Below are 115,343 nucleotides of genomic sequence, written 5' to 3'. Positions count from 1 at the left end.
ACAACGAGGTGCCCTCGGGGTCGGCGGCATCCGCCTCAATCACCTTTCTGGTGCCCGACGGCCCCGCTGAGACGTGGATCCCGACCACTATCGTCACGACCCCTCCTGGCCAGACGACTCAGCTGACCGCCCCTTGGCCGTCGGGCACCCCTGTTCTGCGACAGGACTCCGCCACCCGCCCGGGTACTTTCGTCAATGGCATCCTCGGTACCACGAGCTGATCCTCACAGGATGACGCCCAGCTACCGCCTCGTCGTCACCCACCATCTCCGGCGCGGAGCCTGCGCGGGCGCATACGTCGCGGCGGGAGGTTCGGTCGAACGAATCAGGGGCGCAGGCGGCGGAGCCGAAGACCCGGCGGCGCGGAACCGGAGTCAGCGGCGGGCCGACCGCGCGCGCGGCTGTCGCCAGGCCGCAAGGCCGATGTGCACGGCCAGAGCGTGCCTGATGAACGCGGTGATGGCCCCGGCGTCGAGGTCAGCGACCAACAGCACCCGGTCCCCCTGTCCGCGCCCGGGGGCCGCCGTGCCCGTGCGGGCAGGTGGCCTGCGCAGTGATCGCCGTGACGCCCTCGAAGGTCGCCATCACCGCTGCGGTCCGGGCGGCGGCGAGCAGGCCCATCAGCCCGGCGCCCACCATGATGTACTGGCTGGAGGGGAACCGCTCGGTGGTCAGGTCCTCGTAGCCGTGACCCGGCGCGCCGAACAGCGCGCCGACCGGACTCCGCGCGAATCTGGTCACGCTGGCGAAGTTCTCGGGGGTGGCCAGACACCGTGGTCGACCTCAGCCCTGCCTGATCCACTTGCGCAGTGTCTCCGGGTCAGCCCGAACTTCGGCGCGATCAGTCGGGCCGCAGACCGTCAGCCGCCCACCGGATGGGCACCGGCCTCTCGGATAGCCGCATCCAAGTAGGTGCCGAGCTCGGCTTGCTGTGACTCCCGGCGTGGGGCCTCGAACACGTCGTAAGAGAGGTACTGGCCGATTCCTGGGGCGGTGGCGTACAGGGCCATGGTCGTCGGCGTGACCAAGCATGTTCCCGCTCCGAACTTGAAGTGCGGGAAGCTGTCCTGAGTCGGAGTGAACACGCGCTGGGCAAGCATGCGGGCTCGCACCTCGGAGGGGTGGAGGGCGAACAGGCTCGCCCGGTCGGCATCGGGAGTGCCGAGTGTCAGCAGGAACAGGTCTCCGTACTGATCGGTCAGGAGGTGGGCGGTGTCCGCGGGCGCACCGATCGAGCAGAAGAAGGAGGGTGTGAACGTCACGTCGCTCAGCGGTCCCGGGTTCGACCGGAAGGCGAACAACCGGCCCCGTGCGTACGCCCCCAGCACGTAGTGTCGTTTGACGCCCGACTGCGCGTCGGTGATTCCCACTCCATCGAGCGGCTCAGGGAACTCGATGTTGGCGGGCAACAGGGTGGGTGCCCCCATCGCGGTCACGGGGCCGAGGTCGTAGCAGCTGATCCGGGAACCCGTGGCGCTGTTGAGCGCCACCACGAGAAAGTCCCCGATCACCTGGGCGCCAACGCAGGACGTGTACGGGCCTTGGGCGAGTTCGTGCACCTGGACCGGCACACGGCTGGACTGATCGATCACGTACAGGTGCGCCGGGTTCTCGTCGGATGTGCAGAGGATCCAGTCCCGGTAGACCGAGAATGGACGTACCGAACCATCAACATAGGTGCTCACGTGGAACCGGTCCCGGGTACCGGTCTTCGGCACACCCTCGAACGCCCGCATGGCGTCCTGCACCCGGCCGCCCCAGTTCTGCTCGACTGGCATGCCGAACGAGGTGAGTCCCCGCTCGTGGTGCTGCTTGGACCGGTATGCCACGATCAGCCGGTTGTCGGTCGCCACAGCCTGGATCGACCCGTCCGCACTGGCCACATCAGGAAGGTTTTTGCCGGAGAGGCGAACGTACTCGCTGGGCGAGTTGAGGAGAAAGACGTTGACGTGCTGGCGGTCGGAACGCCCCCGGAAGAAGACGTACAGGTTGCCGTCATGCACGATGGGGGTTGGTGTATCGGTGGTGTGCGCCTTGGTGCTGTGCGGCACCGCCGTGGCTTTCTGCCACGCACCGTCCGCGCCGGTCTTGCAGGTGTAGAGGTTGCCGTCCTTCGACTTGCCCACCAGGAACGCGTACAACTCGTTGCCGTAGACGACCGTTGCTGGATCGGCGGAGGTCCGGATACCGGAGATCTTGGTGAGGTCGGTCTTGCTCCACCCGCCCTGCGTGTTCATGCTGGCGACGGCCACCCCGTGCCCGTCGTGCTCGCTGGTGCGGCAGAACACCCACAACCGACCGGCGAAGCCGATCGGCACCGGAACAGATTTGATCTTTATGCCGGTTTCCTTCACGAGGTCCACAGCACCGTCCCAGTTCACACCGTCTGCGGTGGACCGTGCGTAGACATGGTCATGCTTGTGCTCGCCGCGGAAGAAGACGTAGAGCCGGGCGCCGAACACCACCGGGGTGGGCGCCATCGAGGTGCGTCCCGCGATCCCATCGAAGATCGAGCGCGGCTCCGACCACCGCGCACCGTCCGATGAGCTGACATAGGTGATGCCCGTGTGGTCATCCGAGGGACGGTAGAAGAGGTACAGCCGGCCACCGAAGACCACCGGCGACAGTCCGGTGAACGACGTGACCGACGACGCGGTTTTGAACTCGGACGTGGCCGACCACATCTGTCCGTCGAAAGAGGACGTGTACTGGTCGACGTTCTTGTCAGATTGGTAGAACAGATAGACGACGGAGTTGAAGTTCACCAGCGCGGGGGCGCGACTGGTCAGCCCGCCCACCTGTTCGGTGATGTCGACAGACGGTGTCCAGCACAGCGCTGGGAGAACGCTTTCTGTCATACCGGCGGCTCCTGCGTGGTCGGCGGTCAAGGTGCGGGTCGCAGTGGGCAGGTGATGGTCCGGGTGGTGGCCCAGGACATCGCGTAGCCGTGGAGGTCGACGGTGGCGAACTCGATCCCGTTGACCACCACAGTGATCGAGTCCGGCCGCCAGCCCGACGGCTCGACCAGGTTGAGCGGATTGGCGGACGTAGTGAGGACCAACTTGGTCAGATCGCCGACGATGGGGTTGTACGGTTTGTTTTCGGGCCAACGCGCGAACAGGTCGTACCGGTGCTGCGAACCGGCCGCATAGCCGAGGTCAGTGTTGGTCAGCGGCCCCCACTTCACTCCCAGGAGTCGGACGACAGCGTCATCGGCACCACCCGCGTCGATCCGGTTACTGGTGCGCAGCACCACCTGCAAGCTGTCGATGCGCGTGGCCTTGGGCAACCGTGAGCTGCCCTTGACGGCTGCGTGCTCCAACGAGGCGAGGTAGTAGTTGCGCAGCCGGTGCGCCTCGAGCGGGGATGTCGCGGAGCCGAACTCGACCTCGATGATGTTGCCGATGACGTGCTGGTAGTCGACGAAGGTAGGTGTGGGCGCGGGTCCGTGCTGGCCGCCGTAATACCACTTGTAGTACGCCGGGGTCCAGCCCCGATCCGGTACGGACGGCACCCAATCGCGGGTGTTCACCACGCGATGGCACTCATCGGTGCTGTTCTGGACCAGTGCGGCCAGCTTCTCATTGCCGACACGCGGTGAGGCGAAGGTCCACAGTCGGGGCCAGGGACCCCGCACCGATGCTCTCAGGTCCACCGCGCACAGCGTCGCCAGTGCGGCGCCGAGGCTGTGGCCGGTGGTATAGACAGTCGCATTCCGATTTCGCGCCAGCGCTGTCTCGACGGTCGCGATGACCGACGCCCGCAGCCGTTGGTAGGCCGAGAGGAACCCGCGGTGCGCCCAGACCTCTTGCTTTCCGACATTCCACTTCTCGAACGGGTATTGGGTTTTGCCCAAGCTGGCCCACCCCTCCCCCAGGTCGGTCTTCAGGTCTTCGAGCACCGCGGTGCCCCGGAACGCCACCACGATCTCGGTCGCGGTCTCCGCGATGATCCCGAAGCACCTGCTTGAGGGCGTCTCGGAGTTCGGGTCCACGATCAACTGGTAGTGGTTGCGCTGCAACCATTGTTCCCGGCTGTCCGCCTGTTGCCAGGTCCCATCGAGGTTGGCGTAGCCGTCCTGGAACTCGTCGTCACTGAAGTAGGCGATGTAGGCGTCCTGGGCCAGGTTCGCCATCCGCAGCGCGGCCCGCAGGTTGAAGTACTGCGCCGCCAGAGGAACAAAGGTCTCCCCCGCGGTCGCGGGACGCACTGCTGAAGGAGTGGTCGCTGTCGTGGTCATCGAGGCACCTCTTCTCAGATCGAACCGGCCAGGGTCTGCGCGTACCAAGCGGTCGAGCCGAAGGCCACGGGGTCGCGGTGGCCGTCGCCCATAGTCACCTCGATGCCGGCGTGCTCCCAGCGGCTCGGTTCGCCTGGTGTCGACCTCGCGGCCATGGAGTCCACGACGGTGTCCCCGGGAACGACCATCCGGACCAAGGAGGGCACCCTGCTCTCACAGCGAGTGGCGAACTCGGCGTCGCCGGGGGCGGGGGCGCCGAATGTGACACAGGATGGCTGGGGGCCCGTTGGGCGCGTGGCGAGCTGGAGCGCGCAGAGCGTGGCCAACGGTCCCGCCCACCCCTGCCCGGTCACCACGATGGTGGCGGTCTTGAAGAACTGCGTATAGAACTCGATCTTCTTCCAGATGGCCTGGTAGTCGGCCAGCGCCTGGGCGTTGACCATCCCGCTGCCGAGTCCGCCGACTTCTTTCGGCACCCGGGCCAACGTCGCGGCTGCCGGGCCGTACGCCGTCAGGTTGCGGCGCTGGTCGACGCCGAAGGCGATCACCAGGACCGGCCGATCATCGGAGGGTCTACGCAGGTGGAAGATCGCCGCGGTGCCGTAGAGCTTCGTGCCCTCGACGGGTTGCCGCGTGGCGATCAGCTGCCAGTTCGCCGGGACCGCGGAGCGGTGGGCCGGGTCGACGACCGCGTCGGCCAGCATGCACGCGCGCAAGTAGCAAGCCAGATCAGTGTACGGGCCCCCATCCCGCAGCCCGGCAGTGAACGCGATCTGGGTGCCGTCGGTGGTGGCGGTGCACACCGTTCCTGAGAACACCCGTGGCGGGCCGGCTGGCCTGCGCTGCGCCGGGAACGTGACATCGCTCGTCTCCCCGGCACTCAGCGCGTACAGCTTGTGGCCGGCGGTCACGTAGGCGACGCCATCGGCGAGCACGAGGTCGTGTTCGACCGCGCCCTCGACGGAGACCGGAGAACCGGCCTCGGCCCCGGTGGCGAGGTCGATCGAGTGCACGCGACCGCTCGTGGTGCCGACGAGGACGACCCCGTCGCGCACCACGGGTCGGGCGCGCACCGCCGACCCGAGGTCCACGACCCAGCACTGGGCGCCGATGGCGGCGTCCATGGCCATGACCACGCCAGCCTCGGTGCACACGACCACGATCGTCCGGTCGACGAGCAATGGAGTCGCGTGCACGGCCGACCCGAGGTCCTTGCCCCAGATCTCCCGGCCGGTGTTCAGGTTCACCGCGCGCACGGTGCCGTCCCCCGAACCGAAATAGAGGGTCTGCTCGCCCAGCGCGACCGAGGTGGAGGTGGAGGTGGGGGTGCGCGCCTCCTCCGCTCTCGGGTAGCACCACCGCTCCGCGCCGTCACGGAGACTCAACGCGTGCAGGACTCCTGCGTTGGTGACGATGTAGGCCGTGTCCTCGAACAGCACTGGCGCCGCGGACACCATGCCGGACACGACCGACCACCAACGCCCGGCCCCGGTGTCGAGGGAGACCGCGTAGATCTCCTCATCGCTGGCGACGACCGCCGTGCGCTGGACGAGGCTGACGGCGGCGGGGCTCGTGGCCTGCCTGCCCTGGAAGGTCCATTCGACCTGCCCGGTCAACGATTGCGCGCACACCAGGGGAGGGTTCCCGGCGACCACCTGGTGTTCGCCGAAGGCGGCGGGCCCGCCGACCGCGGCACCCGCCAATCGCCGGGACCACAGCCTGTTCCCCTCGGCCGGTTCACCGAGCATTTGCATGGGCGTGGGGGGCTTCGTCCCGACCATGAAGCGACGGCTGGCCTCGACCAGGTAGATGTTGTCCGGATCGGATTTCGCCACCACCGACGAGGACAACCGCAGCTGCGCGGGCTGGATCTGCCGGGTGGTGAAGACCGTCCAGTCGTCGGCGATGTCGTCGAGCACGAGCATGCCCGACGGGGCCAGCCGGATCACCCGCCCGGATTCGGGATCCCGCAGTCGCACCAGATAGGAATCCACCTCGTGCTCGCCGAGGTCGACGAGCTCGAAGGCGATCGCGGCCGCCCGTTCGGAGACGACGGTGACGAATGGCGAGCCCTGGTTGTCGTGCTCTGACGACTGGGCCAGGTACCGGCCGTCCGGTGTCTGGAGGTACCAATTGTCCCACGCCTTGACACCAAGTCCGTTACGCACTGTCGACTGTGAGTGGCTGCGCGTCATATGGCCAGTGTCGCGTGCGCCATCGGCCGCAAGATAGGAGAGTCATCCGTTCTAATGAAGATCGACGCGTTTGACGGGCGATTTCCCTTGCAGAATTTCAAGCGGTTCGCAATAGGCCATCCGGGTTCCACCGAGCCATTGCAGGCCGTCGCGACGAAAGGCGGATAACACCCGTGGTCACTGCTTGCCGCCGCAGTGCGTCCCCTGTAGGAATTCGCTCCAGCCGGGGCGTTCGAATGGTCTTGCTCAAAGGCTGACCCGCGACCCGGCGCCTTCTCACGGCTCACGCAGGCGCTTCCTGGGTGTGGCGCACCCAGGAAGCTGCGCCCTTCTCACCGGTGGTCACCTGCGGAAGTCTCAGGAGCACAGCCACTGCGACTTCCGCTCTTGAGGGGACACCCGCTCATGCAACTCGACTCGTACCGCACGCTCGGTCGCTCCGGTCTGCGGGTCAGCCCGCTCGCGCTGGGCACGATGACCTTCGACGACGGCGGTTGGGGCTCGGCACCCCGGGATTCGTTCACGATCATCGACCACTACCTCGACGCGGGCGGCAATTTCCTCGACACCGCGAACCAGTACAACGGCGGCGCGTCCGAGGAGACCCTGGGCGCCTACTTCGCGCAGCACCCCGGTCGGCGGGACCGGGTGGTGCTGGCGACGAAGTTCGGTGGGACCTTGTTCCCCGATGACCCGAACGCAGGTGGCGCCGGTCGCAAGGCGGTCGTGGCGCAGTTGGAGGGATCGCTGCGGCGGCTGGGTACGGACTACGTCGACCTCTACTGGATGCACCAGTGGGACCGCCACACGCCGCCGGAGGAAACGCTGTCCACGCTGGACGACCTGGTGCGTTCCGGGAAGGTCCGGCACATCGGGCTGTCCAACACCCCGGCCTGGTGGATCGCCCAAGCGGTCACCACCGCGGCGTTCCGCGGGTGGGAGACGGTCGCGGCCCTGCAGGTGGAGTACTCGCTGTTGGCCAGGACCGCGGAGGGGGAGCAGTTCGGGGCCGCCCGCGCCTTCGGACTCGGGGTCACCCCGTGGAGTCCGCTGGCCAGCGGTGTCCTGTCCGGCAAGTACTCGCGCTCGAGGACCGAGGTGGCCGATTCCGCTCGGAGCGGCTACGCCGCGCCGATGCTGACCGAGAGCACGTTCGCCCTGCTCGACGTGCTCGAGCGGATCGCACGCGAGCTGGGCACCACGGTGGCGGCGGTGGCGCTGGCCTGGGTGCGCCAGCAGCGGGAGGTCACCTCGGTGCTCGTCGGCGCGCGCACGCCGCGGCAGCTCACGGACAACCTCGCCTCGATCGCGGTGACCCTGTCCGACGAGCAGTTGACCGAGCTCGGCGCCCTCACCACCCCGAGCCTGGAGTACCCGCGTCCGTTCTCCGAAGAGGTCGGCATCGGCTACCAGCAGGGAAGCACCACCATCAACGGGCTCAGCTCGACGGCGTTCCAGCGGGCATGAGCCGCAGCGTGACGGTACCCGTGCCGGGCACCTCGGCACGGGCCGCCGGTACCGTCCAGGACATGCCCGCTGACCAGGACAACCCACTCGGCGACTTCCTCCGGGCCAACCGTGCGCGACTCGACCCGGCCGACGCCGGTCTGATCGGCGCGAGTGGGAGCCGCCGTGTGACCGGTCTCCGCAGGGAAGAGGTGGCGGTCCTGGCGGGGGTGAGCGCGGACTACTACGCCCGCCTCGAACAGGGCCGGGAGCGCAACCCCTCGGCGCAGGTGCTGGGGGCGATCGGACGTGCCCTGCGGCTGGGCGCGGACGCCAGGGAGCACCTGTACCGGTTGGCCGGGCTGAACCCGCGCCTGGGACCGGACAGCTCCCGCGATCTCGTGCACCCGTCGCTGCTGCGGTTGCTGGACGCGTTCCCGGCCTCGGCCGCCTACGTGCTGGGGCCGTCGTTCGACGTGCTGGCCACCAACACCGTGGCCGCCGCCCTGCTGGCGCCCTTCGCGGGCACCCGCAACATGGTGCGCGTGCTGTTCCGGCACCCGCGGGCGCGGGCGGTGTTCGTGGAGTGGCCCACGGTGGCCCGTGCCACGGTGTTCGCGTTGCGGCTCAACGCGGGCCGGTTCCCGGACGATCCGGAGATCGCCGAGCTGGTCGACGAGCTGGTGGGGGTCTCCCCGGAGTTCCGGCGGCTCTGGGAGGACCAGTCCGTGGGTGGGCTGAGCCGGGCGTTCAAGGTGTTCGCGCATCCCGAGGCCGGCCGCGTCGAATTGACCTACCAGACCTTCGACGTGCACGACGCGCCCGGCCAGCAGCTCCTGGTCGGCACCGCGGAACCGGGCAGCCGCAGCGCGGAGGCGCTGGTCTACCTGGCTTCCCTGCACGCGTCGGGGTGACGTCCGGCTCCACCACCGACCTGGAGGGTCGACCATGCCCTTTGCCGAAGAACTCATCGGCGCGCACACCGTGCGCGCCCTCGTGGCAGCCCTGCGCGCGGCCGTCCCCGGCGCGGGGCTGCCACGGCTGCGCGCGGCCGCCGGGGCGCTGCCGCCGTTGGCGCTGCGTGCGCGCAGCGACCTCCTGCGCGATGCCCTGCTGGCGGACCTGCCCGGTGACTACGCCTCGTTCGCGAGCGTCATCCGCACCGCGAAGGACGGCGCTCCGCCCTTCACCGGATGGCTGATCTGGCCGGTGACCAGCGCGATCGCGGTCAAGGCCATCGCGGAGCGCACGACGGCGGCGTTCGACGACGCGCTCGCCCTGCTCGCCGAGCTGACCCACCTGCTGACTTCGGAGTTCGCGCTGCGCCCGCTGCTCGACCACGACCTCGACCGGGCACTGTCCGCCGTCGTGCGCTGGACGGCGGCGGACAGCGAGGACGTCCGCCGGTTGGCTTCCGAGGGCACGCGCCCGCTGCTGCCCTGGGCGGTGCGGGTGCCGGGCATCCTCGCCGCCCCGTCGTCGACCCTGCCGGTCCTCGACGCGCTGTATCGGGACGACAGCGAGTACGTCCGGCGGTCGGTCGCCAACCACCTCAACGACCTGAGCCGCCACCACGCCGACCTCGCGGTGGCGACCGCGTCGGCCTGGCTCGCCGAACCCGACGCCAACACCGGTCGGGTCGTGCGGCACGGCCTGCGCACCCTGGTCAAGCAGGGGCACCCCGGCGCCCTGCGGCTGCTCGGGTTCACCCCGGCGCGCGTCGAGGTCACCGGACCGCGAGCCACGCCCACCGCGCTGCCGATCGGGGCGACGCTGACGTTCACGGCGTCCGTCCGCAACCTGGAGCCGGAACCCGCACGGCTGGCGATCGACTACGTCGTGCACCACCGCAAGGCCGACGGCAGCAGCAGCGCCAAGGTCTTCAAGCTCACGACGCGGGTCCTCGGTCCGGGCGAGAGCCTGGACCTCACCCGTCAGCACTCGTTCCGGGTCCTGACGACCCGGCGGTACCACCCCGGCACGCACGCCGTCGAACTCCAGGTCAACGGCGTGCGCTCGGGTCGGGCCGACTTCGACCTGCTCCCCGCCGGGACGGACGCGCCGCCACCCGCTCAGCCGTCGTAGCCGAAGAAGGACTTGATCTCGCGCAGGACGCGCTCAGGGGCTTCGTGCAGCATCCAGTGCCCGGTCTCGAGCGGGGCGCCGGTGGCCTGTGGGGCCGCGCCGCGGATGGCGGTCAGGAACGCCTCGAACAACGGGGCCTGGCCGAGGAAGTGGACGGGCATGGTGATCGGGTCGGCCATGGCGGCGCGGTTGTCCAGTTCGTCCTGCGGCCACGCCTGGTAGTAGCGGGAGCCGTTGTGGAACGCGCCGGGCCGCGAGTAGACGCGGACGTACTCCTCCACGACGTGCGGCGGCATCGGCTCGTCGACACCGGGTGACATCGCCCGGTAGAAATACTCCAGGTACAGCCGTTCCCGTCCTGCGACGAGCTGCTCGAACAGCGGTTCCTGCTCGTGGAAGGAGAAGTGGTAGGACAGTGCCCTGAGCTGCTCGTAGGTGAGGGAGCCCCCGGTGACGGGGAAGTCCAGCATGAGCAGGCCGGAGAACTGCTGCCGCCACCGCGTGACCAGGGCGAAGGCGATGCCGCCGCCCGCGTCGTGCGACACGAGCCGAACGCCCTCGGTGTGGCCGAGCTCGTCGAGCAGGCGGTGGATGTAGCCCGCGAGGGTCACCTTGTCGTGGGAGGGCAACTCGCCGGTGCTGTCGCCGAGACCCGGCAGGTCGATCGCGATGACGGTGTGCCCCGGCAGCAGGTCCTCCAGGATGCCCCGCCACCCGAACCAGGTCTCGCCGAAGCCGTGCAGGAGCACGATGGGCTGGGGCCCGTCGCCTCCGACGACGTAGTGCATCTGCACGCCGTCGACGGTGGTGAAGCGGTGCTCGAAGTGCCGGGCGAACTCCCGGTCGTCACGCGTCGCGGCGTCGTGGTTCTCGCTCAACGGGGTCTCGGACACGAGGGTGTTCACGGGTTCTGTCCTCATCTCGGTGGTAGTGGTCGGTGCAGGCGGTCAGCGCTGCCGCGGAGTCGGCCGCACCGCGTGACGCGCCCGCGGCCGAAGCTGTTCGTGCGGAGTCCGATCGGCACTCGGTGGGCAGGGGACGGATCGGTCCGCTGGGCTGCTCACGCGGCAGCACCGCCGTCGATGACGAGGTCGGAACCGGTGACGAACGAGGACTCGGTCGTCGCGAGGAACAGCGCGGCCGCGGCGATCTCGTCGACGTGACCCATGCGACCGATGGGGACCTCCATGCCCCGCCCGCTGTCGCCGGATCGCGCGAGCTGCCCCAGCACGCCCTTCATCCCGGGGGTCTCGACCGGCCCGGGGCACAGGGCGGTGACGCGGATGCCGCGAGGCGCCAACTCCAGCGCCCACGAACGGGCGAAGTTGCGGATCGCCGCCTTGGTGGCGGCGTAGACGCTCATGCCCGGAGAGCCCTTGATGCCGGCGATGGAGGAGACGAGGACCACCGACGCGCCCCGGGTGAGCAGGGGAAGGGCCTTCTGCACGGTGAAGAACATGCCCTTGACGTTGACGTCGAACGTCGCGTCGTACTTCTCCTCGGTCACATCGGCGAGACCGAGCCAGTCCCCGCTGCCCGCGTTCGCCACGATCACGTCGAGCCGGTTCTCGCGCTCCCCGATCAGGGCGAACAGGCGGTCGAGGCTACCGAGGTCGGCCACGTCGCCGGTGAACCCCGTGACGTCGCCCGCGATTCCCGCGACCGCGGCGTCCACCTTGTCCTGACGGCGTCCGGTGACGTACACCGTCGCCCCCTCGGACGCCAAGCGCCGGGCGGTCGCCAGGCCGATGCCCTCGGTCCCCCCGGTGACGAGTGCCACCTTCGCGTCGAGCTGTCCCATCGCACGTCTCCTCGCAGCGGCGCCGAACGGGTAGCCCGCGGGCGGCGCAATAATATGTAACCGGAGTGGTTGCATTCAACATATGTAATCATGACGGTTACAGTCAAGTCGACGCACTCCGGGGGTGATGGGATGAGCGCGAACACCAGGATGAGCATGGCCGTCCACGTGCTGGCGTGGATCGCGTTCGACCGGCGCGGCACCGACAAGGAGATCGCCACCTCGCAGCGCATCGCGACCAGCGTGAACACCAACCCGGTGGTCATCCGGCGTTGCCTGGGCGAGCTGCGCGCGGCGGGCCTGGTGGAATCCACCCGCGGCCGCGGCGGCGGGTGGGAGCTGACCCGCGGTGCGGCGTCGATCACGCTGCTGGACGTCTACCTGGCGGTGGGAGGCGAGGAGATCTTCGCCATGCCCGCGGCCCCGCCGGACGCGGAGTGCTACGTCGGCTACGGCATCCAGCCGGTGTTGAGCAGGGTGTACGCCGAGGCGTCCCGAGCTCTCTGCGCGTCGCTGAAGGGGACGACGATCGCCGATGTCCTGCGGGACGCGGTCGCCGAGTACGAGACCGGCCTCCGGGGTTGACCCGGAGCAGGGCGGTTGGGCGCCTCATGGGGTGGCGAGCGGGTTGTGCTCGGCCAGCGCCACCGCCCGCCGGTGGACCGCCTCGCGCACCGCGGGCGGCGACAGCACGCGCAAGGGCGTGCCGAGCTGGAACAGCCGTTCCGCAAGCGACTCGGCGTCCACACCACCGATGGTGACGACCGTGTTCCCGGCCCCGTCGTCCTCGCACGTCCCCGCCGTCGGTGGGACCAGGCGGCGCGCCTCGTCGGGCGGTTGCTCCAGCAGGACCCGCGCGTACACCGGGTAGTCGCTCGTGAGCATGCGCGCCACCAGCCGGGCCGCGTCCGGCGGGTCCGCGATGTCGACCGGCCGACCGGTCGCACGCGCGTCGACCACGCGATCGGCGCGGAAGGTCCGCCAGTGCCCCCTGGCGACGTCGAGCGCCACGAGGTACCAACGGTGGCCGGTGAACACCAAGCGGTGCGGGTCCACCTCCCGTGCCGATTCCCGGCCCTGCCGGTCGCGGTAGGACAGCCGGACGCGCTCACCGCGGCGGCACGCGTTGGCCAACGCCGCCAGCAGGCTCGTGGACAGCGGCTGCTCATCGGGCCGTGAGGTGTGCTCGAAGGCGGTGTCCATCGCGGCCAGCCGGGTGGCGACGCCCGGGGGCAGCAGCCTGCTCAGCTTCAGCAGCGCCGACAGCACCGCCTGGTCGCCGCCCAGCAAACCGGTCTGCGCCGCTTCGCGCAGGGCGACGGCGACCGCCAGCGACTCCTCGTCGTCGAGCACCAGCGGAAGGGCGCGACTGCCTTCGCCGAGCCGGTACCCACCCCACGGCCCGGGGTCGGACTCGACGCCGTACCCGAGCTCCCGCAGCCGCGCCACGTCGCGCCGGACCGTGCGCTCGGTGACCCCCATCCGCTCCGCGAGCGCCCCCGCCGTCCACGACGGCCGTGCGGACAGCAAAGAGATCAGCCGCAGCAGTCGAGCGGAGGTGCTGATCACACCTTCGGATGCTACGGCACGACCCGGACAGAAATCGTCCTGGACTCTTCCTACCGTCCATTCCGAACGCACTGGTGCGCACACTGAGCCGAAGCGGAGACAGGACTGATGGACGGACACCTGCTGATCTACGGGGCCACCGGTTACACCGGGCGGCTGATCGCCCACCGGGCGAAGGAGGCCGGGCTCGAGTTCACCGTCGCGGGCAGGCACGCCGCGCGGGTCGCGGCACTCGCCGACGAACTCGGCGTGCCCGCCGCGGTGTTCCCCATCGGCGATGACCGCGAGCTGCGCGCCGGCCTGGCGGGGGCCGCGGTGGTGTTGAACGCGGCGGGCCCGTTCGGCCGCACCGCGGAACCGATGATGCGCGCCTGCGTCCGCTCTGGTGCGCACTACCTCGACACCACCGCCGAGTACGCCACCTTCGCGTTCGCGGAGTCCCTCGGTGACGCCGCCACGGCGGCCGGGGTGATGCTGCTGCCCGGCGCCGGGTGGGACGTCGTACCCAGCGACTGCCTCGCCGCCCACACCGCGCGCAGGGTCTCCCGACCGCACACCCTCAAGATCGGCCTCAAGCTCTACCGCGGCCCGGACCCGGAGGAGGCGTTCACGGGCGGATCGATGTTCTCGCGCGGTTCCCTGGCCAGCAACGGCTCGATCGGCGAGCTGGGCGCGCTGGTGCGAGCAGACGGTCGCATCACGACACTGCCCGAACCGACCACCTCCCTCCTCGACTACGGGGACGGCCCGGAAAGCTCCGTGCTGCTGCCCATGGGCGACCTCGTCACCGCCTGGCGCTCGACCGGGGTGCCGAACATCGAGGTGTACTTCGAGAACGGCAGGGCGCTGCCCGTCCCTCCCAGCGACCTGGCGGTGCTGCCCGAGGGCCCCACCGAGCAGCAGCGCGCACTGGGCAGGAGCCGCGCCGCCGCCGAGGTCACCGATCGCGACGGCACCGTGGCGCGATCGTTCGTCGACACCCCGACCGGCTACGGCTTCACCCAGCTCTCGACCGTCGAGATCGCACGACGGGTGTTGGACGGGGACCTCAAGCCCGGATTCCAGTCGCCCGCCTCCGCCTACGGCCCCGAACTGCTCGCGACCATCGCGGACAGCCGCATCACCGACCTGTGAAGGAGCACCCCATGACTGGACGCGAGACAGAGCTGTCAGCGGCGAACGACCGTGCCCTGCGGGTTCGCGCGCTCTACGAACAGCTCGAACAACACCTCAACGGCAGGACGTGGACGCTGCACGAGCTCATGCTCGGGTTCGGCAACGACGTCGGCCACATCGGCAGGCTGCTGCTGGCCCACGACGGGACCTGGACCATGTCCGGAAACCCCACCGCCGAGCTGGAGCACAAGCTCGCCGAGAGCGTCTGGTGGTGTTTCGTCCTGGCCGATCGGCTCGGCATCGACTTGGGCAGCGCCTATGCGGCCACCATGACCCGCATCGAACGCGACCTCGAACAGAGCGTCTCCCGAAACCTGGAGACCGCACGTCCCGGCGGGCGAAGTGCCAGCAGTCGTAGTCCCGCGCGGTGACGGACCCCGCCACCTCGTGGGCACATTGTCAGGTCGGTTGATGCCGGATGCGTTGCGGGATCGCGTGGAGCCCTTCGACTGGTCGGAGGCGGCGGTGGACACCCCGGCCTGGTGGCGGTCTGCGCCGTGGCGTTCGACTGCCCCGACCAGCTCGACCGGGCCGACGTCGGCGTGACCGCCGCCGACCTGCTGGCGGTGGACCGAACCCCTGGCCGGGACTGCGCGCCGACGTGTCGGTGGCGGTCCGCTACCTCGACGCCTGGCTGGGCGGGACCGGCGCCGTGGCGATCGACGGGCTGATGGAGGACGCGGCCACCGCCGACATCGCCCGCTGCCAGGTCTGGCAGTGGCTGCACCACATCACCCCGCTCGCCGAGGACCTGTCGCCGTTCTTCACCGCCCGCGCCTACGCCGTCCACCTCGCGGCGAAGCCGTGACCGTGGCCTGGACGACGGCGGACCTCGCCGACGCGGTGGCGCTGCGGTCCTTCGACATCGGGATCAAGGCCCTGGGCACCAATTCCCGGCGCGGCGGCAAGACCGGCTCGGGGTACGTGGACATGGTCGTGCGCTTCGGCGGGGTGTTGTTCATCCCGGGGTCAGGTCGGCTACAGCGGCCACGACGGGATCGTCGTGGTGGGCGATCCCGCGTAGGGGGCCGTGTGAGGGGGCCCGGCGCACCGGGCCCCCTCACACGCCGTCCGGTGCTCAGTCCCAGTCGAGCGAGGAGCCGGAGGCGTACTCGGTGACGCGGGTCTCGAAGAAGTTCTTCTCCTTCTTCAGGTCGATGGCCTCGGACATCCACGGGAACGGGTTGTCCACCGCGCCGAACACCGGTGCCAGCCCGAGCTGGGCGCAGCGCCGGTTGGTGATGAAGCGCATGTACCGCTCGCACTGCCCGGCGTTGAGCCCCAGCAGCCCGTTGGGCATGGTGTCGCGGCCGTAGGCCACCTCCAGCTCGCACGCCTCGCCGAGCATGGTGCGGACTTCGGCCTGGAAGGCGTCGGTCCACAGGTGCGGGTTCTCCGCCTTGATCTGGTTGATCACGTCCACGCCGAAGTTGAGGTGGATGGACTCGTCGCGCAGGATGTACTGGTACTGCTCGGCGACGCCCACCATCTTGTTGCGGCGGCCGAAGGACAGGATCTGGGCGAAGCCGGTGTAGAACCACATGCCCTCGAACACGACGTAGAACGCCACCAGGTCGCGCAGGAACGCCCGGTCGGTCTCCGGTGTGCCGGTGCGGAACCCGGGGTCCTCCAGGTTCTGCGTGTGGTCCAGCGCCCACGCCGCCTTGTCGGTGATGGACGGCACCTCGCGGTACATGTTGAACAGCTCGCCGCCGTCGAGGCCCAGGGACTCGCAGACGTATTGGAAGGTGTGCGTGTGCACGGCCTCCTCGAACGCCTGGCGCAGCAGGTACTGGCGGCACTCGGGGTTGGTCAGGTGCCTATACACCGCGAGCACGACGTTGTTGGCCACCAGGGACTCCGATGCGGCGAAGAAGCCCAGGTTGCGCTTGATCGTGTGGCGCTCGTCGTCGGTGAGGCCGGTCGGGGTGCGCCACAGGGCGATGTCGGCCTGCATGGACACCTCGGTCGGCATCCAGTGGTTCGCGCAGCCTGCCAGGTACTTCTCCCACGCCCAGTGGTACTTCAGCGGCAGCAACTGGTTGACGTCGGCGCGGGCGTTGATCATCGCCTTGTCGTCCACGTGCACGCGGCCCGCGCCGCGGTCGATGGAGCCCAGGCCGCTGCTGGTGCTGGTGGCGTCCGTGGTCACTGGCAGGCCTCGCAGTCGGGGTCGGTGACGGAGCAGACGAGCGCGTCATCGGCGATCGCCGCCGGGGTCGGGGGCGGCGCGGGGACCGGGCGCACGGCGTTGAGCTTGCCGTCGGTGCCGCGCAGCGTGGACTTCTCCACGCTGGTGGCGGCGGTGGAGCGCAGGTAGTAGGTGGTCTTGAGGCCCTTGCGCCAGGCCAGCCGGTAGAGGTTGTCGAGCTTGCGGCCGTTGGGGGCGGCGATGTAGAGGTTGAGCGACTGGGCCTGGTCGATCCACTTCTGGCGGCGGGAGGCGGCCTCGACCAGCCACGCGGGGTCCACCTCGAACGCGGTGGCGTAGAGCGCCTTGAGGTCGTCGGGGACCCGGTCGATCGGCGCGAGCGAGCCGTCGAAGTACTTCAGGTCCGACACCATCGCCTCGTCCCAGAGGTCGCGCTCCTTGAGGTCGGCGACCAGGCGGCGGTTGAGGACGGTGAAGTCGCCGGACATGTTGGACTTGACGTAGAGGTTGCGGAACAAGGGCTCGATGGACTGGCCCACACCGCAGATGTTGGAGATGGTCGCGGTGGGGGCGATGGCCATCGTGTTGGAGTTGCGCATGCCGCCGCGCACCTTGGCGCGCAGGGCGTCCCAGTCCAGTGTGGAGGAGGTGTCCATGTCGAGGTCTCCCCCGCGGGCCTCGGCCAGCAGCGCGATCGAGTCGATCGGCAGCACCCCGCGGCTCCACAGCGAGCCCTCGAAGCTCTCGTAGCTGCCGCGCTCGCGGGCCAGGTCCGCCGAGGCCGAGAGCGCGTGGTGGCTGATGTGCTCCATGCTGCGGTCGGCGAACTCCACCGCCTCCGGCGAACCGGGGACCAGCCGCTGGGTGAGCAGGGCGTCGCTGAACCCCATCAGGCCCAGGCCGATCGGCCGGTGGCGCAGGTTGGACCGCTCGGCCTCGGGGATCGTGTAGTAGTTGAGGTCGATCACGTTGTCCAGCACGCGCACGGCGGTGTGGACCGTCCGCCGCAGCCGCTCGGCGTCGAGGCCGTCGGCGGTGACGTGCCGGGCCAGGTTCACCGAGCCGAGGTTGCACACGGCCACCTCGGTCACGCTGGTGTTGAGGGTGATCTCGGTGCACAGGTTCGACGAGTGCACCACCCCGGCGTGCTGTTGGGGCGAGCGCAGGTTGCACGGGTCCTTGAAGGTGATCCACGGGTGGCCGGTCTCGAACAGCACGGTCAGCATCCGCCGCCACAGCTCCACCGCCCGCACCCGCTTGACCACGCGGACCTCGCCGCGCTCCGCGGCGTCCTCGTAGGCGCGGTAGCGCTCGGCGAACGCCAGCCCGTGCAGGTCGTGCAGGTCGGGCACCTCGTCGGGGGAGAACAGCGTCCACGTGGCATCGGCCTCGACCCGGCGCAGGAACTCGTCCGGCACCCAGTTCGCGGTGTTCATGTCGTGCGTGCGCCGCCGGTCGTCACCGGTGTTCTTGCGCAGGTCGAGGAACTCCTCCACGTCGACGTGCCAGGTCTCCAGGTACGCGCACGCCGCGCCCTTGCGCTTGCCGCCCTGGTTGACCGCCACCGCGGTGTCGTTGGCGATCTTGAGGAACGGCACGACCCCCTGCGACTCGCCGTTGGTGCCCCGGATGTGCGCGCCCATGCCGCGCACCGGTGTCCAGTCGTTGCCCAGCCCGCCGGAGAACTTCGCCAGCAGCGCGTTGTTCTGGTAGCCCTGGAAGATGCCGCGCAGGTCGTCGTCGACCGTGGTCAGGAAGCACGACGACAACTGCGCCCTGGTGGTACCGGAGTTGAACAGGGTCGGGGTCGAGCACATGAAGTCGAACGACGACAGCAGCTCGTAGAACTCGATCGCCCGCGCCTCGCGGTCGTCCTCGCGCAGCGCCAGCCCCATCGCGACCCGCATGAAGAACGACTGCGGCAGTTCGTAGCGCACACCGCGGTCGTGCAGGAAGTAGCGGTCGTAGAGCGTCTGCATCCCCAGGAAGTCGAACTGCCGGTCCCGTTCCGGGCGGATGGCCGAGGCCAACCGGTCCAGGTCGAACCCGGCCAACTCGGGGTCCAACCGCCCCAGCTCGATGCCCAGCCGCACGTACGCCGGGAAGTGCTCGGCGTAGGACAATTCCGCCCCGGTCGCCTCCACCGGACGCCCCTCGACCCTGGTCAGCACCTCCCGCCGCAGCCGGTCCAGCAGCAGGCGGGCGGCGACGGAGGAGTAGTTCGGCTCGGTCTCCACCAGCGCCCGCGCCGCCATCACCAGCGCCACGGCCAGCTCGTCGGCGGTGATCCCGTCGTGCAGGACCCGGCGCACCTCGCCCAGCACAGCCGCGGGCGAGACGTCGGCCAGCCCCCCGCACGCCTCGGCGACCACCACCCCGATCCGGTCCCAATCGACCGGGCGCAATCCACCGTCCGTGCCCTTCACGCGGAACCCGGGCGCGACGGGCGCGGTCTCCCGGGCCCGCGCGTGCTCCTCGCGGTAGAGCACGTAGGCGCGCGCGACCTGGTGGTGACCGTCGCGCATCAGCGCCAGTTCGACCTGGTCCTGGATTTGCTCGATGTGCAGCGGGTTCCCCGGGCCGGCGTGCTCGAGCACCGCCTGCCGCACCTGGTCGGTCAGCTCCGCCACCAGCGGGCGCGGCCTGGACGAGGACGCCGCGGCGCCGCCCTCCACCGCCAGGAACGCCTTGGTCACCGCCACCTGGATCTTGGTGGCGTCGAACTCCGAAACGGTCCCGTCGCGGCGGATGACCCGCACCTGCGCGCCGCCGCCACCCGTGGTCGGGTTCGTCGGCGTGGTCGTCGTTGTGGTCGTCACAGCCCTCTCCTCGCGGCCTGGAGCGGCCCGGGGCACGAGGCGACCACACAGGGGCGCGCACAACCGGCGCGCCATCCGTGTCGGCCCGCCCACGAGGCCCCGGACACGCGTGCGCCGGACGGCGCACGCGTCGACGGCAGGTCTTCGGACTCGCGGACACCCGGCTCCCAGCCGGACCTACTGGCCGTCGCTTCCCAAGGGCGCGAGCCCTCAGTGCTCTGTGACGGCTGTCGTTTCCACTCACCGCTGCGGGGCAGTCCCGGAATCACACCGGGTTCCCTCTTGCCTCCTCCGCCCCCGGCGGGAGCGTCGGAACCATCGACGTGCGAGACACTACATGTTGTATCCCCGTCCACAACCAACCCCATATGGGCGTGTTCACCGTCGTTCACATGCCGGCGCGCGGGATGGGGCTCAGGGTTGGGAGGACAGCGGGGCTCAGGACCTGCTCGATGCCCAGGACCACGGCGCCCGCCAGGCCCGCGTACTCCCCCAGGGTGCTGCCGGTGAGCACGAGGTTGCGGGTGGCGAGGGGCAGCGCGCGCTGGTAGACGACGCTGCGCACGCCTGCGAGCAGTTCGTCGCTGGCCGCTGTGACCGATCCGCCGATGGTGACGCGGGCGGGGTTGGCGAAGTGCACCAGGGTGGCCACGACCTCGCCGACGAGGCCTGCCGCCTCGCGGACCAGCGCCAGGGCCTCGGCGTCACCGTGGGCGATGAGCGTGCGCAGGCCGGGGACGTCGACGCCTCGGCTGCGCGCGATGGCGTGGGCGGAGGCGACGGCCTCGATGCAGCCGACGTTGCCGCACACGCAGACGACGTCGGGGGCGCCCCGGACGCGGATGTGCCCGATGTCGCCCGCCGCGCCGTCGGCGCCGTGGTGGAGGGCGCCGTCCTGGGTGATCAGTCCGCCGCCGATGCCGGTGCCGACCTTGACGAACAGCAGTGGTGACTGGTCGGGGGGCAGCGCGCGGGCTTCGCCGAGTGCGCGCAGGTTGACGTCGTTCTCCAGCACGACCGGGCAGCCGTGGCGGCGGCGCAGCCGCTCGGCGACCGGGTAGGCGTGCCAGCCGGGCATGATCGGCGGCCGGACCGGTTGCCCGAGCTGCCCGTCGACCGGGCCGGGCAGGCCGATCACGACCGCGCGCACCGCCCCGCCCGGCCACAGCGCGTCGAACGCGGCCTCGACGAGGCCGAGGACGACCTCTGGTCCGTCCCGCACGTCGACGGTCAGGTGCGTGTGGCCGAGCACCCGCTGGCTGAGGTCGACGACGGCGAGGTGCGCCCCGTGGGCGCCGACGTCGGCGAGCAGCACCACCCCGCTGTCCGGGGACAGGGCGAGCCGGTCGGCCGGACGGCCGCGGCCCACCGTCGGGCGGGTGCCGTCGAGCTGGAGCACGCCGCGGGCCAGCAGCTCGTCGACGGCGCCGCTGACGGTGGTGCGGGCCAGCCCGGCGGCCGGTCCGAGGTCGGCCTTGCTCACGGCCGTGCCGGACGCGACGAGCCGGGCGACGGCGCTCAGCGTGGTGGCCGCGTCAGCGCGGCCGGACGGCGGCGGTGCGGCGAGGCGCAACGGCGGGATCGGCAGCAGCATCACGAACCAATATCGTCGGATTATTACCGGGAAAAGACATTATTGCGACGTTGTACGGCGCTGGTCAACACTCCTACCGTCCTCGCATGACGTCACTGCTGACGGTGCGGGGAATCGTGAAGACCTTCCCCGGTGTTCGGGCTCTCGACGGCGTGGACCTCGACGTCGCCGAGGGCGAGGTGCACTGCCTGCTGGGGCAGAACGGGGCGGGCAAGTCGACACTGATCAAGGTCTTGGCGGGCGCCCACCAGCCGGACGCCGGTGAGCTGACCTGGGCGGGGCGACCGGTGGCCTTCCCGAGCCCGCACGCCGCGGACGCGGCGGGCATCGCCACCATCCACCAGGAACTCGACCTGGTGCCCGGGCTGTCGGTGGCCGAGAACGTCGTGCTCGGCCACGAACCGTCGCGGCTGGGTTTCACCCGTCTCCGCGACGCCGAGGCGCTGACCCGTGGCCTGCTGCTGCGGCTCGGCCACCCGGAGATCCCCCCGCGCCGCGAGGTGGGGCGGCTCTCCGCGGCCGGGCAGCAGGTCGTGAGCGTGGCGCGGGCGCTGGCCCGCCGCGCCCGGCTGATCGTCATGGACGAGCCCACGGCGGTGCTCGACCCCAACGAGGTGCGGAACCTGTTCCGCGTGGTCCGCGAGCTCACAGCCGAGGGTGTCTCGGTGGTCTACATCTCCCACCGGCTCGAGGAGATCCGGGAGATCGGCGACCGGGTCACGGTGCTCAAGGACGGCGCCACGGTGGCCCGCGACCTGCCCGCCCGGACCACGCCCACCGCCGAGGTGATCCGGCTGATGACCGGCCGCCCGGTGGAGCACGCCATCCCCCCGCCCAGCGCTCCACCCGGTGACGAGGTGGTGCTGGAGGTCGAGGACCTGGCGGGCGCGGACTTCCGCGGCGTGTCGTTCACCGTGCGCGCGGGTGAGGTCGTCGGGCTCGCCGGGCTGGTGGGCTCGGGCCGCTCGGAGATCGTCGAGACGGTCTACGGCGCCCGCCGCGCCACGGCCGGGACCGTCCGGGTGCGGGGTCGCGCGCTGCGCACCGGGTCGGTGGCGGCCGCTGTCCGCGCGGGGATGGGCTTGTGCCCCGAGGAGCGCAAGAGCCAGGGGCTGCTGCTGCACGAGTCGGTGGCGCGCAACGTGTCGCTGCCCGCACTGGGGCGGTTCGCCCGCGCCGGGTTCCTCGGCCCCGACGCGGAGTCCGGCGCCGCGCGGGCGGTGATGGCGCGGCTCGACGTGCGCCCGGCCGATCCGTCCCGCCCGGTCCGGACGCTGTCGGGCGGCAACCAGCAGAAGGTCGTGCTGGCGCGCTGGCTGCTGCACGGTGGCGGGGTGCTGCTGCTCGACGAGCCGACCCGCGGCGTCGACGTCGGCGCCCGCGGTGAGATCTACGCACTGATCCGGCAGCTCGCGGAGCAGGGCGTGGCGGTGGTCGTGGTGTCCAGTGAGATCCCCGAGGTGCTGGGGCTGGCCGACACCGTGCTCGTCGTGCGGGAAGGCCGGGTCGTGCACACCGCACCGGCCGCGGAACTGGACGAGGGCAAGGTCCTGGACCTGGTGATGGGAGCGGCGCATGTCTGAGCAGACCACCGTCTCTGCGGAGCCGATGGCGACGGAGGAGCCCGCCGCGGGCCCGTCGCCGTGGAGCAGGCTGTTCCTCGGCGGAGTGGGCCACAACCTCGGGCTCGTCGCCGTGCTCGCGCTGCTCGCCGTGGTCGGTGTCGCGACGGCCGACACGTTCGCGACCACGGCGAACCTGCTGACGATCCTCACCTCGGCGTCGATCATCGGGGTGATCACCGTCGGGGCGACGTTCGTGATCATCGGCGGGGGGATCGACCTCTCGGTCGGCAAGCTGATGGCGTTGGCCTCGGTCTGGGCGACGACGGTGGCGACGCAGTCGTTCGGGCCGTGGGTGATGGTGTTGTGCGCGTTGGCCGTGGGCGCGGCCGGTGGGCTGCTCAACGGCCTGTTGATCGCCTACGGGCGGATCGTGCCGTTCATCGTCACCCTGGCGATGCTCATATCCGCGCAGGGGCTGGCCGAGCGGATCTCCGGGCGGCGCAGCCAGATCGTCACCGACCCGACGATCGCCGCGATCGCCACCACGCGGTTGCTCGGGATCCCGCTGCTGGTCTACCTGTTCGCCGCCGTCGTCGCGATCGGGTGGGTGGTGCTCAACCGCACGACCTTCGGTCGCCGGACCTTCGCCATCGGCGGCAACCCGGAGGCGGCCCGGCTGGCCGGGCTCGACGTGCGCAGGCACACCGCGGCGCTCTACGTGGTGTCCGGGCTGTGCTGCGGCGTCGCCGCGATCATGATCGCCTCGCTCACCACCACCGGGTCGAGCACCCACGGCACGCTCTACGAACTCGACGCCATCGCCGCGGTGATCATCGGCGGCACGCTGCTGTCCGGCGGCCGCGGCACGCTGGTCGGCTCGATCCTCGGCGTGCTGGTCTTCACCACCATCACGAACCTGTTCGTGCTGAACAACCTCGACACCGACGTCCAGAACATCGCCAAGGGCGCGATCATCGTCGCCGCGGTGCTCGTCCAGGCCCGGGCGCGCCGCTCAACCCCATGACCCCTCCCCCGAACAGGAGCGCGACCATGTCCGACCACTCCCGCCGCGGGTTCCTCTCCGGCGCCCTCGGGATCGGCGCCGTAGCGGCGCTGACCGCCTGCACCAGCAACGCCGCCCCGGCGAACAACGCCGCGGGGGCGGCCCCCGCGGGCGACAACGCCGAGCCCGGCAAGCCCGTCACCATCGGCTTCTCCTGCCCCGCGGCCGACCACGGGTGGATCGCCGCCATCGCCGCCAACGCCCAGGCCCAGGCGGCGCGCTACCCGGACGTCACGTTCGAGGCGGTTAACCCGACCACCGACATCACCCAGCAGATCGCGGCCGTCGACACGCTGATCACCAAGAAGGTCTCCGCGCTGGTGATCCTGCCCAACGACGGCAGCCAGCTCACCGCCCTGGGCCGCAAGGCGATGGACGCGGGCATCCCGGTGATCAACCTCGACCGCGTGTTCGACTCACCGCTGGCCTACCGCACGTGGATCGGCGGCGACAACTACGGCATGGGCGTCGCCGCGGGCACCTACATCGGCGAGCAGCTCAAGGCCAAGGGGGTCAGCAACCCGGTGATCGGCGAGATCGCGGGAATCGACAACCTGCCGCTGACCCAGGACCGGAGCAGGGGCTTCGTCGACGCGCTGTCCTCCTACGGCTACTCGGTCGGCCCGCGCCAGGCCGCGGACTTCACCGCACAAGGCGGGCAGCGCATCGCGGCCAACCTGCTGCAGGCCGCACCGCGGCTCGACGCGCTGTGGAACCACGACGACGACCAGGGCATCGGCGTCCTCGCCGCGATCCAGCAGGCCGGGCGCGGGGAGTTCCTCATGGTCGGCGGCGCGGGCTCGGCCAACGCCATGCGCGCGATCAAGGCCGACGACACCGTCCTCAAGGCGACCGTGACCTACAGCCCGTCGATGGCGTCGTCGGCCGTGGCCCTGGCGCGGCTCGTCGCGCAGAACCGGGGTATGGGCGACCTCGTCGAGAAGGAGGTCCCGATGTCGCTGACCCTCGCCTCCGCCACGATCACCAAGGACAACGTGGACACCTACCTGCCGCTCGGGTTCGAGTCGTGACGGCGGGCAGCACCTCGCGGCGCCTCGGGGTCGCGATGGTGGGGCACGCCTTCATGGGCGCGGTCCACTCGCAGGCGTGGCGCACCGCCGCCCACTTCTTCGACCTGCGGCTCACCCCCGACCTGGCCGTCCTCTGCGGCCGCGACGCCACCCGCACCCGCGCCGCGGCCGACCGGCTGGGCTGGCGCGACACCGAGACCGACTGGAAGGCGCTGCTGCGCCGCGACGACGTGGCGCTCGTCGACATCTGCACACCCGGCGACAGCCACGCCGAGATCGCCATCGCCGCGCTGGACGCCGACAAGCACGTGCTGTGCGAGAAGCCCCTGGCCAACACCGTGGACGAGGCCAGGGCGATGGCCGCCGCCGCCGAGCGCGCCCGCGAACGGGGTGTCCACAGCATGGTCGGCTTCAACTACCGGCGGGTGCCCGCCGTGGCGCTGGCCCGCAAGCTGGTCGCCGACGGGCGGCTGGGCGAGATCCGGCACGTGCGCGGCACCTACATGCAGGATTGGATCGTCGACCCGCAGTTCCCGCTGGTGTGGCGGCTGCGGGCCGAGCGGGCGGGATCGGGAGCGCTGGGCGACATCGGCGCCCACGCGGTCGACCTGGCGCAGTTCGTGGTCGGTGACCGGCTCACCGGTGTGACCGCGCTGATGGAGACGTTCGTGCGCGAGCGCCCCCTGCCGGTGGCGGCGGGCGACTCGGCTGATTCGGGCCCAGTGGGCCGCGGTCGGGTCACCGTCGACGACGCCGCGCTGTTCCTGGGGCGGTTCGCAGGCGGCGGGCTGGCGAGCTTCGAGGCCACGCGGTTCGCGACGGGGCGCAAGAACGCGCTGCGGCTGGAGGTGAACGGCAGCCTCGGGTCGCTGGCGTTCGACTTCGAGTCGATGAACGAGCTGTCGTTCTTCGACGGCGCCGACGACCCGGCCACCGCGGGCTTCCGGCGGATCCTGGTCACCGAGCCCGGGCACCCCTACGCGGGGGCGTGGTGGCCGCCCGGGCACGGCCTGGGTTACGAGCACACGTTCACCCACGAGGTCGCCGATCTCGTGCGCGACCTCGCCGACGGCGTCGACCCGACGCCGTCGTTCGCCGACGGGCTGCAGGTGCAGCTCGTCCTCGACGCGGTGGCGCGGTCATCGAGCCAGGGCAGTGGCTGGGAGGAGATCGGATGAGGCCCGTCACGTTGTTCACCGGGCAGTGGGCCGACCTGCCGTTCGAGGAGGTGGCGCGCCTCGCCGGGCAGTGGGGCTACGACGGGCTGGAGATCGCCTGCTGGGGTGATCACTTCGACCCGTGGGCGGCGGTGGCGGACCCGTCCTACGTGGCCGGTCGACGCGCGATCCTGGACGAGCACGGGTTGCGGGTGTTCGCCATCTCCAACCACCTCACCGGCCAGGCTGTGTGCGACGACCCCATCGACGAACGGCACCGGGCGATCCTGCCCGCACGGGTGTGGGGCGACGGCGAGCCGGAGGGTGTGCGGCAGCGGGCGGCGGAGGCCATGAAGGTGACCGCCCGGGCGGCCGCGGCACTGGGCGTGGACACGGTGGTGGGGTTCACCGGGTCCAGCATCTGGAAGACCGTGGCCATGTTCCCGCCCGTGCCGCAGTCCATGGTGGACGCCGGGTACCAGGACTTCGCCGACCGCTGGAACCCGGTCCTCGACGTGTTCGACGAGGTGGGGGTGCGCTTCGCCCACGAGGTGCACCCGTCGGAGATCGCCTACGACTACTGGACCACCGTCGCCGCGCTCGACGCGATCGGGCACCGACCCGCGTTCGGGCTCAACTGGGACCCCAGCCACTTCGTGTGGCAGGACCTCGACCCCGCCGATTTCCTGTGGGACTTCCGCCACCGCATCTACCACGTCGACTGCAAGGACGCCAAGCGCCGGATCGGCAACGGCCGCAACGGCCGCATGGGTTCCCACCTGCCGTGGGCCGACCCGCGCCGCGGCTGGGACTTCGTCTCCACCGGCCGCGGCGACGTACCGTGGGAGGCTTGCTTCCGCATGCTCAACACCATCGGCTACGACGGCCCGGTCTCGGTGGAGTGGGAGGACGCGGGCATGGACCGCCTCGTGGGCGCGCCGGAGGCGTTGGAGTTCGTCCGCCGCATGGCTTTCGACCCGCCCGCCGCGGCTTTCGACGCGGCGTTCAGTTCGGACAGGTAAGAAGCGGTCAGTGCCCGCTTCCGGTCCCGTTCGCGCTCGCCGATCCAGAGCGCGAACGGGACCGCCGAACCGCGGGCGGTGTCAGGCGAACAGGCTGGTCCAGTAGTCCCAGAAGGCGATCAGCACGAGGACCACGATCACCACGTACCAGAGCGCCAAGACCGCGCTGTGGACCTTGCGCAGGGGTGCGAGCACGGGCCAGGTCGCGAGGGCGGTGTACCAGAACAGCGGGATCGTCACGATCCACACGACGAGGCAGTACGGACACAGGGCGTGGATGTCGTAGAGGCTCGAGGCGATGAGCCAGTGCACGAACACCACGCCGAACGTGGTGCCCGCGGCGAGGCCGACCTGGTACCAGCGCGGCGGTTGGAACCCCGCGAGCCCGGCCACCCCGGTGGTGACCACGACGGCGAAGGCGGCGATGCCGATGAGCGGGTTGGGGAAGCCGAACGCGGCGGCTTGGGCGCTGTCCATCACCGACCCGCAGGAGATCACCGGGTTCAGCGAGCAGATCGGCACGTGGGTGGGGTCGGTGAGCTTGGCGATCTTCTCCAGGGTCAACGCGATCGCCGCGGCGAGGCCGAGGCCGCCGCCGATGGTGTACAGCCAGAGCAGTGCGCGGCTCATCCGGTGGTCCCGGCGTCGATCTTCGCGCGCAGTTCCCGGTCGACCTCGGCGGCGGTGCTGCCTCGCGGCTGGAACTTCTCGCCGTTGATGAAGAACGTCGGGGTGCTGTCCACACCGAGCTCGCGGCCGTCGGCGATGTCCTGGTCGACGATCGCCTGCACCTCGGGTGCGGCCACGTCCACGCGGAAGCGGGCCAGGTCGAGGCCTGCCGCGGTGGCGAACGCCTCGAACCGCGCGGTGGCCCTCGCGAGGTCGTCGCTGGTGGACTTCCCGTCCTCGGTCAGCGCCCAGGACGCGTACTCGTCGTAGAGGGCGTGGTACATCTGCGCGTACTTTCCCTGCTTGCCCGCGGCTTCGGCGGCCCGGGCGGCCGGAACGGCGAGCGGGTGGCTCAGAAGCGGGAAGTGGCGGGGGACGAAGGTGAACCGCCCCATGTAGTCCTGCTCCAACTTCTTGGTGACGTTCGTGTAGAACGAGGCGCAGGCCGGGCACTGGAAGTCCAGGAACTCCACCACCGTGACCTCGTCGCCCGCCCCCTGCGACAGCGTGTGGCTGCCTGGAGGCCGGAGCGTCTCGTTCGTGCTGCCGCCCGCGGTGTCGGGGCGGCCCGCGAGCAGCACCGCCGCGATCACGGCGGTGGCGACCACGACGACAACGGCGGTCAAGATCACGTTCAGGGACAGGCCGCGGCGCGCGGCCGCCGAACTACGGTCCTTGCTGGGCATGGAGTGGGTCACCTCTGGTTGTGGAACGTTCCTCCCCCAGTCAGTCGAGTGGGAGCCGGAGTAGTTCCGAAACTGCCCGAACCTTTCGGGTGATCCAGAGTGAATGCCTCGGCCAGCCCTGGCGTCGCCGCCACGGCCTTCGCCACGAGCGCCGCCAACCGACGACGGGGTCGGTTGGCGGCGCCGGGTCAGTGGCCTGCGGTGAGCGCGCCGGAGAGTTTGCCGTGCAGGTGGGCGCTGGGTGGGTTGAGGCCGGTGATCTCGACGGTCTTGCCGCGTTGGGTGTACTTGGTCTCGATGGCGTCGAGGGCGGCGACGGAGGAGGCGTCCCAGATGTGGGCGACGCTGAGGTCGATGACGACGTGGGGCGGGTCGCCCGCGTAGTCGAACTGGCCGACGAGGTCGTTGGAGGAGGCGAAGAACAGCTCGCCGGTGACCCGGTAGACGACCGTGGTGCCGTCGGGGTCGATGACGGCGGTGACCTCGGCGAGGTGGGCGACGCGCTTGGCGAAGATGACCATGGCGGTGACCGAGCCGACGACGACGCCGATGGCGAGGTTGTCGGTGATCACCACGCAGGCGACCGTGACCACCATGACCGTGATCTCCCCGAGGGGCATCCGGCGTAGGGTCTTGGGGGCGATGGAGTGCCAGTCGAAGGTCGCGAAGGACACCATGACCATCACCGCGACCAGGGCGGCCATCGGGATGTCGGAGACCACGGGGCCGAAGGCGATGCACAGGACCATGAGGAAGACCCCGGCGAGGAAGGTCGACACGCGGGTGCGGGCGCCGGAGACCTTCACGTTGATCATGGTCTGGCCGATCATGGCGCAGCCGCCCATGCCGCCGAAGAAGCCGGTGACGATGTTGGCGACGCCCTGGCCGATGGACTCGCGGGTCTTGTTGGAGTGGGTGTCGGTGATGTCGTCGACCAGCTTCGCGGTCATCAGCGACTCCATCAGCCCGACCAGCGCCACCGCGAAGGCGTAGGGGGCGATGATGGCGAGGGTGTCCAGGGTGAACGGCACGTCCGGCAGGCCCGGCACCGGCAGCGACGACGGCAGGGCGCCCTTGTCGCCGACGGACGGGACGGCGATGCCCGCGCCGACGGTGATGAGGGTGAGCACGACGATGGACACCAGCGGTGCGGGCACGACGGTGGTGATCTTCGGGAAGAACACCATCAGCGCCAGCCCGCCGAGGATCAGCGGGTAGACCGCCCAGGGGACGTCGCGCATCTCCGGCACCTGGGCCAGGAAGATCAGGATGGCCAGGGCGTTGACGAAGCCGACCATCACCGAGCGGGGGATGAAGCGCATCAGCTTGGCGACGCCGAGCGCGCCGAGCACGATCTGGAACACCCCGGCGAGGATGACGGCGGCGACCAGGTAGCCCAGCCCGTGCGCGTGGTTGAGCGGGGCGATGACCAGCGCGACCGCGCCGGTGGCGGCGGAGATCATGGCCCGGCGCCCGCCGACGACGGAGATGACCACGGCCATGGTGAACGAGGCGAACAGGCCCACCGCCGGGTCGACCCCGGCGATGATGGAGAAGGAGATCGCCTCGGGGATCAGCGCCAGCGCGACGACGAGCCCGGCGAGGATCTCGGTGCGCCACACCTTCGGGTCGCGGAGCCAGTCAGGTGAGAGCCCGCGCAAGCGGGCGACTGGCGACGACGGGGGCGGGATGGAGTCGGGAGAGGGCAACGGAGCAGGTACCTGTCATGCTCGGGCACGCCCGGTCGAGGCCAGGGGCGTGCGGCGGGACACGGCGGCGCCGGACGGCGCCCCGCGAGGACGGTTCCGCGGTGGCGGGACCCAGGTGGGCGAAGCGAGACGGGCCGCGACGGGGCACGGCACCGACTTCCCGGAGCGGGGCGTTACGGCGGACAGGCCGCGGCGCTGGGCGTCAGGGGCTCGCACACACTCGTCTCCCGCGGGGAATCGACTCTTCACCGGAGACGGCACTGACCCCGATACGACGGCGCGGCGACGGACGGGTCTCCCCGCACCGGTCGAAACTCTACCCTGACGTTAAGGTAGATCCGCGCGGGGTGTGCCGGACATCCCACCGGAGGGACAGGACACCATGGTGGGCGACGGGCACATGCAGATCGGTGAGGTCGCCGCGCGCACCGAACTGTCCCTTCGCACCATCCGGCACTACGAGGAGACCGGCCTGGTCATCCCCTCCGCCCGCTCCCAAGGCGGCTTCCGCCTCTACACCGAGGACGACGTCACCCGCCTGATGGTGATCCGGCGCATGAAACCACTCGGCTTCTCCCTGGAGCAGATGCGCGACCTGCTCGAGACCACCGACCGCCTCGACGCCGCCGACCTCGACGCCGGGGAGCGGCAGGCGCTGCTCGACCGCGTGCGCGGCTACGAGCGGGACGCCTTGGCGCAGATCGCCAAACTGCGCACGCAACTCGACCGCGCCGAGGACTTCGCCGCGACCCTGCGCGCCCGGCTCGCCCAGGTCCCGTCTGAACGTTGAGCCGGCCCGGGGCCAGATAGACACCAGCGTCGAACCCTGGCGCGGCCTGCCGGCCGGCAGTCCGGCCCAGCACGCCGATGGGCCGAGCTGATCGGTCCGGGCGTTCGCGCTGTGCCGATCCTGGGCGCCGTCGACGCGGCGTCCTGGATCGCCCTACCGGACAAGGCGGCGGCATGGACATTTCGCCCAGAACCGCCGACGTGAACTCGACCGCCGGGCAATGTCAATCTCGGACCACAATGCGGGAAAGGGCTGCACTGGGCGTTCGGACTCACCCGCACACGCGGCGGAGCTCCATTCACCGGGGCACGACGCAGCGGGGGTCAGGACAGCGCGGCGCCGCAACCGGGCAATTGTCCGACCGGTTGGAAAATGACCGACTTGCCATTCTCGTTCACTCGAATGCACGGCTGGATACTCCGAACGAGGCACGCACCCTATGGACGACCGAACTGGTCATCGCTGGACGGAACCCCACTGGGCCGAACCGGTAATCCTGACACCACCATTCTTGCGCTGAACTGGAATTCTCCTACAATCACACCCCCGATCACGAACGGCGCATTGCTCCATTCGGGCGGGACGATTCGGTGATCACGGCGAAAAATCCAGTACCAGCGAAGAAGCGGCCACAATGAGATCAATCGTGATCCGACTCACAATGGGGTGGACACGAATATAGGCGTCGGGTTGCATGGTTGACGACCGACAGGCCGGGGGCCTGCACGTCTGGAATAGATTCGGCAGAGCCAATCCGAGTTGTCTGGAGTGGATTCTTGTCTTCTTTTTCCGCTGTCTACCAGGTTTTGTTCTGCGTTTCGTTTCCCGGTCACCCCGTGACGGTCTTGTCGTGAACCTGCCGTGGGGCGTGGACGTCGACGAGCAGGCCAACCCCACCTTGACCAGGTTCTGGGACGAGACCAGGCTGCGGGCCGCCACCGCCATCGCCGCCCCGGTGGCGACGTCGACGCGGCGCGGCCTGTTCGCCCGCTCCTGGGCGGCGGTGTCGGAGGTGCTCTGCGTCGGCTACGGCGAACGTTCGGGCACCTCGATCACCAAAGGCCGATCGCTGATCCGGGCCCGCACCACCCCGTCGGCCGGGGCGCTGTACCCGGTTGAGGTGCTGGTCGCGCTGGGCGGACCCGACGGGTACGAGCTGCACCACTACGACGTCGCGGGCTGCTGTCTGCGCTACTTGCGGCCGATCGCCGGAGGTGCGCTGAACGCGCTCCTGCCCGAGGTCCAGGAGCAGCCGTCCGCGGTGGTGGTCGTCGTCGGCAGGCCGTGGCTGTCCATGCGCAAGTACGGCAGGCGGGGCTACCTCTACACCCACCTCGACGGCGGTCACGTGGCGAACAACATCGCCGTCGTGGCCGAGGACGCGGGCTTCGACACCAGGGTGCACCTGCGGTTCGACCGCACCGCGGCGGCCGGGGTGCTCGGGATCGACCCGGTGGGGCGCGAGCCGCAGACGCTGATCACGCTGCACGGGTCGGCCGAGCCGACCGGTGGGCCGGACCGCGCCGCCAACCCGTTCGCCGTACCGGTCTGGCGCGACGACCAGGAGGGCGGTCTGGAGCCGACCGACGACGAGGAGCGCGCGGGCTGGCACAGCATCGACTCCATCAGCACCTACCACGCGGGGCCCCGGTCCAAGCCGGTCCTCGGGTCGATGCGCTCGGTGGTCGCGACGGCGGGTGGCGAACCGGGCGTGCCGCTGGCCGTGCCGGACCCGCTCGGGACCGCCCCGCTGCGGTCGACGGTGCTGCGTCGCAAGTCGGCCAAGGGGTTCCTGCCCTCAGCCAGTCCCGCCGACGAACTCGGCCGGGCGCTGGCGGCGCTGCGGGCCACGACCCCGGTGGACTGCGCCGACGGTGTCGCCGTCGGCGTGCGGCTGCTGCTGCGCGAGGTGTCGGGCACCTCGCCTGGCGCCTACGCCTACCTGCCCGACGAGCACGGCCTGCGCCCGCTCGGCGGCGACGCCGGGACGAGCGAGGAGGTCATCACGGCCTGTATGCGCCAGGACGTGGTGCGCTCGGCCGCGGTGGTCATCGCGCTGCACGCCCCGGTCCGCCGGGTGCTCGCCGAGCACGGCACGCAGGGGCTGGCGGAACTGCACTTCCACGCCGCGGCCGCGGCCCAGCGGCTGTGCCTCGGCGCCACCGCGCACGGCCTGGGCATCACCTGCCTGGGCGGCTTCGACGAGCACCTGGTCGCCGACCTGGTGCGGCTGGAGCCCGCCGAGGAGGTGCTCTACGTCCTCGCCGCGGGCGTCGCCGACGAGAGCGCGGTCAAGTGGGACCGCGCCCCGGTCGCGCACAGCCACGGCCTCGCCTCCCGCATCGACTCCTGAGCCGGGTGCCCACCCGGAGAGTGGTGACCAGTCCATGCTGAGCAACACCGTCCTGTCCGCACGCCTGACCGACGAGCACCGCGCGCTCGCCACCCGCGCGTCCGCGTACTTCACCCCCGACCTGCTCGACCGCTGGCGCACCACCCCCGGCGGGCACGTGCGCAAGGAGCTGTGGCGGGACATGGCCGAGCACGGGCTGCTCGGGGTGTCGCTGCCGCGCGAGCACGGCGGCCAGGGCCTCGGCCTGCTCGGCGCGCTCGTCCTCGGCGAGGCCGTGGCCGGGGTCGGCGACGGCGGCCTGGCCCTGGGTCTGCACGTGCAGACCGAGATCGCCGCCGACTGGCTGGTCTCGGCGGCCGATCCGGGCCTGCGCGCCCGCCACCTGCCCGCGGTGGTCTCGGGTGAGTCGGTGGCCTGCCAGTGCGACACCGACCCGTCCGCCGCCGAGCCCACGACCGCCACGACCGACGGCGACTCCGTCGTGGTCACCGGGCGCAAGAAGTACGTCGTGAACGGCGCCAACGCCGACCTGTGCTTCGTCAGCGCGCAGCTCGACGGCGCGCCCGCGATCGTGCTGGTGGGCAAGGACACCCCCGGGGTCGAGGTGGTGGAGGTGCACGACAAGCTCGGCACCCGCGCGATCGACTCGGCCACGGTGTCCTTCGAGGGCGCCCGGGTCCCGCGCGACCAGGTCGTCTCGCGCGGCGGGGTCAGCCAGCTCATGCGCTGGAACCGGGTGATGTCGCGGATGCGGTTCCTGATCGCCGCGGACGCCTGGCAGCTGCACCGGCGGCTGCTCGACCACATCGTCGGGCACACCGGCGGCCGCGAGCTGGGCGGCAGGCCGCTGGCCGCGTGGCCGGTCAACGCGCACGCGCTGGCCAGGGCCAGGGCCGACCAGGAGCTGATGGCGGCCGGGGTCGTCGACGGCTACCTGCGGCTGACCGAGGGCGGCAGCAGCGTGCCGGAGGTCGCGGAGTTGAAGTGGTTCTGCGTGGAGAAGGCCACTGAGCTGGCCGCGCTGTGCACCGACCTGGAGGGCGGCGCGGGCTACATGTGGGGCAGCGCCTCGCTGGCCGCGCACGCGCAGGCCCGCGGGTTCCGGATGTCCGGCGGCAGCCAGACCACCATGCTGACCATCGCCAACCACAGCCTGGCCTGCCGGGCCGAGCTGGCCCAGCCCGCCGCGCCGGTGGCGCCGAGCGGGGTCGGCCGTGGCTGAGGTCGACCTGGCCGAGGTGCTCGCGGCCGCCTGCGCCGAGCACGCCGGGCGGACCGCCGTCGTCGACGGCGCCGACCGGGTCAGCTACACCGAGCTGTCCGAGCGGGTCCGGTCGCGCGCCGCGGAGCTCGACGCGGTGCTCGGCCCGGACCGCCGCCGGGTCGGCATCCACGCCGACAACAGCCTGGAGTACCTGGTCTCCTACTACGCGCTGATCCGGTCCGGCAGGCTGCCGATGCTCGTGGACGCGAAGTTCGGGGCCGTGGAGCTGGCCGCGATCGCGAGTGGGTGCGGGGTCGGCGACTTCCTGACCGCCGCGCCCGCGAAGTTCCCGCTCCCCGCCGAGATCCGCCCGGTGGCCGACAGCGCGCTGTCGATCGCCGCTCTCGACGACCCGCCCGCCACCGCGCCGCGTCCCCGGCCGGACACGGCGACCTGCCGGTTCACCTCCGGCACCACCGGCGAGCCGAAGTGCCTGGAGTTCTCCGGCCGGGCGGTGCTCGCCGCGGCCCGCAACTGGGTCGCCGGGACCGGGCTGGGCGCGGACGACCGGGTGCTGTGCCTGGCGTCGTTCAGCAACGGCTTGGCTTTCAACACCTCCCTGCTGCCGGTGCTGCTCGTCGGTGGCGAACTGCACCTCTACCGCGGTCTCCCGTCGTCGCGGGGGATCACCCGCGCCGTGGCCGCGGCCCGCCCCACCCGGTTGGTCGCCTTCCCGCTGGCCTACCGGGTGCTCGGCGAGGCGCCCGCGCCGGACGTGGCCCCGTTCGCCACGCTGAGCAGGGCCGTGTCGGCCGCCTCGGTGCTGGCGCCGGGCGTCCGCGCCGACTTCGAGCGGGTCTACGGCGTCCCGATCGCCGACTACTACGGCATCGCCGAGGCGGGCCCGTGCACCTACGAGCGCGACGCCGACCGCGGCGAGGGCCTGGGCACGGCGCTGCCCGGGGTGTCGCTGCGGATCGTGGAGCTGCCCACCGGGGAGCACGAGGTCCGGGTGCGCACCGAGTCCATGTCCAGCGGCTACCTCAACGCCCCCGACCTGCTCGCCGAGCGGGTCGACGCGGACGGGTACTACCGGACCGGCGACCGGGGACGGGTCGAGGACGGGCGGCTGTTCGTCACCGGCCGCCTCGGCGGTCCGATCAACCTGGCGGGCCGCAAGGTCGACCCGGTCGAGGTCGAGCAGGTGCTGCGGGTGCTCGACGGCGTCGCCGAGGCGGTGGTGTTCGCCGACGCCGACGCCAACGGGGAGGCGGTGCTGCACGCCGTGCTCGGCGGGCCGCGGCCGCCGAGCCGCGACGAGGTGATCCGGCACTGCCGCGCCGGGCTCGCCGCCTACAAGGTCCCCGGCCGGGTGTCGTACCTGGCCGCCGTCCCGCGCTCGACCACCGGCAAGGTCCGGATGGCGGAGCTGCGGGCCCTGGTCGGCACGACCGAGAGCGACAGGAGCAGCTGACGTGAGCAACGAGGCAGTCGGGGCCGTCGCCCCGGTCGGGGCGACCGACCGGCGGGCGGAGATCGAGCGGCTGATCGAGGTCGCCACCGGCCGGGTCGTCACCGTGGCCGACCTGCGGGCGGCAGGCGGCGCGCTGGACGCGGCCGGGGTGAACTCCATCGGCTACATCAACCTGCTGGAGGCGCTGGAGGCGCGCTACGGCGTGGCGATCGACCCGGAGGCCGACCCGCAGCACCTGGCGACGGTCGACTCGATCGCCGAGTTCGTCGGGGGCGGGCGGTGACCGCCGGCCGGTCGTTCACCGAGGTCGCGGCCGACCTGGAGGCCGAGCACACGATCCACCCGCTGCTCGCGCTGTTCGCCGAGGACGAGCTGGTGGGCCGGGTCCGCTCGGGCGCCACCTCCGCCGCGGTGGGGTTGTTCCGGCCGAACGCGCTGTTCTCCTTGTCGCAGAACCCCTTGCAGGGCATCCGCGACGGCGCGGATGTCGTGCTCGACGGCGGCTTCCAGCTCACCGCGCCCGGTGCGGAGGTGGCGCTGGTGGCCGTCGCCCTCGACGGCGGGGTCCGGCTGGCGCTGCTGCCGAGCGACGCCGCGGGTGTGCGGGTCGACGGCGGGGTGGGTGCGGCGGTCGGCGCCGTGCTGCGCGGGGACGCGCTGTCCGAGCCGGTGTCGCTGACCGAGGCGGGTCCGGTGCGGGCCGCGCTGGCCGACCACGCCTGGCGGTTCGCCGCGTTCGGCGCCCGCTGGTGCGCCGGGGTGATCGCGGACCTGCGCCGCACGCTGGCCGTCACCGGGGCGGGTGTGCGGGCGCTGAGCACGTCGCAGTACTTGGCGCACGAGCTGAGCAAGCTCGAGATCGAGGTGAACCTGGCCGGGCTCGCCGCCGAGCACGGCGCCGGGTCCCGCGCCGAGGCGACCGGCGGTCAGGCGGTGGCCGCGGTGCTGCTGGCGTGCACCGACCTGCTGCACCGGACCGTCGTGGTCGCCGAGGACATGACGGCCGACCTCGGGCTCGCCGACACCCCGGTCACCCGGCCCGGCTGGCCCGGCCGCGCGGTGCTGGCGCACTTCGGCGGCAGGCGGATGGTCGAGGCCGAACTGGCCAGGCGGATGGGCCTGGTCACCGGCGGGGCGTACCGGTGACCGCGCCGACCGTGCCGGTGGCCGTCTGCGGCGTGCGGGGCCGGATGTCCGACCTCGTCGCCGACGCCGTGCAGACCACGCCGGGGTTCGATGCGCTGGGCAGGCTCAGCACCCGCCGCGCCGACGGCGAGACCGCCGTCGACCTGTCCCCGGTCGCCGGACGCGCGCCCGTGATCGTCGACTTCACCGGCGCCGGGGCCACCGCCGCGCTGCTGGCGGCGCTGCCCGGCACCGGGTGCCCGCTCGTGCTCGGCACCAGCGGCCTCGACGCCGACGAGCGCGCGCTGCTCGCCGAGGTGGCGCGGCGGCGGGCCGTGGTCGCGGCGGCCAATTTCAGCCTCGCCCTGCTGTCGGTGGCCCGGTTCGTCCGCGAACTGGCCGCCTCGACCGGCCCGGAGTGGGACGCGGGCGTGCTCGACGTGCACTTCGCGGGCAAGCGCGACCGGCCGAGCGGCACCGCCGGGATGCTCGCCGAGCAGTGGGGCCGGCCGCGTGGGACGGCCACCGCGCCGGAGACGGCGTCGTTCCGCCTCGGCGACGCGGTGAGCGAGCACCGGGTGCTCGCCGCGGGCCCCGGCGAGCACGTCGAGGTGCTGCACCGCGTCGCCGACCGCCGGGCGTTCCTGCCGGGCGTCCTGCTGGCCGTCCGCTTCGCCGCCGCCGCGCCACCCGGCCTGCACACCCTCGAAGACGTCATGGAAGGGACTGAACCCGGGTGACACCGACAGACCTGACGCCAGGCCTCGCGGGCGCGGTCCGCCTGCACGCCGAGGTCCGGCCCACCGCGTCGGCGGTGCTCGCCCCCGGCCGCGCACCGCTGGACTACCTCGGTCTCGACCGGCGGGTCGCCGAGATCGGCCGCGCCCTCAACGGGTTCGGGATCGGCCGCGGGCACCGGGTCGCCATCGTGCTGCCCAACGGCCCGGACCTGGCGGTGGCGTTCACCGGCGTCGCCGCGCACGCCACCGCCGCGCCGCTCAACCCCGCCTACCGCGAGCGGGAGTTCGCCTTCTACCTCGCCGACATGCGCGCCGACGCGCTGCTGGTGCCCGCCGGCTCGGACTCCCCCGCCGTGGCCGTGGCCCGGTCGCGGGGGGTGCGCGTGCTGGAACTGGTCTCCGACGACTCGGCCCCGGCCGGGCACTTCGACCTGCGCGGCGACCCCGGCGACCTCGACCAGGCGCGCCGCGGTCCGGCCGGGGACGACGACACCGCGCTGATCCTGCACACCTCGGGTACCACCTCGCGCCCGAAGCTGGTGCCACACACCCACGCCGGGCTGCGCACGGCCGCGGGCAACACCCGCGCCTGGTTCGCCATCGGGGAGCACGACCTGTGCCTGAACATGATGCCGCTGTTCCACGCGCACGGGCTGACCAGCACGCTGATCGCCGTGCTGCTCGGCGGCGGCGGGATCGTCTGCGCGCCCGGCTTCTCCGACACCGGGTTCTTCGACTGGTACCGGGACTTCCGCCCCACCTGGTACAGCGCGGTCCCGGCCATGCACCAGGCACTGGTCAGCGCCGCGGCCGGGCACGCCGACCTGCTGGCGGGCGGTGGGCTGCGGTTCATCCGCTCCGCCTCGGCGCCGCTGTCGCTCGCGCTGCTCGGCGCGCTGGAGCAGACCTTCGGCGCGCCGGTCATCGAGGCGTACGGCATGACCGAGGCGGGGTCGCTGGTCACCGCGAACCCGCTGCCGCCCGGTCTGCGCAAGCCCGGCTCGGTCGGGGTGCCCGTCGGCGAGCCGGTGATCATCCTCGACCGGGCCGGGGAGCGCGTCCCGACGGGTGAGTCCGGTGAGATCGCCATCCGCGGCGGGAACGTCACGGCCGGGTACGAGGACAACCCCGAGGCGAACCTGGCCGCGTTCACCGCGGACGGGTGGCTGCGCACCGGCGACGAGGGCCGCCTCGACGCCGACGGCCACCTGCACATCGTGGGGCGCAGCAAGGAGATCATCAACCGGGGCGGGATGAAGGTCGCCCCGGTCGAGGTGGACGACGCGCTCGCCGACCACCCGGCGGTCAAGCTGGCCGTCGCCTTCGGCCTGCCGCACCCGACGCTCGGCGAGGACGTCGCCGTGGCCGTCGTCGCGCGGGAGGGCGCCGTGGTCGTCGAGCGCGACATCCGCGCGCACGTGGCCGAGCGGCTGGCCGACCACAAGGTGCCGAGCCGGGTGTTCCGCGTCGACGACGTGCCGCGCAGCCCCACCGGCAAGGTGCGCAGGCTGGCGCTGGCCGAGCAGATCGCCGAGCGGGTGGCCGCCGAGCAGGGCGCGCCTGCCGCCGAGATCGGGGACCCGGTGCGGCGGCGGATCGCCGGGCTGTGGTGCCGGGTGCTCGGCCGCGACCGGATCGGCGAGGACGAGAACTTCTTCGACCTCGGCGGCAACTCGCTGCTGCTCACCAGGATGCGTGAGTTGCTGCGCGTCGAGCTCGGCCACGACGTGCCGGTCGTGACGCTGACCATGTGCCCGACGGTGGCCACGCTCGCCGAGCACCTCGCGGGCACCGACACCGCCCCCGTCGCCGCCCCGCGCGGCCGGGACCGCGACCGCGTGCTGCGCGGTCGCCGACTGCGCGCGGACGCGAGAGAGGACGGCCGGTCGTGACCAGCGCCGAGCCCACTGGCCTGGAGGTCGCCGTCGTCGGGCTGGCGTGCCGGTTCCCCGGCGCGCCCGACGCGGACCGGTTCTGGCGCAACCTGCGCGACGGCGTCGAGTCGATCACCGTCGCGCCGCGCGAGCGGCTGGTCGCCGGGGGCGTGTCCCCCGCCCTGCTCGCCAACCCGGACTTCGTCCCGGCGCAGGGGGTGCTGGCGGACGCGGACCTGTTCGACGCGGACTTCTTCGGCGTCAACCCGCGCGAGGCGGCGCTGATGGACCCGCAGCACCGGGTGCTGCTGGAGTGCGCGTGGGCGGCGCTGGAGGACGCGGCCCTCGACCCGCGCCACGCCCCCGGCCCGGTCGGCGTCTGGGCGGGCTCGTACTACAACACCTACCTGGACAACCTCGCCGGGCACATCGACCCCGACGACACCGCCGGGGTCTTCGCCAGGAACATCGCCAACGAGAGCGACTACCTGGCGACCCGGATCGCCTACCGGCTCGGCCTGTCCGGGCCCGCCATGACCGTGCAGTCGGCGTGCTCGACCTCGCTCGTCGCGGTGCACACCGCGTGCCAGGCGCTGATCGCGGGCGAGTGCGACACCGCCCTCGCGGGCGGCGTCACCGTGCGCGCCCAGCAGCTCGGCTACGTCCACCAGCCCGGCGGGATCTTCTCCGCCGACGGGCACTGCCGCCCGTTCGACGCCACCGCGCAGGGCACCGTCGCGGGCAACGGCGCGGGGGTGGTCGTGCTGCGCAGGCTGGCCGACGCGCTGGCCGACGGCGACCCGATCCGCGCGGTCATCCGGGGTTCGGCCGTCGGCAACGACGGCGCGCAGCGGGTCGGGTTCACCGCCCCCGGCGTGGCCGGTCAGGAGCGGGTGATCCGGGCCGCGCTGGCCGCAGCCGAGGTCGCCCCGGCCACGGTGTCCTACGTGGAGGCCCACGGCAGTGGCACACCCGTGGGTGACCCGATCGAGGTCGAGGCGCTGAGCCGGGCCTTCCGCGGCGTGCCCGCGGGTCGGATCGCCCTCGGCGCGGTCAAGTCCAACATCGGGCACACGCACGCCGCGTCCGGGGTGGCCGGGTTGATCAAGACCGTGCTCGCGCTGCAGCACCGCCAGTTGCCGCCCAGCCTGCACTTCGACACCGCCAACCCGGACATCGACTTCGACACCGTCCCGTTCCGGGTGAACACCGCGCTGCGCGACTGGCCGGAGGAGGGCGGTCCGCGCCGCGCCGGGGTCAGTTCCTTCGGCATGGGCGGCACCGGCGCGCACGTCGTGCTGGAAGAGGCGCCGCAGCGGCGGGCCGCAGCCGCGGGCCGCCAACTGCTGCCGGTCTCCGCCCGGACCGCCGGGGCTGCGGACGCCGCCGTCGCCCGGCTCGCCGACCACCTCGACCAGTCGCCGGACCTGCCGCTGGTGGCGGTCGCGGCGACCCTGCAGGACGGCAGGCACCCGTTCGCCCACCGCCGGTTCGTGGTCGCCGACAGCACCGGCGCGGCGGTCGACGCGCTGCGCGACCCACGCGTGGTGCGCTCGGGCACCGCCGACGGCACCCGGCCGCCGGTCGCCATGCTGTTCCCCGGGCTCGGCGAGCAGCGGCCGGGCATGGCCCGCGAGCTGTACGACGCCGAGCCGGTGTTCCGCGCCGAGGTCGACCGGTGCGCGGAGATCCTGGAGCCGCTGCTCGGCGTCGACCCGCGCACCCTGCTCTACCCGGCTGGCGAGTCCGCTTCGGACTCCGGCGGGATCGATCTGCGCGCGATGCTCGGCCGCGGCCCCCGGCGCGCGAGCGGGCTGGACGCCACCCGGTTCGCGCAGCCGATCACCTTCGTGGTCGAGTACGCCCTGGCCCGGCTGTGGGAGTCCTGGGGCGTGCGGGCCGACGCGCTGCTGGGCTACAGCATCGGCGAGTACGTCGCCGCGTGCCTGTCCGGCGTGCTCTCGCTGCCCGACGCGCTGCTGCTGGTGGCCAAGCGGGCCGAGCTGATCGAGGGCCTGCCCGCGGGCGCGATGCTCGCCGTCCCGCTGCCCGAGGCCCGGGTCCGCGAACTGCTCGGCGACGGGCTGTCGCTGGCGGCGGTGAACGGGCCGCTGCTGTGCGTCGTCGCCGGTGACGAGGACGCGGTGTCCGGACTGGAACGCCGCCTCACCGCCGAGGAGGTCGCGGTCCGCCGGGTGCGGACCACGCACGCGTTCCACTCGCACGCCATGGCGCCGATCGCCGGGGAGTTCACCGCGCTGCTGGCCGAGGTGACCCTCGCCGAGCCGCGGGTTCCCTGCGTGTCCACGCTGACCGGCGACTGGGTCACCCCCGCGCAGGCGCTCGACCGCGACGCCTGGGTGCGGCACATGCGGGAGCCGGTCCGCTTCGCCGACGCGGTGTCGCGCCTGTGGGCTGGCGCCGAGCACCTGCTGCTGGAGGTGGGGCCGGGGCAGACGCTGAGCAGCCTGGCCCTGCTCGCCCGGCCACGGGGGGCCGCCCCCGGCCTGCGCGCGGTGTCCTCGCTGCCCGGCGAGTACGACGCGCGCAGCGAGCAAGCCTTCCTCCTGACCACCGCGGGCAGGCTGTGGGCCGAGGGCGTCGACCTGGACTGGGCCGCGCTGCGCGGCGGCGGCGACACCCCGCGAACCACGCTGCCCACGTATCCGTTCGAGGGCAAGAGATACTGGATCGACCCGGCTCCCGCCCGGGCGGGCAGGTCCGCGCCCTCGCTGGACCGCAAGGACGACATCGCCGAGTGGTTCAACGTGCCGGTGTGGGAGCCGCTGGCCCCGCACGCCACCGTCCCGAGCGGCGAACCCCGGTCGTGGCTGCTGTTCGTCGACGAACACGGCGTCGGCACCGCGCTCGCCGACACGTTGATCGCCGCGGGCCACACCGTGACGACGGCCCGCGCCGGCGCCGACTGGCGGGAGGTCGGCCCGGCGGCCTACGAGGTCGACCCGACCGACCCGGCGCACCACCGCGCGCTGCTCGCCGCCGCGGGGACCCCGGACCGGGTCGTGCACCTGTGGAACGTCGGCCCGCCGACCGACCTCGACGCCCTGGACGCGTTCCTGGACCGCGGTTTCGTCAGCCTGCTGCTGTTCAACGCCGCGGCGGCCGGTGGTCCGCTCGACCTGACCGTCGTCACCACCGGCGCGCACGCCGTGCTCGGCACCGAGCGGCTCGCGCCCGAGCAGGCGGTGGCGGCCGGGCCGTGCCTGGTGCTGCCGCTGGAACAACTCGACACGACCTGCCGTTCGGTGGACCTCGACCCCGCCGCGGCCCCCGAGGCGGCGGCCGAGCGGCTGCTGTCGGAGTTGCTCAACCCCGGCGTCGAGACCGTCACCGCTGTGCGCGGAGGGCGGCGCTGGCGGCGCGGGCACCGCTCGGTGCGGGTACCGGGGTCCACTCCCCCGCTGCGCCACGGCGGCGTCTACCTGATCACCGGCGGTTTCGGCGGCGTCGGCCTGGAGCTGTCCAGGGCGCTGGCCGCCGACCACGCGGCGAGGCTGGTGCTCGTCGGCCGCACGGCCGACCCGGGCCACCCGGCGGTGCGCGAGCTGACCGAGCTGGGCGCGGAGGTGGTGGTGGCCGCGGGCGACGTCGCCGACGCCGACCGGATGGCCGAGATCGCCGACGAGGCGGTGGCGCGCTTCGGCGCGGTGCACGGCATCGTGCACGCCGCGGGTGTCCCGGCGGCGGGTCTGGCGCAGCTCAAGGACCCGGCCGAGGCCCTGCGGGTGCTCGCGCCCAAGGTGCGCGGCGGGCTGGTGGTCGACGCGCTGTCCCGGCGGCTGCGGCCGGACTTCACCGTGCACTGCTCGTCGACCCTGGCCATCACCGGCGGCGTCGGCCAGGTCGACTACGTCGCCGCCAACGCGGTGCTCGGCGCGATCGCCGCCCGCGCCGCGGCCGACGGCGACCCCCGCGTCGTCGCGGTCGACTGGGACGGCTGGCAGTCGGTGGGCATGGCCGCGCGGATGATCGGCGGCGGCCGGGAGGGCCCGGTGGCGCACCCGCTGCTGGACGCGTGCCTGGTCGACCGGCCGGGTCTGGCCGTCTACTCGGCGCGGCTGAGCGTCGCGGGCTCCTGGCTGATCGACGAGCACCGGATGGTCGGGCACGCGGTCGTGCCGGGCACCGGGCACCTGGAGCTGGTGCGCGCCGCGTACGAGCACCACAGCGGCGGCACCGGGGTCGGCATCGCACTGCGCGAGGTCACGTTCCTCTCCCCCGTCGTCGTCGGCGACGACGACGGGCGCGACCTGCGCGTGGTGCTGGAACCCGCGGGCGCCGGACGGCGGTTCCACGTCGTCAGCCGGGCGGTGGGCGCCGACACCGAGGACTGGCACGTGCACGTCACCGGCGCCGTCGAGCGGGCTCCCGACGGCGCGCCGGGGACGCGTGACCTGGCCGCGCTGGTCGAGGGCCTGCGCGACAGCGGACCGGTGACGCACACCGGGCCGATGGGGTTCGGACCGCGCTCGGACTGCCTGCGCCGCGTGCACCTCGGGCCGAGGACCGCGGTCGCCGAGCTGGAGCTGCCCGCCGCGTTCGCGGGCGACCTGGACCTGATCCGGCTGCACCCGTCGCTGCTGGACCTGGCGGCGGGCTTCCACGGCATGAACTTCGCCGAGGAGTTCCGCATCCCGCTGTCCTACGGCAGGCTCACCCTGTTCGCGCCGCTGCCCGCGCGGATGGTCAGCCACCACCGCTTCCGCGAGGCGGACCGGCCGGGCAAGCAGACGCTGGTCTCCGACATCACGCTGCTCGACGAGCACGGCGCGGTGGTCGCCACCGTGGAGGGTTTCGTCCTCAAGAAGGTCGACGACCTCGCCGACCGGCTCACCGCGCTGCGCGACGGCACCTCGGCCGAGGTCGCCGGGTACCGGTTCCCGCGCGGCGAGGCGGACAACGCGCTGCGCGCGCACCTGCGGGAGGGCATCCGACCCGCCGAGGGCGTCGAGGCGCTGCGCCGGGTGCTGGGCGCCGACCTGGGCCCGAACGTCGCCGTGGTCGCCAAGGACCTCGACGCGGTGATCGCCGACATCGCCGGGCAGCGCCCCGGCGCGGCGGCCCCGCAAGCCGCAGCCCACCCCAGGCCCACGGCCGCGGGTGACTACACCGAGCCCGCCGACGACCTCGAGCGGGTGCTGGCGGCGCAGTGGGCCGAGCTGCTCGGCCTGGACCGGGTCGGGGTGGTCGACGACTTCTTCGAGCTGGGCGGGCACTCGCTGCTCGGTCTGCAGGTCGTCGCCGGGGTGCGCAGGCACTTCGGGGTCGACCTGGCGCTGACCGCCCTCTTCGAGGCGCTGACCGTGCGCGGCCTGGCCGACGCGCTGCGCCCCAGGCTTTCACCCCAGCCCACGGCGGTGGGGTCGTGACGGACGGACAGGAGCAGATGGTGGACAGCATCCGAACCGTGGGCGTGATCGGCGCGGGCGTGATGGGCACGGGCCTGGCGCAGTCGCTGGCGCAGAGCGGGCACGAGGTCGTGCTGGTCGACCGCACCGAGGACATCCTCGGCGAGGCGGTCGACGCCGTGCGGCAGAACCTGCGGCTGGCCAGGATGCTCGGCGGCCCGGCGCCCACCGAGGACCGGGAGCTGGTGCTCAAGCGGATCTCGTGCACCACGACCTACGAGGGCATCGAGGCGGCCGACTTCGTCATCGAGAACGTGACCGAGGACTGGGCCGTCAAGCGGCCCGTCTACGAGGTCCTCGACGCGCGCTGCGCCCCGCGCACCGTGTTCGCGGTGAACACCTCGGTCATCCCGATCACCCGGGTCGGGGCGGCCACCACCCGGCCGGACCGGGTGCTCGGCATGCACTTCATGAACCCGGTCCCGATGAAACCGGTCGTCGAGGTCATCCGCGGCCACCACACCTCCCAGGCCACCGTCGACACCGCGAACCGGCTGCTGGGGCAGATGGGGAAGCGGTCGGTCGTGGTCGCCGACTCCCCCGGGTTCGTGTCCAACCGGGTGCTGATGCTCACCGTCAACGAGGCGGTCTTCCTCCTGCACGAGGGCGTCGCCACCCCCGCGCAGGTGGACGAGATCTTCCGGGAGTGCTTCGGGCACCCGATGGGCCCGCTCGCCACCGCCGACCTCATCGGCCTCGACACGATCCTGCAATCGGTCCAGGGGCTCTACGAGGCCTTCGGCGACAGCAAGTACCGACCCTGCCCGCTGCTGACCCGGATGGTCGACGCCGGGCACCTCGGCCGCAAGAGCGGCAAGGGCTTCTTCGACTACGCCAGCACCCTCGCCTGACCCCACGAAAGGAGTCCCCGGTGACCGATCACAAGCCCGCCATCCGCGCCTTCCTCACCCAGTTCTTCGCCACGGACACGCTCGGCGACGAGGACGACTTCTTCGCCATCGGGCTGGTCAACTCGCTGTTCGTCATGCAGCTCGTGCTGTTCGTGGAGAACCAGCTCGGCGCCGCGGTGGACGACGAGGACCTGGAGCGGGCCAACTTCGCCTCGATCTCGGCCATCGACGCGCTGGTGCGCCGCAAGAGCAGCGTGCAGGCGGCAACCTGACATGGCGACCCGAGTGGGGCTGACCGCCGCGCAGGACGCCGCGCGGCGGGGGTTCGAGGAGTTCGCCCGCACCAGGATCGCGCCGTTCGCCGACGAGTGGGACCGCGAGTCGGCGCTGCCGGAGGAGTTCATCACCGAGTTCGCCGAGCGCGGACACCTCGGCGGCGCGATCCCCACCGAGCACGGCGGCGCGGGCCTGGACGAGACCACACTCGGCCTGCTCTGCGAGGAGACCGGCCGGGCCTGCTCGTCGGTGCGCAGCCTGATCACGGTGCACGGCATGGTGTCCCGCGCCGTGGCCCGCTGGGGCAGCACCGGGCAGCGCGAGCACTGGCTGCCCCGGCTGGCCCGCGGCGCCACCATCGGGGCGTTCGCGCTGAGCGAGCCGGGCGCGGGCAGCGACGTCAAGGCCCTGGCCGCCACCGCGCGCCGCGACGGCGACGGGTTCGTGCTCACCGGCGAGAAGCGGTGGACGACGTTCGGGCAGCGCGCCGATCTGTTCCTGTTGTTCGCCCGCCTCGACGACCGGGAGACGGCGTTCCTGGTGCCCGCCGACAGCGCCGGGCTCACCGTGCGCCCGGTGGAGTCCGTCCTCGGCACCCGCGCGTCCATGCTCGGCGAGCTGAGCCTGGTCGAGTGCCGGGTGCCCGGGGCGGCGCTGCTGGGCAGGCCCGGCTTCGGGCTGGTCGCCGTCGCCGCCGACGCGCTCGAGCTCGGCCGCTACACCGTGGCCTGGGGGTGCGTCGGGCTGCTCCAGGCGTGCCTGGACGCCACCCTGGCGCACGCCGAGAACCGGGAGACCTTCGGGGCGCGGCTGCGCGATCACCAACTGGTGCAGCGGATGATCGCCGACATGGCCACCGCGGCCAGCGCCGCGCGGCTGCTGTGCCAGCAGGCGGGCCTGCTGCGGGAGGCGGGCGACCAGCAGGGCGTGCACGCGACCTGGATGGCCAAGTACTTCGCCAGCACCAGCGCGTTCAAGGCCGCCGCCGACGCCGTCCAGGCGCACGGCGCCCAGGGCTGCGCCGGGGACCACCCGGTGCAGCGCTACCTGCGCGACGCCAAGGTCATGGAGATCATCGAGGGCGCGACCGAGTTGCAGCAGACCACGATCGCGGACACCGCTTACCAGGCCAGGGCCATGGCCGCCGCGGGCAAGGGGGCAGGGGCATGACCGAGGAGACCGCCGTCCGGACCGTGAAGGTCGTGGTCTGGGACCTGGACAACACGGTGTGGGACGGGGTGCTGCTGGAGGACGAGCGGGTCACGCTGCGACCCGGGATCGTCGAGGTCGTCGCCGAGCTGGACCGGCGCGGCATCCTGCAGTCCGTGGCCAGCCGCAACGACCACGACACCGCCGTCGCCGCGCTGCGCGAGCACGGCCTGCTCGACTACTTCCTCTACCCGCAGATCAACTGGAACGCGAAGTCGTCGTCGGTGCGCGCCATCGCCACCGCGCTCAACCTCGGCCTGGACTCGTTCGCCTTCGTCGACGACGACGCCTTCGAGCGCGACGAGGTCGGCTACGAGGTGCCCGAGGTGCTGCGGATCGACGCCGCCGAGGCCGCCTCCCTCGCCGAGCGCCCGGAGTTCACGCCCCGGTTCATCACCGACGACTCCGCGCACCGGCGCGCGATGTACCGCGCCGACGAGGAGCGCGCCCGGATCGAGCAGGAGTTCACCGGCCCGCAGGACGAGTTCCTGGCCACGCTGGGCATGACGTTCACCATCGCGCCCGCGGGTGAGGACGACCTCAAGCGCGCGGAGGAGCTGACCGTCCGCACGAACCAGCTCAACACCACCGGCTACACCTACTCCTACGAGGAGCTGGACGGCTACCGCACGTCCCCGGACCACCTGCTGCTGGTGGCGCGGTTGACCGACCGGCACGGTCCGTACGGGACGATCGGCCTGGTGCTGATCGAGCGGGGCGCCGACGCGTGGCTGATCCGGCTGCTGCTGATGTCCTGCCGGGTCATGTCGCGCGGGGTCGGCGGGGTGCTCATCACCCACCTGCGGCGGCTGGCGCGCGAGGCCGGGGTGCGGCTGCTCGCCGAGTTCCTGCCCAACGGCCGCAACCGGATGATGCTGGTGACCTACCGGTTCGCCGGGTTCTCCGAGATCTCCCGGGAGGGCGAACTGGTGCGGCTGGAGAACGACCTGTCCGACATCCCACCGCTGCCGGGGCACCTGGTGGTCGACGTCCGCGGCGAGCCGAGGTGAACGCGAGCTGGCTGGTCCGCACCCGGCCGGTGCCCGGCGCGCGGCTGCGGCTGCTGTGCGTGCCCTACGCCGGGGGCGGCGCGTCGGCGTTCGCGGGCTGGGCCGACGCGCTGCCCGCCGACGTCGAGGTGTGCGCGGTGCGGCTGCCCGGCCGCGAGTCCCGGCTGCTGCAGAAGCCGTTCCAGGACGTGGACGCCGCGGTGGCGGCGCTGGCGGAGGTCACCGAGGACTACTGCGCCGAGCCGTTCGCGCTGTTCGGGCACAGCATGGGCGCGTTGGTGGCGTTCGAGTTCACCCGGCTGCTGCGGGCGGCGGGTCGCCGCGGGCCCGAGCACCTGTTCGCCTCCGGCAGGCAGGCGCCGCAACTGCCGGTGACCCGCCCGCTCATCCACGACCTGCCGGACGCCGAGTTCGCCGACGCGCTGCGGGACTTCGGCGGCACCCCGGAGGAGGTGCTGGCCGACCCGCGCACGATGTCGCTGCTCGCGCCCGGGCTGCGGGCGGACTTCCGGGTCAACGACACCTACCGGCACCGGCCGCAGCCGCCGCTGGACTGCCCGGTCACCGCCTTCAGCGGCCGGACCGACCCGCATGTCGCCCCCGCGAACGTCGAGGCCTGGGGTGCGCAGACCACGGGCCGGTTCACCCACCACCGGCTCGACGGCGGCCACCTGTTCCTGCACTCCGAGCGGGAGGCGCTGCTCGGGCACCTCGGCGCCGCGCTGCGGGCGGGTCGGGAGGTCGTGCTCCCGTGAGCCGGTCCGCCGGGCGGCTCGGCGGCGGCGAAGTCGAGCCGGTGGCCGGAACCAGCCGCGCGGGCGCGGGCGCACCACTACACTCCGTCGTGGCTCGGACCGGGGGTGTCCGAGGGCTCCCCCGCGGCGGGTGGGGCCTGCCGCACAGTCTGAGGAGCACGACGGATGCCCGACCTGACGACGATCTGGGTCTTCCTGGCCGCGTCACTGGTGCTGCTGCTGGTCCCGGGGCCCTCGGTGCTCTACGTCAGCAGCCGCACGCTCGACCTGGGCGCCCGTGGCGGCGCCATGTCCACGCTGGGCCTCGCGGCGGGCGACACCGTGCAGGTCCTGGCCGCCACGGTCGGCCTGTCGGCGCTGGTGGCGGCCAACGAGGTGGCCTTCGAGGTGGTCAAGTACGCGGGCGCGGCCTACCTGGTGTGGTTGGGCGTCCGCAGGCTGATGACGCCGATCATGCCCCTCGAGTCCGAGCAGGGGCAGGTGGCGCAGGCCTCCGGGGGGCGGATCTTCCTCGACGGGTTGGTCGTGAACGCGCTCAACCCCAAGAGCACGCTGTTCTTCCTCGCGTTCCTGCCCGCGTTCGTCAACAGCGACCAGGCGCCGGTCTGGTCGACCACGCTGGTGCTCGGCCTGGTCTTCGTCGTGGTCGGCGTGCTGACCAACGGCGCGTGGGCCGCGCTCAGCCTGCTGCTGCGCAGCCGCGCCCAGCGCAGCAGGGGCTTCCTGCAGGCCCAGCGCTACGTCGGCGGCGGCGTGCTGATCGCCCTGGCCGGTGTGGCCGTGTTCACCGGCACCCAGTGACGCCCCGCCCCCGGCCCCGAGGAGCGCAGTGACCGACCTGATCGCGACCCCCCACCGGCTCGCGGGCAACGAGAACCCCTTCCCGCCGCTGCCCGGCGTGCTCGACCGGGTCGTGGCCGCGGCGAGCTCGCTGAACCAGTACCCGGACCCGACGTGCGCGCGGCTGGTCTCCGCCCTCGCCGACCGGCTCGCGGTGGACCCCGCGCACCTGGTGGTGGGCGCGGGCTCGGTGGGTGTGGCCCAACAGCTCGTGCGGGCGCTGGCGGGCCCCGGCGACGAGGTCGTGCACGCCTGGCGCTCGTTCGAGGCCTACCCCGAGGTCACCGAGCTCGCCCACGCGACGCCGATCCCGGTCCCGCTCGACGCCGAGCAGGCCCACGACCTCGACGCGCTGGCGGCGGCGGTCACCGAGCGGACCAGGGTCGTGTTCGTCTGCAACCCGAACAACCCCACCGGCACCGTGGTCACCCGCGCCGCCCTGGTGCGCTTCCTCGACCGCGTGCCGCGGACGGTGGTCGTCGTCCTCGACGAGGCCTACCTCGAGTTCGTCCGCGCCGAGGACCCGGTCGACGGTGTCGAGCTGTACCGCGACCGCCCGAACGTCTGCGTGCTGCGCACCTTCTCCAAGGCGTACGGCCTCGCGGGCCTGCGCGTCGGCTACCTGGTCGCGCACCAGCCGGTGGCCGCGGCCACCCGTGCCGCCGCTGTTCCGTTCAGGGTCACCGACCTGGCCCAGGAGGCGGCCATCGCCTCCCTGGACGCAGGCCCGGCGCTGACCGCCCGGGTGGAGGCGATCACCGCCGAGCGCGACCGCGTCCACACCGCGCTCACCGACCAGGGCTGGACCATTCCCCCCAGCCAGGCCAACTTCGTCTGGCTCGACCTCGGTCCGCGCACCGCGGGGTTCGCCGAGGCCTGCGCCGCGGCGGCGCTGACGGTGAAGGCCTTCCCCGGCGAGGGCGCCCGGGTCAGCATCGGCACCCCGGCGGCCAACGACGCGTTCCTCGAGGTCGCCGCGCGCCACCTCCGCTGAGACAGGCGGCGCGCCCGCCCACCAGCGACACCGGGTGGTCGGCTCGGGGCGCGTGCCGCGTTCATCCCGCGTATACCGAGACCTCGTAGGTTCCGATCATGGCCGCACTCGCGCTCGCTGTGATCCCACTGCTGCTGACCGGGGTGCCCGGCACGCCCCCGGTGCTCACGCCGACCTCCGTGACCCAGACCTTCGCCGAGCCCGCCGACGCCGACGACCCGGCGATCTGGGTCAACCCCGCGGGGGTGGAGCGCAGCGTCGTCCTCGGCACGCTGAAGGAGGGCGGCCTCGCGGCGTTCGACCTGCGGGGCCGCACACTCGCCGTCGTCCCGGCGCCTGCCGCGCCGACGCCGGAGGCGAAGCCGGGGCGGTTCAACAACGTCGACGTGCTCGGTGACCTGGCGTTCGTCAGCGACCGCGGCCGAGACCGCATCCGGGCCTACCGGGTGTCCGCCGCGGGCGTCCGGGACGTGACCTCCCCCGGCACCCGCCCGGTGTTCTCCGCCTCGGAAGCCGAGGTGGACGACCAGCACACCGCCTACGGCCTGGCGGCGGGCACCATCGGGGGCCGCGACGTCGTGGTCACCAGCAGGCGCAGCGAGACCCGCATCGCGCTGCTGCACGTGGTCAAGGGCCGCACCGTCGACACGCGCGTGGCGGCGACCCTGGACCTGCCGAGCCGCTTCACCCTCCCTGACGGGACGACGTGGTCCCCGTGCGACGACCCCGGCGACGACCCGCAGGTGGAGGGCATGGTCATCGACTCCCGCGCGGGCCTGCTGTACGCCGCGCAGGAGGACGTCGGAATCTGGCGCATCCCGTTGCGCGCCAGCGGTTTCGGCGAACCCGAACTGCTGGACAAGGTGCGCACGTTCGGCGCACCGCAGACCTACGACCCGCAGACCGATGAGTGCGTCGCCGCCGGCCCGAACCCCGGCTTCGGCGGACGCTGGCTGGAAGCCGACGCCGAGGGACTCACCATCACCGGCGACAAGCTCATCGCCTCGAGCCAGGGCGACTCGCGATTCGTGCTGTACCAACGCACAGGAGCCTTCCACGCCCTACGCGACTTCCGCGTCGAGGGCGTCGAGCACTCCGACGGCGCGGCGATCGTGACCGGGCGGCTGAACCTGCTGGTGGTCCACGACGGCGAACGCCCTGACGGCACCGGGTTCGCCTTCCTGCGCTGGTGACTGAGGGAACCGCACGCAGGTATCCCCCGGACAGCCGGTGATCACCGCAGGCTCGGGGCCGATGAGGACGGCGCCTGCTCCGCGCGGGTATACATCGACATCGGCGGCCCGCCGCGTCACCAGCTCCGCTACGGTACGAGGTGAGCGTGAAAGTCTCTTCTCCGTCGTGCCGAGTCGTGGCGCATCGGCAGCGGAACTTCGCCATGGTCGTCTGCCGCCCGTAGCGGACCTCGGTCAGGCGGTCGTCTGGGGTGACGTGCCTTCCAATCACGCAGTCGGTGGCGTCGCGGCCGCAGCCGACGCTCTCCGGGGCCGCACCCGTGGTGGCGATGGAGTTGTCGCGGTCGGCGCCGTCCCGGCCGAGAGCTGTCCCTGCCGATGGCGGTCAGGGCGATGCCGTTGGCGTAGGCGAGCTCGCACGCGGCGTTGTAGGTGCTGGGCAGCTCCTACAGGGCAGGTGGATGCCGGATATGTCCGAACAGCGCACGGGCATCGTCGTGCACTGATAACGCCTGCCGCTTGCACTCCGGGGCAGGGACCTTCGCCGACGGGGCTGGCTGATGCGGTCACCGTGGTCAGGATGGGCATGGCGAGGACGAGTGGAAACGCGCCTCGGCGGGGTGACGGACCGGGTGCGTCCTGGTGGGGCGGGCCGTGGCGCAGGTAGGCATGGAGTGCGGGCGGCAGCCGTGGCCGCCATGTCTTCGTGAGGATGGACGATGTCTGCGCCGACGTTGAACCACCAAGCCATCGGATACGACGCCCGTCAGGCGTACTGCATGGCAAAGGCGGCCGAACTGGCCTACCAGGACCGGGAACGGATCGAGTCCGCCGGCGCCGAGTGGGGCTTCGACCGGGTGCGCCACCACCACTCGACGTTCTCCCCGCCGTTCGCGCTCAGCGACACCCAGGCCTACACCATGGCCAGCCCGACGATGGTCGTGACCGCGTTCCGCGGCACCGAGCCGGTCCAGTTGCGGGACTGGCTCTCGGATACGACAACCCCGCCGTGGCCCGGCCCTGCGGACACCGGCCTGGTCCACTACGGATTCGCCGAGGCGCTGCGGGCGGTGATGCCGTCCGTGCGCGCGGCCATCGAGGAACTGCGCGACGCCGAGCAGACGGTGTGGTTCACCGGGCACAGCCTCGGTGGGGGCCTGGCGATGCTGGCCGCGGCCTGGCTGCACTTCGAGGACCCCCGGCTCTCGGCCCAGGGCGTCTACACCTTCGGACAGCCACGCACCTGCGACCGCACCCTGGCCAGGGCCTACGACAAGGCCCTGTCCGGACGCACGTTCCGAGTGGTCAACAACAACGACATCGTCGCCCAGGTCCCGCCGGAGCCGGTGTTCCACCACGTCGCGGCCCTGCGCTACATCGACTCCTCCGGCCGGGTCCGCGAGTCCATGCCGGTGGTGTCCAACCTGCTCGACCGCGGCAAGGGGCTGGTCGCCGACCCGTTCGCCCCCGCCAGTGACGGGATGCGCGACCACTTCATGAAGGCGTATGTGACCGCCTTGGAGAAGAACCTGCCTTGACCTACATCAACCCGCGCTGGTCGCGGTGGCGCTTGATCCGATGGCGGCGTTCTGTTCGGCGTGGGTGAGGTGGTCGGTGCCGTCGAGGGTGAAGTAGCGGGCGACAACCGCCTCGGTTGCCTACCGGCCGGCCTCCTGCTCTGTCCTGGGGCCCTCCCAGCCGTAGCGAGTGGCGATCTCCGCCGCTCGATGGAACTCCGCGTGGCCCCACTTCGGGATCGGGAGACCTGGAACGGCGGAGTCTCCTGCTTCTTGGAAGAACTTCTCGAAGCCCGCAGGGGTGTAGATGAAGATGGTGTGGGCCACGTGGGTGGTGGCGTTCTCGAAGCGGTGCGGGGTGCCTCGGGGGACGAAGAGGAAGTCCCCGGCCTTGGCGGCGTACTCGTTGTCGGCGATGGTGAAGGTCAGTTGGCCTGACAGGATGTAGAAGGCTTCGTCTTCTCGGGTGTGGACGTGGAGGGGCGGGCCGCTTCCTGGGAGGATTGAGGATTCCAGGATGGAGATGGCCCCGTTGGTGGATTCGGTGCTTGCCTTGGTGGTGTAGACGTTGCCGTCGAACCAGGTCGTGGGGCCTTGGCCTGCGGGGATGTGGAATGGGGGCGGTTGGGGGGTCATGGGGTTCCTTGGTTGGACCAGGGAGTGGTGGGGTGGTACAGGCGGGCGGTGGTTCGTTGTTCGAAGGGGGCCCCTGGGGGGAGGTTGATGAGTTCCAGTTGCATGCCCCAGGGGGTGAGGAAGTAGAGCCAGCGGTCTCCGGCGATGGGGCCCTCGGTGATGGTTTCCGGGTCACCCAGGAGTCGGACGCCTGGTTGGGATCTGAGGTAGGCCGCGGCTTCGTCGACGTCGGTGACGTGGATGGCGAGGTGGTGGCCGCCCCAGTCGCTGTTGCGGGGGAGGTGGGTTCGCTGGTCTGGGGATGTGTATTCGAACAGTTCCAGGTTGGTGACCGGGCCCAGGCGGAGCATGGCCACTCGGGCGGTGGCCTTGGCGTGGACGGCTAGTTTGCGGGTCATCCAGTCGCCGTCGTCGTCCCTGATGGGGCCCTCGGTGTAGACGAGGTCGGCGCCGATGACCTGGACGAAGAAGTCGATCGCCTGGTTGAGGTCTGGGACGGTGTAGGCGACGTGGTGGACCGCGGTCGCGCCCGGGATGCCTCGCTGGGGGGTCATGCGACGGGGTCCGGTCGGGAGTCGGTGGCGACCGCGGCGACGGACGGGTGGTGCAGGTCGCGCAGGGTCTGGGCCGCGTTGGCGAGTTCGGTGGCGGTGAGGTCGTTGAGGAAGCAGGCGGCGCCGATGCCGAGCGGGATGGGCATGCGTTGTAGACCGTCTCGGTGGCGGACGGTCTCTTGCAGGGCGTGATCCAGGAGGTCGGCTTCCAGAAGCGGGTGCCAGGTGGGGAGGCGGAGTTTGGTCATCAGGTGGAAGATCCGTTGGCGGTCCCGCGCGGACACCAGGCCGCGTGCTTCCGCCAGGACTGTGGTCAACGCCATGTCGATGGTCACGGCCTCGCCGTGCAGCAGGGCTGGGAGGGCGCGCATCTCCAGGGTGGGGCTGAAGGAGTGGCCGTAGTCGACTACGCGCTCCAGTTGCTTTTCCCAGAGGTTCGGTTGCAACTCCTCCAGCATGCCGCCGACTGCTCGGCTGAACACCTCCCCCGCGACGGCGTCGCCGGTCTGGGTCTGGCCGGTGAGCCGTTCGGCCAGCAGCAGGTCGGCGTGGTCTTCCAGGAGTTGGAACAGCCTCGCGTCCTTGATCAGCGCGATCTTGAGGATCTCCGCCAAGCCGTTGCTGACGTGGCGGTCGTCCAGAGTGGCCAGGAAGTCGCGGTCCAGCAGCACCACGGCGGGGGCGAAGTATGAACCCAGGCGGTTCTTGTGGAAGCCGTGGTTCACGCCGGTCTTGATGCCGACTCCGGCGTCGACGAGGCCGACCAGCGAGGTGGGGACGCGGACGTACGGGGTGCTGCGGCGGTAGAGGCTGCTGACCAGGCCCACGATGTCCAGCACGATGCCGCCGCCGATGGCGATGACGGGCTCGTGCCTGCGGGAGATGCCGAACGCGTCGAGCCGGTTCACCACCGTGAACACCGACTCCATGGTCTTGGCCTCCTCGGAGGCGGGCAGGACGCAGATGCTGTACTCGACGTTGTGGTGGTCCAGGTACTTGCGCAGGTTGTCGCCGTAGAGGTCGTAGACGGTGGCGTCGACCACGACGAAGCGGCGTAGCCGGTCGGCGCGGACGGTGGCGCCCGCTTCGAGCAGCGCCAGGTTGGACGGGTCGAGGACGCCGCTGGTCATCTCGACCTGGTAGTCGACCGGCAGGTGGGCCTGGACACGCCAGTGGTGGGCCGGGGAGCCCGTCTCCACCAGGCCCGGTTCTGTGCGGTGCATGGTCATGGCCTCCCGACCACTTCGTTGACGGCTGTCTGTACTGCCGCGGCAACGGCCGCGATCTCCTCGGGCGTCGAGAGCGGGGTGATGCCGACTCCGGCACCGAGGTAGGCGTCGACCACCCCGACCGACAACGCCACCGACCGGCCGAGGATGTCGTCGGTGCGGGGCAGCATGTGCGGCTCGTACCGCTGCGCGGTGGGGTGTGCCGGGCACCCGAAGGGGTGCTCGGCCGCGGTGGGCATGCGCCTGCTGGTCAGCTGGGGCATGTTCCCGTAGTAGTGGCGTCCTGAGTCGATGAGCGTGGAGGTGCCCAACTTGGCGGCCACCGCCCGCGCCGCGCCTGCGGTGGCGAACCGCAGGACGAAGAAGGAGTGGCACTCGCCGTCCGGGTCGTTGATCCGCCTTCGCTCGACGCCGGGCAGCTCGCCGATCGCCTCGGCCAGTGCGGTCTTCTGCTCGCGCAGCCTCGCCAGGATTCTATCGATCTTGCGTAGCTGGCCGAGCGCGACGGCGCCGGTGAGCTCGTGCATCCGCAGGTTCAGCCCGAACAGCGAGTCGGCGTCGGCGATGCCGTGCCGCAGCGGCTTGAAACCGTGGTCGTGGAAGGCGAAGGCGCGCTCGTAGGCGGTGTCGTCGGCGAGCGTCAGCAGCCCGCCGTCGCCGCTGGTGATGATCTTGAACAGGTTGAGCGAGAACGCGCCCGCGTCGCCGATGGAGCCCAGGGCGCGGCCCCGGTACCGCCCTCCCGTGGCCTGGGCGGCGTCCTCGACCAGGAACAGGCCGTGGTCGTCGGCGACGCGGCGCAGCTCGTCGAGCGCGGCAGGCGCTCCCAGCATGTGCACGGCGAGGATGGCCTTGGTCGCCGGGGTGATCCGGCGCGCCACGTCCTCGGGGTCGAGGGTCAGCGACTCGTCGATCTCGGCCAGCACCGGGACCGCGCCCCGGTGCACGATGGCGGCGATGGAGGCGATGAACGTGTAGCCGGGGACGATGACCTCGTCCCCCGGGCCGACGCCCAGGGCCGCCAGCGCGGTGAGCAGCGCGGAGGTGCAGCTGTTCACCGCCAGGCAGTGGGCCGCGCCCGTGCGCTGCTCGAACTCGCGCTCGAGGGTGAACACCATGGACGGCTCGGCGGTCTCGTCGAATCGGTACCGGTTGAGCTGCCAGGTGTCCAGCGCACGGGTGACCAGCGCCTTCTCTTCATCGCCGAGGAACAAGTAGCCCGGGCCGCTCATCTGCGCGCCTTCCTGCCGTGAGTGGGTGTTGGGTGCCGAGAATCCCGCGTGCCGCCCGCAGAGCCATCGCGACGCTGGTGAGCGTCGGGTTGCTCGCGTTCGGGGTCGGGATGAGGCCGTTGCCGCCGAGGTAGAGGTTGTCCACGCCCCAGACCCTCGATCCGGGGTCGACCACGCTGGTGTCGGCGTCGGTGCCCATCCGGGCGGTGCCCGCGATGTGCAGCGGGAGGGTGGGGACGATGAACCGCGGCTCGGCCCCAGGCAGGTACGACCCGAGCGCGGACGCGGCCCGCCGCAGGTCCGCCATCATCCGGTGCTGCCGTTCGCGGTCCTGCTCGCTGAGCGAGAACTCGAAGGCAGGCCGCGGCAGGCCGAAGCCGTCCTGCTCGGTGTCGGAGAACAGGACCCGGTTCCCCGGCCTCGGGTCGACGAGCCCGAACCAGCGCAGGTCGACCACCAGCCGAGTGTCGACCCCCCGGTTCGGCGCCATGTCGGCGTAGGGCAGGTCGCGGTGGATCTGGCAGTGCCACGGGCGGTCTGCCGACACCGGGATCCACACGTTGGGGTCGGCGTCGTCTAGCGGGATGGGCAGCGGGTCGCCGGGGTGGGCCGCCCGGTGGGCGGCCACCTGCTCGGCGAAGCGCTCGTCGGCCGCGACGCTGTCGACCAGCTCGTCGGAGAGCACGATCTGGCAGAAGGCGACCGGCTGTTCGGTGAGGTAGCGGCCGAGCGCGGGCGGGCGGACACCGGAGGCGTGCAGCAGTTGCGGGGTGAGCACGGCCCCGCAGGCGACGACGTAGGTGTCCGCCACGACGCGCAGCGTCCGCCAGGTGAGGTGGTCCTCGACCTCGGCGTACTCGATCCGCGAGCCGTCCGCCGACGGCACGAGCCTGCGGCACAGGTGCTGCTCGCGCAGCTCGAACCCGTCGCGGTCGCCGTCGGCGAGCGGGCCGAGGATGGTGTCGGCGCCGGTCCACCGCACGAGCCGGGGGTTGTCGGTGCGCCGCCGCGCCGCCATCGGCAGGTGCCGCACCCCGTGCCCCTCGGGCAGCTCCGGGTACTCGGCTGTGAGCGCGTCCAGCACGACCTGGTGCGAGACGGCGTGCGCGGTCAGGTCGGTCCCGGTGCCGAGCAGCGCCTCGGCGTCGTCGTAGAGCTGGTCCCACTCGGTGGCCGCGATGGCGTCGGACAGCTCGACGGTCGGGTGGTGCCGCGGTGTCACGCCGGTCCAGTGGGTGGCCATCCCGCCCACCGCGTACGTGGCGACACCCGCGTCCAGGCTGATCAGCCGGTCGCGCTCGTCCGCGCCGCCTCCGGGGCTCGACACCGGGTGCAGGTGCCCGCGGACCAGGGCGCCGAAGCGCTCGTGGCTGTGCTGGTAGGAGAAGTGGTTCTTCAGGTGCTCGCCCGGACGGCGGGACAGTTGCGGCCCGGCGTCGACCACCAGGACACTGCGACCGCCCTCGACGAGCGTGCGCGCGAAGGTCGCGCCCACCGGCCCCGACCCCACGACGAGGACGTCCACCTCGATGCGCTGGTGACTCATGCGGTTCTCCTCCCCCCTCAGTCCGACGGCGTGCGCGTCGGCAACCGGCTGCTGACCGAGGCGGGCATCAGCGCGAGGAACAACATCTCCACCGGGGAGTCGCCCGCGTTGTGCCACCGGCCGCCCGCCGCGTGCGAGCCGAGGACCAGCTCGCCCTCGCCGACGAGCAGGGGGTCGTGGCCGTCCCGGACGAACGTGGCGCCGCCGCGGAGCACGAACCAGGCTTCCTCGATGTCGTCGCGGCCGCGCTCGTCGAGGACGGCCCCCGGTGCGAGTCGGACGAAGTCGAAGGACTCGCATTCGCTGAACAACATCCCGCGGCGCCCGAGGCACCGCCAGACCGCGTCCCCGGCGCTGCCGTCCACGGTCCGGGTGAGCCCGTCACCGGCGTTGGAGACGATCACCGCGCACCTCCCGGGACGGCCAGGCTGACGACGAAGGACTCCAGGCCGCCAGGCCCGCCCTCGATCGTGGTGGAACCAAGGAACGGCACCCCGACCGACACCCCGTAGGACAGCGGCACGGTGGTGGACGCCGACGCCGCGGACCCCGTGCCGCTGAGCGTGAAGAGCACGTGCTCCTGCTCGTCCGCCGCCAAGGTCTCGGTCTGCCCCTGGTCGAGCTGGAGCAGTCGGGCCCGGCGCAGCGGCCCGGACAGGTAGCCCAGCGCGTCGACGTCGCGGACCGCGCCGAGCTTGATCACCTCGGCGCGGTCGCCGCTGGTGTCGCGTGCGGGCACGCCCGGCGCCATCCCCGGGCCGGACACCTCGATGACCAGCCAGACCAGGTCGGTGTCACCGGCGTTGCGGATGCCGTGCCTGGTGCCGAGGCAGGTGGTGAGCAGGTCTCCCGCGGTGATCGGGTGGTCGACGCCGTTGATCGTCATCACGCCGGAGCCGGACACCACGTAGTCGAACTGCTCGGTCCGGCTGTGCAGGTGCACGCCGCTGGCCCCGCCCGGGGGCAGGAACGAGCACTCCACCGCCTCCCACGGCCCGAACAGGTTGTTGCGCCGGGCGAGGCACTTCCACCTGGCCACCTTCTCGCCACCGTGCATCTCGTAGACCTCGGACAGCTCGTCCAGGGTTGTGACGACCAGCCGGTCAGCCATGGTCGGCTCCGGTCACGGGCGCGGGGATCAGCGGGACGCGTGCGGGGAGCCGGTCGGTCACCGCCGTGGGCAGCACCGCCAGGGCGAGCAGTTCGAGGTGGTCGGTGCGGTGGTTGCGCACCGTCCCGCCCGATCCCCCGGACCAGAGGAGCAGGTCGCCGGGGCGCAGCAGGACGGGGGCCCCAGCCCCGCCGTCGAACTCCCCCTCGCCCGCGAGCACGAACCAGACCGCGTCGACACCGTCGCTGCCGCGCACGTCGCGCGCGCCGCCCGGCGGCAGCCGGAGGTAGTCGACGGACTCGCACTCGCTGTGCAGCATGCCGCGACGGGCCAGGCAGCGCCAGGCGTTGCCGTCCTGCGTCCGGCTCAGCCCGCTCGCGTTGGTGACGATCACCGGGACACCTCGGCGGCCTGCGGTGTGACCAGGCTGGCGATGAACAGCTCCAGGCCCTCGTCGCCGGCCTCGACCGCGACGCTGCTGCCCAGCGGCAGGGTCAGCGAGACACCGGCGCGCAGCGGGACGGCCGTCGCCCCGGTCGTCGCGGTCCCGTTGCCGCGCACGACGAACAAGGTGTGCTCCTGGTCATCGGCGACCAACTCCTCCCGCTGGCCCGGCTCGAGCTGCGGCAGCCGGACCCGGCCGAGCGGCCCGCTCAGGAACACGCGCGCGTCGATCTCCCGCACCTCGCGAAGGTTGATCACCACGGCGTTGCTCATCGTCGTCCCCCACTCTCGGTCAGCTTCTGGTGTTCGGAGTAGACAGCCGCCATCAGCGGTCCGACCACTTCGATGACGAGCCAGGTCAACCGGTCGTCGCCCACGTTCACGAGGCCGTGCCTGGTGCCGATGCCGTTCACGATCAGGTCGCCCGCGCGCACCGGGTGCTCGCGGCCGTCGAGGAGCATGACGCCGGTGCCGGAGATGATGAAGTACAGCTCCTCGGTCCGGGTGTGCACGTGCTCGCCGCTGATCCCACCCGGCGGCAGCGCGGCCCACTCGACGGCCTCCCAGGCCCCGAACAGGTCGTGTCGGCGGGCGAACGCCTTCCACTCGGAGGCGCCGTCCGCCCCGTGCACGCCGTGCACGACGGACGCCTGGTCGAGGTCGGCGACCACCGCGTGGGCGCTCACGGGCGCAGCCCTTCGAGGTGTGCGAGCCAGCCGTTGAGCGTGGGCGCTGACGCCAACTCCTCGAACACGACCGGCAGCTTCGCCCGGCGCCAGCGGCCGACCAGCCGCATCATGTCGATCGAGCTCATCCCCAGCAGGATCAGGTTGGCGTCACCGGGGATGTCCTCTGGCCGTGCGTCGACCAGCGGCGCCAGGAGTTCGCGCAACTCCTGTTCGCCGGGTGGTTGCGCGGTCGACCGGGAATTGGTTTCCATGTCAGCCTTTCTGGTTCGCTACCGGTGTGCGTGGTCGGTCGGCGAGGAGCACCAGCGCCTTCTTGTCGACCTTCCCCAGCGGGGTGACCGGGAGCTCGTCGAGGAACTCGACGCGGTCGGGGAGCTTGTAGTCGGCCAGCCCGCGGTCGCGCAGCGCGCTCTTGAGGTCGTGCAGCGTCGGACGTTCGCCTGCCGCCACGAGGTAGGCGCAGGTCCGCTCCCCGAGGAAGTCATCCGGCACGCCGACCACCGCCGCGCGCAGCACTCCCGGGTGGCCGAGCAGGTGCCCTTCCACCTCAGCCGCGGAGATCTTGTCGCCGCCCCGGATCACCACGTCCTTGATCCGGCCCTCGATGACCAGGTCGCCGTCGGCGGTCAGCCGGGCGAGGTCGCCGCTGCGGTAGAACCCGTCGTCGGTGAACGCGATCGCGTTGTGCTCGGGCGCGCGGTAGTAGCCCCGCAGCGTGTAGGGGCCGCGGGTGAGCAGCTCGCCCACCTCGCCCGGGGCGACGTCGCGGTCGTCCGGGCCGACGATCCGGATCTCGTCCGCTTCCGACAGCGGACTGCCTTGGGTCGCCACGACCGCCTCGTGCCCGTCGCCGGGCCTGGTGAGCGTGAGCAGTCCCTCCGCCATGCCGAAGACCTGCTGGAGCTGGCAGCCGAGAACCGGGGTGATCCGCTCGGCGACCGACCGCTGGAGCTTGGCGCCGCCGATCTGCACGACCCGCAGGCTCGACAGATCAGCCTCGGACCAACTCGCCGCCTCCAGCCACATCTGGGCGATGCTCGGCACCACGGAGGTCACGGTGACGCGCTCGGCCGCGATCAGGGCGAAGCAGTCGTCGGCGGTCGGGTCGTCGGCGAGCACGACCGTACCGCCGGAGGCCAGCGTGCCGACCACCCCGGGGCAGCCCCAGGTGAAGTTGAACTCCAGTGGCAGGACCGCGAGATAAACGTCCGATGTGGACATGCTCAGCACCTCGGCGGTGGCGCGGACCTGGTAGGCGTAGTCGTCGTGGGTGCGTGGGATGACCTTCGGCAGGGCCGTCGTCCCACCGGAGAGCAGAAAGAACGCCGCGTCCGACGGGTCCTGCCCAGTGAAGTCGCGGGGCGCATCGTCAACAGCGGACAAGTCGATGACGTCGCCGCCCTGGCCGCTGAGGCTGAACAGCAGCCGCAGCGCGGGCGCGCCGGAGCGGACCTGCTTGGCCAGCACCCGGTGGTCGAACCCGCGGTGCACACCGGGCAGCACGTACGCCACCGCGCCGGTGATCCGGCAGAGGTGCCCGATCTCCTGCGAGCGGTGCGCGGGCAGCGCGAACACCGGCTTGGCACCGAGCCGGAAAAGGGCGAAGCAGACCGCGACGAACTCCGGCACGTTGGGCAGCTGCACCACGACCCGGTCGCCGGGGGCGATGCCGTACCGGGCGAAGCCCGCGGCCATCCGGTCCGCCCAGCGGTCGAGCTCGGTGTAGCTGATCCGGCGGTCGCCGTGCACCAGCGCGGTGGCCTGGCCGTGTTCGGCGGTCGCCGCCCGCAGCAGGGCGCCGAGCGGCTCGCCCCGCCACAGCCCCGCTCGGCGGTACCGCTGCGCCACATCGGCGGGCCAGGGCGTGCTTCCCTCGACCATGTCAGACCTCCGTCCCTGGCTGATGGGCGGTGAGCACCTCGACGACAGCGGCGCCCATGGACGCGCCCGCCCCGGATGACACCAGGAGCACGTGGTCGCCTGGTCCGACCTGACCGGAGGTCCACAGGTGCTCGAGCCCGAGGAACACCTCGGTCACCCCGGCGTGCCCGATCCGCCTGATGTAGTCCCAGACCCCGCGCTCGGCGTCGATCAGCAGCGGGTCGAGGAACATCGTCTCCAGCGAATCCCAGCCGAAGCCGGGGTGCGCCACCCTGGTGACCTGGTCGAAGGTCAGGCCCGCTTCCTCGAGCACCGACTCGGTGACGGCGGTGATCTTGTCGCCGAAGTAGCCGATGGGCGGGGTGACACCCTGCGCCCACCGCTCGCGCATGTGCTCTCGACGCTGGTCGAAATCCAGCGGCTGCCCCACGGTCACCCCGGGTGGGAACAGCGGGTCGCGGCCCCGGTCGAGCGCCTCCATCCTGGCGTCGGAGACCGAGCCGATCGCCAGCAGCCGGGCGAACCCGCCGGTGCGGGACACGGTCACCGCGGCGGCGGAGTCGGCGAGCACGAAAGCCGAGGACGTCCGCCAGCGGTCGACCAGCGGGATGGAGAAGTTGTCCGCGGCGGTGACCAGCGCGGCTGGGTGGCTGGGGTTGGCCAGCAGTCGGGTCGCGGCGAGTTCGAGCGCGGCCAGCCCGCCGAGGCAGCCCTGCTTGACCTCGATCGCCGGGATCGGGCGGTCCAGGGTGTTGTTCAGGATGTAGTGCGCGGGCGACCAGGCGTCCGGGCCTTGGTGGTGGGCGTGGCTGTGCAGCAGGACGCCGAAGTCGTCGGCGGCGTGGCCGCCGCGCCGGATCGCGAGGTTCGCGGCGTCGACCGCCATGTCCGGTGCGGGGGTCGAGCCGGCCACCGCGACCGACAGGATGCCCGAGGCCGCGCGGGCCGACTCGTCGTACCAGCCCTGCGCCACCGCGTGCTCGGTGCTCACCAGGTCCGGCACGACGCTGCCGATCCCGGAGAGGTGGACGTCGACGACCCTCACGCGTGCACCTCCGCCTTGACCACGGCGGCGACGAGGAAGCGGGCGACGCTGTCGAGCTTCTCGCAGGTCTCCTCGAACTCCCGGTCGGGCTGGGACTGGCCGACGATGCCCGCGCCCGCGCGCAGCCAGGTCCGCCCGTGCTGCCGGTACACGGTCCGAAGCACCAGCGCCGCGTCCATCGCCCCGGACTCGTCCACGGTCAGCACGGCGCCGCTGTAGAGGCCGCGGCGCTCGGTCTCGTAGCCGCGGATCGCCTCGTACGCGGCCTCCTTCGACACCCCGGAGGCGGTCACGGCGGGGAAGACCGCGGCGAAGGCGTCCCAGGCGTCGTGCCCGGCGGAGAGCGTGCCGGTCACCCTGGAGGCGATGTGCTGGACGCTGCCGCGCTCCTCCAGCGTCATCAGGTTGTGCACACCCACGGAGTCCGGCTCGCACACGGTGAGCAACTCGTCGTTGCCGACCTTCACCGAGATCGCGTGCTCGTAGATCTCCTTCTCGTCCGAGAGCAGTTCCCCGCGCAGGCGGCTGTTGGTCGCCGCGTCCGCGGTGAGCGCCCTGGTGCCCGCGAGCGGCTGGCTGACCACCGCACCGTCCTCGGTCACGCTGACGACGATCTCGGGGCTGAACCCGGCGGCCTCCAAGCCGCCCAGCCGCAGCAGGAAGGACCGCGCCGGATTGTTCTCGCGGCGACCGAGCACGTAGGTGCCAGTCAGGTCGATCTCGCCGTCGACCCGCACGATCCTGGACAGGATCACCTTCTGCAACCGCGCGTCGGCGATGTCTCGGACCGCGGCGGCGACCGTGGCGCGGTACTCGTCCCGACCGACCTGCCGGACGTCGAGCGCGACCGCGTCCCGCGGGCGGTCCTCGACCGGGCTGGTGAGCAGGCCGACGAGCGCGGTCAGGGTGTCCGGGTTGGTGGAGCGCACGTGCGCCCGGCCGGAACTGATGCGCACCTCGCTCTGGGGCACCACGAGGTGCAGCAGGGGTTGGTCGTCAACGTGGGCGCGATCGCCGTGCTTGGCGTAGGACAACTCGAACGCCGCGGTGCCGTACGCGCGCCAGCCCCGGACTGGCACCATCGCGAGCAGGTCGCGCACCTGGCGCAACGGCTGGTCGCTCCAGGGCAGGCGAGCGGTCCGCACGCCGCCGAGCCGGGCCCCGTCCCGGTCGAGGGTGATGTCGGCGAGCACACCGCCCGCGTAGGACCAGTGCCCGTCCTTCTCGTAGACGACGAATTCGCCGTGCGGGCCCGCCTCGGCCAATCGCGCCGACAGGTCGAGCGGGTCCCCCGCCACCTCGATCGTCGTCTCGACGTATCGCACCCATTCCGCACTGCTCATTCCAGCGACCTCGATTCTGCTGACACGATAAGAGGAAAAGGGCTTCATCATCGACTGCTAGCGCCAGGATGAAACCACTTCCACGGCTTGTTCCGGATTGAGCCTCGGATCACACAAACTGGTGAACTTGTCGCCGACTCGGTCGATCGCCGAAGCATTCGCGACGCATTCCGTCACGTCGTCCGGCGTGGTCTCCAGGTGCAGCCCGACAGCTACCCCGCGCCCCACTGCCACCGCGCGCTGGAACTCGACGACCTCCTGGACCACGGTGTCCACGAACCGCGTCTTCAGCCCGTGCGGACCACTCACGGTGTTGCCGTGCATGGGGTCGACGAGCCAGCCGACCGGGTGGCCCGCCTCGCGGACCGCGGCCACCAGCGGCGGCAGCCGCTCGGCCACGACCGCGGCGCCCATCCGGGAGATGAGGGTAAGCCTGCCGGGTGCGCGGAACGGGTCGAGGCGTTCGCAGAGCGCGACCAGCTCCTGCGGCGTCATGGTCGGCCCGACCTTGCAGGAGACCGGGTTGCTGACCGTCGCCAGTAGGGCAGTGTGGGCGCCGTCGACCTGGTTGGTGCGGTTGCCGATCCACGGCCAGTGCGTCGACGCGAGCAGCCGCCCGCCCTCATCGGTCTGCCGCAGCATCGGCAGCTCGTAGTCCAGCAGCAGCGCTTCGTGGCTGGTCCAGACCCACGACTGCGCCGACGGCAGCCGCTCGCTGTTGCGCAGCCGCAGGTAGCCCGCGGCCGCGCTCGCCGCGTCGTGGCCCGCGAGCAGCCGCTCCGGGTCCGGCAGGCGCAGCAGGGGGTCCGGTTCCGGGCTGTTCACCATGTGACCCCGGTAGACGGGCAGGTCGAGGCCGTCGACGCGCTCGGTCGCCCTGGACCGCGGCTTGCCGAACTGGCCCGCGATCCGACCCACCCGCAGCACGGGCTTGCCAGTGGTCGTGTTCAACACACCGGCCAGCACGTCCAGCAGGGCGATCTTGCGGCACAGGTGACCCGGCACGCACTCGGCCGGGTCCTCGGCGCAATCGCCAGCCTGCACGACCAGCAGCTCGCCCGCCGCGGCCCTGGCCACCTGCGAGCGCAACGCGTGGACCTCGTCCGCGCGGACCAGGGGCGGTCGACCGGCGAGCACCTCGCGCACCACTCGCACGTGCCGGCGATCGGGCCATTCCGGCTGTTGCGGTGCCGATTCGGCCGATAGCACTAAAAGATCACCCTGCACCAGAAACTCCCCCATATGAGCCAGGTCCGCCCAGGCCTCCATATCCGACCTGACGCGTTCGACCATCGCACACCGCTTAACATGAGCGGCGGAAGTCAAATACTGAACTCCGCAAGACCCGAACAGATTCGGCCACATTCGTGCGGCGGGATTCGATGGTGAAATCTATCAGAACACCGCACATCTGAAAAGGTCCTACGACCCGCCTGTCTCGCCGGCGGGACAAATACTCCAGATAAATGCTTTGACAACGAACCCGCGGCCGCACACCCGATGCAACGCCGGACAGCCCGCTCCGGGTCAACGACCGACCACACTGCACCTACCCTGGTCGCAGTGCGGCCGAGGTGGTGGACTCGGGGGGGGCGTGGTGCCCGCTGCGCAGCGGTGGACCGCCCACTCCTCAGACAGGAGAACGCAAGCAATGCCAACACAAGCCAACCCGTGGCCCGCGCTCTACGCGGTCATCGTCGGCTTCTTCATGCTCCTGCTGGACATGAGCATCGTCGCGGTGGCCAACCCGGCGATCATGGCGGACCTCGACGCCGACCTCTCGCAGGCCATCTGGGCCACGAGCGCCTACTTGCTGGCCTACGCCGTGCCGCTGCTGATCACCGGCAGGCTCGGCGACCGCTTCGGCCCCAAAACCGTCTACCTGGTCGGCCTGGTGGTGTTCACCGGCGCCTCGCTGTGGTGCGGGGCGTCCACCAGCATCGAGATGCTGATCGCGGCGCGGGTGGCGCAGGGGCTCGGCGCGGCGCTGATGACACCGCAGACCATGGCCGTGATCACCCGCACATTCCCGCCGGACAAGCGCGGCGCGGCGATGGGCCTGTGGGGCGGCGCGGCCGGGCTGGCGGCGCTGGTCGGCCCGATCCTGGGCGGCGTGCTGGTGGACTGGCAGGGCTGGCAGTGGATCTTCTACGTGAACGTGCCCGTCGGTGTCGTCGCGTTCGTGCTGGCGGCCTGGCTCGTGCCGGCGTTGGAGACCAGGGAGCACAAGTTCGACGTCGCCGGAATGGCACTGTCCGCTGCTGGCATGTTCCTGCTGGTGTTCGGCATCCAGGAGGGCAACGCGCGGGACTGGGACGTTGTGATCTGGGCGCTGATCCTCGGCGGTGTGGCCGTGCTGGCCCTGTTCGTGCTCAACCAGTCCCGCAACACGCGGGAGCCGCTGGTGCCGCTGAGCCTGTTCAAGGACCGAAACTTCACGCTGTCCAACGTGGCGGTGACCTCGATGGCGGCCGCGGTGAACGGCCTGTTCGTAGTCGCCTACTTCTACCTGCAACAGGTGCGGGGCATGTCACCAACGGAATCGGCGATGGTGTTCGCACCGATGGCGACGCTGACCGGCGTGCTGGCGCCGTTCATCGGCAAGATCGCCGACCGGCTGCCGCCGCGGGTCATCCCGACCACCGGATTCGCCCTGTTCTCCGCGACCTTGTTCGGCTTCGCGTGGTCCATGACGCCGGACTCGTCCATCGCGCTGCTCGTGGTCATCGGCGCCGTCGCCGGTGTGGCGAACGCCTTCGTCTGGGCGCCGCTCGCGGCCAACGCCATCCGGAGCCTGTCCCCCCAGCAGGCGGGGGCCGGTTCCGGCGTGTTCCTGACCACCCGCCAGTTGGGCTTCACCCTCGGCTCGGCTGGCATCAGCGCGCTGTTGTCGGCACTCATCGCGGCCCAGGGACTGCAGGCGGGCCCGATCGGCGAGGGCGGCTCCACGGCCGTCATCCCGCCACCTGATCAGCGGGAAGCGCTGCTGGACGACATGAGCACCGCGCTCAGCCGCTCCATGTACCTGCCCGCGCTGGTGCTGCTGATCGGCTTGATCGCGTCCGCCCTTTTCGTGAGCGCGCGCCACCCCGCGGAGGCGACCAAGGCCTGAGCGGCTGGATGCCGACAAGGCCCCTCTCGACAGTCGAAAGGGGCCTTGTCGGCGTCCGGTCTCCGGATCAGACTGTCTTCATCATCCCGCCGTCGATCACCAGGTCGGCGCCGCTCATGTTGGCCACCTTGCCGGAGGCGAGGAACACCACCAGCTCCGCGATCTCCTCCGGGTGGGCGAACTCGCCGGTCGAGGTGCCAACGGTGGCGGGCAGCCGGTCCTTGAAGGTGTCCAGCGTGGCGCCTGCCCGCTTGGCGATCTGCTCGCCCGGTCCACCGGGGGCGGTCCACAGGTCGGTCCACACCGGGCCGGGGGAGATGGTGTTGACCCGCAGGCCCTGGCCGCCGAACTCCTCGGCGAGCGCCTTGCCGAGGTTCGACACCGCCGCCTTGACGGCGGACTGGGCGACCAGGCGCGGCTGGGGCAGCTTCGCGTTGACGGAGCTGATGTTGATGACCGCGCCGCGGCGTTCGAGCAGGCTGGGCAGCGCGGCGCGGGTCGCGCGGACGTTCGACATGAACGTCACGTTGAAGGTGTGCAGGAAGGCGTCGTCGTCGAGCTGGAGGAAGCCACCGGGCGGCGTCGAGGTGCCCGCGACGTTGTTGACCAGCAGGTCGATGCCGCCGTGCTGGTCGAGCGCGTGCCGCACGACGCGGGCCGGTTCATCGGGGTGGCCCAGGTCGGCCTCGATCGCGTCCGGCGAGAGTTCCTTGAGCCCCGCGGTGACAGTCCGGCTGCCCGCGACGACGGTGTACCCGTCCTCGACCAGCGCGCGCACGATCGCCAGGCCGATTCCCCTCCCCGCTCCGGTCACCACAGCAACGCGCGTTGTCTTCGTCGTCATCGTCAATGCCCTCCACCGCTTGCGCGGCACTAGTCGTGCTGGTTCGTCTCGCGGCCACCCGCCCCCGGGCGACCGGAGTCCTCATGGGTCCACGACCACTCGGCGCGCTCGCCCCGCCGGCGGGACGGCACGGCGGCCAGTGATCGAGGTCGGCGGAGATCCCGCGCGACCGAGCCGTCGTCACGTCGATTCCGTGCTCAGTACATCCTCGGCCGCCCGGTCCAGGATCAGCACCATCCAGTTCTCCAACTGGTCGTCTGCCCGTTGCGCGGCGGCCCGCCAGCGCTCGACCCGTTCGGCGGCGACGGCGACCCTCGGGATCATCGAGGTCGCCTCAGCGGCGGCCTTCTTGTCCAACCTGGTGCCGCGCAGCCAACGGCGCAGCTCGTTGCGCGACCACCTCCCCTTCTCAGCGCGGTCCAACCAGCGGTCCTGTTCGCCCGGGACCAGGGAGGCGACCTCGGCGTGGTGTTGAAAACTCAGCAGTTCCCGACGCCGCTCCAGCGGGAACCGGCGGGCGACCCAGGCGTAGTTTCGCAGGGTCTGGTAGTCGAGACCGGCGGCTTCGACGGCCCGGACATAGCGGTCCGCGTAGTTCTCCTGGCCGCAGACCAGCCAGTCCCCCAGGCACCAGGCCGAGGAATCGAAGATGCGGGCCAACTGCGCACCGGTGCGCTCCCAACCGGTGTAGGTGAGGCTGGGCGGGATGTGCAGACCGACTCGGGAAATCAACACCTGGTCTGTGCTGACTCGCGCCGTCGACCGGACCTGCACTGACCCGTGGACGCTTTGGTTGCTATGTGGCACATATCCCCCTAGAAGTGCCGGACATCGTCGATTGCCTCTCTTGCGACGACTTCTCCGTGGCGCACACCGGCGGGCCGAACGACAACGTCCGGCACGCCTGCGGCCCTGCGCGGAGAGATCACCTCGAAGCCACCCCATTGACACCCCCATCATAGCCCAAGTGATGCTCGGTTTGGGGTGCGCTCGACGCGATCCCAACCACCCGAAGTCACTCGAACGGGGGTAGCCGCTCTGCTAGTGTCGCGACCACATCGGCGCCGGTTCGGGGGCCCGCCGGTGCCAGTGACGAGCGCGGGACGCTGCGGGGGCAGCGCACTCCCGGTCGCTTGTCCACGCAACGAAATCGACATCTTGTTCCGCCCTGATCCGGGCGCTGCTTTCGGCATGACTTCCAATGGGGGAAAGCACAATGGACAAAAGAAGCGACAAGACCGCGTCGGCACGGGGCAGGCGGTCGTTCCTCGGCACGACAACGGGTTTGGTCGTTGGCGCGACCGCGCTCCCGTTGCTAGGCTCGGGTTCCGTGAAAGCGACCACCTCCACTGCACCGCTGACCGCGGCCGAGGTTTTCGGCCCGTTCACCGTCGAACCGGACGATCCCCGCTACGGCGAGTTGATCACCGGCAACAACCAGCGCTGGGTGGGCTCCCCCGACTGCTTCCAGATGGTCGGGTCGACCCAGCAGGTCGTCGACGCCGTGCAGGCCGCGGTCAAGACGGGCAAGCGGGTCGCCGTGCGCAGCGGCGGGCACTGCTACGAGGACTTCGTCAGCAACGCCGACGTGCGCGTGGTCATCGACATGTCCGAGATGGACTCCGTCTGGTACGACCCGAACATGAAGGCGTTCGCCGTCGAGCCCGGCGCCCGCCTGCTGAACCTGTACGCCACCCTCTACAAGGGCTGGGGCGTCACCCTCCCGGGTGGACGGTGCTACTCCGTTGGCGCGGGCGGACACATCTGCGGCGGTGGCGACGGTCCGCTGTCGCGGCGCCACGGGCTCACCGTCGACCACCTGCACGCCGTCGAGGTCGTGGTGGTCGACCAGGCGGGCAGGGCGCGCGCCGTGGTCGCGACCCGCGACCCCAACGACCCCAACCACGACCTGTGGTGGGCGCACACCGGCGGTGGCGGCGGGAACTTCGGCGTGATCACCCGCTACTGGCTGCGCTCGCCCAACGCGACCGGCACGGACCCGACCACCGCACTGCCCAAGCCGCCATCGACGGTCCTGCTCAACGGCGTGTCGTTCGCCTGGGCGGACCTGACCCAGGCGAGGTTCGCCAGACTGGTGAAGAACTTCACCGGGTGGCAGGAGCGCAACAGCGCGCCGGGTTCGCCGGGTGTGGCTTTATCCGCCTCCCTCGCGCTGAACCACAGGTCCAACGGCAGTGTCGGCATGTTCGCACAGGTCGACGGCGACGTGGCGAACGCGGAGCGACTGCTGGCCACCTTCGTCACCGAGCTGCGCGACGGTGTGTCGGCCCAGGTCCAGCCGATGAGCGGGAGCGCGGGTGAGTACGGCCCCATGCCGCAACTGGTCACGGCCCAGCGCCTGCCTTGGTTCCACTCGGTTCGACTGCTGGCCACCAACTCCCCCATGCTGACGAACCCGACCCTGCGCGCGGACCACAAGTCCGCCTACCACCGCAAGGCCTTCAACGACGCCGATCTGGCGGTCATCTACAAGCACCTCACCAGCACCACCATCGACAACCCGAACGCGATGCTCCTGCTGCTCCCCTACGGCGGCAACATCAACGCCGTCGACCCCACCGCGACCGCCGCACCACACCGGAACTCGGCGTACCAGGCCCTCTGCCAGAGTTTCTGGTCCACCCCCGGCGAAGACGCCGAGAACCTGGCCTGGGTCCGCGCCTTCTACGCCGAACTCTACGCCAGCACCGGCGGCGTCCCGGTCCCCAACGACCGCACGGACGGCTGCTACGTGAACTACCCCGACACAGACCTGTCGAACCCGGCCTACAACTCCTCCCAGGTCCCCTGGCACGGCCTGTACTACAAGGGCAATTACGCGCGCTTGCAACAGGTCAAGGCCAGGTGGGACCCGAAGAACATCTTCCGGCACGCGCAGTCGGTGACGCTCCCCTCCTAGTGCCGGGTCGCGGTTGTCAAGGGTGGACAACCCGCGCTTCACTTAACTCAGGCTCACGACCCGGGTGGCGATCGCCGCGGTCGCCGGGTAAGCGATGTTCACCAGCAGCGAGCCGCTGCCACAGAACCAGTCGTGCGCGGTCCTGGTGTGGATCCCGGCCACGCAGGCCGTGCCGCCTGCGTCGTGGACGGCGGGCACGTAGTGCTCGCCGTCCACGCGGCGAGGAACCCCAGTAGCAGGATGGCGTTCTTCTCCCGCTCGGCCTGCACCGCCAGCCGGCCGCGACGGGCTCGGCGAGCGCCTTCTCGTCTGCCGTCCCGAGGTGCAAGCCGGCGAAGAGCTCATGGGCCACAGGCGGATCGGCCGGCGTTCCCGTTGCAGACCGGCAGACCCCATAACCGGACTATCGATGGAAGTCCGCGCTACTGGACAGCCCCTCGTGGGCACGCAGCTCGGCGAGCGCGGATTCGTGCATCGCGACAGCGGCGTCGTGAGCGGCGCCGCCGAGCACGAGTCGGCGCGGCGGCTCAGCGGAGTTCATCGCGGCGATGACCGCCTGCACTCCGCGCACCGGGTCGCCGGGCTGGGTCCCGTTCTGCTCCGCGAAGGACGAGCGGATTCCGGCGATCAGGTCGTGGTAAGCGTCGACCGTCTCGGTGACGGGTTCGGTCGCGAACCCGGCGTAGGCCTTGGTGCGGAACGCGCCCGGTTCCACCACGAGCACCTTGACGCCGAACGGCTCCACCTCCTGCCGCAACGACTCCGACAGGCCTTCGAGCGCGAACTTGGCCGCCGAGTAGTAGCCGAAACCCGTCACCCCGACCAGGCCTGCCAGCGACGACATGTTGACGATCCAACCGCCACCTCGTTCGCGCATACCCGGCAACACGGCGCGGATGACGTCCGCGACCGCGAAGAAGTTGAGGTCGAACGACCGCCGCACCGTCTCCTGGACCGTTCCCTCGACTGATCCGTACCAGCCGCGTCCGGCGTTGTTGACCAGCACGTCGATGCCGCCGAACCGGTCCTCGGCCGTCTTCACCGCGCTGCGCACGTGCTCACTGTCGGTGACGTCAAGCGGGAGGATCAGCACGCTGTCGCCGTGCCCGTCCGCCCATTCCCGCAGTTCAGCGGGCCGGCGCACGGTCAGTGCGACGCGATCGCCCTGCCTGAGCGCCGCCTCTGCGTAAGCGATGCCAAACCCACCGGGAGTGCCGCCCGTGATGAACCACGTCTTCATCGATAACCTCCGCTATAGAGCATCCTGTAGCGCTATATGGAGTACCATAGCGTCATGCGGAACGCAAAGGACAGGTTGCTGCTCGCGGCGGCGGAGTTGATGGACAGCGGCGGGACGGTGTCCACGAGAGCCGTCTGCGAGCGCGCGGGGGTGCAGGCGCCCACGCTGTACCACCACTTCGGCAGCAAGCAGGGCCTGATCGACGCGGTGTTGAACCACGGGTTCACGCAGTACGTCACACCCTCGGGCTCCGGGTCACCGCTGGAGGACCTGCGGGAGGGCTGGGACAGGCACGTCCGGTTCGGGCTGGAGCACCCGTCGTTCTACGGGCTGCTCTATGGGCGCGCCGAGCAGGGCAAACCGTGCGCCATCACGGCGCCCGCGCACGCGGCGGCACGGGACAGGTGTGTCGAGGCCGCCCGGCTCGGCCTGCTCACGGTGCCGGCTGAGGACGCCGCCATGCAGATCCTGGCGGCGAACGTCGGCGTGACGCTGAGCCTGATCACCATGCCGGAACCGGATTTCGGGCTGTCTGCCCGCGTTCGCGAGTCGGCGCTCGCCGGCGTGCTGCAGGTCGGCGACCAGGCGACCGGATCGAGTCGAGCGAGCGCGGCGCTCACCCTGCGCGCCCTGGTGGACGAGGACCCGTCCGGGCTGACCGCGGGAGAACGCGCGCTACTCGGTGAACTGCTGGACAGGCTGTCCAGCCAGGTCCCGATGGTTCACCGGGTGTCGCCGGACGATGTCGAGCGGCGGGTCAGCGCTGACTCGGGGCGGACGATGCCGGTTTGACCGTGGACAACAACTGCGCGGCCTCGTCCGCGGACAGGCGCTCGTCCATGGTCAGGCTGGGTGCCATGAGGGGGTAGATGCGGCCGGCGTTCCAGGATCGCTGTACGGGGGAGGGTCGAGAACGATCACGCGGGTGCCGTCGCAGTGCGGGATGTCCGCCGGCCGGCCTTCGTTCCAGATCCACGCACCGAACGCGTCGACGAGGTTGAAGGTGCCGGTGATCCCCGCCTGCGGCTGCAACTCCCCGGTGTTCGCGGCGGCGAGTTCCGCCGCGGTCGGCGGCGGGGCACCGACCGCGGTGGCGAACTGCCCGGCGAGCAACGTGTGCAACTGGAAGTTGTCACCGATACCGCTCATGGTGCAGCGCCAGCCCTGCGAGGTCGCGCGGTGCAGAACGATGAGGGGTTCGTCATCGAGGACGAGCAGGAGGCCGCGCAACCAGTGCGCGGTTGGCAGGTCCTCGGCAACAGCCTCGACCGCGGCAAGGAGCTCTGCCCGCCGTGGCAGTATTCCTCGAACATCTTCGCGCTGCGCGAGGAACAGGACCGGCTGCACCCAATCACCGCCAGCGAACCAGGACTCCACGAGCTGCGCGCACTCCCATGGCTCAAGTCGACCGCCCACAGCGGTGATCAAGGATTCCACGGTCGACACAAAGGCCGCTTCGTCGTCGCGGTCCGGAAGCTCGACTCCCGAATCCGCGCACAAGACCTTGAACTGCTCCGCGGTGCCGAGCACACGCAGCACACCGTCCACAAGCGCCGGCACCACCGCGGCGAGGTCCGCACCGCGGTCGCACATGTCGCCGAGCAGGCGGGCGATGTAGGAGCCGATGCCGATGGGCAGCCGATGGAGCTCAGCGGCCAGCACGACGGCATTGCTCGCCACTTCCCCGGGTCCCAGTCGGGGCAACGACGAACCGAGCTCGTCCAGTGCCGCTTGGAACGCGGCGTCGTCGAGGGCATTGATTGAGCGGATGAGCTGATCGGCGAGCATCCGCCCATGGTATGGGGGTCGACTTCCGGCGAGTGATCAGCCCCAGCACGGTGCCAAGGTCGTGTAACGATAGTCGCGCGACGACGTCCATCGACTCCCAAGGAAGCTGGCGATGGCGACCCCGACACCGCACCGGCGGTCGAGGCGACTCGGCGGACATCCGGTGATACGCCCTACCTCGGTGCTTGGAAGCCGCCGATCTCCCGCTCGAGCAGTTCGGCCAGCCGCAGCGGGGTGCGGTCTTCGAACATCGGGCCGATGAGCTGCACTCCCACCGGCAGGCCCTCGGGGGACCGACCCGCTGGTATGGCGGTGGCGGGCAGGCCGGGCATGGTGGCCAGACCGGCCCAGACGAGCTGGTCGAAGTACGGGTAGTCGGCGCCGTCGATGTCGATTCGGCGTTCCAGCGGGTTGGGGTCGTGGTCGTGCGGGAACGCGGGGGTGGGCGTGATCGGGCAGACCACGACGTCGAACTCGGCGAAGAGCCGCCGCCAGTGGTGGCGGTGGAGCTCGCGGCGGTTGTCGACCCCGATCCAGTCGCGGTGGCTGAACACCATGGCGCGCAGCCGCGCCGCGTCGAGGCCCTGGTCGTCCGCGCTCAGTCCGGCGGCGCGGGTCCGCAACTGCTCGTGGGCATCGACGGGAAAACGCGCGACGGAGCCCGAGAACTGCAACTGCGTGTAGAGCGTCGCGGCTTCGGTCAGGTCGGGCAGCAGCGGAGTGTGCCGTTCGACGCGGGCGCCGCCGTCGGCAAGCGCGCCGGCCACCCGGTTCACGCCCGCTCGCACCGCGGACCCGGTCGGGATGAGTGGGTGTTCTTCGAGGACCAGGACCCGGAAGTCGGCGAGCCGCTCGTGGCGGGCGGGCGGCAACGTCAAGTCGTGCGCCTTGCCGAGCGTCAGCGGGTCCGGCCCGGCCATGACGTCGAGCAGGAGTTCGAGGTCGCGGGCGGTGCGAGCCATCGGACCGACGACGGCGAGGTCGAGTTCGACCGGCAAGGGCGGTGCCTGCGGCTCGACCATGCCGCGGGTCGCCGCCAGCCCGAGTGTCGGCTTGTGCGCGTAGACACCGCAGAAATGCGCGGGGGTGCGCAGCGAACCGGCGAGGTCGGAGCCGATGGACAGCGCGCCGAATCCGGACGCCAGGGCCGCCGCTGACCCGCCGGAGGACCCGCCCGGCGTGCGCTCGTAATCCCACGGGTTGTTGGTGGTGCCGTAGATCTCGTTGAAGCTCTGGATGTCCTGTAGCCCCAAGGGCACATTGGTCTTACCCAGCACCACCGCGCCCGCGGCCTTGAGCCGCGACACCTGCACCGCGTCCTCGGTCGGCACGTAGTCCCGGTGTTGCGGCATGCCCCAACTCGTGGGCAGCCCAGCCATGTTGTAGCACTCTTTGACCGTCACCGGGACACCGAGCAGCGGCCGGTCCTCGCCGCGAGCGCGCGCCTGGTCGGCTCCGCGCGCGGCGGCCCGCGCGCGGCCGAAGTCCGGCACGCAGATCGCGTTGACCACCTTGTCTTCCCGCTCGATACGGGCGATCGCCTCATCGGTCAGTTCCGCCGAGGTCACTTCACCAGCACGCATCGCGGCCGCCAACTTCTCGGCCGTCTGAAAACTCCACTCCATGAAATCGACGCTACGGGCCGTTGAAGCAGGTCACGAAATGCCGATCCGCGCAAGGGGGCAGGCTCGGAGGCGCACCCGGGCGCCCCCAGGCCGTCTCGCGCGCGCAAGGTCGTCACTATCAGCGTGGTTGTGCGACGACGGGCTCCATTCGAGCCGGCCAGCTCCCCCGGCTTCAGCGTCGGCCGGGTAGGAGTGTGTCCTGTAGTCGGTCTGCCCGCGGGCCTAGTCCACGGTCAGGTGGTGCAGGTCGTCGAGCAGTTCGGACGCCGCCACCTGGTCGGTGACGCTGAACGGCAGTGCCAATTCGGGCCGGTGGCCGTCGATGTCCTTACCCGCACGGGTCAGCCAGACGGCGGTGATCTGCTGGTCTGGGTACTCCGAGATGTAGCCGATGGCGATACCGGGGTGGATGTCCACGACCGCCACCCGACCGTCCGGCAGGGGCTTGGTGATCACTGGTTCCCAGCCCGCGTCCTGCGGCTCGCACCGTTGCCAGCCGCGCCCGGTCAGACCCAGAACACGGCCGGTCGGCACCCGCGCGCCCTCGAAGCGCGCCAGGCGGGCGCGCAGGAAGTCCACGTGGAAGCGGAACCGGGGGCGGGCGTCGAGCCTGCGCTCGCCCTCGTGCGCGGAGAGCTGGGGCGGCAGCCCCGACACCTGCCAGGGGGCGACGTGGCCCGCGGCGTCGGCGTTGAGCTGCCCGACGGTGAACTGGGGCTCCGGCTTGCGCGGGTCGGGGTCGCGCGGGGTGTCCCAGCCGACGTGCTCGCGCCACGGGGCGGCGACCGTGCGGGCCCGGTACCCGTCCCGGTGCAGGCGCTCGCCGAGGGTGGTGGTGTGCCGGGCGGGGGCCGCGACGAGGTGGGCGAAGACCGCCTCGGCCTTGACCTCACCGCCGCCGTGGGCGGCGTCGGCCGAGTACCGCACGCGGGTGGCGTAGCCGTGGCCCTGACCGCCCGCCAGCAGCACCAGCCTGCGCCTGCGGACGCCGTCGGTGCCTGCCGTGACGCCCTGGGTGGCGAGCTTGCCGAGGAGGGCGTGGGCGGCCTTGGGGGCGTGCGTCCACGACCAGGTGCCCGCCACCTCCTCGGCCTTGTCCCGCGGCGGGGTGCGCACCAGCGGGGTGCTGCCCGCGATGACCGTGAGCGTGTTCGCCGCGGGGGCGGGCAGAGCGGCCAGCACGGCGGCCAGCGGCGCGTCGGCGACCGGGGCGGGCGGGTCGGCGTCGGCAGCGGCTGCCCCGCCCGGGTAGCCGCGCTGGGTCTGGGTGTCGACGAGGAGCACCTGCCAGCGGGGCCGGATCACCGCGTGGTGGTAGGTGAGCGCGGTCGTGGGGCGGACCAGGGTCGCGCTGGGCAACCCGGCCAGGGCGGCGACGGCGTCGGCGGCCGGGGCGGAACCGGGGGCGCCGGGCAGCCACTCCTTGAGCTTGGCGAGCAGGGTCGCGCCCGCGGCGGTGCCCTCGAACAGCTCTGGCGTGTTGCCCCAGGCCTGGAACACCGCGTGCGCGGCCAGGCCGTTGCCCACCACCCGGCGGCCGACGGGGGTGCCGAGCATGGCCTTGGCGGTGCGGGCGGGGCCGTTCCACCCCGCGGAGACCTCGTGGTCGCCCGGGGTGGTGAGCACCGGGGTGTTGGCCATCGCCCGGCGCACCGCGGTCAGCGCCGTGCGGAACGCGGCCAGCGCCACACTGTCGTCGGTCCAGCGCAGGAAGTTGTCCACCGTGGGCTCCACGCCCGCGGGCAGCGCGTAGGGGGCGCCGAGCCCGACGGCCGTCCTGGTGTCGGCGGGCAGCGACAGCCACGCGTCGCCCGGGTGCACGGTGGTGAAGTCGGGCAGCGCCGCGGGCCACAGGGCGGGCGACCAGGCCAGCAGGTGCATGGCCGCGTACTCGGCGAAGGTCAGCAGGTGGCTGTCGGTGGGGGTGGCGAACTTGGCGGCCTGGGCGAGGGCCTTGCGCTGCCCCGGTCCGGGCAGCGCGCCCCCACCGGGCAGGGCGTCGTCGGGCACCCCCAGGGCGCCCAGCGCGCCACGCAGCACCGCGAGCATCGTCGGCGACACCCGGTCCGCGTGGACCTGGTCGCCGGTCATCACCAGCAGGTGCGGCCGGGTGCTGCCGTCCCCACCCACCGCCGAGGCGATCCGCTCATCGGCATAGGCCAGCGCGTCGTCTCCCCCACCGTGCGGAAGCCGGTCGGCGACGTGCAGCAGCCGCAGCAGCCCGGGGTCGTCCGGGGCCACCTCGAACGAGGGCAGCCGCTTGCCCGCACCCCCGTAGCCCAGCAACGGGTAGGCGGTGGCCTCGGCGGCGCCGGGCTCCACCAGGTATCCGGGGCTGAACAGCGTCGGCCCGCCCTCGGGGAGGTCACCCGCCGCCCCCGCGGCCCCGAAGGTCACCTGGTAGCGGTAGGTGCGCCCAGCCACGAGCTCGACCTCGTCGAGCGCGGTGGACACGGTCACCACGTGCAGCCCGGCCCCGAGGGCCACGGTGTCCGCGCTCCCGGTCAGCACCACCCCGGTCCCCCTGGCGCTGTCGTCCTCCCCGCTGTAGACCCGCAGCGTGACGCGCTTGCTCGACCGCAGCGCCAAGAACACCGAAACCCTGTCGGGGGTGACCCTGCGCAGCACTGGACCACAGAGGACTTCGACGGCCAACGTTGACTCCACAACGGAATCCGGCCCGGCGAGCCGGGGAAGGGGCACCTGGGCGCCCACGCTCGACCGGACGCGAAGTCGAAATCACCCCATCCCGAACCACCGTTACAGCCACAGCGTCCGAAATCAGCGAATGCGGCCGAATGGTCCATCGGTGACTGCTCTTGATGTTGGATCTTTCCGGCGGAGTCGCGGAGGGGGCGTAACACCGGGCGCGCTCGAGCGAGGCAGGCCGCGATCACTCCACAGTAGATACTGCGACAGGCCCGTGGGAGGTGGACGCCGGTGCTGGGGCCGGCGCCTCCCCCGAGGACGACTTGATGATCAACTCTGTCTCCGCGGACTCGATCTGAACCGCCCCGTCGGTCAGGACGGACGTGCGCCCTGGACGTAGATCGCGTCCGGTTCCAGATCGTTCTCACCGACCGCAAGCGGATATCCGTTCACCCGCAGGATCTCCGCCAAGGCCCTCGCCATGGCGGATCTGACAGTCTCCCAGTGGGCGATGACCCCGGGGTCCGCTGCGGTGCGGCGAACCGCATTCTTGAATCGCGTGTTGAGTTCGGCTGGCAGTTTCCACAGGACCACGACCCCTACGCCGGGATCGATCGACAAGCAGACACCCGACTGGTGCCCGAGGTGCATGGGGTCGTCGTGGTGGACCGGGAAGCCCGCCTCGAGCAACAACGTCTTGATCTCCTCGGCGACCGGCACGAACACGGCGACCCTGGCTTGCGAGTCCGCCACCGAGGTCAGGTCGTACTTGAGAAAATCCGCTGGACCGCCTCGCAGCGGCGGGTATACGGGGTGACGTGGAGATTCCGATCTGTTCATGCCGCTCCTTCCAGCCGCTGACCGCATTATCGGGCGCGGTCACCTCGGAGTGCTCTTCATTACCGGCCGGCGGCAAGTGGAGTTGCCTGGCGACAGGCGTTCACCGTGGTGTCGACCCGGTCCACGACGTGCCGTAACGAGCCGGTGGCGGAGTGCGACCAGTCCTGTGGATCATGTGTGACGTCGCGGCCGAGTGGGAGGGCACATCGCGACCCAGCAGGACGACGGCATCGCGGCGGGCCGCCATACCAGGCGGCTCGCGGTCGTGGGCATCCTCGCTGACGCCTTCGGCGTGGTCGCGGCGGTCCAGGGTTTCCTCAAGGGGGATGTCTTGCTCATCGTGCTCGCCGTCGCGGCTGTCCTGCTCATCACCTGCTCCTGGCTGTGGCGCAGGCGGCCCAAGGCCGCCGTCGGCCTGCTGGTGGTGGGATGCCTGCTCGCCGGGGGAAGCGCGGCTATCGCCGTCGACCGCCTCGTCAACCCGCGCGACACCGCCACCGCGCAGCCACCGCGCGCCGACTCCGAGCCCGTCGCCGAGCCTGTCGCCGAGCCTGTCGCCGAGGCGACGGCACCGCCCCCGGCCCCCACGACGACCGCGGCGCGGTCATCGGAGGCGACGGGCACAAGCCCGCGCAAGCTCGTCGACCAGGCCGTCGTGCTGGCCCGCGACGCGGCCGTCGATGTCGACACGCCCGGCCTGGAGATCGTCACCGACCACGACGACGGCGCCATCGGCGACTACGACCTCTTCCACGACTGGGGGCAGGTCAGGTCCGACAACATCCAGGCCGTCAACGGTCCCAACGTCCACCCGTACTCCGGTGTCAGCCCCAGCCAGACCTACTACACCTGCCAGAGCGACATGGAAAGGCCCGCCAACTCCAACACCGGCGGCGGCGACTTCTGCTTCCGCACCTCCGAGGGCCGAACCGCCTTCGCCAGCACCACCCGCACCCGCGACGACAAGGCATACGTCCTGCACATCATCGTCTGGGACGACCCGGCCGCATAGCGGCGCTCCAACCCATTCGGCCCGACGCTCAGACCGGTGTTCACCGGGCCTCGTGGACGACCGCAATTGGGCAGGGGGCGTGGTGCAGCGCGTACCGGCCGGTGCTCCCGAGGGGGAGGGCGCTGAAGCCGCCCTGGCCGCGGGCGCCGACGACGAGCAGGCGGGCGTCGGCCGCGGTCTGGGTGAGCACGCGGCCCGGGTGCCCACCCAGCAGGGACAGGTGGACGGGGACGTCGGGGAACTCGGTGTGCAGGGTCTCGGTGGCGGCGGCGAATTGGGCCGCGTGCAGCGGCGCGTCGTGCTCGTCGCGCGTTTGGACCTCGTGGTCCCCGGGGATCAGCGACGGGACCACCATGGTGGCGGTGAGGGCGACGCCCAGCCGGGCGGCCTCGGCGGCGGCGAAGGCGAGGATGCTCGCCGATGACGGCGACCCGTCGACGCCGACCACCACCCCGCCTGTCCCTCCCCGCTCCTCGCCGACCACGACCACCGGGCAGCGCGCGTGCGCGGTCACCTGGTCGCTGGTCGATCCGAGCAGGAGCCTGCCGACCGCACCGAGGCCGCGGGCGCCGACGACGACCAGGGCGGCGTCCGCGCTCGCCTCGACCAGGGCGCCCGCCGCGGTCGCGGTCGGGAAGGCACCGGTGACCTCGATCCCCGGCGCCGCCGACCGCGCGTGGGCCACGGCGGCGTCGAGGAGCTGTTGGGCGTCCGCGCGGAGCCCGCCGTGCGGAGCGGCCTTCGTCGGCCTGTCGGGCATCCCCAGCAGTGACCAGACGAAGGCGTGCACGACGCGCAGCGGGCGGCCGGTGTCCGCGGCCTCGGCGATCGCCCAGTCCAGGGCCCCTCGCGCGTACTGCGACCCGTCGACGCCGACCACGACGGGGTGTCGGGCCCGATCCTGGCTGTTCATCCGGTTGCCTCCATCGAGCGGTGAGCGGGATCAGTGGCACGTGCGGCCCGGCGGCGGAGCTGTTCCGCGCAGCAGTCCGGGCAGCGGTGGCATGAACAGGAAGATACCCAGCACGGCCACCTCGACCGCGACGGCGGCCAGCGGCGCGGTGGTTTGTTACGAGATGCGCCTGGGTTTCGATACACCGGGTGAGCACATCTACCTGGGGGTAAAAGCGTGCGCATCCTTGTGCTGGGTCCGATCGAGGTCCGCGTGGGCGACCACGAGATCAACCTCGGCGGTCCCAAGCCGAAAGCCCTGCTGACGGCGCTGCTGCTCCAGGCCAGGCAGGTCGTGTCCACCGAGCGGTTGATCGACCTGATCTGGGACGAGTCGCCGCCGCAATCCGCCACCGCGCTCGTGCACACCTACATCTCGCTGCTCCGCCGCGGGCGGCCGGGCCGGGGCGCTGATCACGCGCGCACCCGGTTACCTGCTCGATGTGACCGCGGCCGACAGCGACCTCGAGTCCTTCGCCCAGCACCTCGACTCCGGCAGGCAGGCCGAGTGGCGCCAGGACCTCGACGCCGCGGCCGGGCACTACCGGCGGGCCCTGGACCTGTGGCGCGGACCGGCCTTCGGCGGGGTCGACGCCGGGTTCGCCAGGATCCGGGCCGAGGGGCTGACCGAGGAGCGGCTCAGCGCCGAGGAGGGCATGGCCCGGTGCAGGCTCGCCGAGGGCCGCGCGGGTGAGCTGGCCGGTCCGCTGCGCGGGCTGGTCGCCGCGCACCCGCTGCGCGAGGAGGTGCGCGGGCTGCTGATGCGGGCGCTCTACGAGACGGGCAGCCAGGCCGATGCGCTCGCGGTGTACCGGCAGGGGCGCAAGCACCTGCTCGACGAGCTGGGCATCGAGCCCGGCACCGCGCTGCGGGAGCTGCACGGCTCGATCCTCAACGGCACCCTGGGGCCGCCGGGGGCGCGCGTGCCCGCCCAGCGGGTGGGGGCGCCGGACCCGGTGGTCTCGGGCGGCGGGATGGAACCGGCGCCACCCGAGCTGGTCCCGCGGAACCTGCCGCCGGACATCGGCGACTTCACCGGCCGGGACGAGGACCTGGCCACGGTGCTGCGGCTGGGCGACACCGCCGACGCCGACACCCGCAGGACCACGCCGACGATCGTGGTGTCCGGGTTCGGTGGGGCGGGCAAGTCCGCGCTGGCCGTGCACGCCGCGCACCTGCTGCGCGGGCACTACCCCGATGGGCAGCTCTTCGCCGACCTGCGCGGCTCCGACCGCGACCTGGGCGCGTTCGAGGTGCTGGGCCGGTTCCTCGGCGTGCTGGGCGTCCGCGGGGCCGAGCTGCCGACCACGCTGGACGAGCGGGCGGAGCTGTTCCGCCGGACGGTCTCCGGCCGCCGGGTGGTCATCGTGCTCGACAACGCCCGCGGCGAGCACCAGGTGCGCCCGCTGCTGCCCGGTGAGCCGCGCTGCCTGGTGCTGGTCACCAGCCGCTCGCGGCTGACCGGCCTGGAGGGCGCCGAGCCGGTCGAGCTGGGCTTCTTCAGCACCGAGACCGCCGTGGAGATGTTGGGCAAGATCGTGGGCAGGCAGCGGGTGGCGACCCAGCTCGCCGCCGCGGAGCGGATCGCGGACCTGTGCGGCGGCATCCCGCTGGCCATCCGGGCGGCGGCGGCCAAGCTGCTGGCCCGGCCGCACTGGCCTTGAAGTCGCTGGCGGCCCGGCTGTCCGACGAGCACCGCAGGCTCGACGAGCTGGCCGTGGGCGACCTGGCGATCCGGTCGAGCCTGCGGCTGAACTACACCGAGCTCGACGACCGCCAGCGCCAGGCGTTCCACCTGCTCAGCGTGCTCGACCTGCCCGACTTCGGCTGGTGGGTCGCCGCGCCGCTGCTCGACATCGCGCTGGACGACGCCGAGGACGTCGTCGAGCAGTTGGTCGACCTGCGGCTGCTGGACGTGGCGGGCGTCGACAGCCTCGGCCGGGTCCGCTACCGCTTCCACGACCTCGTGCAGCTCTTCGGCGCCGAGCACGCCGCGGGCGCCGAGCCCGCCGACGCGGTCGCCGCCGCCGTCTCGCGCACGCTGCGGATGTGGATGGCCCTGGTCGAGGTCGGCTCGCGCAAGCTGCCCAGGACGACGGTGGGCCTGCGCCCGGTCCTGGTCGCCTGCCTCGACGTCGACCCGCGGCTGGTCGAGGAGGTCGAGGACAACCCCACCGAGTGGCTCAAGTCCGAGACCGCCGCGGTGGTGCGGGCCGTGGAGCACGGGCACGACCTGGGCATCGACGGCATGACCACGCTGCTGATGACCTCGCTGCTGTCGTCGACGTTCGCCGTGCGCAACGAGTTCGACGGGTGGCAGCGCACGCACGAGGTCGCGCTGACCGCCGCCCGCTCGACCGGCGACCGGCGGGCCGAGGCCGTGGTGCTGGCCGGGCTGGGCCAGCTCTACTACGAGAAGGACGACTTCGGCACCGCGCTGGACCACTTCACCAGGGCGCACGGGCACGCGGTCGCCGTCGGCGACGAGGCGACCCAGGCGGTGGCGCTGGTCGGCCTGGGCACCGTCCGCCGCGACCTGGCCGAGTACGCCCAGGCGCGGGTCCACCTGGAGGCGGCGGCCGGGCTGGGCGAGCGCACCGGCGACCTCAGCGTGGTCGCCGCGGCGGGCTACGGCCTGGGCACGATCAGCCGCGACCACGGCGAGGTCGACGACGCGGTGGCCCACTTCCGCCGCAGCGCGCGGCTCTACCACGAGCTGGACGACCCCCGGGGCGAGGCGCTGGCCGAGCGCGGGCTCAGCCTGTGCCACCGGGCCCAGCCAGGAGCACGCCGAGGCGGCCGAGCTGAGCGAGCGGGCGGCGGAGAAGCTGCTGTCCTCCGGCGACGAGCTGCTCGCCACCTACGCCCGCCAGTCGTGGGCGAAGGCGTCGCTGCGCCTGGGCCGCACCGACGGCCTGGCCGAGGTCCTCGGCGAGTGCCTGGCCGTGTGCACCCGCCAGCGCGACCGGTTCGGCGCCGCGCTGATGACCAGGACCCTCGGCGAGCTGCGACTGGCCCTCGGCGACCGCCCGGCCGCCAGGCGGACGCTGACCGGCGCGCTCGCGGCCTGGGCGGAGCTGGGCCTGCCGCTGTGGGAGGCCAGGACGCTGCGCGACCTCGCCGCGGCCGACCCGGACAACGCGGACCCGCACTGGGGCAGGGCGGGTGAGCTGTTCGCCTCGGCCGGTGGCCGCGAGGTGGCGGAACTGGCTGGTCACAACCCCGCGAGCTGGTTCGAGCACGTGCGGGCGGCGCACCTGCGGGCGGGCTTATAGGCAACCTGTAGGCGGGCCCCCGTTCCTGGAGGGCGCTTGCGGGGAAGTTGGAGCCGAGCACGCGAACCTCCTCGTGTCAGAACAACGACACGAGGGAGCGGGGTGCTCGCGATGATCGCTCCCCGGGACACCGAGATCCTCCTGGGACTCGGTGCGCGCACCACCCGGAGCGAGATCGTCGAGCGCGCGGAGAGCTGGCTGAGGGTGCCCGTGGCCTTCAGCCGGTCGAGGTTCCACCACAACGAGCACGGGATCTACCGCACCGACTGCTCGGGCTTCGTCTCGATGGCCTGGGGCCTGCCCGGCCTGCCCACCGACCGCCGCGGCGGCCTCGACGCGCGGGGGCTCGCCGAGGCCAGCACGTCGATCGGGTGGGACGAGCTGCTCGCCGGAGACGCGCTGCTGCGCGTCGGCGGGGACGAGCTCACCCGGCACATCGCCCTCTTCCACGAGTGGGCGGACAGCCATCGGACGGCGTACTGGGGGTTCGAGCAGTCGGTGCGGGCCGGTGCCGTGCACCACCGCATCCCCCTCCGCCATGACGCCGGGGTGGCGCTCTGCGCGCCGCGCCGCTACCGCAACGTCATCACCGCCGTGAACTCCACACAAGACTCATGAGGCCGGGCAACGGCGTCCACTCCGCCAGGGCTGTGAGCAGAGTGATCAGGGCATCGTGGCTGAGATGCTCCGCGGTTCCCGCCGGTGCGCCCCTGGAGGCCGCGCGCATAGGTCGGCTCGCGGTCACCGGGCGGAAGCCTTCCACCCGGCGGCGGCCCGCCGCGGCGGCTCTGCGGGTACGCCTTCGTCCAGGCGCTCGGCTTCGCAGCTCCGTCCAAGTCCGCGTCTCCCTCGAGCGACGGCATCGCTAATCCTTTCGGGGTATTTTCCATCTACCCCCCTCACCCCGGCGGGTTCTGCCACGACTGGGATGTGAGTGGGTGATCGGACCCCACTCCTGGATGCGCGGCGATTCCAGGCGCGCACCGTCCCTGACTGAGGAGTGAACGGTGATTCCCAGATTGAAGACAGCGCCGGTCGTGGCGCTGCTCGCGGTGTGCCTCGCGGCTGCGCCCGCCCAGGCCGCGGTGGTGGTGCCCTCGAGCACCGTGGTCGAGATGACAGCGCTCATCAACGGCCAGGTGGTCGAGGACGACGCGGTCGCGCAGCGGCTGATCGACGCGTACTGGACGCCCGAGCGGATGCGTGCGGCGGAGCCGGTCGCTGATCCGGAGATCATCGACGACCCGGAGCTGGAGCGGCTGGACCACCCGGACAACGTGGGTCCGGAGGAGGTCGCGTCCGAGCCGGTCGGCCCCCTCACGGCCGCTCGGTCCGGGGGCACGCAGTCGGTGTCGTTGTCGCCCGGTGTGGGCAAGGTCTTCTTCCGCGACCCGGTGACCCTCAAGAACTACGTGTGCTCCGGCAGCACGATCAACAGCAACGCGAAGAACGTCGTGTCCACCGCGGCGCACTGCATCCACAGCGGCAAGAACGGCCACGAGTACGACAACTGGATGTACGCGCCCGGCTACCACAACGGCGTCGCCCACCTCGGCAAGTTCTCGGCCAAGTACTACCACGCCACCAAGGGCTGGACCTCGCACAGCTACAACTGGTGGGACTTCGCCTTCGTCAACGTCCGCAAGCTCGACGGGGTGAACCTGGTGCACAAGACCGGCGGCAACGGCATCCTGGTCAACTCCAGCAAGCAGAACGCGGTCACCGTGCTGGCCTACCCCGCGTCGAACCCCTATGACGGCACGGACCAGATCTACTGCCAGGCGAACATGCACTGGGCCGCGGCCGCGCAGGTGAAGGTCTACTGCGGACTGCCCGGGGGCGCCAGCGGCGGCCCGATGATCCACCAGTACAGCAACACGGTGAAGTTCGGCAACGTCAACGGCGTCGTCGCCTACGTGTGGAACACCAAGAACTACAGCCCCTACTTCGACAGCTACGTCTTGAACGTGTTCAACACGGCGAAGAACAAGACGACCTGACCGGGTCGTGCCCGCCTTCTCGGCCTGGCCGGACCGTGACCGGGCCGAGAGAGCCGGACCGACTCGGCCGCGTGGAAGGTGAGTGGCGATGGCGCCGGGCGGGTTCGCGTCACCCGGCGCCCTCTGCTGGACCATCGGCGGGCCGGTGCGGCCCAGGCCTCGCTTCGAAGCGGGTCGCAGCGGCGACCGACCCCTCCACCGGCGGGGCTTCGGCTGCGCGCTCCACCAGGGCCCAAGCGGTCTCGTAGGCGCGTTGCACGAACGAACCGCGCACCGTCGGGCCCGCGTTGGCCAAGGCCACGAACGCGGTCGCGGTGCTGGGGCTGAACGCGGCGAACGCCGTGCAGCCCCGGGTGCCGCCGGAGTGGAACAGCAGTTCCTGGTCCCCGCGGCGGCGCAGGTTCCACACCAGGCACACCTCGTGGGCACCCGCCGACTCCCGCGGCCGGGTGACCTCGGCGCAGGCCCCGCCGAGCGGCGGGGTGGGCGGGGACAGGTGGGCGGTCAGGTAGCGCAGCATGTCCGACGCCGACGAGCGCAGTCCTCCGGCCGCGGGCATGCCCGGGATCTCCCACAGGGGCCGAGGACGCCCGCGTAGGTGCCCGGTGACCTGCGCGGAGGTGGAGAAGTCGGTGTCGTGCAGGTTCAGCGGGCGCAGCACGTACTCGGCCAGCAGGTCCTCGTAGCGCCGACCGCCCGCGTGGGCGAGGGCGTGGCCGAGCAGCGCACCGCCGAAGTTCGAGTAGCGGTACCGACCGGGTGGCCCGGGTCGGGTGCGGCGCAGCGCCGCGGCGAAGTCGTCGGCATCGAAGTCGCGGTAGGGGTTGGTGCGCCACTGCGGCAGCGCTGACCGCCACAGGCCGGGGGGCAGGCGCGGTAGGCCGGAGGTGTGGGTGGCCAGGCGCTCCAGGGTGACCTCGCGGCCCAGGCCGGGGGCCGCTCCTGGCGGCAGGTGGCGCCGGACGGGATCGGCCGGGTCCACCTCGCCCCGGCCGACCATCTCGGCCAGCAGCAGACCGGTGAACGTCTTGGTCAGCGAGCCGAGCTCGAAGCGGGTGCGTGCGGTCACGGGCCGCGCGGCCCGCCTGGCGGTGGTGCCGCCGGCCAGGACCAGCTCCTGGTCGCGCTGCCGAATGGCGATCGCGAACCCCGTGGCTCCGGGCACGGCGGCCGGGAGGTGTTCCACGAGGTCTCTCACGCCTGCCCACCGAGCAGCCGGGACATGGCCAGCGTGCCCGCGATGGTGGCCACCACGGCGGTGTGCTTGTGGTCGTGGTAGCGCTGCTCCGTGTCGTCGACGACGGGTCGGTCGTCCCGGGGCAGGAGCCCGTCGGCGTGCTGGGCGCTCGCGAACAGCTCCCACTCGGCCAGGTCGCACCGCGGCTCGGGCAGGCACGCGCTCACGATCAGCAGCTCGCCCAGCAGGTCCCACTGACCCGCCTCCGCCCACACGTCGATCCACACCGGCAGCCAGTTCTCCAGGTACTCGACCACATCGGGCGGCAGGTCCCCGGGCTTCGCGCCCCAGTCGGTGACATGGAAGACGGTGTGCGTCATGTAGTAGGCGGTGTACCAGTCCAGCGCCCAGGGCTGCGGTATGCGGCCGAGCCACGTCTGCCGGAGCATCGCCGTGAAGTCGTCGTCTCGGTGGATGCCCACGATGCGGTGGGCGTTGGCCACCGCCAGCCTGCGGTTGGGCAGCAGCTCGGTCATGGAGTCCTCGACCGCGCACTGCACCAGGGTCTGCTCCAAGGCCTCGTGGCGCAGTCCGCTGCGAGCGTGGTGGGCGTAGGTCTCCAGCGGGTCGGTGAGCAGGGCGTGCCGCAGTTGGCGCTCGTAGAGCAGGTCGCCCTCGCGCAACTGCTGCCACGTGAAGCCCACCAGTGCGCGCGCGGCCCGCTGCTCGTTGGTGCCCGCCACGCCCTCGCGCAACACCAGCGACGACGCCAGCGCCAGCTCGCACAGCGGCTTGTAGGCGCCTTCAGGGTCGTTGAGGTCCGTGGTGGCGGCGTCGTCCTCGAACGCGCCCAAGTCGCGGTTGGTGTGCAACCAGCCGAGGGCACGCGCCGCGACGTCGTGGGCGGTGTGGACGAGGGAGGTCATGGCGCACCCACCAGGTGGCGGGCGACGGCGAGGTCGAGCAACTGGCGGGGCTCCGAGCCGACCCGCAGCGCGACGTGGTCGACCAGCACCACCGGGTTCACCGGCAGTCGAACACCCATGGCGTGCGTCAGGGCGACCCAGCGGGTCAGCCGGCTCGCGATGACGAAATCGCGGCGCAACGCGGCCCGCAGCACGCCTCGGCACAGGGCCTGCGGCTGCGCCGCGACCGCGTCCACCACGGGGCCGGTCGCCCCGGGGTGCGCCAGCGAGGACAACTGTGCCACCGCGACCGACCAGCGCGCCCACTTCTCGACCGAGCCCAGCACAGCGGCCGGGTCGTCGGGCGCCGCGACGGCCGCGTCGCCGGTGAGGGTGGCCAGCAGCCGGGCGGTAGACCAGTCGTGCCAGGCCATGACCCGCTGTTCCGGCGCGACCGGCTCGGTGGCCTGTGGGAAGACCTCGAAGGACGCGGCCACCACCTCGGCGTCCTGGGCTGTCAGCGGGCGGTTCAGCACCACGTGCGGAAGGAAGATGTCCGCGCCCACCAACCGGACCGCGCCGAGCCCGGCCGTCGGGTCGGCGCGCGAGGCGAGGAAGTCGGCCAAACCCACTCCACCGCTTCCCCGCAACGCGCCGAGTACCCGATCGGCCAGGGCCGCGGCGTCACGTGCGCAAGACGACGCGTCCACAAATCCTCCAGTCAGCGATCAACTCGTCCGGACCGGCGGATGACTACCTGCGCGGCTCCTTCGGCGTCGGGGGCGAGAGCAGCAGTCCCAGGCCCAGCAGCAGGGCGCCGACACCACCGCCTGCAGCGTTCGGCGTGGACAGCGGCGGATCGGCCAGCGTCGATTCCGGCTCCGCCACCAGCTTGCTGAGCTGCGCGAGGTCGGCCGGCGTCGTGACCGGCCGAACCGGGGTGTAAACAGACATTGAAGCCTCCCTTGGTGAGTGCCACGGCGTGTCCCGTCGTGACCCGTGAGTACTTGCCCACTGAGTGCAGCACGATCCGACGCCCATGTCCGGTCCCTGGCGTCGATCCCGACCGGTAACACCTGTGTGGGTGACAAAACCGTGATCAGAAAAGGCTTTTCTCCCTATTGCCCGCTGACGCGAAAGAAGAAGTCCAATGTGGATCAGTGGATCCCGAAGCCGATGGCACCGCTCAGCGGGCGTCGGGGTTGGCGACCTCGGCCACCAGCGACACCACCTCGTCGAGGTCGGCGGGTGTGGTGAGGTGGCCGATGCCGGGGAAGACGCGGACGTCGAGGTTCATGGTCCGGCGCACTGCCGGTGCCAGTCGACGGGGTGGCAGGAAGCGGTCGTGTTCCCCGACCCCGACCACGCACGGCCGCTGGGCGCGGCGGGCCAGCAGTTCGGCGGGGAGGGGTGGTGGGGCCAGGGGCGTGCGGCAGCAGCTGGCCACGAGGGTCATCCACTCGACCTCGGTGCCGGGTGGTTCCGCGCCGGGGGCGACGAACAGCCGGAGCATTCGGCGGGTGTGGTCGGTCGTGGGGCGCGACAGCCACACCGCCGACGCCCACGCCAGTCCTGGGGACACGCTGAGCCGGATGAAGCCAGCGGGTGAGACCAACGCCCGTGCGGTGATGCGGGGTGAGTCCGCGGCCAGGGCCACGGCGGCGCCCAGCGAGTTGCCCACCACCACAACGCCGTCGACGTCCATCAGCGCCAGGACCTCGTCCAACACCCGGCCGTACCAGGCCAACCGGTCCCGCCGTGGTCGACGCGGGTCGCTGAGTCCGGGCTGACCCGGCAGGTCCACCACCGCGGTGGCCCAGTGGGCTGACAGCGCCCGCAGCCACGGCAGGGCCACCGCGGCGTTGAAACCGGTCCCTGGCACCAGGACGACCCGCGGGCGCCCGGTCCCGGCGGAGGTCAGCTCCACCCGGCCGACGCTGGTGTCCAAGGTCGTCCTGGTGAGCGCGAAGTCCGCTCGCGCCAGGGCTTGCGAGCACCATCGCCGCACCGCGCTCTCACCACTTGGATCCTTGTACACCGTCGACACCACGCCAGTATGTCCGGACGCCCCTGGTTGTTCCAGCGAGGTCGGCGGCACCTGATCGTGCCACCCGCCGCAGTGCGCGGTTCACGTGTCCGCCGTGCGCGCCTGGGAGCCGTGAACCGGGCCGGATCGCCGCTCGACCCGTTCCCACAGCCACCCGAACCGGTCGATGCGCCACAACTGCGCCACGATCACCAGCGTCGCGCCGAACACCGTCGGCCACACGTCGAGCCGGACCAGGCCCCACGTCACGAGGGCGAAGCCCGCCAGCCCGAGCACCACCAGGAGGCGCAGCACGGCACGGTGATCCGGCGGGACCAGCGACGCATCGCGCACCCACGCCCGTTCTCCGTGGATTCCGCGTGCCGCCCAACCGCGCGGCTCGACCGGCCGGAACACCGTCGGGTTGACGAACAGCCAGACGACCACGGCCGCGATCGGCAGCAGGCTCCACCAGCCGATCCAGGTGCGGCTCCAGATCGCGGCCGGCATCAGCGGGACCGCGGCGAAGCGGGTCCACACGCTCCACGGGTTCGCGTGCCGCCGCCACGCCTCGTCGTCCATGCCGAACGCCCACGCCACCGTGTTCTTGGCACCCATCGTGGTGTCCTCCCGAGTTCAGGTGATCCCTTCGAGGGCGTCGACCGCCGTGGTGACGCCGTTCTCCGCGCGGATCCGCCGTCCCAACCGCCCGGCCCGGTCGCGCATCCCGGTGTGGCTGGTGGCCGTCAGAGCCGTGGTGAGCAGGTCGGCGGTGAGGTGGCGCTGTCGCACCGGGGGTGGTGCGACCCCTGCGGCGTGCATGCGGTCGGCCCAGTGCGGTTGGTCGGCGACGAACGGGCATACGACCTGCGGCAGGCCCGCCGCCAGCGCGGCGCCCGTGGTGCCGCCGCCTCCGTGGTGCACCACCGCGCTCATCCGGGGGAGCAGCCAGTCGTGCGGAGCTTGGTCGATCACCAGCACGCCGTCGGTGTCCGGGGTGGCGCCGCCCCAGCCGGTGGCCAGCACGGCGCGGACACCGGCCCGGCGCACGGCTTCGGTGACCATCGTGGTGGTGCGGCTGGAGTCCCGGTCGGCCATGCTGCCGAAACCGATGTAGACGGGTGCGGGGCCGTCGTCGAGGAAACGCCTCAGCCGGTCCGGTGGCGACCACCGCGGCGCGGTGGGCAGGTACCAGAACCCGGTGGTGCGCACCGACTCGGGCCAACCGGGGTCGACCGGTGTGACGTGGCGGCTGAATGCCTGCAACACCAGCCGGTCGTGGCCCGAGGGGTCGTGCAGCACGTCGTGGCTCCCGCGGCGGCGCGGCAACCCGAGGTCAGCCGTGCGCCACGCGGTGGCGATGCCGGAGAAGGTGCGCAGGGTGGCGGACACCGTCAGATAGCTGGCACGGTTGAGGAACCGCGGCAGCCGGGGCAGCGGCACCATCGGGCAGGGGAACGCGCCCGTGGGCACCCAGCCCGGCTGCAACGCGACCAGCACCGCGGGCACACCGAGCACCTCCGCCGCGTGCTGGGCGGGCAGGGACGGCGAGTGCACCACCACGTCCGCCCGCGACCGCCGGGCCACCTCGCCGACATCGCGCAGGACAACTCCCATCAAGGGCTTGATCCGCCGGGCTGTCCGCACGGCGGTGACCTTGCCCCGCACACCCCGGTAGCCACCGTCGATCGCCTCCCGGACCACCGGGTCGTCCATCAGCCGGTTGGGCCCCTCGTCCAGCGGTGCGAAGTCCACCCCGTGCTCAGAGGCGGCCTGCGCGAAGGAGCCCGGCGCGGCCAGCACCGCCTCGTGGCCGCGTTCGCGCAACGCCACCGCGAGCGCGAGGAATGGCTGCACGTCGCCGCGCGTGCCGTGGGTGACCAACAGCGCCCTCACCGCGACGACCCCTGCTCGTCGACCGCGGTGAACGCGGTCAGCCAGCGGTCGTCGGCGAACAGGCCGCCGGTCAGCATCTCCAGCCCGGCCCGCGCGCCCCGCACCGCCGTCGCGGTGTCGGCCGGGTCGCCGCCGAGCAGACGCCCGACCTGGTCGCCGAGCACCAGCGGTGCCAGCAGCCACGACACGTAGGTCACCGCCCGTGCCCGCGCGTCCGCCGTCGGACGCGCCCACCCCTCCGCCTCCCCGGTGGCCAGCCACTCCTGGGTGCGTTCGACGATCTCGGCGAACAGCGCGGACGCGCCCTCGGTCCCGTCCAGCAGGGCACGCCCCAGGTACCGCCGCACCGGTGTAGCCGCCCGCAGGACGTCTCCCAGCGCACTGGTGTCGGCGCCGCCGCCGGACCGGATCGCGTCGAGCACGTGCTCGTCGCACGCCTGCCGCAGTCCCTCCTTCGAGCGGAAGTGGTGCAGCACCAACGCGGGAGACACCCCGGCGTCGGCGGCCACCGCGCGCACGGAGGTCCCGGCGACACCCTCGGCACCGAACCTCGCCAGGGCCGCGTCGCGGATGCGGGCCCGGGCGGTCACATCGGATGCTGAACGCATGTTCAGAGTATTGAACAGACGTTCAGCCCCGTCAAGTCTCACAGCGGTCGAACACCCCGCCGCCTGCGGCTACCGACCGCGCTCGGATGGACACCGGCCTGTGTGGACGTCACTCGGGTCACCCCGTCCGGTCGCGCCAGCACATTCTCGACGCGATCACGCACACTCGAATTAGTGGTGGCCGCGCGTCTTCAACGGTGCTTACCTGCGGGGTATGACAAATTCTCATTGGACACGCGCACCTGGAACGGGCTTCCGATAGCTTCGCGGGGTGGACTCGGCAACCGCTCAACGGCAGACCCCCGCACCCCGGTTGAGGGGGCTGTCGGAGCGCCCGTCGTACAGCGTCCTGTTCTTCGTGCTGTGCGGGCTGGCGTCCGCGGGCGCCCTGGCCTGGATCTTCCGGATCGAGGACCAGCTGATCGATTTGCAGGTGTACCGCTTCGGCGTGGAGGCCTGGTGGTCCGGCGGCGACCCGTACGCGCTCCTGCCCCCCACGTCGGTGGGCGTGGCCCTCTGGTACCTGTACCCCCCGTCGTCGCTGTTGGCGTTCGCCCCGCTGACCGTGGTGCCGTGGGAGCTGTCGGTGGTGCTGGCGACGGGGATGTCGGTCCTCGCGGTGGTCGTGTCGCTCGCCGTCGTCATCTCCCGGGTGTGGCCTGCGGGCGGGCGCATGGGCGCGTTCGGTCTCGCGGCCGGGCTGCTGCCGTTCGCGCTGCTGCTCGAACCGGTCGCCGAGACCATCAAGTTCGGCCAGGTCAACCTGTGGCTGATGGCGCTGGTCGTGGTCGACTGCCTGGTCCGCACGCCGAAGTGGCCGCGCGGGCTGCTCGTCGGCATCGCCATCGCGGTCAAGCTGACCCCGGCGGTGTTCCTGCTGTACTTCCTGCTGCGCCGCGACTTCCGCGCCGCGGTCGTCACCTGCCTGAGCGCGGCGGCGTGCACGGCGCTGGCGTTCGTGCTCGCCTGGCAGGAATCGCTCGACTTCTGGTTCACCGGCGCGGGCCCCACCGACCGGATGGCGGGCTCGGCGATCGTCACCAACCAGACCGTCGCGGGCGCGCTGGCCCGCTTCGGCATCGACGCCCCGTACGACAAGATGGTCTGGCTGGGCGCCGCCATGCTGGTCGGCCTGATCTTCCTGTGGGTCGTCCCCCGGGTCGACGCCGAGACGGGGGTCGCCGTGACCGCGATGGCGGCCTTGGTGCTGTCGCCGATCTCGTGGTCGCACCACTACGTGTGGATCGTCCCCGGCCTGGTGGTCGTCGCCGCCCGCGTGCTGCGCACCCCCTGGAACCCGGCCAAGCTCATGGCCGCCGCGTTCGGACTGGCGATCTTCTACGTCGCCCCCCACTTCATCGCCCGGAGCGAGGAGTCCGACGGCACGAAGTGGACCTGGTGGCAGAACATCTACGGCAACTCCTACCTGCTGCTCGGCTTGGCCGCCCTGATCTGGGTCGCCTGGGCCCACCGCCCCTCAGCGACCCTCGACCGCGAACTCGCCGACGTTGCCGACCCGCGGCCGCGGGTCAAGGAGACCGCTTAGGCGCTTGAGAAGGGAGGCCTCCGGGTGCGGTGGTGATGACGACGCCACCCACCGGCCCTGGAGGTCTCGTGTCCCACGGTGACGCTCGTCTGACGCGCACGGCAGCCACGTGCTGGTCGCCGGGGCCTGGGCGGGTCAGTCCGCGGCGGGGTCGAAGGTCATGGCGCCCACGACGTTGCCGGAGGGATCGGCGAGCCAGATGAGGTGGCCGACGCCTGCGATGGTGACGGGTTCCACCAGCACTCGGCCGCCTGCCGCGAGGGCTGCCTCCCGGGTGGCGGCCACGTCCTCCACCGCGATGGTGCACTCGAAGCCGTTGGTCGGCCGGTCCGGCTGGAGGGCGCGTCGCTGTTGCAGGGCCGCGGCGACGCCCGGGCCGCCTGGTGCGCCCGCATCGATCCGGTAGAAGCCGGGTGGCCCCCACGGGGCAAAGTCCCAACCGAAGGTGTCCGCGTAGAACCGGCGGGTGGTCGGGACGTCGTCCGCGTTGATCGCGATGTGAGCGAGATCGGTCATGGGGAAAAGGGTAGGCAGTGGGTGGGTTGCGCGCAGTCGCGCATGCGACTAAATCTGTCGCGCATGCGCCACGATGAACCGGACCTGCGCGGTTACGCGGTCACCCACCCGCCAGGACCGCTGATCCCGCCGCAGGCGGCGGGGTGGCATCAGTTGATCTACGCCGTGTCCGGGGTGTTGGTGGTTGACACCGCTGAGGGGAGGTGGACGCTGCCGCGGCACCGGGCGTTGTGGGTGTCGGCGGGTATCGGGCACCGGTTGCGGGTGGTCCACCGGAGCAGGTTGCGCATCCTCTACGCGGGCGAGCGTGTGCGGCTGCTGCCGCCCGGTTGCCGGGTGGTCGACGTGCCGCCCCTGGCGCGGGAGTTGATCGTGCACCTCGTCGAGCGCGCGCCGCTGGACCTCGACGAGCCTCGGCAGGCCCGGCTGGTCGCGGTGCTGCACGACCTGCTCGCCGACCTGCCGTCGGACCCGGCGCTGCTGCTGCCTGCCCCGACCGACCCGAGGGCGGTGGCCGCGGCCCGGCTGATCACCGAACTGGACGTCCCGACCGCGTGCCTGCGGGTGGGCGTAGGCAGGCGCACCCTGGAGCGGCTGTTCCTGGCCGAGACCGGCATGAGCGTCGGCCAGTGGCGGCGGCGCAGGCGGATGCTCGACGCGGTGGCGCACCTGGCGGGCGGTGCGCAGGTCGGCACGGTCGCACAGCTGGTGGGGTACTCCACGGCGAGCGCGTTCGCCGCCGCCTTCCGGACCGAGTTCGGCGTGGTCCCGTCGAGCTGGCTGCCCACCTGATCCCGTGGTCGCGGTCGGTCAGGGTTTCTCGCCGGTCACCAGGATCAAGCCGCTCGCGTCAGAGGGCGAGTTCGAGGGAAGGGTAGCGGTCGTCACGGGGGCGAAACCAGCTTCGGACAGCACGCTGCGGTAGGTGTCGGCGGTCCAGAACGTGTCGGTGACGTCCACCCAGGAGCCGTCGGCTTGACGAAGGCGGCTGCGGACGGCAGCGCCGTCGCTGTAGGGGCCGGGCTCGGTTAGCCAACCGTCGTAGTTCGCGGTGCCTATCGTGGCCGGGTCAGCTCCCCACACCGCGAGCTTCCCGCCCGGGCGCAACGCCCTGAGAATGTCCCGGCAGATGTCGCCCAGCCGCTCACGCTCGGGCACGCACACGAACACGAAGCCGCACATGGCGGCGTCCATCGATCCGTCCGGCAGGAAACCCAGATCCCCGTCGTCGGTGTGCCTGAAGTCGATGAGGTGGTGCGGCTGGCGGCGCGCCAGCGCCAGCATCGCCGGGGACGTGTCGACAGCACACACGCGCACGCCGAACGAGCGCGTGGCCGCGTGCGCGGTGTGGCCTGCTCCGCAGCCGTAATCCAGCAGGTTCTTGGGCCCGTCCGACGCCCCCAGGCCCAGTGCGGCGAAAACGGCCGGATACCCGACGTCCTGCGCCAAATCGTGTGACGCTTCCGTGTAACTGGTCGCGACACTCGGATCGTGCCAGAACGAATTCACGTGGCATTTCCCCATCTGAGACAGATTTCGCGGCTGGTCGAACCGTGCCGTCGGTGGAGCGGGCCGCGAGTAGCCCAGCCTAGTCGCACAGCGGCACCCGGACGGCGCAGGGGACGCCGACCGCTGACGCGACGGCGGTGCGGTGACCGGGGTGGGATAGGCTAAAGGAAATGGTTTTCATTTCGGATACTGGGGGCACCATGAACGACGACGCGCGCGTGCCCGTCACCGTCCTGTCCGGGTTCCTCGGCGCGGGCAAGACCACCCTGCTCAACCACGTCCTGACCAACCGCGAGGGACGCCGGGTGGCCGTGGTGGTCAACGACATGAGCGAGGTCAACATCGACGCCTCGCTGGTCGCCGGTCGCGGCGGGGAGCGGCTGGTCGAGCTGACCAACGGCTGCATCTGCTGCACCCTGCGCGAGGACCTGCTCGACAGCGTCGGTGCCCTGGCCCGCGAGGGCCGCTTCGACACCATCCTCATCGAGTCCACCGGGATCTCCGAGCCCATGCCGGTCGCGGCGACCTTCGAGTGGACCTTCGACGACGGCACCAGCCTGTCCGACCACGCCCGCCTCGACACCATGGTCACGGTCGTCGACGCGCACACCTTCCTGACCGAACTCCAACGCGGCGACCGCCTCGACGACCGCGGCCTGGCCGCCGACGACGGCGACGAGCGCGGCATCTCCGACCTGCTCGTCGACCAAGTCGAGTTCGCCGACGTCCTGGTGCTCAACAAGACAGACCTGGCCACCACCGACCAGTTGACCGCCACCGAGGGCCTGCTGCGCAAGCTCAACCCGAGCGCCCGACTCCTGCGCTCCCACCGCGGCGCCGTCCCCCTGTCCGACGTCCTCGACACCGGCCGCTACGACCCGGTCACCGCCGCGACCGCCGCGGGCTGGGCCGAGGAACTGGCGGGCACGCACACCCCCGAGACCGAGGAATACGGCATCCGCTCCACCACCTACCGCGCCGACCGCCCCTTCCACCCCGCCCGCCTCGTCACCGCTCTGGCCGACTGGGAAGGCGTCATCCGCAGCAAGGGCTTCTGCCACATCGCCACCCGCCCCGACACCCTCGCCGTCTGGTCGCAGGCAGGCCCCACCCTCACCATCGAACCCGGCGAACTCCTCCACACCCCGACCGCCCGGCAGGAACTCGTCTTCATCGGCATCGGACTCGACCCCGCCGAGCCCGCCCGCCGCCTCGACCCAGCACTGCTCACCGACACCGAACTCGCCGAGGGCCCGGCCGCCTGGAAGACCTACGAGGACCCGCTGCCCGCCTGGGACGACCTCGACACGCACGACCACTCGCACACCTTCTGAGGCGCTCTCGGGCGCAGGTGATCGGCTGGAGGGGGAAGCCGGTCGGCGGGCCGAACGTATTACGGTGCTGCTATGACGCCCCGGGAGCCGCGCCGGTCGATCCGCTTGCCCCCTGGGTTCGTCCTAGTGGCGTGGCGGCGGGGCGTGGGCGTGTGACTGGGCGGTGGGTGAAGGCGCCGGTGGGGCCGCACGCGCGTCGGTGGAGCACGGTGGCGGACACGCGGAAGGTGTTGTTCGTGGTCCACACCGTGGCGTCGGCGAACCGGCTGGGCGACCTGGTGGACCTGTTCGACTCCGATCCACGGGTCCAGCTCGTGCACACCTGCCCCGAGACCGCGAGTGTGCCCGCGGGGGTCGACGAGCACCTGGCCCGCCGGGGCTTCGCCGTCGTCGGTTGGGGGCAGGCGGTGAACACAGTGTGGGACCTGATCATCACGGCCAACTCCAGCGGTGGGCTGCACGAGCTGCTGGGGCCTGTTGTCCTTGTCTCCCATGGGATTGGCTACACCAAGACGATCACGCCCGGAAGCCCGGGCGCCCGAAAACCCGTGTATGGCCTGTCGGCCGAGTCGCTGTTCTCAGGCGGGCGGCTGCTCCCGGATGTGCTTGTCCTGTCGCACGAGGAGCAGCTTGAGCGCCTCGCCGCCGCGGTGGCGGAGGCGGTGGAGCGGGCGGTGGTCGCCGGTGACCCCCGGTTCGACCGGATGCTGGCCTCGCTCGACGAGCGTGACCGGTACCGGGCGGCGCTGGGGGTCGGTGAGCGGGACGCGTTGGTGGTGGTGTCCTCGACGTGGTGGCAGCGGTCGCTGTTCGGTAGCTGGCCGGAGCTGTTGGACCAACTCCTCGCCGAGTTGCCCGTGGACCGGTACCGGGTGGCGGCGGTGCTGCACCCGCACATCTGGTCCGCGCACGGACCCGCCGTCGTGCGGTCGTGGTTGGCGCGGTGCCTGCGGTCGGGGCTGCTGCTCGTGCCGCCGGAGGAGGGGTGGTCGGCGGCGTTGATCGCCGCCGACGTGGTGGTGGGTGATCACGGGGCGGTGACCACCTACGCCGCCGCGCTCGGCCGCCCGGTCCTGCTCGGGACCTTCCCGGAGGACGACGTCGCCGAGGGCACCGCCGTGCACGTGGTCGGCGGTGTGGCGCCTCGGCTGGACCGGTCCCGGCCGTTGCGGGGCCAGGTGCGGGACGTGCTCGCCAGGCGGCTCGCGGACCCGGCCCCGGTCGCCGACCTGGTGACCTCGGTGCCGGGCAAGGCGGCGCAACTGCTGCGGGAGGTCTGCTACGAGCTGCTGGGACTGCCGGTGCCCGAACTGCCCGTCCCCGTGCCGGTCCTGCCCGACCCCGAGGCCAGTGGGCCGCGCGGCGGGCTGGCGGTGCGCGTGCACGGGTCGGTCGGCCCGGACGGTGTCCTGGAACTGACCCGGCACCCGGCTGACGCCCTGCTCGGGCGGAGCACCCCGCACCCGCGCTTGCCCGAGACGCACCTGGTCGCCGCGGCCGACCACCCGCTCCCGGAGCTCCGCAGCGGCGCCGACGTCGTCTTCCGCAGGTCAGCCGACCTGCGCTGGCTCGACACCGCGGCGGACAAGCACCCCTTCGCGGCGTTCGCCGCCGCGGTGACCTCACCGACCGAGTGCGTGGTCCAAGTGCGCGACGGCCCCCGCCTGCCATGCCGGACCCCGTCCGGCGTCGACCCGCTGGTCGCCGCCTCGGCGCTCTACCTGCTCCCCGACCACCCGGCCGCGGCGCCCCGCCGAGTCCGAGTCGACAGCGCGGACGCGGTCACTGTGTCCGTGAACGGGTGATCAGCCGCGGGCCTGGTCGCGCAGGAAGGTCAGCCGGGCCCGGGCCTCGTCGTCCGGTGCGGTGGCGAGCAGCACCTCGAGCGCGTCCGCCTCGCCGCGGGCGGACCCGTCCGCCTGGAACAGGTCCGCCGCCTCGCGGGCGCGCCCGGCCGCGGCGGGGTCGCCGAGGCCTGCCGCGGCCTGGGCGAGGACGAGCAGGGACTTGGCGGTGTTGTCGGTCTCGCCGGTGTCCCGGAAGTGCTCGAGCGCCTGCCGCGCGGCCTGCGCGGCTCGCTCGTGCTCGGTGGCGGCGAGCAGCACCCTGGCGCGCTGGAGCCACAGCAGGGCGAACATCCGCGGCCGCTCGCGCTCGGGGGCCTCGGTGGCGGCCACGTGCCAGGACTGGTCGAAGAAGGCGAGCGCGTCGGCGGTGCGGCCCCGGCGGGCGGCGATCTTGCCCGACCACTCCAGCGCGCTCTGCCTGCCCACGGGGTCGCCCGCCTCGTCCGCGGCCCGGTGCGACTCGGCGAAGGCGGCCGCCGCCTCGTCGAGGTCGTCGACGTTGAGCAGGGCCGAGCCCAACTGGGAGGTCATCCGCATCCGCACCCGGGCATCACCGAGCTGGATCGCGGCCTCGACACCGCCCCGGTGGGTGGCGATCCACTCGTCATAGTGCCGGTGCACGTGGTAGACGCCCCACAGCGCCTCGCACAACTGCCACACCAGCTCCGGCATCTGGAACCGCCCGGCCAAGGCGACCGCCGCCCGCAGGTTCGGCCGCCGCCGCTCCAACCACGCCCACGCCTGCGCGCGGGTCGGCCGCACGGCCGCCGGGACCTGGTAGAGCCCACCCAGCCGGGGGCGGGAGGACAGCACCCGGTCGTGGGCCACCGCCTGGGCGAGGTACCAGCCCACCACCCGCTCCACGGCCGCGGCCACCTCAGCGCGGGGCTCGTCGCGCTCGGCCCGGTCGCGGGCGTGCCAGTGCGCCACCGTGTGGAACTCGAACGTGCCCGCCCCGGTCCGCTCCAGCAACCGGGCCTCCGACAACGCGGTCAGCACGGCGACGGCCTCGTCCTCGGTGACGCCGAGCATCGCCGCGGCCCCGTCCGCCACCACCGCACTGCCCGGGTGGTGGCCGACCACCAGCCGGTACGCCCGCGCCGCCGCTGGGCTCAACCGCAGGTAGGCCCCCTCGAAGCTGACCCGCACGTACTCCTGCGACTCCGGGTCCAACGCCTCCAGGCCACGGCTCGCCAGCGCCCGGACGAGGTCGGCGACCTCCCACTCCGACGCCCCAGCGATCTGCGCCGCCGTCGCCTGCATCGCCAACGGGTAGCCCCCGCACGCCCGCACCAGCGCCGCGGGCTCCACCCCCGACTCGACGTGCCACCCGACCCCCAGCACCCGGTCGAACAGCTCCAACCCGAACCGCTCGTCCAGCGGTTCGACCGCCCGCGCCTGGAAGCCCACCCGCAGCAGGTGCCGGATCGGCGCCCTCGACAGCACCACCACAGCCGACCGCGGCGAGTTCAGCAAGAACGGCTCCACCTGCGCCGCGGACTCCACGCCCTCCAACACCAGCAACACGCTCTTCGGGTGCGTGACCGTCAACAACCGCCCCTGCCGGGCCGCCTCCGACACCGGCAACTCCCGCCGGTCCACTCCCAGGTCGGCCAGCACATCGGCCAGCGCCTCCGCCACCGACTGCCCCTCCCCGAACCGCACCCGCACCACGCCGTCGGCGAACGACCCCGAGTTGTCCGCCCAGTACCGGCGCAGCACACTGCGCACCCCGACCCCGGCGGGACCGTGCAGCGCCACGAACGCGGGCCTGCCCGCCTCCCACGCCGCGGCGACCCGCTCCCCCAGCCACGCCATGAGCGGGTCCCGGTCCACGAACACCGCGGGCGGCACCGGCAACTGCTGCGAAACCCCAGGCCCCGCCCCCGGCGGCGCCCCGTGGAAGTGCACGTCACGGACGCTGTGCGCCTGGACGATGTTCCCATCGCTGTCCCGCACCCGGTTCTCAGACCGCGAAACGTCCGACACCCGGCCCCCTGCCCCTCGCTGTGAGAACCCGAGGGTACCGAGAAGATCACCGCCACGGCACCCGGAGGCGGGGAAACGCTCGTCGCCACCCAGCACAGCGTCCCGTCAACGCCCGCCGCCGCCCGGGGCGTGGGCCGACCGGGGCGAGGACGCGCGGCGCGCGTCAGCGGAGCACCACTGTCAGATGCGGTCCGAAGGCCAATCCGTCGAGGTCGACAGGCCCGCACAGGGTCGGGAGGAAGTGGACGGTGGTGCCCGTGGTGCCGTCGTCAGGGATCGGGGTCAGACCGGTTACGGGGACGCCGTGCTCATAGCGCTGCGTCCATGAGCCGTTCACGCGCCGGTTGGTGTGCACCAGCCACTCGCTGAGCGCTGCCACCACCGACATGCCCCGGCGCGGGCAGCCGTCAGGCAGCGTGGCAGCCGCCGGGTGGTCGAAGAACCGCAGGTCCTTGGTCGCCATCACCGGCTTCTTGACGGTGCGCCCCGCCGCGTCGACGCGGGTGTCGGTGCCGCGCCCGTCATCGGTGACGGAGATCGATCCATCCGCGTGCCGGGTGACGACGGCGGTGCCGCCGCCTCGCGACTCGGCCTCGTCCGCGGCGTAGGCCAAGACCTCGAGCACCAGGTGCCGCACACCACCAGGGGCGACCTCCGCACGCGCGGCGCGGATCGCCTCGAGGTGCGCGGTATCCACCGTGCCGGCCCAGTCGTGGGTGGTGTTGCGCCAATCGGACACAGCCACAGCTTATGACCAGCGCTGGTCTCGGCAGTTGGGTCGAGTGAGGGGACTGTGCGCCGCTCGCGGGCGGATTCGCCGCCGACAGCATCGCGCATCTCGCTCTCGATCCCCTCTCCCGCCGGTCAGCGTGATCGTTAAGAGTCAGCGAAGAGTGCGGCGAGAGGTCCCGTTCCTAGCGTCGGAGCGGTCAGATCCGCGCAAACCAGCCGCGGACGAGCCTGGTCGAACGGGAGGAGGCGCTGATGTCGGGAACCACCCGACTGACGGCGACGGTGGTCGGCGCGGGGCCGGTCGCGTGCCTGGTGGCGATCGGACTGCGCGCGCAGTCGTTCGAGGTCGACCTCTACGAACGGGGGTCGGACATCCGGCGGGCCGAGGGGGTGCGCGGCCACTCGTTCAACCTGACCCTGACCAAGCGCGGTCTCGGGTCGCTCGACCCGGCGGTGGTGGACCTGTTGTACGCCAACGGTGTCCCGCTGCCGCAGCGGGTGATCCACGCCAGGGACGGGTCGGTGTCCTACCAGCCCTACAGCCTGGACCCGGACCACCACCTGCTGTCCATCCCCCGGGGCCTGCTGCACCAGATCCTGCTGGACGAGGCGGAGAAGGCGGGCGCGCGCATCCACTTCGAGCACGACTGCGTCGCGGTGGACCCGGTGGCGGGGGCGGCGACGTTCGTCGCCGAGACCATGGTGCGGGTGGAGGCCGACCTGCTGGTCGGCTGTGACGGGGCGAACAGCACGGTCCGGCACGAGATCTCCCGACGCGGGTCGCGGATGACGATCCACCAGGAGTACGTGCGCGACGGCTTCGTGGAGATCGTCGTGCCCGCCGCGGCCGACGGCGGGCACGCGCTGCTGCGGGAGCTGCGCGACCCGGCGACGCCGGAGAGCATGGTGCACGGGATGCACGTGTGGCCGCGCGGGGACTTCATGCTGCTCGCGCAGCCCAATGTGGATGGCACGTACACCGCGGGCCTGTGGATGCCGATGGCCGCGGACGGCGACGCGCCGGACTGGCGCACGCTCGGCGGCCGGGCCGAGGTGGCGGCGCTGTTCGCCGAGCACTTCGCCGACCTGGTGCCGCTGGCGCCCGGGTTCGCCGACGACGTGCTGCGGTTCCCGCCCGCACCGCTCAAGACGATGCGCTGCGGCCCGTACCACCACGGCAAGACCGTCCTGTTGGGCGACTCGGCGCACACGCTGGTGCCGTTCTTCGGGCAGGGCATCAACTGCAGCTTCGAGGACGTGCGCACGTTCCTGGACTTGCTGGCGGCCAACCGCCACCGCACGGACGGCCCGGAGGCGATCGAGCTGGCGCTGCCGGAGTACACCCGGCTGCGCAAGCCCGCCGGGGACGCCATCGCGGACCTGTCGCTGGCCATGGCCCGCGAGCTGAAGAACCGGACGGGCGACCCGGGTTTCCAGGCCCGCTCGGCGCTGGAGAAGGCGCTGCACGCCACCTACCCCGACCTGTACGTCCCGCTGTACCACGCGGTGGCGTTCACCAGCTCGCCCTACCACGAGGTGGTCACCCGCCACCGCAGGCAGCGCGCGGTGCTCGACGAGCTGTGCCGCCGCCACGACCCGAGCACCGACCGCGACCTGATCATCGCCGAGTACGCCGCGGTGCTCAGCGCGAACACCGCGGTCCCGGTGCCGCGCCACGAGGACGAGCACGTCCGGGCCTCGACGTCGCTGGACCTGGGCCCGGCGCGGCAGCGCGCGCTGCTGGACGCGGTCTCGGACCGCCTGGCCGGGTACCACGAGGAACTGGCCAAACGGAACTTCCCGGCGTCCTACCCGGCCACCGACACCCCCGGCCCCAGCCCGTTGCCCGAGTGCGCGACAGACCTGCCCGCGCTGCTCGACGAGCTGTTCGACACCGCGATGCCGCAGGGCATGATGCACGCGCACCCCGGGTTCCTGGCGCACGTCCCCTCCGGCGGGCTGTTCCAGGGCGCGGTCGGGGAGTTCCTGGCCCGGGCGCTGAACCGGTTCGCCGGGGCGTGGGCGGCCGCACCCGGGTTCGCCCGGCTGGAGACCGACGTCATCGACTGGTTCTGCCGGATCATGGGGTACGGGACCGGGTCGTTCGGCTACCTGACCACCGGCGGCTCGATCGCGAACTTCATGGCGCTGCGCTGCGCGCTGGAGCGGATCCCGGAGCACGACCGCCACCGCGCCCGGGTGTACGTGTCCGACCAGGGGCACTTCTCGGTGGCCAAGGCGGCGAAGCTCGCCGGGCTGCCCGCCGACCGGGTGGTCGTGATGCCCACCGGCGCCGACCACCGGATCGATGTCGACGCGCTGCGGGCGGCGATCCGGGCGGACGCCGAGGCGGGCGACCCGCCCGGGTGCGTGGTGGCCACCGCGGGCACGACCAACACCGGTGCGGTGGACGACATCCGCGCGCTGGCCGCGGTCGCCGCCGAGGAGGGGGTCTGGCTGCACGTCGACGCCTGCTTCGGCGGCTTCTTCCGGCTCACCGCCCGCGGCCGGGAGCTGCTGGCGGGCACCGGGCTCGCCGACTCGATCGCCGTCGACGCGCACAAGTCGCTGTTCCTGCCGCACGGCAGCTCCGCGCTGCTGGTCCGGGAGAAGGCGGCGCTGCGCGCGGCGTTCGCCATCCCCGGCGCCGCCTACATCCCGGAGCTGTCCACCGACGAGGACACCGCGGACTTCATGAACTACGGCCCGGAGGTGACCCGTGAGTTCCGCGGCCTGACCGCGTGGCTGCCGCTGCGCCTGCACGGGGCAGCCGCCTTCGAGCACGGCCTGGACCACAAGCTCGACCTGGCCGAGGAGCTGGCGGCCCGGTTGGCCGCGCTGCCCGGCGTGACCGTGGTGGACCGGGCGGCCCCGCACCTGCCCACGGTGGCGTTCCGGGTGCACGACTCGGACGCGGCGACCACCGAGCTGTGCGAGCGGGTCTGCGCCCGCGGCAACGTCTACGTCGCCACGTCCGTGCTGCCGCGCGAGGGCGCCGTCGTCCGCGCGTGCCTGACCCACCACCTCACCGACGAGCTGGTCCTCGACCAGTTCGTCGAGGACGTGCAGTCCGCCATGCAGCGACTGGAGAAGGAGACCGCGTCATGACCACCGCGACCCGCAAGGGCCTGCCGCCCGGCCCGGACGAGCCCGTCGACGAGCAGCTCGCCAGGTTCGAGGCGGACCCGTTCGGCCGCGTCGAGCGGATGACCCGCGAGTACGGCGAGCTGTTCACCCTCCGGCTGGGCGGCTTGGGCAACGAGGACCTCGTCGACGTCGAGCACAACGGGGCCTGGGTGTTCCTGACCCGCCCCGACCAGCTGCGCGCGATGTACGCCCCGGACGCGGGCACCTCGGGCGCGCTCGCGAACCAGCTCTTCTTCGGCACGCCGGAGGAGTCCGTCGGCTACATCGACGGCACCCTGCACCGCCGCCGCCGCAGCCAGCTGCACCCGGCGTTCAGCGGCGGCCGCGACTACGCCGCGATCATCACCACCGCGGTGGACGAGCACGTGGCGAGGTGGCCGCGCGGGGAGCGGTTCGACCTGTTCACCGCTCTGCAGGCGCTGACCTCCGACATCATCGTCGAGGTGGTGTGCGGCGGGATGCCCGCCGGGGTCAAGGCCGAGCTCGCCGCGATGCTGCCGCGGATGGAGAACGCGCGGTACAGCCGGGACGAGGTCGTCGCCGCCGACCAGGAGCTGCGCGCCCACCTCGACCAGCACCTCGCGGGCCACCGGCAGCGGTGCGACGCGGCGGGCGTCGACGACGTCAGCGCCGCACTGCGGCGGCACGCCGAGGCGGGCGACGAGGCGCTGACCGACGAGGTCGTGCGCGACGAGGTGTTCAGCCTGCTCTTCACCGGGTTCTCCACCACGGCGAACGCGCTGTCGTGGGCGTTCCTGGAGGTGCTGGCCGACCAGCGCGTGCGGGACCGGCTGATGGCCGAGATCGGCGACCGGTTCGCCACCCGGCCGGTGCCCGGCGAGGCCGCGAAGGACCTGGACTACGTCGACGCGGTGCTCTCGGAGGCGCTGCGGCTGCACCCGGTCTCGGCGCTCAACGGGGTGCGGATGGTCGTGCGGCCGCTGGTCGTCGACGGGCACGAGCTGCCGAGGGGCACCGTCGTCGTGCACTGCGCGCACGTCATCCAGCGCGACCCGCGCAACTACGAGGACCCGCTGGTGTTCCGGCCGGAGCGGTTCATGGGCGCCCCGGTCGACCCCTACGTGTTCGGGGCCTTCGGCGGCGGGGCGCGGATGTGCGTGGGCCGCGGCTACGCCCGCGCCGAGATGCGGGTCATCCTGGCGATGGTCCTGGCCGCGGTGGACATGCGCGCCGTCGGGCCGGTGCCGGGCGCGCGGCAGCAGGGCATCTTCATGGCCCCGGAGCGCACCGAGTGCGTGGTGGAGGACCGATGACGACCGTGCACCGACCCACCCCGACCACCGACACCGCGGTGCCGGGCCCGGCCGAGGTGGCCGACCTGGCCGAGCACTACGAGCGGGTGCCCGTCTTCCGCGAACTGCTGGTCGAGGGCCTGTCCCCCACCTCGGCGTTCGACCGGCTGTGCGGGCCGGGGGAGACCGGGTTCCTGTTGGAGAGCGTCCCGGTCGGCGGCGACGTGGGCCGCTACTCCTACCTGGGGTACCGGCCCCGTCCGGTCGACCTGCCCGAGGGCGACCCGCTGCCGACGCTGGCCGAGGTGGCCGGGCGGTCGGTGGCGCCGGTCGCGGGCCTGCCGCCGTTCTTCGGCGGCGCGGTGGGCTACCTGGGGTACGAGACGGCCCGGCACTTCGAGCGGCTGCCCCGGGCGGCCGGTCCGGGGCCGGGGGTGCCGGAGGCGGCGTTCCTGGCCGCGGACGACCTGGTCGTGTTCGACCACGCGACCCGCTCGGTGCTGCTGGTGACCCTGCACCGGCCCGCGGACGAACCCTACGAGGCGGCGCTGAGCAGGCTGTCCGGCCTGCGGGAGCGGCTGACGGCCGAGCCGCCGTCGACGGTGCTCACCGCGGCGGGCAGGCACCCCGGCGGGGTCCGGCCGGACGACGGGTGGGCGTCGAACACCACGCAGGCGGAGTTCGAGGGTCGGGTGCGGCGGGCCAGGGAGCACATCGCCGCGGGCGACGCGTTCCAGGTCGTGCTGTCGCAGCGGTTCACCCGGCCGCTGCGGGTGGAGCCCGCCGAGCTGTACCGGCACCTGCGCGCGGTCAACCCGTCGCCGTACCTCTACCACCTGAGCCTGGGCGGGGGCAGGCATGTCATCGGCGCCTCCCCCGAGTTGCTGGTGCGCGCCGACGGCCGGACCGTGCGGACCCGCCCGCTGGCGGGCACCCGGGCCCGCGGCAGCGACCACGAGGGCGACCTGGCGCTGGAGCGCGACCTGCTCACCGACAGCAAGGAGCGCGCCGAGCACGTGATGCTGGTCGACCTGGGCAGGCACGACATCAGCCGGGTGTGCGTGCCCGGCACGGTGCGGGTCGAGCGGCTGATGGAGGTCGAGCGGTTCTCCCACGTGATGCACCTGTCGTCCACTGTGGCCGGTGAGCTGACCGACGGCGCCACCCCGCTGGACGCGCTGCGCGCCGCCTTCCCGGCGGGCACGCTCAGCGGCGCCCCGAAGATCCGGGCGATGGAGCTGATCGCCGAGATGGAGCCCGACCGGCGCGGCGTCTACGGCGGCGCGCTGGGCTGCGTCGGCTTCGGCGGCCTGGTCGACTTCGCGATCGGCCTGCGCACCCTGGTCGTCGCCGACGGCCTGATCCACGTGCAGGCGGGCGCGGGCGTGGTCGCCGACTCCGACCCCACCGCCGAGTACCTGGAGACCCTGCACAAGGCCAACGCCCTGTTCACCGCCGTCCGCTCCGCGGAGGAGGCCCGATGAGCACGCGGACACCGACGACCGCGCCCGCCGCCGACACCTCGGCCGCGGTGGGCGGCGGCAAGCGGGTGGTCGTGGTCGACAACTACGACTCCTTCACCTACAACCTGGTCCACTACCTCGCCGAGCACGGCGCCGAGGTCACCGTCCGGCGCAACGACGAGACCACGGTGGGCGAACTGGCCGAGTACGACCTGCTCGTCGTCTCCCCCGGCCCCGGCGACCCCGACGACGCGGGTGTGTCGGTGCGGGCGATCCGGGAGCTGACCGGGCGGATGCCGGTGCTCGGGGTGTGCCTCGGGCACCAGGGCGTCGCACGGGCGTTCGGCGGCCGGATCGTGCGCGGCGTGCCGACCCACGGCAAGACCTCCGAGGTCGCCCACGACGGGAGCGGGCCGCTGAGCGGGTTGCCCAACCCGTTCGGCGCCACCCGGTACCACTCGCTGGTCGTGGACCACGGGTCGATGCCCGAGGAGCTGGTGGCCACGGCGTGGACCGACGACGGCGTGCTCATGGCGCTGCGGCACCGCGAGCAGCCCACCTTCGGTGTCCAGTTCCACCCCGAGTCGGTGCTCACCGGTGTCGGCAAGCGCCTGGTGGCCAACTTCCTGGAGGTCGTCTCGTGATCGAACAGCTACGCGTGCTGGCCAGGGGCCGGGCGCTCGACGAGGAGGGGGCCGCGGCGGCGATGCGCGCGGTCATGTCCGGGACGACCGACCCGGCGCGGGTCGCCGGGTTCGCCATGGCGCTGACCGCCCGCGGTGAGACGGTGGACGAGATCGTCGGCCTGGCCCGCGCGGCGCGGGAGGCCGCGGTGCCGGTGGCCGTCCCCGACGGCCTGCTGGACACCTGCGGGACCGGCGGCGACGGGTCGGGCACCTTCAACATCTCCACCACCGCCGCCGTCGTGGCCGCCGCGTGCGGGGTTCCGGTCGCCAAGCACGGCAACCGGGCCGCGTCGTCGTCCTGCGGCAGCGCCGACGTGCTGGAGGAACTGGGCGTCCGGATCGACCTGGAGCCGCGGGCCGCCGCGGACTGCCTGGACCGGACCGGGATCACGTTCCTGTTCGCGCCGCTCTACCACCCGGCGCTGGCCCACGCCGCCGCCGTGCGCAGGGCGCTCGGGGTGCGGACGGTGTTCAACCTGATCGGCCCGCTGGTCAACCCGGCGCGAGCGCGGTACCAGGTGCTGGGGGTGGCCGAGGCGCGGCTGGTGGCCCCGCTCGCCGAGGCGCTCGCCCGGTTGGGCGTGCACCGGGCGATGGTCTTCCACTCCGCCGACGGCATGGACGAGTTGAACACCTCCGCCCCGGCGGACGTGGTCGAGGTCGTGGGCGGCGAGACCCGGGCGTACCGGTTCGACCCCGCCGAGCTGTCCCTGCCGGTGGCCGCCCCGGGCGTGCTCGACGGCGGCGACCGGGTGACCAACGCGGCCATCATCCGCCGCGTGCTCGACGGCGAGCCCGGCCCGGCCGCGGACGTGGTCGTCCTCAACGCGGCCGCCGCGCTGCGGGTGGCTGGTCGCGTCGAGACCTGGGCCGAGGGGCTGGAGCAGGCCCGCGGCGTGCTCGTCGACGGGTCGGCGCGGTCTACGCTGGACGCCTGGGTCCAGGTGTCGAGCCGGGAACCGGCGCGGGGTGTGGCATGACCGGGCCGACGGCTGGACTGCTGGACCGGCTCGTGCGACAGGCGTCGGCCCAGACAGACCGGCGGCGGGCAGGCGTGTCCGAGGCCGAACTCATCCGGCGGGCGGCGGACCGCCCGCCTGCCCTGGACTTCGTCGCCGCGCTGCGGGCCCCGGGGCTGTCGGTGATCGCCGAGGTCAAGCGGCAGAGCCCGGTCAAGGGGCCGCTGACGGCCGACTTCCGGCCGGTCGAGCGGGCGCTGGCCTACCAGCGCGGCGGGGCGGCGGCGCTGTCGGTGCTCACCCACGAGGAGGGCTTCGGCGGGTCGCCGGAGCACCTGGCCGAGGTCCGGGAGCACTGCGCGCTCCCGCTGCTGCGCAAGGACTTCGTGGTCGACGACTACCAGGTGCACGAGGCGCGGGCGATCGGGGCGGACGCCGTCCTGCTCGTGGTGTCCGCGCTGAGCGGCGCGCGGCTGGGCGAGCTGATCGCGCTCGTGCGCTCGCTGGGCATGACCGCGCTGGTCGAGGTGCACGACGACGAGGAGGCCGAGGCGGCGATCGCCGCGGACGCGACGGCCATCGGGGTCAACCACCGCGACCTGCGCACCTTCACCATCGACATGGACCTCACCGCGCGGCTGGCGCCGCTGATCACCCCGCAGCGGGTGCTGGTGGCCGAGAGCGGGGTGCGCACGGCGGGCGAGGCGGCCGCGCTGCGCGCCGCGGGCGCCGACGCGGTGCTGATCGGCGAGGCGCTGATGCGCGCCGACGACCCGGCGGCCCTGGTGGCCGCCCTGGGAAGGGTGGACCGATGATCGAATCGAGGTTCGGCCGCTTCGGCGGCCGGTACGTGCCCGAGACACTGATGGCGGCGCTGGACGAACTGGACGCCGTGTGGTCGGTGGCCCGCGAGGACCCGGAGTACTGGCTGGTCCTGCACGGGCACCAGGACGGCTTCGTCGGCAGGCCGACCCCGCTGTACTTCGCCGAGCGGCTCACCGAGCACCACGGTGGGGCGCGCATCCACTTCAAGCGCGAGGACCTGTGCCACACCGGCGCGCACAAGCTCAACAACGCGCTGGGACAGGCGCTGCTGGCTATCCGGATGGGCAAGCGGCGGATCATCGCCGAGACCGGCGCGGGCCAGCACGGGGTGGCCACGGCCACGGTGTGCGCCCGGTTCGGACTGCCGTGCGTGGTCTACATGGGAGCCGAGGACGCGCGCCGCCAGGAGGTCAACGTCCGGCGGATGCGGATGCTGGGTGCGGAGGTCCGGCCGGTCGACTCCGGTTCGGCGACGCTCAAGGACGCCACCTCCGAGGCCATCCGCGACTGGGTGACCAACGTCGGCGACACGCACTACGTGATCGGCTCCGCAGTCGGGCCCGCCCCGTACCCGGCCCTGGTGCGCGACCTGCAGCGGGTCATCGGCGACGAGGCGCGCGAGCAGTACCTCAGCGCCGAGCGGACGCTGCCCGACGCCGTCGTGGCCTGCGTCGGCGGGGGTTCCAACGCCATCGGGATGTTCAGCGCGTTCGTCGGCGACACCGACGTCGACCTCATCGGGGTCGAGGCAGGCGGTCGCGGGGTGTCCGGTGTGGAGCACGCGGCGGCTACCGTCGCGGGCACCGCGGGGGTGCTGCACGGCAGCATGAGCCGCATCCTGCAGGACGGCGCCGGGCTGGTCCGGGCCACCCACTCGGTGGCCGCCGGGCTGGACTACCCCGGTGTGGGGCCGGAGCACGCGATGCTGGCCGAGACCGAGCGGGCCCGGTACGTGGCCGTGGACGACGCCGACGCCATCGCCGCGTTCCGCCGGTGCACCGCCCTGGAGGGCATCATGCCCGCGCTGGAGACCGCGCACGCCCTGCACCACGTGGGTGACCTGGCCCGCGAACTGGGGCCGGGCGGGCGCGTCCTGGTCTGCTTCTCCGGGCGCGGGGACAAGGACATGCACAGCGTGGCCGAGTACGAGGAGGCGCACCGGTGACGATCACCAACGGGACGACGGGACGGCTCGGCCGGTCCGGGGCGCGGCTGCGCGGCGACGGGGTGTCGGTCGTGCCCTACCTGATGGCCGGGCACACCGGTCTGGACACCACCCGCGAGCTGGGCAAGCGCCTGGTCAACGCGGGCGTGGGCGCGCTGGAGCTGGGCATCCCGCACAACGACCCGCTCGCCGACGGACCGGTGATCCAGCGGGCGGCACAGCGCGCGGTCGACGCGGGCGTGACGCTGGCGGGCTGCCTGGAGGTGGCCCGGGACGTCGCCGACGAGGGCGCGGCGCCCGTGGTCCTGATGACCTACGTGAACCCGGTGCTGGCCTACGGGGTCGAGCGCTTCGCCCGCGACGCCGCCGAGTGCGGGGTCAGCGGGGTGATCGCGCCGGACCTGCCGGTGGAGGAGGCGGCGGCCACCGGCTCGGTGCTGCGCGCGCACGGGGTGGACCTGGTGATGCTGGTCGCTCCGACGAGCTCGCCGGAGCGGGTCGCCGCGGCGTGCGCGGCCTCGAGCGGGTTCGTCTACTGCGTGACCGTCACGGGCATCACCGGCACCCGGACCGACCTGCCTGCCGGTGTGCGGTCGGTGCTCTCGACCGTGCGCGCGAACACCGCCCTCCCGGTGGCCGCCGGGTTCGGCATCTCCCGTCCCGACCACATCCGCGACCTGGCGGGCCACGCCGACGCCGCCGTCGTGGGCAGCGCCCTGGTCGACCTGGTCGACCGCGGCCAAGACCCCACACCCCTGGTGAAGGAACTGGTGACAGCATGCGACTGAAGGAGACCGGCCCCGCCCCGCACCACGCCCCCGACCACTGGTCGCCGGACTCGTGGCGGGACCTGCCCATCGCCCAGCAGCCCACCTGGCCCGACCCGGCCCAGCTCGGCCTGGTGCTCGACGAGCTGGCCCTGCTGCCGCCGCTGGTGCTGCCCGGCGAGGTCGACGAGCTGGGCGCCTCCCTGGCGGAGGTGGCCGCGGGCCGGGCGTTCCTGCTCCAGGCGGGCGACTGCGCCGAGCGGTTCTCCTCGTGCACCGAGGACGGGGTGCGCAGCAAGCTGCGGGTCATCCTGCAACTGGCCATCCTGCTCACCTACGGGTCGGGCCTGCCGGTGGTGAAGGTGGGGCGGATCGCGGGGCAGTTCGGCAAGCCCAGGTCCAGCCCGACGGAGCTGGTCGACGGGGTGGAGCTGCCCGTCTTCCGCGGTGACATCGTCAACGACCCGGAGCCGACCCCGCGGGCGCGGACCGCGGACGCCTCCCGGCTGCTGCGCGCCTACCACCACGCCTCCGCGACGCTGAACGTGTTGCGGGCGCTGACGAAGGAGGGTTTCGCCGACCTGGGCCAGGCGCACGCCTGGAACCAGGAGTTCGTCCGGCGCAGCCCGGCGGGTCAGCACTACGAGAGCGCGGCGCGCGACATCACCTGGGCGCTGCGGTTCATGTCCGCCTGCGGGGCCGACGTGGAGGGGTTGTCCAGCCTGCGGCAGACGCAGCTCTACACCTCGCACGAGGCGCTGCTGCCGGGGTTCGAGCAGGCGCTGACCCGGCACCGGCCCAACGGCTGGTACGGCACCAGCGCGCACATGCTCTGGATCGGCGACCGGACCCGTTCCCTGGGCGGGGCGCACGTGGAGTTCCTGTCGGGTCTGAGCAACCCCCTGGGCGTGAAGCTCGGGCCGTCCACCACCCCCGGTGAGCTGGTCGACCTGTGCGAGCGCCTCGACCCCGGGCACGTCCCCGGGCGGCTGGTGCTCATCAGCAGGATGGGCGCCGACAAGGTGACCGAGCTGCTGCCCCCGCTGGTGCGGGCGGTCGAGTTCACCGGCCGCCGGGTGGTGTGGGCCTGCGACCCCATGCACGGCAACACGTTCAAGTCGGCCAGCGGCTACAAGACCCGCAGCCTGGTCGACATCACCCGGGAGATCTCCGGCTTCTTCGCCGTGCACCGGGCCGAGGGCACCGTCCCCGGCGGCATCCACCTCGAGCTGACCGGCGACGACGTGACCGAGTGCCTCGGTGGCGCCGACGAGGTGCTCGACGGGCACCTGTGCCGCCGCTACGAGACCGCGTGCGACCCGCGGCTCAACGCCACCCAGTCGATCGAGTTGGCGTTCCGGGTCGCCGAGCTGCTGCGCGAGCACCACAGCCAGTGAGCCCGAGACGCAGGCGC

The 115,343-nt window shown here is 72.0% G+C and carries 101 protein-coding genes, 1 pseudogene and 1 riboswitch (1 of these 103 cut by a window edge); of the genes and pseudogenes, 53 read left to right on the top strand and 49 right to left on the bottom strand.

The features are described from left to right. On the top strand, nt 1-221 hold the 3' portion of the coding sequence (locus tag GCL84_RS12720; protein ID WP_156755652.1) for a DUF4232 domain-containing protein. Its footprint begins 397 nt before the window's first position; the window shows 221 of its 618 coding nt (coding positions 398-618); its start codon lies beyond the left edge, outside the window; the stop codon is at nt 219-221. A 256-nt stretch (nt 222-477) separates the two neighbouring features. Here GCL84_RS12720 and GCL84_RS12715 read toward each other — a convergent pair whose 3' ends face one another. The 4 genes from GCL84_RS12715 to GCL84_RS12700 all read right to left on the bottom strand — a co-directional run bounded on the left by GCL84_RS12715 (nt 478) and on the right by GCL84_RS12700 (nt 6,408). Beyond that, nucleotides 478-741 carry a hypothetical protein gene (locus tag GCL84_RS12715; protein WP_156755651.1) on the bottom strand — a complete coding sequence of 88 codons (264 nt, stop codon included), beginning with the start codon at nt 739-741 and terminating at the stop codon, nt 478-480. Nucleotides 742-860: 119 nt separating this feature from the next. Continuing rightward, entirely contained in the window at nt 861-2,858 is a 1,998-nt protein-coding gene (locus GCL84_RS12710; protein WP_156755650.1) for a glycoside hydrolase, read from the bottom strand. A gap of 26 nt (nt 2,859-2,884) precedes the next feature. Then, on the bottom strand, nt 2,885-4,240 hold the full coding sequence (locus GCL84_RS12705) for a lipase family protein (RefSeq protein WP_156755649.1): 1,356 nt from the start codon (nt 4,238-4,240) through the stop codon (nt 2,885-2,887). 14 nt (nt 4,241-4,254) lie between these two features. Next, nucleotides 4,255-6,408 carry an outer membrane protein assembly factor BamB family protein gene (locus tag GCL84_RS12700; protein WP_197523203.1) on the bottom strand — a complete coding sequence of 718 codons (2,154 nt, stop codon included), beginning with the start codon at nt 6,406-6,408 and terminating at the stop codon, nt 4,255-4,257. A gap of 432 nt (nt 6,409-6,840) precedes the next feature. Between GCL84_RS12700 and GCL84_RS12695 the strand changes: the two genes are divergently transcribed. The 3 genes from GCL84_RS12695 to GCL84_RS12685 all read left to right on the top strand — a co-directional run bounded on the left by GCL84_RS12695 (nt 6,841) and on the right by GCL84_RS12685 (nt 9,966). Next, nucleotides 6,841-7,902 (top strand): aldo/keto reductase, encoded by a 1,062-nt coding sequence (locus GCL84_RS12695; protein ID WP_156755647.1) that lies wholly within the window; start codon nt 6,841-6,843, stop codon nt 7,900-7,902. A 62-nt stretch (nt 7,903-7,964) separates the two neighbouring features. After that, nucleotides 7,965-8,795 carry a helix-turn-helix transcriptional regulator gene (locus GCL84_RS12690; RefSeq protein WP_156755646.1) on the top strand — a complete coding sequence of 277 codons (831 nt, stop codon included), beginning with the start codon at nt 7,965-7,967 and terminating at the stop codon, nt 8,793-8,795. 34 nt (nt 8,796-8,829) lie between these two features. After that, complete coding sequence (locus GCL84_RS12685) at nt 8,830-9,966, top strand: DNA alkylation repair protein (protein WP_156755645.1); 1,137 nt, start codon at nt 8,830-8,832, stop codon at nt 9,964-9,966. Here the strand turns inward: GCL84_RS12685 and GCL84_RS12680 are convergent. Both GCL84_RS12680 and GCL84_RS12675 read right to left on the bottom strand, forming a co-directional pair. Further along, nucleotides 9,954-10,871 carry an alpha/beta fold hydrolase gene (locus GCL84_RS12680; RefSeq protein WP_197523202.1) on the bottom strand — a complete coding sequence of 306 codons (918 nt, stop codon included), beginning with the start codon at nt 10,869-10,871 and terminating at the stop codon, nt 9,954-9,956. The genes GCL84_RS12685 and GCL84_RS12680 overlap by 13 nt on opposite strands. A 155-nt stretch (nt 10,872-11,026) precedes the next feature. Further along, entirely contained in the window at nt 11,027-11,767 is a 741-nt protein-coding gene (locus GCL84_RS12675; protein ID WP_156755643.1) for an SDR family NAD(P)-dependent oxidoreductase, read from the bottom strand. A gap of 132 nt (nt 11,768-11,899) precedes the next feature. Here GCL84_RS12675 and GCL84_RS12670 point away from each other — a divergent pair, with 132 nt between their 5' ends. After that, nucleotides 11,900-12,352, top strand: coding sequence for an Rrf2 family transcriptional regulator (locus GCL84_RS12670; protein ID WP_156755642.1), 453 nt, complete (start codon nt 11,900-11,902; stop codon nt 12,350-12,352). Nucleotides 12,353-12,376: 24 nt separating this feature from the next. On the opposite strand, the gene GCL84_RS12665 is transcribed toward GCL84_RS12670, so the two are convergent. Continuing rightward, a complete protein-coding gene (locus GCL84_RS12665; protein WP_156755641.1) occupies nt 12,377-13,336 on the bottom strand; it encodes a helix-turn-helix transcriptional regulator in 960 nt (319 codons plus the stop codon). Nucleotides 13,337-13,444: 108 nt separating this feature from the next. On the opposite strand from GCL84_RS12665, the gene GCL84_RS12660 reads away from it, so the two are divergent. From GCL84_RS12660 to GCL84_RS12650, 3 genes are all read left to right on the top strand, one after another. Beyond that, entirely contained in the window at nt 13,445-14,470 is a 1,026-nt protein-coding gene (locus GCL84_RS12660) for a saccharopine dehydrogenase family protein (protein WP_156755640.1), read from the top strand. A gap of 11 nt (nt 14,471-14,481) precedes the next feature. Beyond that, nucleotides 14,482-14,883 (top strand): nucleoside triphosphate pyrophosphohydrolase family protein, encoded by a 402-nt coding sequence (locus GCL84_RS12655; protein WP_156755639.1) that lies wholly within the window; start codon nt 14,482-14,484, stop codon nt 14,881-14,883. 230 nt (nt 14,884-15,113) lie between these two features. Beyond that, nucleotides 15,114-15,320 carry a hypothetical protein gene (locus tag GCL84_RS12650; RefSeq protein WP_407924385.1) on the top strand — a complete coding sequence of 69 codons (207 nt, stop codon included), beginning with the start codon at nt 15,114-15,116 and terminating at the stop codon, nt 15,318-15,320. A 270-nt stretch (nt 15,321-15,590) separates the two neighbouring features. Here the strand turns inward: GCL84_RS12650 and GCL84_RS12645 are convergent, their stop codons facing one another. From GCL84_RS12645 to GCL84_RS12635, 3 genes are all read right to left on the bottom strand, one after another. Continuing rightward, entirely contained in the window at nt 15,591-16,664 is a 1,074-nt protein-coding gene (locus GCL84_RS12645; RefSeq protein WP_156755638.1) for a ribonucleotide-diphosphate reductase subunit beta, read from the bottom strand. Further along, nucleotides 16,661-19,483 carry a ribonucleoside-diphosphate reductase subunit alpha gene (locus GCL84_RS12640; RefSeq protein ID WP_235926184.1) on the bottom strand — a complete coding sequence of 941 codons (2,823 nt, stop codon included), beginning with the start codon at nt 19,481-19,483 and terminating at the stop codon, nt 16,661-16,663. The genes GCL84_RS12645 and GCL84_RS12640 overlap by 4 nt, the downstream gene beginning before the upstream one ends. A 118-nt stretch (nt 19,484-19,601) precedes the next feature. Further along, nucleotides 19,602-19,818, bottom strand: a riboswitch (cobalamin riboswitch). Between the two features lie 53 nt (nt 19,819-19,871). Beyond that, entirely contained in the window at nt 19,872-21,077 is a 1,206-nt protein-coding gene (locus GCL84_RS12635) for an ROK family protein (RefSeq protein WP_156755636.1), read from the bottom strand. Nucleotides 21,078-21,163: 86 nt separating this feature from the next. Here GCL84_RS12635 and GCL84_RS12630 point away from each other — a divergent pair, with 86 nt between their 5' ends. From GCL84_RS12630 to GCL84_RS12610, 5 genes are read left to right on the top strand one after another with little or no spacing between them, the layout of a single operon-like run. Further along, a complete protein-coding gene (locus tag GCL84_RS12630) occupies nt 21,164-22,660 on the top strand; it encodes a sugar ABC transporter ATP-binding protein (RefSeq protein ID WP_156755635.1) in 1,497 nt (498 codons plus the stop codon). Further along, a complete protein-coding gene (locus GCL84_RS12625; RefSeq protein WP_156755634.1) occupies nt 22,653-23,666 on the top strand; it encodes an ABC transporter permease in 1,014 nt (337 codons plus the stop codon). The genes GCL84_RS12630 and GCL84_RS12625 overlap by 8 nt, the downstream gene beginning before the upstream one ends. 26 nt (nt 23,667-23,692) lie before the next feature. Beyond that, entirely contained in the window at nt 23,693-24,736 is a 1,044-nt protein-coding gene (locus GCL84_RS12620) for a substrate-binding domain-containing protein (RefSeq protein WP_156755633.1), read from the top strand. A 35-nt stretch (nt 24,737-24,771) separates the two neighbouring features. Beyond that, the gene (locus tag GCL84_RS12615) at nt 24,772-25,914 is read left to right on the top strand and encodes a Gfo/Idh/MocA family protein (protein WP_156755679.1); all 1,143 of its coding nucleotides are present in this window, start codon (nt 24,772-24,774) and stop codon (nt 25,912-25,914) included. Continuing rightward, complete coding sequence (locus tag GCL84_RS12610; protein WP_156755632.1) at nt 25,911-26,915, top strand: sugar phosphate isomerase/epimerase family protein; 1,005 nt, start codon at nt 25,911-25,913, stop codon at nt 26,913-26,915. The genes GCL84_RS12615 and GCL84_RS12610 overlap by 4 nt, the downstream gene beginning before the upstream one ends. Before the next feature lie 81 nt (nt 26,916-26,996). On the opposite strand, the gene GCL84_RS12605 is transcribed toward GCL84_RS12610, so the two are convergent. The 3 genes from GCL84_RS12605 to GCL84_RS12595 form a co-directional block, all read right to left on the bottom strand. Beyond that, nucleotides 26,997-27,545, bottom strand: a complete 549-nt coding sequence (locus tag GCL84_RS12605) for a vitamin K epoxide reductase family protein (protein WP_156755631.1) — start codon at nt 27,543-27,545, stop codon at nt 26,997-26,999. Further along, complete coding sequence (locus tag GCL84_RS12600) at nt 27,542-28,270, bottom strand: DsbA family protein (protein ID WP_156755630.1); 729 nt, start codon at nt 28,268-28,270, stop codon at nt 27,542-27,544. The genes GCL84_RS12605 and GCL84_RS12600 overlap by 4 nt, the downstream gene beginning before the upstream one ends. A 188-nt stretch (nt 28,271-28,458) precedes the next feature. Next, entirely contained in the window at nt 28,459-29,892 is a 1,434-nt protein-coding gene (locus GCL84_RS12595) for a SulP family inorganic anion transporter (protein WP_407924386.1), read from the bottom strand. Nucleotides 29,893-30,361: 469 nt separating this feature from the next. Between GCL84_RS12595 and GCL84_RS12590 the strand changes: the two genes are divergently transcribed. The 18 genes from GCL84_RS12590 to GCL84_RS12505 all read left to right on the top strand — a co-directional run bounded on the left by GCL84_RS12590 (nt 30,362) and on the right by GCL84_RS12505 (nt 53,634). Continuing rightward, complete coding sequence (locus tag GCL84_RS12590) at nt 30,362-30,769, top strand: MerR family transcriptional regulator (RefSeq protein ID WP_156755677.1); 408 nt, start codon at nt 30,362-30,364, stop codon at nt 30,767-30,769. Nucleotides 30,770-31,619: 850 nt separating this feature from the next. Further along, entirely contained in the window at nt 31,620-33,122 is a 1,503-nt protein-coding gene (locus GCL84_RS12585) for a nitroreductase family protein (protein ID WP_197523201.1), read from the top strand. Between the two features lie 34 nt (nt 33,123-33,156). Beyond that, the gene (locus tag GCL84_RS12580; protein ID WP_156755628.1) at nt 33,157-34,344 is read left to right on the top strand and encodes an acyl-CoA dehydrogenase family protein; all 1,188 of its coding nucleotides are present in this window, start codon (nt 33,157-33,159) and stop codon (nt 34,342-34,344) included. After that, complete coding sequence (locus GCL84_RS12575; protein WP_156755627.1) at nt 34,337-35,800, top strand: class I adenylate-forming enzyme family protein; 1,464 nt, start codon at nt 34,337-34,339, stop codon at nt 35,798-35,800. Before GCL84_RS12580 ends, GCL84_RS12575 begins: the two co-directional genes overlap by 8 nt. Nucleotide 35,801: 1 nt before the next feature. Further along, the gene (locus GCL84_RS12570) at nt 35,802-36,083 is read left to right on the top strand and encodes a phosphopantetheine-binding protein (protein ID WP_156755626.1); all 282 of its coding nucleotides are present in this window, start codon (nt 35,802-35,804) and stop codon (nt 36,081-36,083) included. Continuing rightward, entirely contained in the window at nt 36,080-36,946 is an 867-nt protein-coding gene (locus GCL84_RS12565) for a hypothetical protein (protein ID WP_156755625.1), read from the top strand. Before GCL84_RS12570 ends, GCL84_RS12565 begins: the two co-directional genes overlap by 4 nt. Then, complete coding sequence (locus GCL84_RS12560) at nt 36,943-37,665, top strand: dihydrodipicolinate reductase C-terminal domain-containing protein (RefSeq protein WP_156755624.1); 723 nt, start codon at nt 36,943-36,945, stop codon at nt 37,663-37,665. The genes GCL84_RS12565 and GCL84_RS12560 overlap by 4 nt, the downstream gene beginning before the upstream one ends. After that, nucleotides 37,662-39,557 carry a non-ribosomal peptide synthetase gene (locus GCL84_RS12555; RefSeq protein ID WP_156755623.1) on the top strand — a complete coding sequence of 632 codons (1,896 nt, stop codon included), beginning with the start codon at nt 37,662-37,664 and terminating at the stop codon, nt 39,555-39,557. The genes GCL84_RS12560 and GCL84_RS12555 overlap by 4 nt, the downstream gene beginning before the upstream one ends. Beyond that, nucleotides 39,554-44,929: a type I polyketide synthase gene (locus tag GCL84_RS12550; RefSeq protein ID WP_197523200.1), complete on the top strand. Its 5,376-nt coding sequence runs from the start codon at nt 39,554-39,556 to the stop codon at nt 44,927-44,929. The genes GCL84_RS12555 and GCL84_RS12550 overlap by 4 nt, the downstream gene beginning before the upstream one ends. After that, nucleotides 44,926-45,819 (top strand): 3-hydroxyacyl-CoA dehydrogenase family protein, encoded by an 894-nt coding sequence (locus GCL84_RS12545; RefSeq protein ID WP_407924384.1) that lies wholly within the window; start codon nt 44,926-44,928, stop codon nt 45,817-45,819. Before GCL84_RS12550 ends, GCL84_RS12545 begins: the two co-directional genes overlap by 4 nt. Nucleotides 45,820-45,839: 20 nt before the next feature. Beyond that, nucleotides 45,840-46,091 (top strand): phosphopantetheine-binding protein, encoded by a 252-nt coding sequence (locus GCL84_RS12540; RefSeq protein WP_156755621.1) that lies wholly within the window; start codon nt 45,840-45,842, stop codon nt 46,089-46,091. A gap of 1 nt (nt 46,092) precedes the next feature. Further along, a complete protein-coding gene (locus tag GCL84_RS12535) occupies nt 46,093-47,265 on the top strand; it encodes an acyl-CoA dehydrogenase family protein (RefSeq protein WP_156755620.1) in 1,173 nt (390 codons plus the stop codon). Further along, the gene (locus GCL84_RS12530) at nt 47,262-48,314 is read left to right on the top strand and encodes an HAD-IIIC family phosphatase (protein WP_156755619.1); all 1,053 of its coding nucleotides are present in this window, start codon (nt 47,262-47,264) and stop codon (nt 48,312-48,314) included. The genes GCL84_RS12535 and GCL84_RS12530 overlap by 4 nt, the downstream gene beginning before the upstream one ends. After that, nucleotides 48,311-49,069 carry a thioesterase II family protein gene (locus GCL84_RS12525; RefSeq protein WP_156755618.1) on the top strand — a complete coding sequence of 253 codons (759 nt, stop codon included), beginning with the start codon at nt 48,311-48,313 and terminating at the stop codon, nt 49,067-49,069. The genes GCL84_RS12530 and GCL84_RS12525 overlap by 4 nt, the downstream gene beginning before the upstream one ends. A gap of 165 nt (nt 49,070-49,234) precedes the next feature. Then, nucleotides 49,235-49,870 (top strand): LysE family translocator, encoded by a 636-nt coding sequence (locus GCL84_RS12520; protein WP_156755617.1) that lies wholly within the window; start codon nt 49,235-49,237, stop codon nt 49,868-49,870. A gap of 28 nt (nt 49,871-49,898) precedes the next feature. Beyond that, on the top strand, nt 49,899-50,903 hold the full coding sequence (locus GCL84_RS12515) for a histidinol-phosphate transaminase (RefSeq protein ID WP_235926182.1): 1,005 nt from the start codon (nt 49,899-49,901) through the stop codon (nt 50,901-50,903). Nucleotides 50,904-51,001: 98 nt separating this feature from the next. Further along, complete coding sequence (locus GCL84_RS12510) at nt 51,002-52,096, top strand: phytase (RefSeq protein WP_156755615.1); 1,095 nt, start codon at nt 51,002-51,004, stop codon at nt 52,094-52,096. 719 nt (nt 52,097-52,815) lie between these two features. Further along, nucleotides 52,816-53,634 (top strand): lipase family protein, encoded by an 819-nt coding sequence (locus GCL84_RS12505; protein WP_156755614.1) that lies wholly within the window; start codon nt 52,816-52,818, stop codon nt 53,632-53,634. A gap of 120 nt (nt 53,635-53,754) precedes the next feature. Here the strand turns inward: GCL84_RS12505 and GCL84_RS12500 are convergent, their stop codons facing one another. Genes GCL84_RS12500 through GCL84_RS12430 form a run of 15 tightly spaced genes read right to left on the bottom strand, consistent with a single transcriptional unit; the run spans nt 53,755 to nt 66,616 of the window. After that, nucleotides 53,755-54,249, bottom strand: a complete 495-nt coding sequence (locus tag GCL84_RS12500) for a quercetin 2,3-dioxygenase (protein ID WP_156755613.1) — start codon at nt 54,247-54,249, stop codon at nt 53,755-53,757. Beyond that, nucleotides 54,246-54,803: a VOC family protein gene (locus GCL84_RS12495; protein ID WP_156755612.1), complete on the bottom strand. Its 558-nt coding sequence runs from the start codon at nt 54,801-54,803 to the stop codon at nt 54,246-54,248. The genes GCL84_RS12500 and GCL84_RS12495 overlap by 4 nt, the downstream gene beginning before the upstream one ends. Next, the gene (locus GCL84_RS12490; RefSeq protein WP_156755611.1) at nt 54,800-56,026 is read right to left on the bottom strand and encodes a sedoheptulose 7-phosphate cyclase; all 1,227 of its coding nucleotides are present in this window, start codon (nt 56,024-56,026) and stop codon (nt 54,800-54,802) included. The genes GCL84_RS12495 and GCL84_RS12490 overlap by 4 nt, the downstream gene beginning before the upstream one ends. Nucleotides 56,027-56,028: 2 nt before the next feature. Next, a complete protein-coding gene (locus tag GCL84_RS12485) occupies nt 56,029-57,264 on the bottom strand; it encodes a DegT/DnrJ/EryC1/StrS family aminotransferase (protein WP_156755610.1) in 1,236 nt (411 codons plus the stop codon). Further along, nucleotides 57,230-58,810, bottom strand: a complete 1,581-nt coding sequence (locus GCL84_RS12480) for a GMC oxidoreductase (protein ID WP_156755609.1) — start codon at nt 58,808-58,810, stop codon at nt 57,230-57,232. The genes GCL84_RS12485 and GCL84_RS12480 overlap by 35 nt, the downstream gene beginning before the upstream one ends. A 17-nt stretch (nt 58,811-58,827) precedes the next feature. Beyond that, nucleotides 58,828-59,214, bottom strand: a complete 387-nt coding sequence (locus tag GCL84_RS12475) for a cupin domain-containing protein (protein WP_156755608.1) — start codon at nt 59,212-59,214, stop codon at nt 58,828-58,830. Further along, nucleotides 59,211-59,921 (bottom strand): cupin domain-containing protein, encoded by a 711-nt coding sequence (locus tag GCL84_RS12470; RefSeq protein WP_156755607.1) that lies wholly within the window; start codon nt 59,919-59,921, stop codon nt 59,211-59,213. Before GCL84_RS12470 ends, GCL84_RS12475 begins: the two co-directional genes overlap by 4 nt. Continuing rightward, nucleotides 59,914-60,315, bottom strand: coding sequence for a cupin domain-containing protein (locus GCL84_RS12465; RefSeq protein ID WP_156755606.1), 402 nt, complete (start codon nt 60,313-60,315; stop codon nt 59,914-59,916). Before GCL84_RS12465 ends, GCL84_RS12470 begins: the two co-directional genes overlap by 8 nt. Beyond that, complete coding sequence (locus GCL84_RS12460) at nt 60,312-60,638, bottom strand: hypothetical protein (RefSeq protein WP_156755605.1); 327 nt, start codon at nt 60,636-60,638, stop codon at nt 60,312-60,314. Before GCL84_RS12460 ends, GCL84_RS12465 begins: the two co-directional genes overlap by 4 nt. Continuing rightward, nucleotides 60,635-61,051, bottom strand: coding sequence for a cupin domain-containing protein (locus GCL84_RS12455; RefSeq protein ID WP_197523198.1), 417 nt, complete (start codon nt 61,049-61,051; stop codon nt 60,635-60,637). Before GCL84_RS12455 ends, GCL84_RS12460 begins: the two co-directional genes overlap by 4 nt. Then, nucleotides 61,048-61,305 (bottom strand): phosphopantetheine-binding protein, encoded by a 258-nt coding sequence (locus tag GCL84_RS12450; RefSeq protein ID WP_156755603.1) that lies wholly within the window; start codon nt 61,303-61,305, stop codon nt 61,048-61,050. Before GCL84_RS12450 ends, GCL84_RS12455 begins: the two co-directional genes overlap by 4 nt. A gap of 1 nt (nt 61,306) precedes the next feature. Further along, entirely contained in the window at nt 61,307-62,935 is a 1,629-nt protein-coding gene (locus GCL84_RS12445) for a (2,3-dihydroxybenzoyl)adenylate synthase (protein WP_156755602.1), read from the bottom strand. Between the two features lies 1 nt (nt 62,936). Then, on the bottom strand, nt 62,937-63,980 hold the full coding sequence (locus GCL84_RS12440; RefSeq protein WP_156755601.1) for a ketoacyl-ACP synthase III family protein: 1,044 nt from the start codon (nt 63,978-63,980) through the stop codon (nt 62,937-62,939). Beyond that, a complete protein-coding gene (locus GCL84_RS12435; RefSeq protein ID WP_156755600.1) occupies nt 63,977-65,323 on the bottom strand; it encodes a salicylate synthase in 1,347 nt (448 codons plus the stop codon). The genes GCL84_RS12440 and GCL84_RS12435 overlap by 4 nt, the downstream gene beginning before the upstream one ends. A 57-nt stretch (nt 65,324-65,380) precedes the next feature. Further along, nucleotides 65,381-66,616 (bottom strand): 3-deoxy-7-phosphoheptulonate synthase, encoded by a 1,236-nt coding sequence (locus GCL84_RS12430; protein WP_235926180.1) that lies wholly within the window; start codon nt 66,614-66,616, stop codon nt 65,381-65,383. Nucleotides 66,617-66,974: 358 nt separating this feature from the next. On the opposite strand from GCL84_RS12430, the gene GCL84_RS12425 reads away from it, so the two are divergent. After that, a complete protein-coding gene (locus GCL84_RS12425; RefSeq protein WP_156755599.1) occupies nt 66,975-68,435 on the top strand; it encodes a DHA2 family efflux MFS transporter permease subunit in 1,461 nt (486 codons plus the stop codon). 67 nt (nt 68,436-68,502) lie between these two features. Here the strand turns inward: GCL84_RS12425 and GCL84_RS12420 are convergent, their stop codons facing one another. Together GCL84_RS12420 and GCL84_RS12415 are read right to left on the bottom strand one after the other, a co-directional pair. Then, nucleotides 68,503-69,279, bottom strand: a complete 777-nt coding sequence (locus tag GCL84_RS12420; protein ID WP_235926178.1) for an SDR family NAD(P)-dependent oxidoreductase — start codon at nt 69,277-69,279, stop codon at nt 68,503-68,505. A 180-nt stretch (nt 69,280-69,459) separates the two neighbouring features. Further along, a complete protein-coding gene (locus GCL84_RS12415) occupies nt 69,460-70,014 on the bottom strand; it encodes an LmbU family transcriptional regulator (RefSeq protein ID WP_328618768.1) in 555 nt (184 codons plus the stop codon). Nucleotides 70,015-70,609: 595 nt separating this feature from the next. Between GCL84_RS12415 and GCL84_RS12410 the strand changes: the two genes are divergently transcribed. Continuing rightward, nucleotides 70,610-72,199: an FAD-binding oxidoreductase gene (locus GCL84_RS12410; RefSeq protein WP_268891345.1), complete on the top strand. Its 1,590-nt coding sequence runs from the start codon at nt 70,610-70,612 to the stop codon at nt 72,197-72,199. 42 nt (nt 72,200-72,241) lie between these two features. Here GCL84_RS12410 and GCL84_RS12405 read toward each other — a convergent pair whose 3' ends face one another. Together GCL84_RS12405 and GCL84_RS12400 are read right to left on the bottom strand one after the other, a co-directional pair. Next, nucleotides 72,242-72,415 carry a hypothetical protein gene (locus GCL84_RS12405; RefSeq protein WP_156755598.1) on the bottom strand — a complete coding sequence of 58 codons (174 nt, stop codon included), beginning with the start codon at nt 72,413-72,415 and terminating at the stop codon, nt 72,242-72,244. A gap of 187 nt (nt 72,416-72,602) precedes the next feature. Continuing rightward, complete coding sequence (locus GCL84_RS12400; protein WP_156755597.1) at nt 72,603-73,439, bottom strand: SDR family NAD(P)-dependent oxidoreductase; 837 nt, start codon at nt 73,437-73,439, stop codon at nt 72,603-72,605. Between the two features lie 75 nt (nt 73,440-73,514). Between GCL84_RS12400 and GCL84_RS12395 the strand changes: the two genes are divergently transcribed. Next, a complete protein-coding gene (locus GCL84_RS12395; RefSeq protein WP_235926175.1) occupies nt 73,515-74,231 on the top strand; it encodes a TetR/AcrR family transcriptional regulator in 717 nt (238 codons plus the stop codon). A 51-nt stretch (nt 74,232-74,282) separates the two neighbouring features. Here the strand turns inward: GCL84_RS12395 and GCL84_RS12390 are convergent, their stop codons facing one another. From GCL84_RS12390 to GCL84_RS12375, 4 genes are all read right to left on the bottom strand, one after another. After that, nucleotides 74,283-75,227, bottom strand: coding sequence for a hypothetical protein (locus tag GCL84_RS12390; RefSeq protein ID WP_156755595.1), 945 nt, complete (start codon nt 75,225-75,227; stop codon nt 74,283-74,285). Between the two features lie 173 nt (nt 75,228-75,400). After that, nucleotides 75,401-76,852, bottom strand: a complete 1,452-nt coding sequence (locus GCL84_RS12385; RefSeq protein WP_156755594.1) for an amidase — start codon at nt 76,850-76,852, stop codon at nt 75,401-75,403. Between the two features lie 222 nt (nt 76,853-77,074). Then, nucleotides 77,075-79,507, bottom strand: a complete 2,433-nt coding sequence (locus GCL84_RS12380) for a hypothetical protein (RefSeq protein WP_156755593.1) — start codon at nt 79,505-79,507, stop codon at nt 77,075-77,077. A 366-nt stretch (nt 79,508-79,873) separates the two neighbouring features. Continuing rightward, nucleotides 79,874-80,341 (bottom strand): hypothetical protein, encoded by a 468-nt coding sequence (locus GCL84_RS12375; protein ID WP_156755592.1) that lies wholly within the window; start codon nt 80,339-80,341, stop codon nt 79,874-79,876. 193 nt (nt 80,342-80,534) lie between these two features. On the opposite strand from GCL84_RS12375, the gene GCL84_RS12370 reads away from it, so the two are divergent. Continuing rightward, nucleotides 80,535-81,353: a hypothetical protein gene (locus GCL84_RS12370; RefSeq protein ID WP_156755591.1), complete on the top strand. Its 819-nt coding sequence runs from the start codon at nt 80,535-80,537 to the stop codon at nt 81,351-81,353. Between the two features lie 40 nt (nt 81,354-81,393). On the opposite strand, the gene GCL84_RS12365 is transcribed toward GCL84_RS12370, so the two are convergent. After that, nucleotides 81,394-82,266 carry a universal stress protein gene (locus tag GCL84_RS12365; protein WP_156755590.1) on the bottom strand — a complete coding sequence of 291 codons (873 nt, stop codon included), beginning with the start codon at nt 82,264-82,266 and terminating at the stop codon, nt 81,394-81,396. Between the two features lie 216 nt (nt 82,267-82,482). Between GCL84_RS12365 and GCL84_RS30945 the strand changes: the two are divergent. The 5 genes and pseudogenes from GCL84_RS30945 to GCL84_RS12340 all read left to right on the top strand — a co-directional run. Next, nucleotides 82,483-82,683, top strand: a pseudogene (locus GCL84_RS30945) (AfsR/SARP family transcriptional regulator); the annotation flags it as partial. A gap of 64 nt (nt 82,684-82,747) precedes the next feature. Beyond that, nucleotides 82,748-83,968, top strand: a complete 1,221-nt coding sequence (locus GCL84_RS12355) for a BTAD domain-containing putative transcriptional regulator (RefSeq protein WP_197523196.1) — start codon at nt 82,748-82,750, stop codon at nt 83,966-83,968. Beyond that, nucleotides 83,965-85,473, top strand: a complete 1,509-nt coding sequence (locus GCL84_RS12350; protein ID WP_156755587.1) for a tetratricopeptide repeat protein — start codon at nt 83,965-83,967, stop codon at nt 85,471-85,473. Before GCL84_RS12355 ends, GCL84_RS12350 begins: the two co-directional genes overlap by 4 nt. A 217-nt stretch (nt 85,474-85,690) precedes the next feature. Next, on the top strand, nt 85,691-86,197 hold the full coding sequence (locus GCL84_RS12345) for an NlpC/P60 family protein (protein WP_156755586.1): 507 nt from the start codon (nt 85,691-85,693) through the stop codon (nt 86,195-86,197). A gap of 389 nt (nt 86,198-86,586) precedes the next feature. Next, nucleotides 86,587-87,579 carry a trypsin-like serine peptidase gene (locus tag GCL84_RS12340; RefSeq protein WP_156755585.1) on the top strand — a complete coding sequence of 331 codons (993 nt, stop codon included), beginning with the start codon at nt 86,587-86,589 and terminating at the stop codon, nt 87,577-87,579. A 109-nt stretch (nt 87,580-87,688) separates the two neighbouring features. On the opposite strand, the gene GCL84_RS12335 is transcribed toward GCL84_RS12340, so the two are convergent. The 8 genes from GCL84_RS12335 to GCL84_RS12300 form a co-directional block, all read right to left on the bottom strand. Beyond that, a complete protein-coding gene (locus tag GCL84_RS12335) occupies nt 87,689-88,777 on the bottom strand; it encodes a serine hydrolase domain-containing protein (RefSeq protein WP_156755584.1) in 1,089 nt (362 codons plus the stop codon). Then, the gene (locus tag GCL84_RS12330) at nt 88,774-89,682 is read right to left on the bottom strand and encodes a DUF6895 family protein (protein WP_156755583.1); all 909 of its coding nucleotides are present in this window, start codon (nt 89,680-89,682) and stop codon (nt 88,774-88,776) included. The genes GCL84_RS12335 and GCL84_RS12330 overlap by 4 nt, the downstream gene beginning before the upstream one ends. Further along, a complete protein-coding gene (locus GCL84_RS12325; protein WP_156755582.1) occupies nt 89,679-90,287 on the bottom strand; it encodes a hypothetical protein in 609 nt (202 codons plus the stop codon). The genes GCL84_RS12330 and GCL84_RS12325 overlap by 4 nt, the downstream gene beginning before the upstream one ends. A 127-nt stretch (nt 90,288-90,414) precedes the next feature. Next, nucleotides 90,415-90,615 carry a hypothetical protein gene (locus tag GCL84_RS12320; protein ID WP_156755581.1) on the bottom strand — a complete coding sequence of 67 codons (201 nt, stop codon included), beginning with the start codon at nt 90,613-90,615 and terminating at the stop codon, nt 90,415-90,417. Between the two features lie 232 nt (nt 90,616-90,847). After that, nucleotides 90,848-91,609 carry an alpha/beta fold hydrolase gene (locus GCL84_RS12315; protein ID WP_197523195.1) on the bottom strand — a complete coding sequence of 254 codons (762 nt, stop codon included), beginning with the start codon at nt 91,607-91,609 and terminating at the stop codon, nt 90,848-90,850. Nucleotides 91,610-91,789: 180 nt separating this feature from the next. After that, nucleotides 91,790-92,305 carry a DUF6653 family protein gene (locus GCL84_RS12310; RefSeq protein ID WP_156755579.1) on the bottom strand — a complete coding sequence of 172 codons (516 nt, stop codon included), beginning with the start codon at nt 92,303-92,305 and terminating at the stop codon, nt 91,790-91,792. Between the two features lie 18 nt (nt 92,306-92,323). Continuing rightward, entirely contained in the window at nt 92,324-93,583 is a 1,260-nt protein-coding gene (locus tag GCL84_RS12305; protein WP_156755578.1) for a glycosyltransferase, read from the bottom strand. After that, complete coding sequence (locus GCL84_RS12300; protein ID WP_156755577.1) at nt 93,580-94,191, bottom strand: TetR/AcrR family transcriptional regulator; 612 nt, start codon at nt 94,189-94,191, stop codon at nt 93,580-93,582. The genes GCL84_RS12305 and GCL84_RS12300 overlap by 4 nt, the downstream gene beginning before the upstream one ends. Nucleotides 94,192-94,462: 271 nt before the next feature. Here GCL84_RS12300 and GCL84_RS12295 point away from each other — a divergent pair, with 271 nt between their 5' ends. After that, nucleotides 94,463-95,737: a glycosyltransferase 87 family protein gene (locus GCL84_RS12295; protein ID WP_156755576.1), complete on the top strand. Its 1,275-nt coding sequence runs from the start codon at nt 94,463-94,465 to the stop codon at nt 95,735-95,737. A gap of 135 nt (nt 95,738-95,872) precedes the next feature. Here the strand turns inward: GCL84_RS12295 and GCL84_RS12290 are convergent, their stop codons facing one another. Then, nucleotides 95,873-96,253 carry a VOC family protein gene (locus GCL84_RS12290; protein WP_156755575.1) on the bottom strand — a complete coding sequence of 127 codons (381 nt, stop codon included), beginning with the start codon at nt 96,251-96,253 and terminating at the stop codon, nt 95,873-95,875. Between the two features lie 63 nt (nt 96,254-96,316). On the opposite strand from GCL84_RS12290, the gene GCL84_RS12285 reads away from it, so the two are divergent. Beyond that, the gene (locus tag GCL84_RS12285; RefSeq protein WP_156755574.1) at nt 96,317-97,045 is read left to right on the top strand and encodes an AraC family transcriptional regulator; all 729 of its coding nucleotides are present in this window, start codon (nt 96,317-96,319) and stop codon (nt 97,043-97,045) included. An 18-nt stretch (nt 97,046-97,063) separates the two neighbouring features. On the opposite strand, the gene GCL84_RS12280 is transcribed toward GCL84_RS12285, so the two are convergent. Then, the gene (locus GCL84_RS12280; RefSeq protein WP_197523194.1) at nt 97,064-97,762 is read right to left on the bottom strand and encodes a class I SAM-dependent methyltransferase; all 699 of its coding nucleotides are present in this window, start codon (nt 97,760-97,762) and stop codon (nt 97,064-97,066) included. A 200-nt stretch (nt 97,763-97,962) separates the two neighbouring features. Between GCL84_RS12280 and GCL84_RS12275 the strand changes: the two genes are divergently transcribed. Next, nucleotides 97,963-99,096 carry a GTP-binding protein gene (locus tag GCL84_RS12275; protein ID WP_156755572.1) on the top strand — a complete coding sequence of 378 codons (1,134 nt, stop codon included), beginning with the start codon at nt 97,963-97,965 and terminating at the stop codon, nt 99,094-99,096. 236 nt (nt 99,097-99,332) lie between these two features. After that, complete coding sequence (locus GCL84_RS12270; protein ID WP_156755571.1) at nt 99,333-100,901, top strand: hypothetical protein; 1,569 nt, start codon at nt 99,333-99,335, stop codon at nt 100,899-100,901. On the opposite strand, the gene GCL84_RS12265 is transcribed toward GCL84_RS12270, so the two are convergent. Both GCL84_RS12265 and GCL84_RS12260 read right to left on the bottom strand, forming a co-directional pair. Beyond that, nucleotides 100,902-102,854 carry a hypothetical protein gene (locus GCL84_RS12265; protein WP_156755570.1) on the bottom strand — a complete coding sequence of 651 codons (1,953 nt, stop codon included), beginning with the start codon at nt 102,852-102,854 and terminating at the stop codon, nt 100,902-100,904. 241 nt (nt 102,855-103,095) lie between these two features. After that, a complete protein-coding gene (locus GCL84_RS12260) occupies nt 103,096-103,671 on the bottom strand; it encodes an ATP-binding protein (RefSeq protein ID WP_235926173.1) in 576 nt (191 codons plus the stop codon). Between the two features lie 245 nt (nt 103,672-103,916). Between GCL84_RS12260 and GCL84_RS12255 the strand changes: the two genes are divergently transcribed. Genes GCL84_RS12255 through GCL84_RS12215 form a run of 9 tightly spaced genes read left to right on the top strand, consistent with a single transcriptional unit; the run spans nt 103,917 to nt 115,326 of the window. Continuing rightward, complete coding sequence (locus GCL84_RS12255; protein ID WP_156755568.1) at nt 103,917-106,772, top strand: aminotransferase class V-fold PLP-dependent enzyme; 2,856 nt, start codon at nt 103,917-103,919, stop codon at nt 106,770-106,772. Then, a complete protein-coding gene (locus GCL84_RS12250) occupies nt 106,769-108,085 on the top strand; it encodes a cytochrome P450 (RefSeq protein WP_156755567.1) in 1,317 nt (438 codons plus the stop codon). Before GCL84_RS12255 ends, GCL84_RS12250 begins: the two co-directional genes overlap by 4 nt. Then, nucleotides 108,082-109,548 (top strand): anthranilate synthase component I family protein, encoded by a 1,467-nt coding sequence (locus GCL84_RS12245; RefSeq protein ID WP_156755566.1) that lies wholly within the window; start codon nt 108,082-108,084, stop codon nt 109,546-109,548. Before GCL84_RS12250 ends, GCL84_RS12245 begins: the two co-directional genes overlap by 4 nt. Then, the gene (locus GCL84_RS12240) at nt 109,545-110,171 is read left to right on the top strand and encodes an anthranilate synthase component II (RefSeq protein WP_156755565.1); all 627 of its coding nucleotides are present in this window, start codon (nt 109,545-109,547) and stop codon (nt 110,169-110,171) included. Before GCL84_RS12245 ends, GCL84_RS12240 begins: the two co-directional genes overlap by 4 nt. Continuing rightward, entirely contained in the window at nt 110,168-111,193 is a 1,026-nt protein-coding gene (trpD, locus tag GCL84_RS12235) for an anthranilate phosphoribosyltransferase (RefSeq protein WP_156755564.1), read from the top strand. Before GCL84_RS12240 ends, trpD begins: the two co-directional genes overlap by 4 nt. Further along, the gene (gene trpC, locus GCL84_RS12230; protein WP_156755563.1) at nt 111,190-111,987 is read left to right on the top strand and encodes an indole-3-glycerol phosphate synthase TrpC; all 798 of its coding nucleotides are present in this window, start codon (nt 111,190-111,192) and stop codon (nt 111,985-111,987) included. Before trpD ends, trpC begins: the two co-directional genes overlap by 4 nt. Then, nucleotides 111,984-113,162, top strand: coding sequence for a tryptophan synthase subunit beta (trpB, locus tag GCL84_RS12225; RefSeq protein WP_156755562.1), 1,179 nt, complete (start codon nt 111,984-111,986; stop codon nt 113,160-113,162). The genes trpC and trpB overlap by 4 nt, the downstream gene beginning before the upstream one ends. After that, nucleotides 113,159-113,950 (top strand): tryptophan synthase subunit alpha, encoded by a 792-nt coding sequence (trpA, locus tag GCL84_RS12220; RefSeq protein WP_156755561.1) that lies wholly within the window; start codon nt 113,159-113,161, stop codon nt 113,948-113,950. The genes trpB and trpA overlap by 4 nt, the downstream gene beginning before the upstream one ends. Beyond that, a complete protein-coding gene (locus tag GCL84_RS12215) occupies nt 113,941-115,326 on the top strand; it encodes a class II 3-deoxy-7-phosphoheptulonate synthase (protein WP_156755560.1) in 1,386 nt (461 codons plus the stop codon). The genes trpA and GCL84_RS12215 overlap by 10 nt, the downstream gene beginning before the upstream one ends. The last annotated feature ends 17 nt before the right edge of the window (nt 115,327-115,343 follow it).

Origin of the sequence: Actinokineospora pegani, assembly GCF_009745975.1 — a bacterium.
GTDB lineage: Bacteria > Actinomycetota > Actinomycetes > Mycobacteriales > Pseudonocardiaceae > Actinokineospora > Actinokineospora pegani.
This window is presented reverse-complemented; position numbering and strand designations above follow the sequence as displayed.

Bases quoted from the DNA above. Each gene is read 5' to 3' on its own strand.
- GCL84_RS12710 (WP_156755650.1), bottom strand. From the start codon at position 2,858: ATGACAGAAAGCGTTCTCCCAGCGCTGTGCTGGACACCGTCTGTCGAC.
- GCL84_RS12705 (WP_156755649.1), bottom strand. From the start codon at position 4,240: ATGACCACGACAGCGACCACTCCTTCAGCAGTGCGTCCCGCGACCGCG.
- GCL84_RS12695 (WP_156755647.1), top strand. From the start codon at position 6,841: ATGCAACTCGACTCGTACCGCACGCTCGGTCGCTCCGGTCTGCGGGTC.
- GCL84_RS12690 (WP_156755646.1), top strand. From the start codon at position 7,965: ATGCCCGCTGACCAGGACAACCCACTCGGCGACTTCCTCCGGGCCAAC.
- GCL84_RS12685 (WP_156755645.1), top strand. From the start codon at position 8,830: ATGCCCTTTGCCGAAGAACTCATCGGCGCGCACACCGTGCGCGCCCTC.
- GCL84_RS12675 (WP_156755643.1), bottom strand. From the start codon at position 11,767: ATGGGACAGCTCGACGCGAAGGTGGCACTCGTCACCGGGGGGACCGAG.
- GCL84_RS12670 (WP_156755642.1), top strand. From the start codon at position 11,900: ATGAGCGCGAACACCAGGATGAGCATGGCCGTCCACGTGCTGGCGTGG.
- GCL84_RS12660 (WP_156755640.1), top strand. From the start codon at position 13,445: ATGGACGGACACCTGCTGATCTACGGGGCCACCGGTTACACCGGGCGG.
- GCL84_RS12655 (WP_156755639.1), top strand. From the start codon at position 14,482: ATGACTGGACGCGAGACAGAGCTGTCAGCGGCGAACGACCGTGCCCTG.
- GCL84_RS12635 (WP_156755636.1), bottom strand. From the start codon at position 21,077: ATGCTGCTGCCGATCCCGCCGTTGCGCCTCGCCGCACCGCCGCCGTCC.
- GCL84_RS12630 (WP_156755635.1), top strand. From the start codon at position 21,164: ATGACGTCACTGCTGACGGTGCGGGGAATCGTGAAGACCTTCCCCGGT.
- GCL84_RS12625 (WP_156755634.1), top strand. From the start codon at position 22,653: ATGTCTGAGCAGACCACCGTCTCTGCGGAGCCGATGGCGACGGAGGAG.
- GCL84_RS12620 (WP_156755633.1), top strand. From the start codon at position 23,693: ATGTCCGACCACTCCCGCCGCGGGTTCCTCTCCGGCGCCCTCGGGATC.
- GCL84_RS12615 (WP_156755679.1), top strand. From the start codon at position 24,772: ATGGTGGGGCACGCCTTCATGGGCGCGGTCCACTCGCAGGCGTGGCGC.
- GCL84_RS12610 (WP_156755632.1), top strand. From the start codon at position 25,911: ATGAGGCCCGTCACGTTGTTCACCGGGCAGTGGGCCGACCTGCCGTTC.
- GCL84_RS12605 (WP_156755631.1), bottom strand. From the start codon at position 27,545: ATGAGCCGCGCACTGCTCTGGCTGTACACCATCGGCGGCGGCCTCGGC.
- GCL84_RS12600 (WP_156755630.1), bottom strand. From the start codon at position 28,270: ATGCCCAGCAAGGACCGTAGTTCGGCGGCCGCGCGCCGCGGCCTGTCC.
- GCL84_RS12590 (WP_156755677.1), top strand. From the start codon at position 30,362: ATGGTGGGCGACGGGCACATGCAGATCGGTGAGGTCGCCGCGCGCACC.
- GCL84_RS12580 (WP_156755628.1), top strand. From the start codon at position 33,157: ATGCTGAGCAACACCGTCCTGTCCGCACGCCTGACCGACGAGCACCGC.
- GCL84_RS12535 (WP_156755620.1), top strand. From the start codon at position 46,093: ATGGCGACCCGAGTGGGGCTGACCGCCGCGCAGGACGCCGCGCGGCGG.
- GCL84_RS12530 (WP_156755619.1), top strand. From the start codon at position 47,262: ATGACCGAGGAGACCGCCGTCCGGACCGTGAAGGTCGTGGTCTGGGAC.
- GCL84_RS12520 (WP_156755617.1), top strand. From the start codon at position 49,235: ATGCCCGACCTGACGACGATCTGGGTCTTCCTGGCCGCGTCACTGGTG.
- GCL84_RS12510 (WP_156755615.1), top strand. From the start codon at position 51,002: ATGGCCGCACTCGCGCTCGCTGTGATCCCACTGCTGCTGACCGGGGTG.
- GCL84_RS12505 (WP_156755614.1), top strand. From the start codon at position 52,816: ATGTCTGCGCCGACGTTGAACCACCAAGCCATCGGATACGACGCCCGT.
- GCL84_RS12500 (WP_156755613.1), bottom strand. From the start codon at position 54,249: ATGACCCCCCAACCGCCCCCATTCCACATCCCCGCAGGCCAAGGCCCC.
- GCL84_RS12495 (WP_156755612.1), bottom strand. From the start codon at position 54,803: ATGACCCCCCAGCGAGGCATCCCGGGCGCGACCGCGGTCCACCACGTC.
- GCL84_RS12490 (WP_156755611.1), bottom strand. From the start codon at position 56,026: ATGCACCGCACAGAACCGGGCCTGGTGGAGACGGGCTCCCCGGCCCAC.
- GCL84_RS12485 (WP_156755610.1), bottom strand. From the start codon at position 57,264: ATGAGCGGCCCGGGCTACTTGTTCCTCGGCGATGAAGAGAAGGCGCTG.
- GCL84_RS12480 (WP_156755609.1), bottom strand. From the start codon at position 58,810: ATGAGTCACCAGCGCATCGAGGTGGACGTCCTCGTCGTGGGGTCGGGG.
- GCL84_RS12470 (WP_156755607.1), bottom strand. From the start codon at position 59,921: ATGGCTGACCGGCTGGTCGTCACAACCCTGGACGAGCTGTCCGAGGTC.
- GCL84_RS12460 (WP_156755605.1), bottom strand. From the start codon at position 60,638: ATGAGCAACGCCGTGGTGATCAACCTTCGCGAGGTGCGGGAGATCGAC.
- GCL84_RS12450 (WP_156755603.1), bottom strand. From the start codon at position 61,305: ATGGAAACCAATTCCCGGTCGACCGCGCAACCACCCGGCGAACAGGAG.
- GCL84_RS12445 (WP_156755602.1), bottom strand. From the start codon at position 62,935: ATGGTCGAGGGAAGCACGCCCTGGCCCGCCGATGTGGCGCAGCGGTAC.
- GCL84_RS12435 (WP_156755600.1), bottom strand. From the start codon at position 65,323: ATGAGCAGTGCGGAATGGGTGCGATACGTCGAGACGACGATCGAGGTG.
- GCL84_RS12430 (WP_235926180.1), bottom strand. From the start codon at position 66,616: ATGGTCGAACGCGTCAGGTCGGATATGGAGGCCTGGGCGGACCTGGCT.
- GCL84_RS12425 (WP_156755599.1), top strand. From the start codon at position 66,975: ATGCCAACACAAGCCAACCCGTGGCCCGCGCTCTACGCGGTCATCGTC.
- GCL84_RS12420 (WP_235926178.1), bottom strand. From the start codon at position 69,279: ATGACGACGAAGACAACGCGCGTTGCTGTGGTGACCGGAGCGGGGAGG.
- GCL84_RS12400 (WP_156755597.1), bottom strand. From the start codon at position 73,439: ATGAAGACGTGGTTCATCACGGGCGGCACTCCCGGTGGGTTTGGCATC.
- GCL84_RS12390 (WP_156755595.1), bottom strand. From the start codon at position 75,227: ATGCTCGCCGATCAGCTCATCCGCTCAATCAATGCCCTCGACGACGCC.
- GCL84_RS12385 (WP_156755594.1), bottom strand. From the start codon at position 76,852: ATGGAGTGGAGTTTTCAGACGGCCGAGAAGTTGGCGGCCGCGATGCGT.
- GCL84_RS12375 (WP_156755592.1), bottom strand. From the start codon at position 80,341: ATGAACAGATCGGAATCTCCACGTCACCCCGTATACCCGCCGCTGCGA.
- GCL84_RS12365 (WP_156755590.1), bottom strand. From the start codon at position 82,266: ATGAACAGCCAGGATCGGGCCCGACACCCCGTCGTGGTCGGCGTCGAC.
- GCL84_RS12345 (WP_156755586.1), top strand. From the start codon at position 85,691: ATGATCGCTCCCCGGGACACCGAGATCCTCCTGGGACTCGGTGCGCGC.
- GCL84_RS12330 (WP_156755583.1), bottom strand. From the start codon at position 89,682: ATGACCTCCCTCGTCCACACCGCCCACGACGTCGCGGCGCGTGCCCTC.
- GCL84_RS12320 (WP_156755581.1), bottom strand. From the start codon at position 90,615: ATGTCTGTTTACACCCCGGTTCGGCCGGTCACGACGCCGGCCGACCTC.
- GCL84_RS12310 (WP_156755579.1), bottom strand. From the start codon at position 92,305: ATGGGTGCCAAGAACACGGTGGCGTGGGCGTTCGGCATGGACGACGAG.
- GCL84_RS12300 (WP_156755577.1), bottom strand. From the start codon at position 94,191: ATGCGTTCAGCATCCGATGTGACCGCCCGGGCCCGCATCCGCGACGCG.
- GCL84_RS12290 (WP_156755575.1), bottom strand. From the start codon at position 96,253: ATGACCGATCTCGCTCACATCGCGATCAACGCGGACGACGTCCCGACC.
- GCL84_RS12285 (WP_156755574.1), top strand. From the start codon at position 96,317: ATGCGCCACGATGAACCGGACCTGCGCGGTTACGCGGTCACCCACCCG.
- GCL84_RS12275 (WP_156755572.1), top strand. From the start codon at position 97,963: ATGAACGACGACGCGCGCGTGCCCGTCACCGTCCTGTCCGGGTTCCTC.
- GCL84_RS12255 (WP_156755568.1), top strand. From the start codon at position 103,917: ATGTCGGGAACCACCCGACTGACGGCGACGGTGGTCGGCGCGGGGCCG.
- GCL84_RS12250 (WP_156755567.1), top strand. From the start codon at position 106,769: ATGACCACCGCGACCCGCAAGGGCCTGCCGCCCGGCCCGGACGAGCCC.
- GCL84_RS12245 (WP_156755566.1), top strand. From the start codon at position 108,082: ATGACGACCGTGCACCGACCCACCCCGACCACCGACACCGCGGTGCCG.
- GCL84_RS12240 (WP_156755565.1), top strand. From the start codon at position 109,545: ATGAGCACGCGGACACCGACGACCGCGCCCGCCGCCGACACCTCGGCC.
- trpC (WP_156755563.1), top strand. From the start codon at position 111,190: ATGACCGGGCCGACGGCTGGACTGCTGGACCGGCTCGTGCGACAGGCG.
- trpB (WP_156755562.1), top strand. From the start codon at position 111,984: ATGATCGAATCGAGGTTCGGCCGCTTCGGCGGCCGGTACGTGCCCGAG.
- GCL84_RS12215 (WP_156755560.1), top strand. From the start codon at position 113,941: ATGCGACTGAAGGAGACCGGCCCCGCCCCGCACCACGCCCCCGACCAC.